General features: G+C 39.8%; 102 protein-coding genes and 1 tRNA gene (1 of these 103 running past the window's edge). 38 read left to right on the top strand and 65 right to left on the bottom strand.

Annotated elements, in window-relative coordinates:
- On the bottom strand, positions 1-489 hold the 5' portion of the coding sequence (locus ABGT15_RS09660) for a DUF6427 family protein (protein ID WP_367231215.1). The gene continues 441 nt to the left of window position 1, outside the view; only the first 489 of its 930 coding nucleotides appear in the window; its start codon is at positions 487-489; its stop codon lies off the left edge, out of view.
- Between the two features lie 114 nt (positions 490-603).
- On the opposite strand from ABGT15_RS09660, the gene ABGT15_RS09655 reads away from it, so the two are divergent.
- Positions 604-834 carry a DUF6341 family protein gene (locus ABGT15_RS09655; RefSeq protein WP_367231214.1) on the top strand — a complete coding sequence of 77 codons (231 nt, stop codon included), beginning with the start codon at positions 604-606 and terminating at the stop codon, positions 832-834.
- A 70-nt stretch (positions 835-904) separates the two neighbouring features.
- Positions 905-1663, top strand: a complete 759-nt coding sequence (locus ABGT15_RS09650; RefSeq protein ID WP_367231213.1) for a TlpA family protein disulfide reductase — start codon at positions 905-907, stop codon at positions 1661-1663.
- A gap of 40 nt (positions 1664-1703) precedes the next feature.
- On the opposite strand, the gene purD is transcribed toward ABGT15_RS09650, so the two are convergent.
- Positions 1704-2975 carry a phosphoribosylamine--glycine ligase gene (gene purD / locus ABGT15_RS09645; protein ID WP_367231212.1) on the bottom strand — a complete coding sequence of 424 codons (1272 nt, stop codon included), beginning with the start codon at positions 2973-2975 and terminating at the stop codon, positions 1704-1706.
- 113 nt (positions 2976-3088) lie between these two features.
- Between purD and ABGT15_RS09640 the strand changes: the two genes are divergently transcribed.
- The 3 genes from ABGT15_RS09640 to ABGT15_RS09630 are packed head-to-tail and all read left to right on the top strand — an operon-like array spanning position 3089 to position 6659.
- The gene (locus ABGT15_RS09640; protein WP_367231211.1) at positions 3089-4402 is read left to right on the top strand and encodes a phenylacetate--CoA ligase family protein; all 1314 of its coding nucleotides are present in this window, start codon (positions 3089-3091) and stop codon (positions 4400-4402) included.
- A complete protein-coding gene (gene wecB, locus ABGT15_RS09635; protein WP_367231210.1) occupies positions 4399-5493 on the top strand; it encodes a non-hydrolyzing UDP-N-acetylglucosamine 2-epimerase in 1095 nt (364 codons plus the stop codon). Before ABGT15_RS09640 ends, wecB begins: the two co-directional genes overlap by 4 nt.
- Positions 5493-6659, top strand: coding sequence for a glycosyltransferase family 4 protein (locus ABGT15_RS09630; RefSeq protein ID WP_367231209.1), 1167 nt, complete (start codon positions 5493-5495; stop codon positions 6657-6659). The genes wecB and ABGT15_RS09630 overlap by 1 nt, the downstream gene beginning before the upstream one ends.
- On the opposite strand, the gene ABGT15_RS09625 is transcribed toward ABGT15_RS09630, so the two are convergent.
- The 31 genes from ABGT15_RS09625 to ABGT15_RS09475 form a co-directional block, all read right to left on the bottom strand.
- Positions 6656-8023, bottom strand: coding sequence for an undecaprenyl-phosphate glucose phosphotransferase (locus ABGT15_RS09625; RefSeq protein WP_367231208.1), 1368 nt, complete (start codon positions 8021-8023; stop codon positions 6656-6658). The two genes, ABGT15_RS09630 and ABGT15_RS09625, sit on opposite strands and share 4 nt — an antisense overlap.
- Entirely contained in the window at positions 8023-9006 is a 984-nt protein-coding gene (locus tag ABGT15_RS09620; protein WP_367231207.1) for a UDP-glucuronic acid decarboxylase family protein, read from the bottom strand. The genes ABGT15_RS09625 and ABGT15_RS09620 overlap by 1 nt, the downstream gene beginning before the upstream one ends.
- Entirely contained in the window at positions 9003-10319 is a 1317-nt protein-coding gene (locus ABGT15_RS09615; RefSeq protein ID WP_367231206.1) for an O-antigen ligase family protein, read from the bottom strand. The genes ABGT15_RS09620 and ABGT15_RS09615 overlap by 4 nt, the downstream gene beginning before the upstream one ends.
- Positions 10255-11367, bottom strand: coding sequence for a DUF1972 domain-containing protein (locus ABGT15_RS09610; RefSeq protein ID WP_367231205.1), 1113 nt, complete (start codon positions 11365-11367; stop codon positions 10255-10257). The genes ABGT15_RS09615 and ABGT15_RS09610 overlap by 65 nt, the downstream gene beginning before the upstream one ends.
- A 78-nt stretch (positions 11368-11445) precedes the next feature.
- Complete coding sequence (locus tag ABGT15_RS09605; protein ID WP_367231203.1) at positions 11446-12612, bottom strand: glycosyltransferase family 4 protein; 1167 nt, start codon at positions 12610-12612, stop codon at positions 11446-11448.
- Positions 12613-12614: 2 nt separating this feature from the next.
- Entirely contained in the window at positions 12615-13844 is a 1230-nt protein-coding gene (locus tag ABGT15_RS09600) for a hypothetical protein (protein ID WP_367231202.1), read from the bottom strand.
- A gap of 2 nt (positions 13845-13846) precedes the next feature.
- Complete coding sequence (locus tag ABGT15_RS09595; protein ID WP_367231201.1) at positions 13847-14536, bottom strand: acyltransferase; 690 nt, start codon at positions 14534-14536, stop codon at positions 13847-13849.
- Positions 14537-15805: an oligosaccharide flippase family protein gene (locus ABGT15_RS09590; protein ID WP_367231200.1), complete on the bottom strand. Its 1269-nt coding sequence runs from the start codon at positions 15803-15805 to the stop codon at positions 14537-14539.
- Positions 15806-16324, bottom strand: a complete 519-nt coding sequence (locus tag ABGT15_RS09585) for a hypothetical protein (protein WP_367231199.1) — start codon at positions 16322-16324, stop codon at positions 15806-15808.
- Positions 16325-16398: 74 nt separating this feature from the next.
- The gene (locus tag ABGT15_RS09580; protein WP_367231198.1) at positions 16399-16788 is read right to left on the bottom strand and encodes a hypothetical protein; all 390 of its coding nucleotides are present in this window, start codon (positions 16786-16788) and stop codon (positions 16399-16401) included.
- 46 nt (positions 16789-16834) lie between these two features.
- Positions 16835-17755 (bottom strand): glycosyltransferase, encoded by a 921-nt coding sequence (locus tag ABGT15_RS09575; RefSeq protein ID WP_367231197.1) that lies wholly within the window; start codon positions 17753-17755, stop codon positions 16835-16837.
- A 3-nt stretch (positions 17756-17758) separates the two neighbouring features.
- Positions 17759-18889, bottom strand: coding sequence for an FAD-dependent oxidoreductase (locus ABGT15_RS09570; protein ID WP_367231196.1), 1131 nt, complete (start codon positions 18887-18889; stop codon positions 17759-17761).
- Positions 18889-22485 carry a hypothetical protein gene (locus ABGT15_RS09565; protein ID WP_367231195.1) on the bottom strand — a complete coding sequence of 1199 codons (3597 nt, stop codon included), beginning with the start codon at positions 22483-22485 and terminating at the stop codon, positions 18889-18891. The genes ABGT15_RS09570 and ABGT15_RS09565 overlap by 1 nt, the downstream gene beginning before the upstream one ends.
- Before the next feature lie 6 nt (positions 22486-22491).
- On the bottom strand, positions 22492-23289 hold the full coding sequence (locus ABGT15_RS09560; protein WP_367231194.1) for a glycosyltransferase family 2 protein: 798 nt from the start codon (positions 23287-23289) through the stop codon (positions 22492-22494).
- Complete coding sequence (locus ABGT15_RS09555; protein WP_367231193.1) at positions 23273-24061, bottom strand: sugar phosphate isomerase/epimerase family protein; 789 nt, start codon at positions 24059-24061, stop codon at positions 23273-23275. The genes ABGT15_RS09560 and ABGT15_RS09555 overlap by 17 nt, the downstream gene beginning before the upstream one ends.
- Positions 24052-24978: an NAD-dependent epimerase/dehydratase family protein gene (locus ABGT15_RS09550; RefSeq protein ID WP_367231192.1), complete on the bottom strand. Its 927-nt coding sequence runs from the start codon at positions 24976-24978 to the stop codon at positions 24052-24054. The genes ABGT15_RS09555 and ABGT15_RS09550 overlap by 10 nt, the downstream gene beginning before the upstream one ends.
- Position 24979: 1 nt before the next feature.
- Positions 24980-26440, bottom strand: coding sequence for a glycosyltransferase family 39 protein (locus tag ABGT15_RS09545; RefSeq protein ID WP_367231191.1), 1461 nt, complete (start codon positions 26438-26440; stop codon positions 24980-24982).
- Positions 26441-26446: 6 nt separating this feature from the next.
- Complete coding sequence (rffA, locus tag ABGT15_RS09540; protein WP_367231190.1) at positions 26447-27571, bottom strand: dTDP-4-amino-4,6-dideoxygalactose transaminase; 1125 nt, start codon at positions 27569-27571, stop codon at positions 26447-26449.
- On the bottom strand, positions 27568-28461 hold the full coding sequence (locus ABGT15_RS09535; protein WP_367231189.1) for a methionyl-tRNA formyltransferase: 894 nt from the start codon (positions 28459-28461) through the stop codon (positions 27568-27570). Before ABGT15_RS09535 ends, rffA begins: the two co-directional genes overlap by 4 nt.
- The gene (locus ABGT15_RS09530; RefSeq protein WP_367231188.1) at positions 28454-29377 is read right to left on the bottom strand and encodes a glycosyltransferase family 2 protein; all 924 of its coding nucleotides are present in this window, start codon (positions 29375-29377) and stop codon (positions 28454-28456) included. The genes ABGT15_RS09535 and ABGT15_RS09530 overlap by 8 nt, the downstream gene beginning before the upstream one ends.
- A 3-nt stretch (positions 29378-29380) precedes the next feature.
- Positions 29381-29836 (bottom strand): EamA family transporter, encoded by a 456-nt coding sequence (locus ABGT15_RS09525; RefSeq protein ID WP_437125359.1) that lies wholly within the window; start codon positions 29834-29836, stop codon positions 29381-29383.
- A gap of 695 nt (positions 29837-30531) precedes the next feature.
- On the bottom strand, positions 30532-31389 hold the full coding sequence (gene rfbD, locus ABGT15_RS09520; RefSeq protein ID WP_367231186.1) for a dTDP-4-dehydrorhamnose reductase: 858 nt from the start codon (positions 31387-31389) through the stop codon (positions 30532-30534).
- A complete protein-coding gene (rfbC, locus tag ABGT15_RS09515) occupies positions 31383-31934 on the bottom strand; it encodes a dTDP-4-dehydrorhamnose 3,5-epimerase (protein WP_367231185.1) in 552 nt (183 codons plus the stop codon). The genes rfbD and rfbC overlap by 7 nt, the downstream gene beginning before the upstream one ends.
- A gap of 4 nt (positions 31935-31938) precedes the next feature.
- Positions 31939-32796 carry a glucose-1-phosphate thymidylyltransferase RfbA gene (gene rfbA / locus ABGT15_RS09510; RefSeq protein WP_367231184.1) on the bottom strand — a complete coding sequence of 286 codons (858 nt, stop codon included), beginning with the start codon at positions 32794-32796 and terminating at the stop codon, positions 31939-31941.
- 73 nt (positions 32797-32869) lie between these two features.
- Complete coding sequence (rfbB, locus tag ABGT15_RS09505) at positions 32870-33880, bottom strand: dTDP-glucose 4,6-dehydratase (RefSeq protein WP_367231183.1); 1011 nt, start codon at positions 33878-33880, stop codon at positions 32870-32872.
- Positions 33880-34863 carry a hypothetical protein gene (locus ABGT15_RS09500; RefSeq protein WP_367231182.1) on the bottom strand — a complete coding sequence of 328 codons (984 nt, stop codon included), beginning with the start codon at positions 34861-34863 and terminating at the stop codon, positions 33880-33882. The genes rfbB and ABGT15_RS09500 overlap by 1 nt, the downstream gene beginning before the upstream one ends.
- Before the next feature lie 12 nt (positions 34864-34875).
- Positions 34876-36564: a DUF6909 family protein gene (locus tag ABGT15_RS09495; RefSeq protein WP_367231181.1), complete on the bottom strand. Its 1689-nt coding sequence runs from the start codon at positions 36562-36564 to the stop codon at positions 34876-34878.
- A 43-nt stretch (positions 36565-36607) separates the two neighbouring features.
- Positions 36608-37444: a carboxypeptidase-like regulatory domain-containing protein gene (locus ABGT15_RS09490; protein ID WP_367231180.1), complete on the bottom strand. Its 837-nt coding sequence runs from the start codon at positions 37442-37444 to the stop codon at positions 36608-36610.
- The gene (locus ABGT15_RS09485; protein WP_367231179.1) at positions 37441-38931 is read right to left on the bottom strand and encodes a GH3 family domain-containing protein; all 1491 of its coding nucleotides are present in this window, start codon (positions 38929-38931) and stop codon (positions 37441-37443) included. The genes ABGT15_RS09490 and ABGT15_RS09485 overlap by 4 nt, the downstream gene beginning before the upstream one ends.
- Before the next feature lie 6 nt (positions 38932-38937).
- On the bottom strand, positions 38938-39279 hold the full coding sequence (locus ABGT15_RS09480; RefSeq protein WP_367231178.1) for an SdpI family protein: 342 nt from the start codon (positions 39277-39279) through the stop codon (positions 38938-38940).
- Between the two features lies 1 nt (position 39280).
- Positions 39281-39751 (bottom strand): peptidase, encoded by a 471-nt coding sequence (locus ABGT15_RS09475; protein WP_367231177.1) that lies wholly within the window; start codon positions 39749-39751, stop codon positions 39281-39283.
- 208 nt (positions 39752-39959) lie between these two features.
- Between ABGT15_RS09475 and tatA the strand changes: the two genes are divergently transcribed.
- Together tatA and ABGT15_RS09465 are read left to right on the top strand one after the other, a co-directional pair.
- Positions 39960-40139, top strand: coding sequence for a twin-arginine translocase TatA/TatE family subunit (gene tatA / locus ABGT15_RS09470; protein ID WP_367231176.1), 180 nt, complete (start codon positions 39960-39962; stop codon positions 40137-40139).
- 20 nt (positions 40140-40159) lie between these two features.
- Entirely contained in the window at positions 40160-40621 is a 462-nt protein-coding gene (locus ABGT15_RS09465) for an Lrp/AsnC family transcriptional regulator (RefSeq protein WP_367231175.1), read from the top strand.
- On the opposite strand, the gene argH is transcribed toward ABGT15_RS09465, so the two are convergent.
- The 9 genes from argH to ABGT15_RS09420 all read right to left on the bottom strand — a co-directional run bounded on the left by argH (position 40603) and on the right by ABGT15_RS09420 (position 51027).
- Positions 40603-41928 carry an argininosuccinate lyase gene (gene argH, locus ABGT15_RS09460; protein ID WP_367231174.1) on the bottom strand — a complete coding sequence of 442 codons (1326 nt, stop codon included), beginning with the start codon at positions 41926-41928 and terminating at the stop codon, positions 40603-40605. The two genes, ABGT15_RS09465 and argH, sit on opposite strands and share 19 nt — an antisense overlap.
- Before the next feature lie 63 nt (positions 41929-41991).
- Positions 41992-43089 (bottom strand): M20 family metallo-hydrolase, encoded by a 1098-nt coding sequence (locus ABGT15_RS09455; RefSeq protein WP_367231173.1) that lies wholly within the window; start codon positions 43087-43089, stop codon positions 41992-41994.
- Between the two features lie 3 nt (positions 43090-43092).
- Complete coding sequence (argB, locus tag ABGT15_RS09450) at positions 43093-43866, bottom strand: acetylglutamate kinase (protein ID WP_367231172.1); 774 nt, start codon at positions 43864-43866, stop codon at positions 43093-43095.
- Positions 43867-43869: 3 nt separating this feature from the next.
- A complete protein-coding gene (locus ABGT15_RS09445; RefSeq protein ID WP_367231171.1) occupies positions 43870-44817 on the bottom strand; it encodes an N-acetylornithine carbamoyltransferase in 948 nt (315 codons plus the stop codon).
- Positions 44814-45938 carry an aspartate aminotransferase family protein gene (locus ABGT15_RS09440; protein WP_367231631.1) on the bottom strand — a complete coding sequence of 375 codons (1125 nt, stop codon included), beginning with the start codon at positions 45936-45938 and terminating at the stop codon, positions 44814-44816. The genes ABGT15_RS09445 and ABGT15_RS09440 overlap by 4 nt, the downstream gene beginning before the upstream one ends.
- Positions 45939-45973: 35 nt before the next feature.
- On the bottom strand, positions 45974-46936 hold the full coding sequence (gene argC / locus ABGT15_RS09435) for an N-acetyl-gamma-glutamyl-phosphate reductase (protein WP_367231170.1): 963 nt from the start codon (positions 46934-46936) through the stop codon (positions 45974-45976).
- A complete protein-coding gene (locus ABGT15_RS09430) occupies positions 46923-48134 on the bottom strand; it encodes an argininosuccinate synthase (protein ID WP_367231169.1) in 1212 nt (403 codons plus the stop codon). The genes argC and ABGT15_RS09430 overlap by 14 nt, the downstream gene beginning before the upstream one ends.
- Positions 48103-48675 carry an N-acetyltransferase gene (locus ABGT15_RS09425; protein ID WP_367231168.1) on the bottom strand — a complete coding sequence of 191 codons (573 nt, stop codon included), beginning with the start codon at positions 48673-48675 and terminating at the stop codon, positions 48103-48105. Before ABGT15_RS09425 ends, ABGT15_RS09430 begins: the two co-directional genes overlap by 32 nt.
- A gap of 198 nt (positions 48676-48873) precedes the next feature.
- Positions 48874-51027: a Tex family protein gene (locus ABGT15_RS09420; protein ID WP_367231167.1), complete on the bottom strand. Its 2154-nt coding sequence runs from the start codon at positions 51025-51027 to the stop codon at positions 48874-48876.
- 32 nt (positions 51028-51059) lie between these two features.
- Here ABGT15_RS09420 and ABGT15_RS09415 point away from each other — a divergent pair, with 32 nt between their 5' ends.
- Complete coding sequence (locus ABGT15_RS09415; RefSeq protein ID WP_367231166.1) at positions 51060-51344, top strand: DUF1294 domain-containing protein; 285 nt, start codon at positions 51060-51062, stop codon at positions 51342-51344.
- Here ABGT15_RS09415 and ABGT15_RS09410 read toward each other — a convergent pair.
- Genes ABGT15_RS09410 through ABGT15_RS09400 form a run of 3 tightly spaced genes read right to left on the bottom strand, consistent with a single transcriptional unit; the run spans position 51341 to position 53012 of the window.
- Positions 51341-52252, bottom strand: coding sequence for a cation diffusion facilitator family transporter (locus tag ABGT15_RS09410; RefSeq protein WP_367231165.1), 912 nt, complete (start codon positions 52250-52252; stop codon positions 51341-51343). The two genes, ABGT15_RS09415 and ABGT15_RS09410, sit on opposite strands and share 4 nt — an antisense overlap.
- A 53-nt stretch (positions 52253-52305) precedes the next feature.
- Positions 52306-52737: a ribose 5-phosphate isomerase B gene (rpiB, locus tag ABGT15_RS09405; protein WP_367231164.1), complete on the bottom strand. Its 432-nt coding sequence runs from the start codon at positions 52735-52737 to the stop codon at positions 52306-52308.
- A 35-nt stretch (positions 52738-52772) separates the two neighbouring features.
- Positions 52773-53012 carry a putative signal transducing protein gene (locus ABGT15_RS09400; protein WP_367231163.1) on the bottom strand — a complete coding sequence of 80 codons (240 nt, stop codon included), beginning with the start codon at positions 53010-53012 and terminating at the stop codon, positions 52773-52775.
- A 109-nt stretch (positions 53013-53121) separates the two neighbouring features.
- Between ABGT15_RS09400 and rnr the strand changes: the two genes are divergently transcribed.
- From rnr to ABGT15_RS09385, 3 genes are all read left to right on the top strand, one after another.
- Entirely contained in the window at positions 53122-55299 is a 2178-nt protein-coding gene (gene rnr, locus ABGT15_RS09395; RefSeq protein ID WP_367231162.1) for a ribonuclease R, read from the top strand.
- 309 nt (positions 55300-55608) lie between these two features.
- Positions 55609-56298, top strand: a complete 690-nt coding sequence (locus tag ABGT15_RS09390; RefSeq protein ID WP_367231161.1) for a head GIN domain-containing protein — start codon at positions 55609-55611, stop codon at positions 56296-56298.
- Positions 56299-56372: 74 nt separating this feature from the next.
- Positions 56373-57062, top strand: a complete 690-nt coding sequence (locus ABGT15_RS09385) for a LysE family translocator (protein WP_367231160.1) — start codon at positions 56373-56375, stop codon at positions 57060-57062.
- Between the two features lie 76 nt (positions 57063-57138).
- On the opposite strand, the gene ABGT15_RS09380 is transcribed toward ABGT15_RS09385, so the two are convergent.
- A tRNA-Cys gene (locus ABGT15_RS09380) sits at positions 57139-57209 on the bottom strand.
- A gap of 121 nt (positions 57210-57330) precedes the next feature.
- On the opposite strand from ABGT15_RS09380, the gene ABGT15_RS09375 reads away from it, so the two are divergent.
- Positions 57331-59274, top strand: coding sequence for an LTA synthase family protein (locus tag ABGT15_RS09375; RefSeq protein WP_367231159.1), 1944 nt, complete (start codon positions 57331-57333; stop codon positions 59272-59274).
- 31 nt (positions 59275-59305) lie between these two features.
- Here the strand turns inward: ABGT15_RS09375 and folB are convergent, their stop codons facing one another.
- The gene (folB, locus tag ABGT15_RS09370) at positions 59306-59665 is read right to left on the bottom strand and encodes a dihydroneopterin aldolase (protein WP_367231158.1); all 360 of its coding nucleotides are present in this window, start codon (positions 59663-59665) and stop codon (positions 59306-59308) included.
- An 84-nt stretch (positions 59666-59749) separates the two neighbouring features.
- Between folB and ABGT15_RS09365 the strand changes: the two genes are divergently transcribed.
- The gene (locus tag ABGT15_RS09365; RefSeq protein ID WP_367231157.1) at positions 59750-61438 is read left to right on the top strand and encodes a glutamine--tRNA ligase/YqeY domain fusion protein; all 1689 of its coding nucleotides are present in this window, start codon (positions 59750-59752) and stop codon (positions 61436-61438) included.
- A gap of 244 nt (positions 61439-61682) precedes the next feature.
- On the opposite strand, the gene ABGT15_RS09360 is transcribed toward ABGT15_RS09365, so the two are convergent.
- Entirely contained in the window at positions 61683-62648 is a 966-nt protein-coding gene (locus tag ABGT15_RS09360; RefSeq protein WP_367231156.1) for an SPFH domain-containing protein, read from the bottom strand.
- A gap of 100 nt (positions 62649-62748) precedes the next feature.
- On the opposite strand from ABGT15_RS09360, the gene ABGT15_RS09355 reads away from it, so the two are divergent.
- The 4 genes from ABGT15_RS09355 to ABGT15_RS09340 all read left to right on the top strand — a co-directional run bounded on the left by ABGT15_RS09355 (position 62749) and on the right by ABGT15_RS09340 (position 65527).
- Positions 62749-63408: a PorT family protein gene (locus ABGT15_RS09355; protein ID WP_367231155.1), complete on the top strand. Its 660-nt coding sequence runs from the start codon at positions 62749-62751 to the stop codon at positions 63406-63408.
- Positions 63409-63477: 69 nt separating this feature from the next.
- Positions 63478-64212 carry a hypothetical protein gene (locus tag ABGT15_RS09350; protein ID WP_367231154.1) on the top strand — a complete coding sequence of 245 codons (735 nt, stop codon included), beginning with the start codon at positions 63478-63480 and terminating at the stop codon, positions 64210-64212.
- A 21-nt stretch (positions 64213-64233) separates the two neighbouring features.
- On the top strand, positions 64234-64821 hold the full coding sequence (locus ABGT15_RS09345) for a hypothetical protein (RefSeq protein WP_367231153.1): 588 nt from the start codon (positions 64234-64236) through the stop codon (positions 64819-64821).
- 4 nt (positions 64822-64825) lie between these two features.
- Positions 64826-65527: an outer membrane beta-barrel protein gene (locus ABGT15_RS09340; protein WP_367231152.1), complete on the top strand. Its 702-nt coding sequence runs from the start codon at positions 64826-64828 to the stop codon at positions 65525-65527.
- 121 nt (positions 65528-65648) lie between these two features.
- On the opposite strand, the gene gltX is transcribed toward ABGT15_RS09340, so the two are convergent.
- On the bottom strand, positions 65649-67160 hold the full coding sequence (gltX, locus tag ABGT15_RS09335; protein ID WP_367231151.1) for a glutamate--tRNA ligase: 1512 nt from the start codon (positions 67158-67160) through the stop codon (positions 65649-65651).
- Positions 67161-68008: 848 nt separating this feature from the next.
- Here gltX and ABGT15_RS09330 point away from each other — a divergent pair.
- From ABGT15_RS09330 to ABGT15_RS09305, 6 genes are all read left to right on the top strand, one after another.
- A complete protein-coding gene (locus ABGT15_RS09330; protein ID WP_367231150.1) occupies positions 68009-71314 on the top strand; it encodes a DUF4175 family protein in 3306 nt (1101 codons plus the stop codon).
- A complete protein-coding gene (gene ybeY, locus ABGT15_RS09325) occupies positions 71307-71726 on the top strand; it encodes an rRNA maturation RNase YbeY (protein WP_367231149.1) in 420 nt (139 codons plus the stop codon). The genes ABGT15_RS09330 and ybeY overlap by 8 nt, the downstream gene beginning before the upstream one ends.
- A 47-nt stretch (positions 71727-71773) precedes the next feature.
- Positions 71774-73651 (top strand): tRNA uridine-5-carboxymethylaminomethyl(34) synthesis enzyme MnmG, encoded by a 1878-nt coding sequence (gene mnmG / locus ABGT15_RS09320; protein WP_367231148.1) that lies wholly within the window; start codon positions 71774-71776, stop codon positions 73649-73651.
- Between the two features lie 124 nt (positions 73652-73775).
- Complete coding sequence (locus ABGT15_RS09315; RefSeq protein WP_367231147.1) at positions 73776-74630, top strand: class I SAM-dependent methyltransferase; 855 nt, start codon at positions 73776-73778, stop codon at positions 74628-74630.
- Between the two features lie 247 nt (positions 74631-74877).
- Complete coding sequence (locus tag ABGT15_RS09310; RefSeq protein ID WP_367231146.1) at positions 74878-75450, top strand: OmpH family outer membrane protein; 573 nt, start codon at positions 74878-74880, stop codon at positions 75448-75450.
- A 63-nt stretch (positions 75451-75513) separates the two neighbouring features.
- On the top strand, positions 75514-77781 hold the full coding sequence (locus ABGT15_RS09305; protein ID WP_367231145.1) for a helix-turn-helix domain-containing protein: 2268 nt from the start codon (positions 75514-75516) through the stop codon (positions 77779-77781).
- Between the two features lie 46 nt (positions 77782-77827).
- On the opposite strand, the gene ABGT15_RS09300 is transcribed toward ABGT15_RS09305, so the two are convergent.
- The gene (locus ABGT15_RS09300; RefSeq protein WP_367231144.1) at positions 77828-78214 is read right to left on the bottom strand and encodes a DoxX family protein; all 387 of its coding nucleotides are present in this window, start codon (positions 78212-78214) and stop codon (positions 77828-77830) included.
- A 10-nt stretch (positions 78215-78224) separates the two neighbouring features.
- Positions 78225-79373, bottom strand: a complete 1149-nt coding sequence (locus ABGT15_RS09295) for an ATP-binding protein (protein WP_367231143.1) — start codon at positions 79371-79373, stop codon at positions 78225-78227.
- 143 nt (positions 79374-79516) lie between these two features.
- Here ABGT15_RS09295 and ABGT15_RS09290 point away from each other — a divergent pair, with 143 nt between their 5' ends.
- From ABGT15_RS09290 to ABGT15_RS09275, 4 genes are all read left to right on the top strand, one after another.
- On the top strand, positions 79517-80704 hold the full coding sequence (locus ABGT15_RS09290) for a phosphoglycerate kinase (RefSeq protein WP_367231142.1): 1188 nt from the start codon (positions 79517-79519) through the stop codon (positions 80702-80704).
- 101 nt (positions 80705-80805) lie between these two features.
- Complete coding sequence (locus ABGT15_RS09285) at positions 80806-82689, top strand: LysM peptidoglycan-binding domain-containing protein (protein WP_367231141.1); 1884 nt, start codon at positions 80806-80808, stop codon at positions 82687-82689.
- Between the two features lie 30 nt (positions 82690-82719).
- Positions 82720-83715: a DUF4837 family protein gene (locus ABGT15_RS09280; protein WP_367231140.1), complete on the top strand. Its 996-nt coding sequence runs from the start codon at positions 82720-82722 to the stop codon at positions 83713-83715.
- Positions 83715-84161, top strand: coding sequence for a GNAT family N-acetyltransferase (locus ABGT15_RS09275; RefSeq protein ID WP_367231139.1), 447 nt, complete (start codon positions 83715-83717; stop codon positions 84159-84161). The genes ABGT15_RS09280 and ABGT15_RS09275 overlap by 1 nt, the downstream gene beginning before the upstream one ends.
- On the opposite strand, the gene ABGT15_RS09270 is transcribed toward ABGT15_RS09275, so the two are convergent.
- The 6 genes from ABGT15_RS09270 to rnpA form a co-directional block, all read right to left on the bottom strand.
- Positions 84162-85049 (bottom strand): OmpA family protein, encoded by an 888-nt coding sequence (locus ABGT15_RS09270; protein WP_367231138.1) that lies wholly within the window; start codon positions 85047-85049, stop codon positions 84162-84164.
- 6 nt (positions 85050-85055) lie between these two features.
- Positions 85056-85868 (bottom strand): OmpA family protein, encoded by an 813-nt coding sequence (locus ABGT15_RS09265; RefSeq protein WP_367231137.1) that lies wholly within the window; start codon positions 85866-85868, stop codon positions 85056-85058.
- Between the two features lie 2 nt (positions 85869-85870).
- Complete coding sequence (locus ABGT15_RS09260; RefSeq protein ID WP_367231136.1) at positions 85871-87859, bottom strand: KUP/HAK/KT family potassium transporter; 1989 nt, start codon at positions 87857-87859, stop codon at positions 85871-85873.
- A gap of 67 nt (positions 87860-87926) precedes the next feature.
- Positions 87927-89567 carry a S41 family peptidase gene (locus ABGT15_RS09255; RefSeq protein ID WP_367231135.1) on the bottom strand — a complete coding sequence of 547 codons (1641 nt, stop codon included), beginning with the start codon at positions 89565-89567 and terminating at the stop codon, positions 87927-87929.
- A gap of 3 nt (positions 89568-89570) precedes the next feature.
- On the bottom strand, positions 89571-90428 hold the full coding sequence (locus tag ABGT15_RS09250) for a DUF4349 domain-containing protein (RefSeq protein WP_367231134.1): 858 nt from the start codon (positions 90426-90428) through the stop codon (positions 89571-89573).
- A 61-nt stretch (positions 90429-90489) separates the two neighbouring features.
- A complete protein-coding gene (gene rnpA / locus ABGT15_RS09245; protein ID WP_367231133.1) occupies positions 90490-90870 on the bottom strand; it encodes a ribonuclease P protein component in 381 nt (126 codons plus the stop codon).
- 138 nt (positions 90871-91008) lie between these two features.
- On the opposite strand from rnpA, the gene ABGT15_RS09240 reads away from it, so the two are divergent.
- Positions 91009-91620: an acyloxyacyl hydrolase gene (locus tag ABGT15_RS09240; RefSeq protein ID WP_367231132.1), complete on the top strand. Its 612-nt coding sequence runs from the start codon at positions 91009-91011 to the stop codon at positions 91618-91620.
- A gap of 10 nt (positions 91621-91630) precedes the next feature.
- Positions 91631-92065 (top strand): hypothetical protein, encoded by a 435-nt coding sequence (locus ABGT15_RS09235; RefSeq protein ID WP_367231131.1) that lies wholly within the window; start codon positions 91631-91633, stop codon positions 92063-92065.
- Positions 92066-92092: 27 nt separating this feature from the next.
- Here ABGT15_RS09235 and ABGT15_RS09230 read toward each other — a convergent pair whose 3' ends face one another.
- The 4 genes from ABGT15_RS09230 to ABGT15_RS09215 form a co-directional block, all read right to left on the bottom strand.
- Positions 92093-93967 (bottom strand): M1 family metallopeptidase, encoded by a 1875-nt coding sequence (locus ABGT15_RS09230; RefSeq protein WP_367231130.1) that lies wholly within the window; start codon positions 93965-93967, stop codon positions 92093-92095.
- Positions 93968-94029: 62 nt separating this feature from the next.
- Entirely contained in the window at positions 94030-95628 is a 1599-nt protein-coding gene (locus ABGT15_RS09225) for a S8 family peptidase (protein WP_367231129.1), read from the bottom strand.
- A 261-nt stretch (positions 95629-95889) separates the two neighbouring features.
- Positions 95890-96318, bottom strand: coding sequence for a MarR family winged helix-turn-helix transcriptional regulator (locus ABGT15_RS09220; protein ID WP_367231128.1), 429 nt, complete (start codon positions 96316-96318; stop codon positions 95890-95892).
- Between the two features lie 114 nt (positions 96319-96432).
- Positions 96433-97290 carry an MBL fold metallo-hydrolase gene (locus ABGT15_RS09215; RefSeq protein ID WP_367231127.1) on the bottom strand — a complete coding sequence of 286 codons (858 nt, stop codon included), beginning with the start codon at positions 97288-97290 and terminating at the stop codon, positions 96433-96435.
- Between the two features lie 175 nt (positions 97291-97465).
- Between ABGT15_RS09215 and ABGT15_RS09210 the strand changes: the two genes are divergently transcribed.
- From ABGT15_RS09210 to sufD, 5 genes are all read left to right on the top strand, one after another.
- Positions 97466-97795 (top strand): HesB/IscA family protein, encoded by a 330-nt coding sequence (locus ABGT15_RS09210; protein ID WP_367231126.1) that lies wholly within the window; start codon positions 97466-97468, stop codon positions 97793-97795.
- 17 nt (positions 97796-97812) lie between these two features.
- Positions 97813-99261, top strand: a complete 1449-nt coding sequence (gene sufB, locus ABGT15_RS09205; protein ID WP_367231125.1) for a Fe-S cluster assembly protein SufB — start codon at positions 97813-97815, stop codon at positions 99259-99261.
- Positions 99261-99758, top strand: a complete 498-nt coding sequence (locus tag ABGT15_RS09200; RefSeq protein ID WP_367231124.1) for a flavodoxin family protein — start codon at positions 99261-99263, stop codon at positions 99756-99758. The genes sufB and ABGT15_RS09200 overlap by 1 nt, the downstream gene beginning before the upstream one ends.
- 6 nt (positions 99759-99764) lie before the next feature.
- The gene (gene sufC / locus ABGT15_RS09195; RefSeq protein WP_367231123.1) at positions 99765-100502 is read left to right on the top strand and encodes a Fe-S cluster assembly ATPase SufC; all 738 of its coding nucleotides are present in this window, start codon (positions 99765-99767) and stop codon (positions 100500-100502) included.
- A 76-nt stretch (positions 100503-100578) separates the two neighbouring features.
- Positions 100579-101895, top strand: coding sequence for a Fe-S cluster assembly protein SufD (gene sufD, locus ABGT15_RS09190; protein WP_367231122.1), 1317 nt, complete (start codon positions 100579-100581; stop codon positions 101893-101895).
- A 49-nt stretch (positions 101896-101944) separates the two neighbouring features.
- On the opposite strand, the gene ABGT15_RS09185 is transcribed toward sufD, so the two are convergent.
- The 4 genes from ABGT15_RS09185 to ABGT15_RS09170 form a co-directional block, all read right to left on the bottom strand.
- Positions 101945-103495 carry a serine hydrolase domain-containing protein gene (locus ABGT15_RS09185; RefSeq protein WP_367231121.1) on the bottom strand — a complete coding sequence of 517 codons (1551 nt, stop codon included), beginning with the start codon at positions 103493-103495 and terminating at the stop codon, positions 101945-101947.
- An 89-nt stretch (positions 103496-103584) separates the two neighbouring features.
- A complete protein-coding gene (locus ABGT15_RS09180; protein ID WP_367231120.1) occupies positions 103585-103764 on the bottom strand; it encodes a hypothetical protein in 180 nt (59 codons plus the stop codon).
- A 4-nt stretch (positions 103765-103768) separates the two neighbouring features.
- The gene (locus tag ABGT15_RS09175; RefSeq protein ID WP_367231119.1) at positions 103769-104209 is read right to left on the bottom strand and encodes a hypothetical protein; all 441 of its coding nucleotides are present in this window, start codon (positions 104207-104209) and stop codon (positions 103769-103771) included.
- Between the two features lie 2 nt (positions 104210-104211).
- Positions 104212-104544 (bottom strand): PadR family transcriptional regulator, encoded by a 333-nt coding sequence (locus ABGT15_RS09170; protein WP_367231118.1) that lies wholly within the window; start codon positions 104542-104544, stop codon positions 104212-104214.
- A gap of 146 nt (positions 104545-104690) precedes the next feature.
- Between ABGT15_RS09170 and ABGT15_RS09165 the strand changes: the two genes are divergently transcribed.
- From ABGT15_RS09165 to ABGT15_RS09150, 4 genes are all read left to right on the top strand, one after another.
- A complete protein-coding gene (locus tag ABGT15_RS09165) occupies positions 104691-105686 on the top strand; it encodes a DUF2157 domain-containing protein (protein ID WP_367231117.1) in 996 nt (331 codons plus the stop codon).
- A complete protein-coding gene (locus tag ABGT15_RS09160; protein ID WP_367231116.1) occupies positions 105670-106830 on the top strand; it encodes a hypothetical protein in 1161 nt (386 codons plus the stop codon). Before ABGT15_RS09165 ends, ABGT15_RS09160 begins: the two co-directional genes overlap by 17 nt.
- Positions 106831-107380: 550 nt before the next feature.
- Positions 107381-115126, top strand: a complete 7746-nt coding sequence (locus tag ABGT15_RS09155; RefSeq protein ID WP_367231115.1) for a choice-of-anchor J domain-containing protein — start codon at positions 107381-107383, stop codon at positions 115124-115126.
- Positions 115127-115194: 68 nt separating this feature from the next.
- Positions 115195-115343 (top strand): type IX secretion system membrane protein PorP/SprF (locus tag ABGT15_RS09150; protein ID WP_367231629.1); only part of this gene is annotated, 149 nt, incomplete at its 3' end.

Below are 115343 nucleotides of genomic sequence, written 5' to 3'. Positions count from 1 at the left end.
AATTATCCAGTTGCGGTAATCACCGGACACGTGAAAAATAATCGAAATAAAGACTAAAATCAGGAATATTATACACCAGAAATGGAATAGAGCCGCAACAAATATCCAGAGCGAAGCATCAAAAATTTTCTCTTTCGGAGTAATCAGTGATTGCATGGAAATCAATCGACGTAAAGCCAAAAGCAGAAAAAAATTGGCCAGGATCACATTGACATTCACCAAAACCGTCGGAAAAAGAATTAAAAAAATCCCAAAAAGAAATGCTGCATAACTGTTGTCTTTGCTCAGTCCGTTGCGCTTGGTAATAAAGCGTACCAGAAACATTGACACTACCAACACCGCCAGTAAGAAGACTTTCTGCGCAATCAAATGATAATGCTCCATCCATTTTAAATCGTTGGTGAGGTACAAAAAATAGAAGACCACCAGCATCAAACCGATTAAAACATAATTAATTGGACGAGATTTATTAAAAAGACTTGCTATCATGCAGATATTTTATATTTTTGTGACTGTAAAGATAACATTTGTACAAAAGAGACCAACAAGTAGCGTGAAGTTTTCCGCGAATTGGTTCCCTATAAAATTTAAAAAACGAAACTTATGAAAGCTTTTTTTGAAGGAATTCAGTATTTATTCGAAGAAATCCTTTTCGCGCCAATGCATTGGATGAGAGAAATGGAGTTGTCTAACTGGTGGACCGCCAACACTTTAAACTGGATTTTCATCGTAATTTGTTGCTACTGGACTTGGTACTGGACCAAAGAATTGAAAATTTTCAAAGATAAAGGAGAAGATGAGCAAGACACTACTGCACATTCTTTCTTAAAATAAGAAATTTAAAAAAGCCTAATCACAATAAGATTAGGCTTTTTTAGTTTTATACCTGTTATCAATAAATACTATGAGAAAAATTTTACTTTACCTACTCTTGATAAACTCATGTTCTTTATTCGCTCAAGAGTTTGCTTTTATCCCTTCCAACCTAAAAAAATTAAACAAGGCTGAATTCGCCGAAAAAATATGGACCAAAGAAATGTTTAAGGATGTCCAATACTACAACAGTGAAGGAAAAACCCTTTCCGAAACCGAAAAAAAAGAACTGCGAAACGTTAAAAGTTTCTATTTTCTGGATTCGGATGAAGTTTTAAAAGCCGTCGTTTTAGTTCCCCTTACGGTGGAGGAAATGGAAACCAATAAAAAAAAGATAGATGAGCGTTTTAAGCAAAATGAAACCAATTCGAAATTAAAAGGAGAAAAAGCGTATCCTTTTGACATCACCGACCTAAACGGAAATCATTATACTAACGAATCCCTGCGCGGTAAAGTTGTTGTGCTCAACTTCTGGTTTACCAAATGCGCTCCTTGCATTCAGGAAATGCCCGAACTGAACCGATTGGCAAAAGAATACCAATCCGACGAAATTGTTTTTATCGGTATCACCTACAACAACAAAGAGTTGGTGACCAATTTTTTAAGCAAAACCGATTTCCAATACAACCAGGTCGTGAACGAACAAAAACTGTGTGACCGTTTTAAAATCCAGTTTTACCCGACGAATATTGTTATCGACAAAGAAGGCAACTTCGCGTTCTTTGAAACCGGGTTTAAAAAAGACATGCTGAAACTGCTGGAGAAAAGCATCCAAAAAGCATTGAAATAAAAAATCCCGATTTCGCAATCGGGATTTTCTTTTATATTTATTACAAATCAAAACCGATGTCTTTTCGGTAGTACATGTTCTCGAATTTTATTTTTTCGATGTTAGCATACGATTTCGCAATGGCTTCTTTAAAATTGTCGCCATAAGATGTCACCGCAATGACACGACCGCCGTTAGTTACTACTTCCCCGTCTTTCAAAGCCGTTCCTGCGTGGAAAGCAATCGAACCTTCTACGTTCTCCAAACCGGTGATTACTTTGCCTTTTTCGTAGTCTTCCGGATAACCGCCGGACACAATCATAATGGTTGTCGCGCTTCTCGGATCGATTTCAAATTCCACCTGATCCAACGTTTGGTTCGCCATCGCCTGGAAAATTTCCACCAAGTCCGATTGCAAACGCGGCATCACCACTTCCGTTTCCGGATCGCCCATGCGCACGTTGTACTCAATTACAAAAGGATCATTTCCAACTTTAATCAAACCGATGAATACAAAACCTTTGTATTCAATATTGTCTTTCTGAAATCCGTCGATGGTTGGCTTTACAATGCGCTCTTCAATTTTTTGCATGAATTCGGCATCGGCAAACGGTACCGGGGAAACTGCCCCCATACCACCGGTGTTCAAGCCGGTATCCCCTTCGCCAATTCGTTTGTAATCTTTGGCTGTTGGTAAAATTTTATAGGATTTGCCGTCCGTTAGTACGAAGCAGCTCAATTCGATACCATCCAGAAATTCTTCGATCACTACTTTGGAAGAAGCGTCGCCAAATTTCGCATCGACTAACATATTGCGCAATTCCTGTTGGGCTTCCGCTAAATCGGTTAAAATTAAAACGCCTTTTCCAGCCGCTAATCCGTCGGCTTTTAATACGTAGGGTGCAGTCAAAGTCGTTAAGAATTCACAACCTGCTTCTACTGTTTCTTTGGTGAAACTCTGATAACGTGCAGTTGGAATGTTGTGTTTTACCAAAAATTCTTTGGCGAATTCTTTACTGCCTTCCAGTTGCGCTCCGTGTTTTGACGGTCCAATTACCGGAATGTGCTTTAAATCCGAATCGTTTTTAAAGAAGTCGTACACGCCGTTTACCAAAGGATCTTCGGGGCCTACCACTACCATTTCAACTGCTTCGGCTAACACTAAACTTTTAACCGCTGCAAAATCATTCGGGTTGATGTTCACATTCGTGGCAATGGAAGCCGTTCCCGCATTTCCCGGAGCCACCAACAATTTGGAACACTGAGAACTCTGAAGCATTTTCCAAGCCAGCGCGTGTTCTCTTCCGCCTGAACCTAACAATAAAATAGTCATGTTGTTGTGTTGTTAATTCGCCTGCAAAAATAGTCGCTTTTGTACGGAAAAAAAAGTTTCGGGCAGTAGTTTATAGTTTGGGTTTTACTATTTTTGGAAAAAATCCCCGATACGTGTTCCGATTGTTTGATTTTTCGCTGCAGTTGAACGGTTTCCGCATGAAGGAAGCCAAAACGCATTTTGACTCGATTCTGGCGATTCCGGAAGCGGAGTATCAGCAATATATTGAAAATCAGCGGGAAGAAATCGTACAGTACCATCTGAAAAACAATACGTTTTACCAGGAACTTACCCAAAACAAGGCCTTTAAAAACTGGAACGATTTACCGGTACTTACCAAAAAAGATTTACAAAAACCCTTAACAGAGCGGCTGTCCAAAAGTTATAGCAAAGCATCTGTTTTTGTGAACAAAACGTCGGGTTCCAGCGGCGATCCGTTTGTGTTTGCCAAAGACAAGCAGGCGCATGCCTTAACCTGGGCTTCGGTTATTCACCGTTTTGGTTGGTACGGAATTGATTTCAACAGATCATATCAAGCTCGTTTTTATGGTATTCCGTTGGATTTTGTCGGCTATCGCAAAGAACGACTCAAAGATTTTTTAGGCCAGCGCTACCGTTTCCCGATTTTTGATTTGTCGGATCAGTTTCTGGAAAAAGTACTGAAGCATTTCCAAACCAAGAAATTCGAATACATCAACGGATATACGAGTTCGATTGTACTCTTTGCTAAATTTCTGCAGTCGAAAAATATTGTTTTAAAGGAAATCTGTCCGACACTGAAAGTGTGCATGGTCACTTCCGAAATGCTTTTTGACGACGATAAAATTCTATTGGAAAACCAATTCGGTATTCCGGTGGTGAACGAATACGGTGCTTCCGAACTCGATTTGATTGCCTTTCAGAATCCGAACGACGAGTGGCAGGTAAATTCCGAAACGCTTTTTGTGGAAATTCTGGACGATAACAACCAGCCCGTACCTCACGGAACCGAAGGACGTATCGTGATTACATCCCTTTATAACAAAGCACATCCGTTCATCCGTTACGATATTGGGGATGTGGGAATTTTGGACGAAAAAAGCACGTTTAAAAAACCAATCCTGAAGAAGCTTATCGGACGCACCAATGATGTGGCCCTGCTTCCAAGCGGTAAGAAATCGCCGGGACTTACGTTTTATTACGTCACCAAATCCATTATTGAAGACGACGGCAATGTGAAGGAATTCATCATCCGCCAGACGAAAATCGATACGTTTGAAATCGATTACGTTTCCGAAAAAGAACTGACTCCGGAACAGATCAAAGGCATACAACACGCCATCGACCAATATCTCGAACCGGGCTTGCAATTTTCCTATCATCGAAAAAACAGTTTACTTCGCAGTGCGAGAGGCAAACTCAAACAATTTATATCCGAACTGTCATGATCAGACTTACCTTAGTAGCCGGAGCGCGTCCGAATTTTATGAAGATTGCGCCGCTCATCCATCAGATTCAGCAAAAGCAAAAGGAAGGAAAAGCGGTTGCATTCCGACTGATTCATACCGGTCAGCATTACGATAAAAACCTGAGCGATACTTTCTTTGAAGAGTTGAACATTCCAAAACCCAACGCAAACTTACAGGTGGGCGGCGGTACCCAAGCAGAACAAACAGCGGGCATCATGATCGGTTTTGAGAAAGAACTGGCCGAAAACCCCTCCGACTTGGTGATTGTAGTAGGCGATGTCACTTCGACTATGGCCTGTAGTATCGTAGCGAAAAAAGCGAATGTAAAAGTAGCGCATATCGAAGCCGGTATCCGTTCTTTTGATTTGACGATGCCGGAAGAAATCAACCGTATGGTGACCGATAGCATTACGGATTATTTTTTCACGACGTCTTCCTACGCGAACGACAACCTGAAAAAAGCCGGCATTGAAGCCGACCGCATTTTCTTCGTGGGCAACATCATGATCGATTCCTTGGTGAAAAATCTGGAACGTATTGAAGAACCTTCATTTTTCAAAGAATTACAATTATCCGATAAAAAATATTTAGTCTTAACCATGCACCGTCCCGCAAATGTGGACAATAAGGAAAATCTGCAACAATACTTGGACAACATTACGGCGTTTGCCAAAGATTTTACGATCCTCTTTCCGGTGCATCCGAGAACCAAACCTGTGATAGAAGCCATCGGAAAAAACTATCCAAACTTAGAACTGGTGGAACCGCAACCGTATCTGAAATTTATTTATTTGCTGAAAAATGCGGCAGGGGTGATTACGGATTCCGGTGGTATTACCGAAGAAGCTACCTATTTACACATTCCGTGCATCACCCTTCGCGAAAATACCGAACGACCGGAAACCTGTGTATTGGGCAGTAATGTTCTGGTTGGAAACGATTTCAAAGCCTTGGAAGAAAACATCTTGAAAATTAAAGAAAACAACTGGAAAAAAGTGCAGATCCCGGAACTTTGGGACGGTCATACCGCGGAACGAATTGTGAAAATTTTATTTGATTTAAAATACTGATGCAGGACATTTTAATCATATCGAATTATTACCCACCGGAAACAGGGGCGGCATCCAATCGCATTGAAACCATGGCGCACGGTTTACGTGATAAAGGCTGGAACGTCTCCGTTTTGTGCCCTTTGCCCAATTATCCGAATGGGAAAATATCTGACGGCTATCAGGGAAAAATCAAAAACAAATCGGTTGAAAGCGGCGTGACAGTGTATCGCACTTGGGTGTATCCGAGCAATTCGAAAAGTAAAATCGTCCGGTTGATTTCGATGTTGTCGTTTTCGTTTTCGTTGAGCGTTTTTCTGCTGTTCACCAAAACGCCGAAAAAGGTCATCATACAATCACCACCTTTATTTGTCGCGTTCTTCGGTGTAATGATGAACCGATTGAAAGGCAAAAAAATCATTCTAAATGTTTCTGATTTGTGGCCGCTGGCCGGGAAGGAATTAGGGGTGATGGGTGAAAGTTTCAGCTATCGCATGCTGGAAAAAATCGAGCGATTCAATTACAGAAAAGCGCATTTGGTTTTAGGACAGTCGAAAGAAATCTGCAATCATGTTTCGGAACGTGTTGTTACGAAAACGGTTTTATATCGCAATTATCCGAAGTTTCAGGTAACGGAGAATACCGCCACAATACCAACAGAAAAAATTCACATTGTTTACGCCGGTTTGTTGGGTGTGGCTCAGGGGATTGTAACCCTTTGCAAACACATTACGCTTCCGGATAATGTGGTATTGGATATTTACGGTAATGGCGCCGAAAAAGCCGAGTTACTGCAATTTATTGAAACACACCCAAATAAGAATATTGTTTTTCACGGTGAGTTGACGCGGCAGGAACTTCATAAAGTACTTACGGTAAAAGCTGACTATGCTTTGATTCCCTTGATCAATCGTATTTACGGATCGGTACCATCCAAGATTTTTGAGATGGCTAACCTTGGCCTGCCGGTACTGTATATGGGCGGAGGCGAAGGCGGTGATATCGTGAACGAGTTCCAATTGGGTAAGGTAATTGAACCCGGTGATTTTGACTCTTTAACTCTGGAAACCCAGAAGCTTTCGAAAATTACCGCTGCAGACAAAGTACGAATTCGGGAAACCGCCACGATACAATTTTCCTTCGACAGGCAGTTGGAGGATATCCACAGGGAAATTAACGGGCTTTAATAGGCTTTCTCTTCGCCTTTGAAAATATTAATAACCGTTTGAACTATAATCTTAAAATCCAGAATTAAAGACCAATTCTCTATATAAAACACATCATATTTAATTCGATTGATCATATCTTCATCGGTTTCAATTTCCCCTCTAAAACCTCTAACCTGAGCCAGTCCTGTAATTCCCGGTTTTACATGGTGGCGAACCATATATTTCTTTATTCGGTTACCATAGGTCTTATTTTGTGACCACAAATGCGGTCTAGGTCCTACAACGGACATATCCCCAAAAAGTACGTTAAAAAATTGCGGCATTTCATCCAAACTGGTTTTACGGATGAATCGCCCTATTTTGGTCACTCTCGGATCATTTCGTGAGGCTTCCTTTTCCGTAGTACTGTTAATTTGCATGGAACGGAATTTATAACAGAAAAACTCCTGTTCATTCAGCCCCGGTCTGCTTTGCTTGAAAAAAACTGGCCCTTTAGATTCCAATTTGATTAATAACGCCAAAAGAGGAGTAAGCCAGGATAGGAAAAAAACAATCACAAGTAACGAGAAAAGTATATCGAAAACCCTTTTCAGAAACATAATAACCGGTTCATCCAACGGTGATTTCTGAAGGGATAAAACCGGAAAGAATTCGTAATAATCAATCTTCAGGTTTTTAGAAAAGATCTCTTTGGAATCCGGTATAAATTTTATGGCAATATTATTTTCGTCGGCAAATTCTACCAAATCCTTTATTTTTTCATTAGAGAGCTCTCCTAAGGAACAGTAAATTTCATCTACTTTTTCTTGGATAAGAAACGTTTTCAGATTGGCTAAGTTTCCTTTTACTTCATTGTTTGTTGATTTATCTGAAAAGAAGCCTAAAAAACGATATCCGAAATCCGTACGGTTGTTAAAAAGTTCTTTGAGTCGGATTGCTTCTTCTGAATAACCAATGATAATAGCATTTCTGTAATTATTCCCTGTTACAATTCTATATTTTTTCAGATAATAGAAAGAAAGGGCCTTAGATATACTGATAAGTATAAAAACGGTGGCAAGAAAAAGAGCGATAGCCTTTCCACTAAAAAGTGAGGTTTTCGCAAACGGAAAAAAAGCTATAACGGTGAGTAAAAAAATCACCCCCTGCCTTATTATTTTTGACAAAATCTGAACTGGGGCTGTATACCTGTATATTTCGTAAAAACCAACAAAATAGGCAATAACAAACCAACCAAAGATCTGATACAAGTTAAAATACAGAAAATTAATATTGTGAAGACTAAAGTAGAAAAACGGCAAGCCTATAAGTACAATCAAATCTATAATGATACTTATCGGCTTTAAATACTTTGAATATCTTCCTCTTTGTACTGCTGTCATCATTTAATATAATCCGAGAAGTCTTTGTGCTCTTCTTTTGCTAATTCTTCCGGAGATAATGATTTAAAATACGCATAGGTTGCTTTCATTCCTTCAGCACGGTTTACTTTCGCTTCCCATCCTAAAATTTCTTTAGCTTTACTCGTGTCCGGTTGTCGCTGCATCGGATCGTTAACCGGTAACGGATGATAAACTACCTTCTGTTTGGTTCCGGTAAGCTTGATGATTTCCTCTGCAAAATCCTTAATGGTGATTTCATCCGGGTTTCCAATGTTAACCGGAAGATGATAATCAGAATGCAACAAACGGTAAATACCCTCTACCTGATCATCAACATAGCAGAAAGAACGGGTCTGTGAACCGTCTCCGAAAATTGTTAAATCCTCACCTCGTAACGCCTGACCTATGAAAGCAGGAATTACACGACCGTCATTCAGTCGCATTCTCGGGCCGTAAGTGTTAAAAATTCGAACAATTCTGGTTTCTACACCGTGAAATGTATGGTATGCCATGGTAATGGATTCCTGAAAACGCTTGGCTTCATCATAAACTCCCCGTGGTCCAATCGTATTTACATTTCCATAATATTCTTCTGTTTGCGGGTGTACTAAAGGGTCTCCGTATACCTCAGAAGTAGAAGCGATTAGTATTCTGGCTTTTTTCACGCGTGCCAATCCCAAAAGATTGTGTGTACCCAAAGAACCTACTTTTAAAGTCTGGATGGGAATTTTAAGATAATCTATAGGGCTTGCCGGTGAGGCAAAATGGAGAATATAGTCTAACTTTCCAGGAACATGCACAAATTTGGTCACGTCGTGATGGTAAAATTCAAAATGCTCCAATTTGAAAAGATGTTCAATATTTTTTAAATCACCTGTAATCAGGTTGTCCATCCCGATAACATGGCAGCCTTCTTTTATAAAGCGGTCACACAAATGGGAACCTAGAAACCCTGCAGCTCCAGTTATTAGTATACGTTTCATTCTCCTTCTGTTTTTGGCGAAATCGTTTTGTGTGTGTTAAAAAAACAATACAAGGCAATAAAAAATATTACTCCCCGCTGCCTGCTTAAAAACGATTCTGTCAAAAATAAGCTTATCATTAGAATTGCAAAAGAAATATATGTAAAATCTTTGCTTAACAATGCGTTTTTTAGATTATAAAATACCATTACCAGAATAAGGAGAAAGCCAAATACTCCAATTTCAGCAAAAAACTGTATGTATTGATTGTGGAAGTTAAACTGATCGTAACCTTCATAGAGATCGTGTTGAATTCTTTTTTCTTTTATCTTGTGATGTGTCGCATTAAGACCGTATCCCGTTAAATAAGCCGGATGTTCCTGCATCATCTCAAGAAAAATACGAAACTGATATACGCGTAAAGCTGTTCCGGGGAAAAAATAATTCTGGTTAAACGTTTCCATCGTCCAGGCCTCCTTAATAGTCGCGTTGTATACCGATCGTTGTGTACTGCTTATTTCCGGATTAATTGTCCTGTCGTTCATATTCGAAGCAATCTCGATTTCAAAACGTTTTTTAATTTTCTGAAAAAACAATGCAGAACTCAACAACCCAAATCCTAACACCATTAAAAGTATCCGCTTCCTGTTTCTTATCTCGGAATGATAAAACATGTAAACGCCGTTTAGCACGAAGAAAACCACTATTACATTTTTAGAGGAAAGCAATACTATGAGCATTACAAAAAAGAACAAAATCACTCTGTCAAAAACAATTTTATTCGGTTTGGTTAAGATACTGAAGTAGGCTATTGCCATATAAATGGATACATGTATTGCATTCACATCTGCAGTAACTAATTCATGATAGAAAAATACATCGGTAATTTGAGTTTGAAAAAAACGAAAGACTGCCCGAACAATATAAAATACTGCAAAGACAAAATAGGAATACCCGAAATACGTAATTATTTTCCGAACCTGCTGACTGGAAAAAGACTTGTTTACTAAATAGCAAATTGGCACCAATAATAAGGGGAAAACTTTAAAAAGCGCTTTTCGTGTGGCTTCCGGATCTTCTGTCCATAAAAGAGAACACACCATTAACACATAAAGAGCAATCGGAATTAAGAGAGCTTTTTCCAGTTTGAAATGTTGTTTTCTGAAAGTCAGTAAAGAAATTCCAATAAACAAACCTATTGCAATACTATTATAAGCATAGCGCATCGGCACTGTAATCAAAACCAAAAGAAACGGTAAAAAAGCGTAATTACTTCTTGTTTCCTGCCTGATATCGAGAAAAACATTCCTCAAAAAGCTGTAAATAGTCGCCATTTATTTTCGCCCAGTTAAAATCGTTTTCAATAGCCTTATAGTTGTTGGCTATCTTCTGCAAGTTATCATTTTTATTGACAGTCTGAAGTAAATTTTTCACTTCTGAAGCACCTGAAAAATAAAAAGCATTTTCCTTTAAAACCCCCTTATTAAAGTCGTTATTATGTGCCGCAATCAAAGCCTGAGATGCCATTGCTTCCAACAACGAAGGATTGGTTCCGCCTACGGAATGGCCATGAAAGTAAATATTAGTATAATAACGAAGGCTGTTTAGGTGTTCCAGATTGTATATCCCGCCCATAAAACGAATGTGCGGAAAATACCTGTATTTGTTCTTCAAGTATTCTCCATATTTAGTATTATGCTTCCCAACAACCAAAATAGGCGTTTTATCCTCACATAGCGAAACACCTTCCAATACCATATCTAGGTTGTTTTCCGGTTCGAAACGCGCCATCACCATGTTGAATTTTCCGGGCTCTACCTTGTATTCTTCAAGTACCTTCGTATCTGGTGCGTTGAAAGGATAAGCCCCATAAGCAATGTAGGTAGATTCTTTTTTGTATGTTTTTTTCAGAAAAGATTGAATTCCTAAAGAATCAGCAACCAAATAGTCACTGGATACGGCGGCTAACCATTCTGCTACTTTCAGAAATTGTTGCACAGGCCAGGAATACTTCGAACGCTTCCATTCCAAGCCATCCATATTTGTAATGATAATCGGCTTTTTGGGTAACAAGAAAAACCAAATAGAATTACTGGTATATCCCAATTGCAGGATAATATCAAAATCGCGTTTGCGGGAATCCATTATACAGTTATAGTCATAAATAAACTGACCAAACGTGCCATACTTGTATTCGGGATCGTACTGATGAATGATGTTCACACCGTGAAAGGTTCTTTCCTGATACGGGTGATTGTGAGAGTTATAACAATATACTTCATGCCCTTTTTCTGCGAGATAAACCGTGAAGAATTCGGCAAACTGTTCAAAACCTCCGTAATAATTGGGTACTCCTCTTGTTCCTAATATAGCAATTTTCATGAAACCTCTTTCTTATTGAGATTCCAAAAGTAGGGATTTTTAAGAATTTCTTAAGGACTTGTAGTAATTTATTGCTGATTACAACATTAATTTCTTACAGATCTTTTCGATTTGTAGGGTGTAGTTTTCCACGGAAAAAACAGAACGGGCTCTTTCTAACCCTTTTCTGCCCATTTCTTTTCGTTTCGCAGTGTCGAGAATTAATACTTCCAGTTTTTGAATTAGATCATCCACATTGTTAGGCATGAACAGAAAACCCGTTTCATTATTGATGATAATCTCCTTCAATCCACCATGATTAGCGCCAACAACTGGTTTTGAGGCCAGCATAGCTTCCACAGCCACAAGTCCGAAGGGCTCCGGCTCCGTAGATGGAACGACAGCCACATCGACAACATCCCATATCGTATGAATGTCATCTTGGAAAGGTAAGATTACCACGGTCTGTTCAAGCTTGTATGTCGTAATTTTTTCTTTCAGTTTATCCAGAAATTCATCCTGATTGGGCGGGGGTGAACCCACAAAAAGCAACCGTATGCCTTTGTGTTTCTGCGACAATTGATTGAAGGCTTCCAATAAAAGTAATTGTCCTTTCCATCGGCTTATCCTTCCCACCAAAGCGATCAGTATTTCCTGATCCTGAGCGCCAATTTGATCTGTTCTAACATTTTTCTTTTCGTCCTCCGTTAGGGCTTTTGTCGATGGAAAAAGACCGTTATGAACCACCTCAGATTTCAAATTCAACAATTCATCTTTATCATTCCAAAAAGCTTTGGTTGCTTCGGAATTGTATATAATCCAGGTATTCCCTTTTGTTTGTAATGCTCTTTTAAAAAACTGAACCACCATTTTAGGAGACTCAATAATTTCGTGAACATGCCAGATATGCTTTAAGTTTTTCTTTCTTGCATAAAGCAATCCTATTAAAACCGCCAAGGTGTTGGAATAAACTAAATCTATCTTCGATTCTTTATCGATTTCATCAAGTTTACGAAAGGCTTTAAGAATCTGAAAAGGTAATGCCAGAATATTACCCGGAGAAAACATCTTTCTGGAAATTTTAAAAACCGGCGCAATTTCTACTTGTATCGCTAACTCCTCAAGATACTTTTTTAATGGTCCTTCTCCCGGTAAAACCACAATAGGATGAAGCCCTTTCTTTTTAAATTCGGAAACCAAAATTAACAAAGTCTTATCCGATCCGTACATTTCGGCTGACTGGTGTATAAATAAAATGTTTTTCATAATTACACCGTATGATTTTTAAGGAGGTGGTCTTTAAAGGCAATTATAAAGCCTATAAAAACAGATTTAGAATCCGGTACAAAATAGAATCCCATAAACACCCAATAGGAAATAATCAGGAAAAAACCTGTCCCTACCAGTATAAGATTGATATTCGTGACCAATGGAATATTACTCGGTTTATTCCTGAAAAACAATCCTATGGATAGAATAAGAAACACAACTCCAACCAAACCGGATTTAAGAAAGACAGTCATATAACCGTTGTGCAGGAACGGAATATAACGCATATAGGAAGTTAGGAGAAAGACTTCTCTTTTTAAATCTACCGAGGAGCCCATCCCTTCTCCCAGAATTATAGTGGAGACCCCTTGATTAGTTACCTGACGCACCGTTAGAATGTTTTCATAGGAACGGTAATTATCATTAAAGTCTTTCCAATTTTCTGCATTGATTTTGGTTTTGAACGGCTCTATAGGAGCATTTTTAATTTTATACAATAAAGCTTCCGTTACTGAACCGCCGCGTTTCGGATTATAATAATAAATTGCCGTATAAGAGAGCAACATGGTTAGCGTTAAAACCGACATCACAACGACCGCTTTTCGTGTTAATCTCAAATAACCTTTTATCGCTAAGAACAGTATGACAAACTGTATGAAATTGGTTCTCGCCAAGTAGAAAAAACATGAGAGACCTATTATCGAAAGAAATAACCAATACTGTTTTCGGGTTAACTCGATATTGAATTGCTTATAAAATACAACAAGAATCAGGACATAAACTTCATAATCACTGTAATATCCGGCGTGGTATCGAATATCCGGCATGGTACGGTCACCTAAAACAACAAGGCTGAATACTACCATACTCAAATGAATGACCGCTATAAAAATACCCGCATATATAGCTGTTAAAAGTGGACTTTTTATATAATTTTTACAAAGCTGGTAACCAACCAACAGACCAAGTATCGGTTTGAGCAAATAGGCTATATCTCTTATGAAATTATACCGTTGTACATCTTCTTTAAAAAACCCAACCAAAAAAGCGATGGCAAATATTGCTGCGAAACAGGCCAATTGTTTTACAATGCTGTAAGAATACTTTCGCTGTAATGTTACAGAAAGAGCAAAAAGCCAGAATAAAAATGTAAGCTCATAAAAGTTAATATAAGGAATCGCCACACAAAGTATGAACAATAACTGATACAGTGATTCTTTCTTTAGCATCCTTACTTCTCTTTAGTTTCAATGGTTTTAATAATTTTTGCAGGTACTCCCCCAATGACTACATTATCCGGAAAAGCTCCCGAAACGACTGCGCCGGCTGCCACTACAGTATTATTGCCTACTTCGGAACCATCCAGAAAAGTCACTTTCGCACCCACCCAAACATTGTTACCAATCTTAATTCCTTTGGATGTTACCCCCTGCTCTCTAATTAATTGATCGGGATTTGAAAAAACATGATTCTCGGAATGAAAACTGATATAAGAGCCCATGATCACATCACTCCCAATTTCAATACCGCCCGAAGCGCCGAAATGGGTGTAATCGCCAATAGCCGAATTATCGCCCATTGTTAGGCCTATTCCGTATTTCGAAAGATGACTTGTACAGGTTAACTTGGAAAATGCCCCAATTTTACAGTTATTACCCAGCTTAATTTTTCTGGAAGCATATCCGTCAAGATGCGTATACTGTTCAATTGTAACATTTCTCCCAAAAAAGAAATTTTTCTTATTGTATATAGAGACATTAGATCCCAAAAAGGTCTTTCGCTGCAATTTGATAAGCCCTCTCAGCATCATTACAAACCGGCACCACAACGTTCTTACTATTAAACTATCAGGTATCGCCGTATCTATCTGATACGACTTACCGGCCTTATTCAAAAGTGATTGAAAAAAATTTTTAACCATTTATTCGTGAATCGCTTTACTGAAAAGCTTTTTTCTGATACAAAGTAAGTAAAATAAAATGACTATTACCTCGGTTGCAATTAAAGTATAAAAAACTCCGTAAACCTTATATACTGGCAAAATTAATACTATCGCCAAAAGATTCATGACTACTATGACCGCAGTGATTTTAACATAAAATCGTTTGAAGTCCCATGCTAAAACCAGTTGCTTTAAGGAAACTGAAACCGCCAAAAGCAATGGTATAAACACGGCAACTTGCAGCAAATTGCTTAGAATATAGCGGTTTGTCGGGTTAAAATAAGCTACAACATCATACGAAAACAAGTAGAAAAAAACCATCCCAAACAATACAAACATAAAGTTGAAACCGTTGTACAGCTTCCAGTTTCGCATTGCCTTTTCACGATTTACTTCCAACAGGTAACATATCTTCGGAAAAACATAATTAAAAAACAGAAAGATGTACGTTTTGAATATTACGATAATTTGCTCCACTATCTTATATTGACCCGCCATCAGGTTATTCCCAAAAAAACTGATCAGAATCACCGGCGTGTTGAGTTGCAAAGCCACAAAAATCTGAGAAGAAAACATAGAAAAATCCTTGCCTAAAAACTGCTTGATTTCTAAAAATGAAACCCTTCGCATGGAAAAATGGTGTCTTTTGAAAACCAGTCCCAAAAAAAGACCGTTCGACAGAATCATACCTAACCCCCACAATAAATTAACAAAAACATAATCTGAAGCGGAATGTATGAAAAGGAAAATCCCCAAAAGATAAATTAATTTAGACAGGATGTTAGCGTATGTAATCCATTTTACGTTTTCCATGCCTTGCAGAAACCAAACCGGACTTAAAAACTGACCTATCAAGATTGGCAACCCGTACAAAAAAAGAACACGCTCCGTCTTGAAGAATGGCACCGTGCAAAACATCACAACCGAAAGCAATAAAAGCAAAAGCAGTAAAAGCAATCTTGACGAATAACTGGTAATAACAATTTGCTTCAGCTCTTCCGGGTTATTTCGGTGAATTGCCACTTGTCGCACCCCCACCAAATCCGAACCGTAATCGATAAAAACAATAAGGAAAAAGGAAAGGGCTAAACCAACTGCTGTTTTTCCGAAATTCTCTTCACCGCAAATCCCAACGATATACGGAACAACCAATAAAGGTGTTACCAAATTGAACAACTGTCCAAAACCATAAATACCCAACTTTTGGAATTGCTGATGCAAGAGTATTTTTTTAAACAATTGCAGCATCTATTTCTGGGTGTAGAGTTTGTTTAAACAATCGTATAATTTATTGCCATTCGGGTATAAAGACGGTCCGTTAGGGTTTGTCGTGTCTTTTCTCTTTATCAATCCGTTTAATTTGTCCACTGAAGTATTGGTCTCATCAACACGGAACATCTTAAAAATTTCATTCCCTTTAATCGGAATTGTTTCCTTATGATAATCAATCTGAATTTTATTCAAAACAATGGCAGTCTGTTTAATATTTCGTCCAAAATCGATACGAAACTGTTTTGGCAATATGGAATCCGGGAAGACAATTTCAATATTTTGATTTTTAGGCATCCCCTGCACCTTGTGCCAAAAAGAATGTTTTTCTGTAAACGCTACACTGGCGTTATTGCTGTAAAAAACCTGTAACGAATCGCTTTCCTGAATTACCAAATCAATTTCGACTCTTAGGGATTTGGCGTTTTGTACCTTTTCACAGGATGACATTACTGCTAATACAAGGACACAAAAAAGTGTTTTTACAAGGTATTTCATATTCATTGTTTAGGAATAAAAATAAACAAAAAAATCCGATTGTAAAATCGGATTCTAAGTCGTTGCAATTAAAATTACTTAATGGTAATTTCGTTAGGATATTCCAATGCTGCGGCATAAGTTGTTGGCTTTTCCTTTAGCATGATATGGATATAATTGTTTTTCGTTTCGTATCCGATATACTGAACTTTCTGTCCGTCCGGTAAATGCAATTCCGTTCCTTTTGAAATAAGATCAAATTTTTCTTTTGAATAATCCACCAAAAGCATGTTGAAGGTAAGCCCTACACCATTTTTCCAGTTCTCATCGGAATAATTTGCCAATTGAATGGATGTGATTTTAGGTGCCTCAGCGGTAGTTTCAGTAGATTGTTCCTGTTGTGCTTTTTCTTCAATTTCACTTTTTTGTTTGCATGAAAAAGTCAACGCAAAAACCAATAATCCTAATAATACTCTTAATTTCATTGTCTATGTTTTTAGTAGGGCAAAATTAGAATTTTTTTTTAAATATCTATATTTTTTCAATATTTTCTTGAATGTAGGATTTTTTCTTAAAGACCAACTCCAGAATAAGAGATAAGTACTTGATTATTATAGCACTTAAGAAAAAGAATCCCGAGAATCCAGCAGACATCAACAGCATTATAGTAGTCCAGCCTTCAATAGGCTTATCCTTTCCGAAATAGACCATAAAAGTATAGATCAACACCCCTAAAGTAGTCATGAAAAGCGTCAAAGAAATCATTATCGATATCTTAAAAGATAAATTGGTATAAATAATCAGGGAATCTATCGCTGTTTTACTTCTTAGATGACTTTTTTCCGGTGTTTTTCTCAGTTGGGTGGTTTTGGTGTATTCCAAGGTATGAATCTTCAGTCCGCTGTTGCTGTACATAGCCTTGCGGTACGGAATTTTAACACTGATGGAAAACGCCCTGTTGATGGACCTCCTTGATAAAATTCGAAATCGGTCACTTCTTAATTTATTGTTGGATTTCGAAAAATAATTATAGGTGGCGTAAAACAATTTAGATGAGAATTGATCGTTGGCTTCCGGAGATACCGCAATGATATCGTACCCTTCCATCATCTTATGGAATGCTTTTGCTATCAAATCAATATCATAATCAATAAAAGTACTATCAAACTCATAAACAAAATCTCCTGTAGACAAATCCAAACCGGCGTTCATGCTCAATTCGACACCCTGATGAAAACTCATCTGTATGATTGACACCTGATGTTGTTTTAAAAATGGCGCCTCTTTAATTCGTTGTACCGAACTGTCTGTTGAACAATCGTTAACGACAATCAACTCAAACTGTTCGAACATTGCGTCTATTTCTCCTACTACTTTTTCCAAAAAGTTTAAAATAGTCGTCTCGTTATTGTACAGATACGCTACTATCGAAATGAGTTTTTTTTCTTTCATAACTTATTTATTTGTCAGCACATCATCCAAATCATACACCGTATTAATCTTTCCGGACAATACCGATACAAAAGTAGGCGATTTGGAATATTCTTTAATAACTGTTGGTCGGGAATCGTCAATTTCAGATTCTTGTAAAACCGGTTTTATGGAATACAGGGAATCCACATAATCAAATACTATATCGTCCTTCAGGTACTTTTTAGCCAATGCGCTCATATAAGCCCAGGATGTTTTTGGCTTGGCAATACAAGTGTTGCAATTTCCTATTTTAAAAGGGCTACAGGTGTTTTCACTGTGCTGCTGACAATCAAATTCAGGCAAAATAGCCGTACTGGTTTTATGGGGTGTATAATGAACAGCCGTTAAAGAATGATAGCCGGTTTGCCCAAAAGGCATTAAGGAAAAAAATGGTCCGTCCATCATGGTTATTCCGGTGTTTTTCAGACTCTCATTGGTTTTGCATAAAATTACTTCACACAATTCGTATTTTATCTTTAAAGGAGCCACATCAAAAAGACGGTGAATCTGATTAATACCCGCATAGGTTGCATTCAACACGAATCCGCTTTCTACTTCCGCTCCCGTATTTGTAGTTAAAACAAACGAACCTTCCTTTTTAGTAACCGAAACAATATAACTTTGGTAACGAATCTCAACATTATGGCATTGTGCAAGCTCCTCCAAAAAGAACTTTTTCAGCACTTGGGCATCGTAAGTACACTCTCTTGATAAATAGGCGCCTTCACAAAATTCTGTTTTAAAATAATCCGAAACATTTACAGATTTACACGGAATATTAGTGTCTTTACAAAATTTCTCAAACTGGTGCGCATTTGTCCATGAAAAATTTTTGGAAATCGCATAGATTTTATCAAACTGGTTGTGAATACAAAACGAATAATCTTCCAGAAAACGGTCGTAATAATCTGCCGATTTTTTAGCCGTGCTATAAGACCTCGGGTAATGATACCCCATATGAACTCTTGCCTGATTGATATAGGTCGCTCTGGAAAAGGCCTCGGGATCGTGTTCCAGCACCAACACCTTCTCGCCTCTTTTCCCGCAAAAAAGTGCTGCGTACAAACCGTATAGTCCCGCGCCAATTATTATTTTATCGTACTGATTTTCCATTAGTCAACAAATTCCAAAGCATTAGGGAAACCGATTGTGCCAACATAATCCTCCAACTTTTCGGCAATGGTAATGTTAATGTAATTTCCGGACACATAATATCCTTTTACAGTAACCATTCTGCCATCCAACAATTTAATTTTTTTGTGTTTCTGCAACAGTTTTTCTTTTGAAGGCGAAAAATCCAGAACAACCATATTGTAAGCCAAACTGCAACCGTTTATCCAGTTGCTGTCGTTTAGATTCGCCAAGGTTAGTCCGTTAGATTTGAATGAAATCTCTTTTGTACCGTCATCAGAAATTAAGCAAAACTTACTGATTTTAACCGCCTTTTCTGCTTTAAATGTAATTTTGGGATTGCTTGTGTTCCACCAATAATAGCCATTACTCACCCGAACCGCGTACTGATGTTTACCTGCCGAAACACTAAAACCATAAGTCGCTTTAGAAATATTGTTTTCAGAAAGATCCACAGAAGCTGTCATATCAGCATCAGTCTCGACTTCAATAAAAGCAAATACCCCTTTTCTATTAGTATTAAGATTTTTGGCTTCAATACTGGCAGTCGTTTCCTCGACGATGTCCTGAAACGGTTTTACTTTAGCAAATACTTCACTATCAGACTCTTCAGCCCACAAGCGCGGTACAAAACCGATAAAATAATCAATTTTTTCAGGCTGATTGATATTTCCTTGCAAGTCACTGGTGATTTCAAACTGTTCCAGCGTGATGCTTTCAACATTCATCCCAATCATCAATTCATGCGGTGTTTTGCCGAAATTCATAGTAATAGTATTCTCCCCCGCTACCGTAATTGGAAATTCTTTAGTTCGATCTTCCGAAAAGGTTTCCGTCGCATTCAGGTTATAATAAATCTTTATGTTTCCGGTATTGGCTGCCATAAATTTTAAAACCAATCGCGAAGGCAGGTTTTCGTTTTTCAGTTTGCCTTGTTGTCTTAGATGATTCATGATTCCGATAACGAAAGGCGATGCACCACTGGATTTCAGCACTGTTTTACCATTCTCATTCGCAATTGCAAGGTTATTTTTGCTGATGGAGGCTTCATTCAGGAACGCAAAATCAGTGACTTTCGAATCAGTACGAATTTCACCAATTTCCCTTAATTTAGCTTCATACTCCGACTTTTTAGATTTAAGAACATATACATCAAACGATCCCATCCGGTATAGCGGCGTGAAATTTGAGTAAATATATTCTGCTATTTTGTAATATTTAAAATCCACATATACTTCTGAAATCGCATGCCAGTAATTGTTTTTAATCGGCATTAATACAATGGTGATATTTTTCTCTTTCAGGTAACCGATTTCGATATCCTGAGCCTTGTCTCCGTTAAGCATTAAAGGCGACTGATTCACATACACCGGATTTTTCCGGTCGGTTAAGGCGTGGTAAAAATTCGTGGAGGAAAAATCGTAATACGTCTGGTCCTTGGTAAGGACTTTATCCAGAAACTTTTTAAAGAACTGAATTTCGGATTGGTCGAAAGTTACTTTTAAACGTGTTCCGCCAAACGAACTCATCTCCAAAAATTTCTCATGATAAGATGCGGAATTAACGGACTGTGTCAATAAAGAAGTACTTCTGTTTTTAAAATTTGCATTGGCCGAATTTAGAAACAAGAACGTTCCCAAAAACACTATCGAAAAATAAAGCAGCCTGTTTTTAGAGCCAAACACCAATGTGAGAAAAAGCAACGCTATCGGTAACGTACTGGTTATACGGATGATGTTTCCGTATTCGAAATTGTGAAATACAATCCCGCGTTGTGCATTCAAAACGAAAAAGAACACAAAAAACAAAAATAGAATAACAGCCCCGATTGATCTTTCCTTCTTAAGAATAACCTTCTGATAGGCTTCGTTAAAGAACAATTTAAACACAATAACAGTTGCAAAACAAACCGTAAGCAGCGGAAGCAAATAATACGAAACCCTAAACAAATAGTGAGACGTGTCGCCCATTTTGGTAATCCCCCAGTTTTGATCGGACATGGCTGCCAATAAAAACTCCTGTAATCTTACAATCGGATTGATGCCTTTCAACAAACAAAGCAACACAAAAAGCAACAGCAATGGCGCTACCGCTACAACAGCTGCTTTCAGCAGGTTTTTAAATTCAAACCTGCGGTACAAGATTTTATTAAACTGAAAGTAAAGCAATAAGGCAGACAATAATGCGGAATAGCCCACATCTAACTTATACAAACAGACAGAAATCCCTAAAATCCAGAAATAACAATGGTTTTTAAACGATTGGTCTTTAAGCAATCGGATGACAAAAAGAGCCAAAATACCGGCTAACGCAAATTCGTTAAGAACAACCGGTAAAATCGGTACACATAAAATAAGAAAGAAACTGTTCACGCTTCCCAATGCTTTTCGGAACACATAATACAGCACTATAATTTCGAGTACAAAAAAGTACAGAATGTATAACGAGTGTGCCCAAGGCTCATATCCGTTGAACAAGATATAGATGTACGAAAAGAATTGCTGATTCAGCATGTGGGCATCGAAATTCTCCACAAAAGGTATAGAACCGTATTTACAGAAATGATCTATGGCTAAACCGTGATTGGCTGTTTCAAAAAATTCACTGCCGGGAATCATGAAACGCCAAGGCTGCGCAATAAGAATGACATAACTTAACAGTGCAATGCCTACGAAATGGTTTTGAACAAATTCGGAAGTCCTGCTCCTTTTTCTGTACAGCAAATAGAAAAACAATACGCCCGACAAGATGATAAGCAAAGCAAACATCAGAAAAGGGCTATTGCTTACAAAATCCAACTGTTTATTTAAAATATTCAGACATTCCAAACCAAAGGACAAAATTGCCGGTGTTACAACCAAAGGAATAGAAGCAGTCAATACCGTGCCCTCGCCTTTGTTTTTCAAAAATTTTATAAAAAAAAGATACGCAACAAAACTGAAAAAAAACGTCAAAAAAACAAACGTCAAGGTTTGAGGATCGACAGCTATAAGATACCCCTTAAGTTTTAGTTCTGGAGTAATCTTATCGAAAAAATTCCTATTTTTTAAAAACGTATAACCAAACAAACTGAAAGGAAACGAAACAAAAACAGGCCATAATGCCAGTTTAATTTTCTGATGTGTGTGATTGAACCGAAGTTCCAGTAACAAACAAACCAACGAAACACCTATAAAATATACCGCTATATCAGTCGAATACAGTAAAAAACCAGAAAAAACAGCCAAAACGCCAATGGTTCCAATACTGAACAACGGTTTTAAAAGCGACGAGTCCTGACTGCCTTTTTCCACCCATTTTTTAAGTATCAAAAAAAATGCGGCAGTTCCCAGAACAAGGGCGAAAAGCAATTTGTAAAACAATCCAACCCTTTTGGAAACATCTAAATTATTCACAGAAGCATTGGAAATAATGTGCTGACTGAAATCCGAAACCGCTGGTTTGATTTCAAACAAAATATTTATAAAAGGCGAAAGCAGTCCCAAACAAAAAAACAGGCTGACCATTACAAAAGCCCTATTATAGACCGTATTTTGAGTAATCAGAGTAATTATAGCTTCTTTAATTCTTTTCATCATTGCAACTTAGGGGTTGTATTTTCTAAATAAATTTAGGAGTAATATTTTCATCAGATTGGAATTTCCTCTGAAAAAACTAATCTTCGTTGGCGTTTTACCACTAGCCGGATATTTGCGCTCTACCGGAACTTCCGTAACCCTTAGAGACAACTGTGAGGCCTTTACCGATAAATAAGCCAACAATTCATAGGTAACAAAAATATCCCGAAACGGTTGTACCTCAGGATGTGTCAAATATTTTTTGGAATATGCGCGAAAGGCATTTGTGGTATCGGTAAAACAGTGCATCGCCGTTAAGGAAATAATCGGCGAGTGAAGCAATTTTACAGCAAAATGGCGTATCCACGGTGTGTTTTCGGCCTTTCCGCCTTTAATGAAACGGGAGCCTTGTATAAAATCATAGCCTTCATCCAATTTTTCCACAAACAACGGTACCGATTGAATACTGTCTTTATTATTGCCATCTATGGTAATGATTCCTTCGTAACCGCGTTCCAACGCATACCAAAATCCCATTCGCAATTGTGCTCCTTGTTTACCAGGCCCTTTTTTTACCAAAAGCGTGTTCACACCTAAAGCCTCCAACCGGTCTGTAGCGGTAGAACCGTCTGTGGAATCCCCATCGCAGATAATAATATCTACTTTTTCCTGTATCCCGTTCTGCATTGCCCGCTCCAACTGACGGATGATTCGATCCCCTTCATTGATAATTGGAATGCAGAGGCAATATTTGTACTTTTTTTCCCCTAGTTCATAGGCCAGAAAATCGGGCACTCCTTTACTATTTTCAAACTTGGAATACATCTTGAATATAATTTAATTTTTCCTGCAGCTGTTCAAAAGACAAGCCGTTTTTCATTTCAATCGAAACATAATTTCGATAATCTATCGCTTTTAAAATTTCGGCCAGCTGTTTGTGTTCGCTTCGTTTTAAAATGGGTTCCAGATAGGGTTCACTGATGTGGACGTGATGAATGAAATCGGGATTTTCGGTTAGCAGTTTCATATCTTCCCCATTTTCAATTACTGTCCCGAAATCATAGTTGATCTTTAAACCCCTGCACTGACAGTCTTTTAAAAAACCGATGGCTTCCTTGGTGGTGTTGATGAAATTTGTTCCGTAAATTTTCGGATTGGGCTCTATGGCCAAAATCGTATTTTGCGCATGGGCATATTCACCAATTTCTGAAAAAAAACTAACCGCTTCCTGATATTGTCCTTCTTTGATAATGCGGTTTTTCGGGGAACCAAAAACCAAATTCGGGCAGTCCAATACGGCGGCAAAATCAATAGCTTTTTTAAGATGTTTCTTTATAATGTCTTTTTCAGCCTCATTTTCAAAAATCGAAGCGGTAACTCCGAAACAAATCGACTGAAGTGAAATAATATTGAGGTTGAAATTATCCTTCAATTGCTCTTTTATCGTTGCAACATTGTTCAAATCGTCGTAAGGCTGATTGCCAAAAATACGGGTCGGCGCTATTTCCAGACCTCGAATGTTTCTTGCTTGAAGCAATTCGTACATTCTCAGATCGTCTGCTACTGTCCAGGCTATATTTGAAATGGTTACTTGCAATGGATCTGTGTTTTTATAAAAGTGGTTATTTCTTCTAAAACGGTTGCGCTGTTCTGAATGTAATTCGGTTGGCCGGAATATAGAGCCGCATGCTTGGAATAACAATCATAGTGCGGTACTTTAGGACTCACTTCATTAACAAAAGCCTTCTGAAAAACACGTTGGTAAATTGCATCTACGGCAACCGGTTCCGTGACAAGGTTTATCTTGCGAAGTTGGTGCCCCAATGCTTTTTCAATGTCATCCCAAAGGTTTTCAAGGTTGTAAAACTGGAATTTCCCTCTGCTGTCTGAAAAATTCAGGGCGGTAAAGCCCAAGTCGAGAAACTGTTGCTTTAAAATATTCTTTTCGGCCTCGCCAATTGTGTTTAGTTTGTAAAATCCGTTTTCCTGACGGGTATAATTTTGGGATACAAAGTCATGACTCTCAAATTTATCATACAATTCTTTGCTCAGCATGGAAGGTACTATGTGAATGGCATCGTAAATGAAATTCTTCTTGATGTTTTTACCGAACAAACCCGGCAGCCGAACGATAAGATGATCGGCAATATTTGCTTCCACCCATTTTTCCAGATGCAGACGGTTTTTCCCATAAGGCTCTACCGTTGCTTCGTCGATAATGAAATCTTCGTCTTTACCGATGGGATCCGGATAGACATCTATGGTGGAAATAAGCACTATTTTTTTGGGGTTGATTTTCTTGATGTTTTCAATGGCGTTCAGGATGATTTCAAAATCGGCCTGCGGTTCTTTGTTGGCCAGGAACTTTTCGGCTCTTACACCGCTATACACCAACAAATCAGGATTTAATCCGAATGCTTCCGCTATGTTTTTAGAGTTTACACAAACGTCAAAATCAGTCGAAGCCATCAAATTTGAGCCTACAAAACCGGTATGTCCTACTAGTACTTTCATGCTATTTTTTTACGTAATGTCTGGTAATTGCTCCCAATCCGTCGTACGATTCCTGAAGTGTAAAATGTGCATCTAAAAACTGTTGCTCTGCCGGTGGCAATTTTACGATATCGGCATAACCGTCAACCACCCAAAACGACTTTATCATCGCAGGATTTGTTTTCATTTCATTTACCACAGCCAAAAGATTGGGTTTGTCTACTACTTCAAACGCGACACCGTTGTTGTTCAGATAAAAATCCATCCAGTATTTTAAACTCGTATAAATTACTTCTTTCTTCGGATTGTAAAATCGTACCATGTCGGTAGCTTCCCTGTATTGGGATTTCAATGGTGTATGGTAATATTTTTTCACCACTACCAAATCAAAAATTACAAAGAAAACCAGAAGCAGTAAAAAAGAATACCGTACAAACAGATTCCTGAAACTGGCCAGAGCTATGGAAATCATTAAAAGAATCGCCGGAAAAATACTTATAAAATAACGTGATACATATAAGGAAGAACTTAAATACGATTTAAGAAGTATGACTACCACTACAAACGAGATCCAGCTAAACAACACTAAATAGGCCAAAACCAATTTGTTTTCCAGCAGCTGTTTTAGGTTTTTAGTTTGCTTTTGACTGAATACTTTAATGATGAAAAACGTAAACAAAAGACCATACAAAAACACCAGAATTTCAGAATTACTGATGAACTCTTTCATAATATTGGTTAAACCATCATTCGAAGGCGCAGGAATCCACGACGATTTAAACTGACTCAAAAGATAGAACTTATAACTGTTAGGAAGGAAGAACAATAAAACAATTCCTGCTATTTTTAGGATCTTTTTAAAATAGGCTGTTCTTTCTTCTTTTGGTGTTAAAAACAACACTAAAAGTAATATCGATCCTTGCGCCAAAACGTTAAGCACACTAAAAAAATTAGTGTTCAGCATTAACCCGGTGCTCACGGCGTACCAAATTAGATTCCGGTTGGGTTGATCGTCTTTTAGAAACTTCACAAATTTGTAATACGAGAATAGCAAGCAAGCCAAATACAGCGAATAAGCACGCGCATCCTGCGAATGGAAAATTCCGTATTCGTTAAATGTCAATAATAATGCGGCGATTAATCCGGCTTTCTCATTTAGCATTTCCTTTCCTAATTTGTAAATCATCCAAATAGCCAGTATCCCGAAAATCACGGAAGGAAAACGCGCAACAATAGAAGAATCACCAAAAAGCGTGAAAAGCGTATTCATTATAAAAAAATACAAATACGGAAAACTTTCTCTTAGATTAACTTCTGATAGAATTTGCAAAAAGGAATGCTTCGGACTGGCAACGTTTAAGGTATAAATTTCATCCATCCACAAACTTTGGAAATCCAGTTTGTAAAATCGCACTAAAGAAGCAACACATAAAATTGCTAGTATATATTTATGGGTAATAAAAAATTGCTTTATCTTTTCCATCTGTTTTTAATCTAAGATTGCTGTAATAACGTTTTCGATGTTCAATTCATAAAATAACGGCAACCGTACCAAACAATCTGAAAACCGGTCGGTTTCTCTTAAAATCCTGCCGTCGTGTTTGTCGTTATAAAAGGGACTTTCATGCAAACTGATATAATGAAATACGGAGAGAATTCCTTGTTCTTTCAGTTTGTTAATGAATTTTGTCCGTTGTTCCAAATCCTTGCACACCAGGTAAAACATATGACCATTGTTGGTACTGAAATCCGGTATAAACGGCATCTGAATACCATTTATAAGTGCCCAGTCTTTAAGTTGGTTGCAGTAAGTGTTCCAAAGCTGGATTCTTTTGGCTTGTATGTCGTTTAAATTTTCCAGTTGCGCCCACAAAAAAGCGGCTATCACTTCCGAAGGAAGAAAAGAACTCCCCACATCAACCCAGCCGTATTTGTCAACTTCTCCTCTGAAAAAAGCCGATCGGTTGGTTCCTTTTTCCCAGATTATTTCTGCTCGCTGGATGAATCGCTCGTCGTTAACCACCAACATCCCACCTTCTCCCGATATGATGTTTTTGGTTTCATGAAACGAAAACGCCGCCATATGTCCTATAGAACCTAATGCTTTTCGAGTTCCGTCTTTACTGATAAAATAACTCTCTATCGCCTGGGCTGCATCCTCAACTACAAACAAATTGTATTTCTCTGCGAGTTCCATGATTTTATCCATATCACAGGCTACACCGGCATAATGGACTGGCACAATGGCTTTTGTCTTGGACGTAATCAAACTTTCCAAGGATGCCTCATCCATACCAGGATGGTCTTTTCTGCTATCTGCAAAAACAATTTTTGCTCCTCTTAAAACAAAAGCATTGGCGGTAGACACGAAAGTATACGACGGCATAATAACCTCATCGCCTTCCTTGATATCCAAAAGAATAGCCGCCATTTCCAAAGCATCCGTACACGAAGTGGTTAAAAGGCACTTCTTGAAATGGTATTTTTCCTCAAAAAATTGCTGACACATCTGTGTGTACTTTCCGTTACCGGATATTTTCCCGGTCTGTACCGCATCGTGAATATAAACCGTTTCTTTTCCCGTTAAATAGGGTTTATTAAATGGTATTGTCATTTGAATCTGCTTCTGAATTTTTGAAAAATAATTTTTTTACCCGTTTCTGCATCAATAGCTTCAATAACCCTTAAAAGGCCTTTGCCGCAAACTACTGTTGGGATTCCCGAATCCATAAAAATTACTTTTCCAGGAGTTCTGTTTGCGATAAGGACGTCTTCTGCAATTGCTGCTTTTACAATTATAATTTTCTGATTGTCTAAATATGTCACGGCGCCGGCATAAGGAAATCCAACAGCATTAATGAAATTCAAAATCCGGTATCCTTCCTGCTGCCAATCTATTTGATAATCTTCATCATCCCGCCACAAACTGTAAGAAGCTTGGGCCTCATCCTGAACCGTTTCCTTTAACGTGTCTGCAGCTTTATTTTTTAAAACATCGATTACCAGATCATCATAACATTTGCTAATCTCTTCTATCGCTGTCTCAATTGTAATCGGATACGCTATCGTGATGGTTTTTACACCCACTATGTTGCCTCGATCGTATTCGGCGTTGGCCTTTAAAGCCGTCACGCCTATTTCTTTATCACCTTCAATTAACGCTGTTACCAACGGATTAAAGCCTCTGTATTTTGGCAATATGGAATCGTGAAGTACAATTAAATTGTCATTCTCATTGGGAATAATCCATCGCCAACCAATTGCAAAATTGATGTCGGAACAGTTTGATAAATTTTCATCCTCATCTTTTCTCGCTATAAGAGGCAATGAATGTTTTTTGCAAAATGCTTCGATTTCCAAAGCATAATCATTCGCCACGTTCTTATCAGTAGCGTAAACAACGTATGAAAGCGATGTAGCATCACTTTCCTGAGTGAAATCATAAATTGCTTTCAGACAATTCAGACCTTTAAGCCCCATTATGTAAAGACCTACCTTAAGCATTTACTTTTTTATCAATGATGTATAACGGCCTTTGTTTTACACCTTCAAAGGTTTTCCCTACATAGAGTCCGATAACACCTAAGGTTATCAAGATACAACCACTTAAAAACCAAAGACTTGTAATCAAACTCGCATAGCCGGAAACCACTACTTCTCCGTTAATCTTTTTATAAATAGCATACGCAGCCATAACAAATGAAAACAAAGCGATGGATATCCCGAATTTAATAATGAGTCGTAACGGTTTATCGCTAAATGCCAATATAATGTCTAATGCAAGATTAAGAAGCCTTTTTAGGTTATAATTAGACGCTCCTTCTTTTCGGTGTGCATGGTCAACATCAACATAAGCTGTAGAAAAACCAACCCATTTTATCATGGTTGGAAAGTATCGTATACTCTCTCTTAATCCGCGTACTTCGTTAATTACTTTTCTGCTGTACATTCCAAAATTCGCTACCGTTTCATCTTGTTCCGAACCGGTAAGGTAACCTAGGGTTTTGTAAAAGCATTTGGAAACCAACTTTTTGAAAAAGGAATCCTTCCTATCATAACGTCTCGCTAAAACTACATCAAATCCTTCTTTGGTTTTTTGATAAAGTTTATCCATTTCTTCCGGCTGGTCTTGCAAATCACAATCCATAACTACAAAATAATCAGCATCCGCGCAATCCAGTCCGGCTGTAATCGCGTAATGTTGTCCAAAGTTCCTGCTCAGTTTAATCCCTTTTATTTCCGGATGCACCTTCGCTAATTCTTCAATAACTTTCCAGGAATTATCAGGACTGAAATCATCCACAAGAACAATTTCAAAAGAAGTAAAATCAGATGGGATACTGGCCTTGATTCTTTGCACCAATTCCGCTAAAATTTTCTCTGCTCTGTAAACCGGTGATACAACAGCTAATTTTTTCATACATTAATATTTTACCGTTACAACAATACCAATAATAATTAAAGTAAGTCCGATTACTTTTCCTATCGTGAATGTTTCTCCTAAAAACAAAACACCTATTAAAAAAACCATTGCAGGAGCAATACTCATGAAAGGATAAGCCGTTGTAATTTCAAATTTTGTCATAGCTGCCATCCAAAACAAGGAGGCAACGAAGGCAGAAGTAAAACCTGAAAAAATAAAAGGGTCGAATATTAATTTGAAAAGACAAACACCCTTGTCTGTCATTCCTTCCGGTAAAACTACTTTTAAACCGGAAAGTCGCCATTTAAGTACGATCTGTCCAAAAACGGTAAAAAAAAGTGTTCCTACAATATATAAATATGGATTCATCAAAAAAGCATCAAAATTAAATTCCGGAAAACTAACGATCGTTTTCCACGACGCGTGTAAAACTATAAAAAAAAAGCGGTAAGGCAAAATAGCTTAGAGACCACAAGTCCCTTTCAATAAACTTTTCATCAACAAAATCTTCCCTTAACGAAAAAAATAATTCTTACAGATATTGAACAACCACTCTAAAGCGATTGACTGCAAATACTCTGTTTACAATTTTTCTACAAACAATATCAAAATATCACATTTGATGTTGTCGCATCAGAACAAAAGTTTGCTTTGGGAATTGCTATAGAATATTACACCAATACAGGCACTCATTTATGGAATGCTGCAGGAATGTCTGCTTCTTCATCACTTATAACCGATATCCACCAATATTTTACAGCCTTATTTGCAACCGTTTTCAGTATTAATAATAGCACTACATTTTTAAAATATGGCTTTACTTTACAAGATTTAACATCAAGACAAATAATAAAAAAGAGTTCCGTTCAATTATTTCAGGATGGAAAATAGTACAATAACCTTAACATTTCAATAATAAAGACGAAACTTTCTTTTGATTTGTCCGATACGGTTTCGAATGATTTGAATCTACTTCAACTTTTACAACACTAAAACATCAACCGCACTAAATTAAAGAAAAACCATCAAGAACACGTTACCGATGCACTAACAGCGGTAAGCCATTTGCTTTCCGGAATGCAACTGTTGCAATTAATTTCTGAGGAGAAAAACTGAAAAATTCTATTAATGGCTGGGCAACCAACTGTTTTTTAAGATTGAAACGGTTCTAACGACACTTCCCATTCTTTTATGGTAATCCCGAAAGTATCTTTAATTTTATGCTTATCTAGAACACTAAAATAAGGACGCTTCGCAGGCGTAGGATAAGACGACGTGGGAATCGGATTTACTGCAATTGCAATCCTATTTATTTTGAAAATTTCTCTGGCAAAATCGTACCAACTGCATTGTCCTTCATTACTGAAATTATAGATCCCATATAAATTGAGCGTTGACAGTTGTTGGTTGACAGTGATTATTTGCAATAAGGCTTCCGCTAAATCTACTGCGTTGGTTGGTGTTCCTACTTGATCACTTACCACAGAAATAACATCTCTTTCAGAAGCCAGTCGGAGCATCGTTTTCATAAAGTTATTCCCAAATTGGGAATACACCCATGAGGTTCGAATAATAAAATGTTTTTCACAAAATTTTTGAACCACAACTTCTCCATCTAACTTGGTTCGGCCATAAATACTTGTAGGATTAGGTATATCTGTTTCGGTATATGGCGTTTCTTTTTTTCCGTCAAATACGAAATCGGTGGAAATGTGAAGTAAAACCGTTTTGTGTTCTTGGCAAACTTCCGCTATATTCTGAACCCCCATAACATTGATGCCAATTGCTTTTTCGGGTTCACTTTCAGCTTTGTCTACAGCAGTATAAGCCGCCGTATTGATGCAATAATCCGGCTGGTACTTTTCGAAAACAAATTTGCATTGCTTTTTATCGGTAATATCCAATTCCGAAGAGGAACAGAAAATAAAAGTTACTTTCGGATATTCTCCGGCAATATGTTTAATCGCTTGTCCAAGTTGTCCACCTGCACCAGTTACCAGAACTACCATACTTTTTTGGATTCTGCTAAGGTTGGCAAAACAGCATCTTTTTCGGAAACCAATAATTCTTCCTTGTCCAGTTGCCAGTCGATGTTTAATGTCGCGTCATTGTACATAATACCACCCTCGGACTCCTTATTATAGAAATTGTCACATTTGTAGAAAAAGGTGGCCGTTTCACTTAACACTAAAAATCCGTGTGCAAAACCACGGGGAATAAACAACTGACGCTGATTTTCTCCAGATAAAACCTCGGCTACATACTGACCATAAGTTTCCGATTCCGGTCTGATGTCTACTGCCACGTCTAACACTGCTCCATGCAGCACCCGAACCAATTTAGCCTGCGCATGTTCACCGCTCTGATAATGTAATCCGCGCAGAACACCTTTTGTAGAGTATGATTGATTGTCCTGTACAAAATGAACTTTGATACCGGCTGCCTCCTGAAAGGTTTTCTCATTGAAACTCTCCATGAAATACCCTCGAGCATCACGAATTATTTTAGGTTCTAGGATAAAGCAACCTGATAATTTAGTAGGAAATACATTCATGCTGTTATACTAAACTCATTAAGTGTTTTCCATAGCCACTTTTCAATAAAGGTTCTGCTAGTATTTTCAACTGGTCGGCATCAATAAAACCCATTTTGTAAGCCGCCTCTTCGATAGCACCTATTTTTAATCCCTGACGTTCTTCAATCACTTCCACAAATTGACCCGCTTGCATTAACGACTGAAATGTTCCGGTGTCAAGCCAAGCAGTTCCTCTATCTAAAATACTTACCTGCAACTTTCCGCGGTTTAAATATTCTTTATTAACGTCGGTAATTTCCAGTTCACCTCTCTGACTTGGTTTGATATTGGCTGCGATTTCCAAAACATCATTATCATAAAAATAAATACCCGGAACCGCATAATTTGATTTTGGCTGTAACGGTTTTTCTTCTATCGAAAGCACCTTGCCATCCTTGTCAAAATCCACAACTCCATAACGTTCCGGATCGTGTACGTGATAAGCATAAATAATACCGCCATCAGGATTGTTGTTGGCCTGAAGTAATTCTGCCAAACCAGTACCGTAGAAAATGTTGTCTCCTAAAATCAAGGCCACTTTATCGTTGCCTACAAATTCTTTTCCGATGACAAACGCCTCGGCTAATCCGTTCGGGTGTTCCTGCACGGCATACTCGAATCGACAGCCCAGTCGGGTTCCGTCACCTAATAACTGACGAAACAAAGGTAAATCGTGAGGTGTTGAGATAATCAGTATCTCACGGATTCCTGCCCACATCAGCGTTGATAATGGATAGTAAATCATAGGTTTGTCGTAAATGGGCATTAACTGTTTGCTCACCGCTAAGGTTAACGGATGCAAGCGTGTTCCTGATCCGCCGGCTAATATGATTCCTTTCATTTTGTATGTTGCAAAGCTTCAAAATTGCAAAACTGCAAAGTCGTAACCTAAAATTTTGAATTAATAAACGTTTCTAATTAAATTTATTCAGATACCATGCAATTGTCTTCTTAATACCTGTTTCGAAATTTTCATCAGCTTTCCAGCCCAATTCGTTTTCGATTTTGGAAGCATCGATAGCATAACGCAAATCGTGTCCCGGACGATCTTTTACAAAAGTAATCTGATCCTGATATTTCCCTTCTGGTTTAGGTTGCAGCTCATTCAGAATCGAACAAACCGTTTCCACTATGTACAGATTATTGCGCTCGTTACGACCGCCAATATTATAGGTTTCTCCGGCGATTCCTTTTTTAAAAGCCAATTCGATTCCTTTGCAGTGGTCCAGCACATATAACCAATCACGAACGTTTTTCCCATCGCCGTATATCGGAATATTTTCTCCAGACAAAGCCTTGCGGATAATGGTCGGGATTAATTTCTCATTGTGCTGTTTCGGACCGTAATTATTGGAGCAATTGGTGGTCACCACATTCATACCGTAGGTATGGAAATAACTGCGTACAATCATGTCCGATCCAGCTTTGGAAGCGGAATACGGACTGTTCGGTGCGTACGGAGTCGTCTCTTCAAACAAGCCGGTTTCGCCTAAAGTACCATACACCTCATCTGTGGAAACATGGTGAAACCTGCAATTTTCATATCCTTCTTTATAGTGGTTAGGGCCATTCATCCAATGTTTTCTGGCAGTATCCAACAAGTTGAACGTTCCCAAAACATTAGTTCTGATGAAAGCTTCTGGTCCTGAGATAGAATTGTCAACGTGGCTCTCCGCAGCAAAATGAATAACATCGTGAAAGTTGTGTGTCGCAAACAATTTTTCGATGAAATCCCTGTCGCAGATATTACCCTGTACAAATGTATACCTCGGATGGTCCTGAACTTCTTTTATATTGTCCAGATTTCCGGCATAGGTTAACAAATCTAGATTAACCAGATGATACTCCGGGTTGTTTTCGATATAATATGGTACGAAATTGGCACCTATGAAGCCTGCTCCTCCAGTAATCAGTATGTTTTTCATTATGCTAAATTTCTTTTGGCCAGTTGTCTTCTGTAAAATGATCGGGCCGCCCCAAAGATGATAAACATCCCAATCAATAACATTGGCATTACAATTTTTTTATTTTCGCTTAAAAAGCTGCTGCTCTCAACATTTAATGTAAAACTACTGTCCTTTATAATTCTGTCTGAGTTAACCAAATCCATCCTGTGATTACCTTGCTCTTTGATTAATTCGTCTTTGGTTTTAATTACGTCATTTAACTGAGTATTCTCATTGTAATAAACTAATTTATCACTTTTCTGACTGCTCCCTAAGGTATTAGAAAATTGATTCAAGACTCCGTTTATCTGTTGAATTGTATTATCGTTTGCCTGAATTTTTGCCTGAACATTGTTGATGTATTCTTTTTGCAATTTAGAAAAATACTCACTTTGGTTCAAGAAGTTCATGATAGGATTTAGCGTCATTTCATTTGTCGTCTTCCCTTTTGTCTTATATGTTATCATATGATACATATAATTCTTACTGGTAAGGTTGTCTTCCACAATTTTCTTTACATCTCCATCTTCTGCCATCAACTTCAGCAATTCGAAATTTTGCTGATTATTGTTCACAAATCGGTAGACATCCAAGATTGGCTCAATTTCTATATTCGAAAAGTTCTTTGGATTCTGGACTCCCAATTGCTTTAAAAAAACGGTATCCCCTTCATTAATCTTTGCCTCGATTAGTCCTATCTTAGAATACAGATAATCCGTACTGCCAAAGTTTGGACTAACAATAATTTGATTCTCATAATTTTCACTTCTGGAATCAAGGTAATAACCAAAACCAAAACCAATGATAAACAAAATTCCAATGGTGATTTTATTGCGAATAAGAAACAGTATTCCATCAAAAAATTTATCAATTAATGATTGGAGAAAATCGCTGATACGTTTTGACAGTTCGCTTAAATCGATTTCCTGATCATTTGGGTTGGTTTGAGGACTTGTACTCATAAAAGTTGGTTGTTATTTTACGTTAAATATCTGTTCTATAATTTTAATGGTAATCAAATAAGTAGGTTTTACACCGGTAGTTCCCAGGCCTCCTGAAGCTAAAGTGCTCCCTGTTTCCAAAGGATTGTCCGAAGCATAATACGCATAGCGTACTTTTACATTCGGGTTGATGCTCTTACGGATTTTGGAAGCCGACTGCACCGCTTTCTGATAATAAGCGCCCTCCATCTCCAAACCGATAGCCCCCCAAGTCGATTCGTGGAAGAACTTCAGCAAGTCTTTATTTTGCAGGGATGTTCCCAATACGGTAACCATTGGTCCCGCAAAAACCGGAATATCATTCCCGTCAAACATTTCTTTAGTTAACTCATTATCGAAAGGATAATTATCTGCTGTTCCTTCGTTGATGTGCGCATTCGGAATCATGATATCACCTTTTCCGCCTTCTAAAATTCCGGCTTTCCCCATAATGGAAACCGATTCCACGTTCAGGAATATTTTACCTTTTCCGGATTTGTACGGTTTTAGTAATTCATCAATGGTTTCGAAAGCCTGCTCTCCGAAAGCATAGTCCATGACGATTAACACAGGTTTGTCTTTGCCTAAATTTGCTTTTGGAAAGGCCGATTTTTTAAGATCGATTTTAGCCGTGTCAAAAATTTGTACATCAATATTGGTTCCTGAAGTGTCCGGTAAAGAAGTCATACCGTGTAGTAACGCAAATTCTTCCACTTTCTTGCGCAGCGGATCATTTCCGGATTTACTTAAATCTTCAAATAACTGAAAATCATCTCCGCCTTTGTATTTTTTGCCCAAAACAGGTTCAGCGAAAATAGAGTTCATCACACTGTGCATGTTGGCGCTGATAATATGAATCGGTCGTGCCAGCAAATCGTTCTGTTCCAAAACTTCCTTGATGTTGTTGGCCCAGATTTCCCCATAAATGTGATGTCCTAAACGTTCTCTTAAAATAGGGCTGAACGTAATGGTACGTTTGTTATTGTCAACCACTTCCTCAATGGCCAGTTTCCCTAACCAATAAATTACATGCAGAAAACGATCCGGTTTTTCTTTGGTGCCAAAGCCGTCATAAATATCCAGCACTTCGGCAAAGGTTCTTCCTAAAATATTGGAAGCGTGTGAAATTGCCTGTTCCCGATCTACTAACGTAAGTTTCTTATTCTGCAAAACCACTTGCTCCAGTTTCTCCCAGTCGCGGGTTAAACGGCCGTCTTCATCAATCAACACACGGTCTTTGATTTTGTGTGATTCGATGAAGATAAAAGTCAAATGGGTTAAAATGTCATAAATGTCGGAACGCCCGCGCGTGATTTCCACATTCATTTGTTCGTCATCGATGCGGTAACAGTTTCTTCTTCTTTTCGGCGGAACAATCGGTTTAAAATGGGATTTCGAATACCCTTCATCCGATGTTAAGTTAATGTATCGGCACTCTTCAATGCCTACCGGTAAACGCTCTATAACATACTGCAATCCGTTCAGTTCCACTTTCTCTTCGGCTATGGAACCGTAAATTTCAGGACGCAAAGACAATAAGGCTTCGCGTAAGGTTTCTCCAGAGACACCCATCGGTTTGTAAAAACCTCGGTTAAATAAATGTCTCATGGTAATGTACAGTCGCTCGATAGCTGCCGAGGACTCTTGCGCTCGTGAGCGCGAAATGTTCTTTAATTCTTTCATTAAATTTTTCTATTTACTAACCTGCAAATATAGCTTTTTATTTTTAGTTCGTTAATGTAAGATTTATTGCAGGTTCGTACGCTTTTCCGGATGAGTTTTGATCTTTCTTCCCAATTACCTGTTTCTCCCATTTTCCTCCGGAATACGTAAAGATGAAATCTTTCGGAACATAATCGTAAAGCACCAACGGATAATATTTTTTATCGGTACGGTTTCGCTCCAGCATCAGTTTTTCGAAGCCCACGAATATCCCATTAATTGGCATTTTTAAGCCCAGCTCACTAATGTTGAAGTTGCTTTTTCCAACACCTTTTTTTACCGAAACAATATAATCCTGTTGCAGGAGTTCCTCTCCGGGGTGCCCATCGGCATCCACAGCATAAAAGTGAAGTTTAAGCCTTACGTTCTCGATCCTGCAATCCGTGTAAAGGGAGACTTTTTTGATAAACTTCGTTTTTTTATACGCTTCGGTATAAGGAAAATATTTAAGGTCGATATGCGGCGCATTGTCAAAGGCCTGACTGATGCTATTTTCAGTTTCACCGATTTCACGCTGTTTGGTTTCTTTCCATTTGGAAATTATCATCTCCTTCAATTCGAAATTTTTTGAACGTAGCCGGATTTCTGAAGATTCCAAAACCCTGAACGTTTTCTGTTCGTAACCTATTGCAGTAACAACAGCGCTTCGGTTTTTGTACTCGGGGTTAAATGAAAAAGTTCCGTTTTCGTCTGCGGTAACGCCTTTGTTATCATCGACTATCCAAACACTTGCAAACGGAACCGGCTGACCGGAAAGGCTGTCTATTACAATCCCTTTAATCTGTCCGAAAACAGAATATGTACAAAAAACCAGCAGTAGTAAAATTCTTTTTTCAATCATTTTGAAGTAGGAAGTGCATCCGCTATTTTTCGGTCGTTGGAAAGCCTCGGCAATTTGTTCTGACCACCCAGTTTTCCTATCGATTTCATGTATTCCTGGAATCCGCTTTGCGTCACTTTTGTCACCATAACGGTTCGTAAAACGTGGCCGGTTATCAAATCGTCGTAATACACATTTTGCTTCCGCATGGCCTTATCAATTTTTAACGCAAAATCGTCTAAATCAGAAGGTTCGTTTTCAAATTCGATAAACCATTCGTGATACGGCAAACCTTCCACCGGATTGATTTGTGGCGCGACGGTAAATTCATTCACCCGAACCTTGGTGCCTTCCATCGCTTCCTGCAAGGCGGCTTCCACTTCTTTTCCGATTACATGTTCTCCAAAAGCGGAAATATAATGTTTGATTCTTCCGGATACAATAACGCGATACGGCTTCAGACTTGTAAATTGTACGGTATCCCCAATATTGTAGGCCCAAAGCCCTGCGTTGGTGGAAATGATCAGAACGTAGTTAATTCCTACTTCTACCTCGCCAATGGTGTACCGTTTTGGGTTTTCCGTGAAAAATTCGTCGGCCTTGATGAATTCATAGAAAATTCCAGAATTCAACAATAATAACATCCCCTTTTCTTTCTGGGAATCCTGATAAGCGAAAAACCCTTCCGAAGCGGGAAACAATTCAATGGCGTCCACTTTTCTGCCGATAAGGTTTTCAAATTTGGCGCGGTAGGGTTCGTAATTCACACCGCCGTATATAAAAAGATTAAAATTCTTGAAAATTTCCCCAACGGGCTTGTTCCCCTTTTCCTTCAGTTTTTCGAAATACATCTGCACCCAGGAAGGAATGCCTGAGATGACCGCCATATTCTCGTTAAAGGTTTCTGCTACAACAGCGTCGACTTTGGTTTCCCAATCATCGATACAATTGGTTTCCCACGAAGGCATGCGGTTTTTCTGCAAATACTTCGGAACATAATGCGCCACGATGCCGGAAAGTCGTCCCAGTTTGATTCCGTTTTTCTCTTCCAGAATCGGGCTCCCCTGCAAAAAAATCATCTTACCGTCAACAAAATCGGCCTTTCCGGTTTCGTGGATGTAACTTAAAATCGCGTTTCGTGCCGCTTCAATATGATACGGCATGGATGCTGTCGTAAGCGGAATGTATTTGGCACCCGAAGTCGTTCCGGATGTTTTCGCAAAATAGATCGGTTTTCCTTTCCAAAGGATGTTTTCTTCGCCTTTCACCACGCGATCCACATACGGTCGCAAGGCTTCATAATCGCGAACCGGGACCTTTAGCGCAAAGTCTTCGAACGAATGGATGTTGTTGAAATTATGGTCTTTTCCAAACTGCGTGCTTTCCGCCTGACGGATCAAATCCTGAAACACTTTTTGTTGGGTGGCAACAGGATTTTGCGCCCATCTTTGAGTTTTGGCATGAATAACCGCCGCAAATTGTTTGGCTAAAAAGGCTTTTAAGGACATTGTAATTTACTTTTTATGCGTAAGGGCTTGTTCTGTTGTATAGAGAATATAAAAAACACCCAATAAAATCAAGCCGATACTGGAGAACATTTTTATCTTTTCGGAAGGTGTAAAGAAATGCATCAGGATGCCGGCTAAGAGTATAAAAACACCGCTTTGGATCAGTTTCTTAGCGGATATTTTCTGGGCTAAATCCCAATTTTCCTGAGATTTCATCGAAGTTCCGGTACGATAGCCGTAGAACGAATTGATTTTCTTCGGTGGAAAAAAATACTGAAAAAGACCCGCCAGCGTAAAGAGTAAGCCGCCTAAAATCTGTAATTCAAAAATCATATTCAATACTTCCATGTTACTTTTGTTTTTGAGATTCGACTGCATTACGCAATTCCATTTCCTTTTCGGATGGGCCTATTTCGAGTTGTTCCGGGTCTATTTTTTCGGCTGCGATGATGGAATCGACATTCAATTTGGCGTACTCCAAATCACCGTTTAATACTTTTTTGATGGATTCCACATACAGGTTGTTACGCTTCATGGCCTGTTCCAGTGAGTCGGATTTCAGGGTAAGTTCAACCGCCTGACGTTTTAAATCGGTAGAGGCATAGCCCGGAATGTATTCGCGCAATGGGGTAAAGGCAATGATATACGTTGTGACGAAAATAATCAGTACCGCACCCAAAGTTGCTACCACAAAGACATTCATCAGGGTTAGGCGAAGGGAAAAAACTTCTGCAAAGGTGTCTTCGTTCAGGATTACCAAACGGTTTTTACTGAAGAGTTTCTTTTTGATTTTCTGACGTTTCAGTCGTTTCTCAGACATAGCACAGGTTTGATTCACAAATATAAACAATATCGCTTTGGTTGTCCTGAAGTTTGTGTAAACCTTTTCGCCGTTTGGTTAAAGAAAACCTAAATTTAAGCTACATTCTTTAAAAACAAAGGAATACTTGTTTGCAAAATCGATTTTATGGCTACCTTTGTCGCATAAGTTTGAATCTAAAGTATCAAAAACATAATTACAAGGAATCATGGGAAAATTTGGGGCAACCGAAATAATTTTAATTGTAGTGGTAATCGTTTTACTTTTCGGCGGTAAAAAAATTCCGGAATTGATGAAAGGTTTAGGAACCGGAATCAAAGAATTTAAAAATGCAGCCAAAGGAGAAGAAGACAAACCTGCTGACAAGAAAGAAGAAACTAAAGAATAAGCTACTCTTAGTTGCCTTGTATGGATAAAACAGACGCAAAAATCCTGAACATCTTACAAAAAGATTGTACCCTTTCTGTAAAAGACGTTGCAGCCATGGTCGGTTTATCCTATACCCCAACTTACGAAAGGATAAAGCATCTGCAGGAGTCCGGGGTTATTAAAAAAAGTGCGGTGATATTGGATCCTGCCAAAGTAGGCATTAAACTTTTTGCCTACTGTAACATCACTTTAAAAAAGCAATCCAAAGAAAACCTGAAAGGTTTTGAGGAAGAAGTAATAAAAATGCCCGAAATACTGGAAGTTACCAGTCTTTCGGGCATTTATGATTATATGTTAAAAATTGCTACTACCGATATTGATGCGTACAACAATTTCGTGGTGAACAAACTCGCGAATATTCCTAATATTGGCCAATATCACAGTAATATCGTGATGAGCATGGTGAAGAATGAAACTTCCTATTACTTATCGGAAGAGTAAACTAACTGTTTCCTTTTTTGGATAAACGCCTCTTTGATTTTATCATTCTGTAAATTACCGATACTGCCTTCGTGTATGTGGTTAATTGTTTTGCTATTATAAGAAAACTGATTTTCTTCCACCTGTCTTGACACTATTTTATACGCTTCCCTAAACGGAATTCCGGATAAAACCAATTCGTTAACCGCTTCCACCGTAAACAGATTCAGATATTTTTCATCCGATAGAATATCCTTTTTGATAATAATGTTTTCCAGCATCATCTGAAGCATATCCAAACATTCCTTCAACGTAATAATAGCCGGAAACAAACATTCTTTCGTTAACTGCATATCCCTGTGGTAACCCGAAGGTAAATTGTTCGTCAGTAACGTCAACTCGTTCGGTAAGGCTTGTATTCTGTTGCATTTAGCCCTAATCAATTCGAAAATATCCGGATTCTTTTTATGCGGCATAATACTGCTTCCCGTGGTTAATTCCTTCGGAAAACTAATAAACCCGAAATTTTGGTTCATGTACAAACACACGTCCATTGAAAATTTTGTCAAAGTAGCTGCTATTCCGGACAAGGCCATCGCAGTCACTTTTTCAATTTTCCCTCTGGTCATTTGGGCATACACCACATTATGATTCATCGATTCAAAATCTAGTAACGATGTTGTAAGTGATCTGTTTAATGGAAAAGAAGAACCATAGCCCGCACCTGATCCCAATGGGTTTTTATTGGCCATGTGGTATGCTGCAAGAATCAGTTCCAAATCATCACATAAACTTTCAGCATAAGCACCGAACCATAACCCGAATGAGGAAGGCATCGCCAGTTGAAAATGGGTATAGCCCGGCAATAAGTCGTTTTTATGTTTCTCGCTCAAATCGATCAAGCTGTTGAAAACGGTTTCGATTTTTTCAACAATTTGCTTCAATTCGGCTTTGATAAACAATTTGATATCCAACAAGGACTGATCGTTTCTCGAACGTCCGGCGTGGATTTTTTTTCCGACCTCGCCTTTCATTTGAGTAAGTAATAATTCTACCTGGGAATGCACGTCTTCCACCCCTTCTTCAATCGTAAAAGTTTTGTCATATACGGTTTGAAGAATCGTTTCCAAACCTTCATGTGCCTGTTTGAGTTCCTCCGTCGTTAACAATCCTATGTCATGCAACATGGCCGTATGGGCAAGCGATCCTTTGATGTCGGCTTCGGCCAGATACAAATCCCAGATGGCATCTTGTCCGATGGTGAATTGCTCCACCATTGCTGAAATGGAAGTTTTAACGTTATCCGTTGTATTTTGCCACAGTTTCATATGTTTAAATTTTATTTTTCAACGGTAACATATGTTATCGCCTCTTTTATTATAGGTGTTTGTTTACACAAACGGTTTGTTAATGACGATTTCATAATCTGTCTTGTTAAATTTTTCCAGCATTTCTATATAAATTTCAATGCCTTTGTTGATTTCTTCTACATAAATATACTCGTTAGCTGTATGCGATCTCGCCGAGTCACCCGGTCCCATTTTAAACGTTGGAAAGCCATTCATCAAAGCCTGATCCGAAGTAGTTGGCGAAGCATAAATCGCTCTTCCCAGTGCCATACCACTTTGTACGATGGGATGTTCTTTTGGTGCGAAAGAAGGATTTAAACGTGTTGAGCGCGGAATCACTTCACAATCGACATGCTTCTTGATAATTTCCAAAGCCAGTTCATTGTTGTACTTATCCGTGGTTCTGATGTCAACCGTAAACTGGCAGCTTTCTGGCACCACATTATGTTGTACACCGGCATTGATAATTGTCACCGACATTTTCACTTTGCCCAGCATTTCAGATTGTTCCGGGAACTCAAACGTTTGGAACCATTCGATATCTTTCAAGGCTTTATAAATAGCGTTTTCTCCTTCTTCCCTGGCGGCATGCCCTGATTTTCCATGTGCAATGCAATCAATCACGAATAAACCTTTTTCAGCGATGGCAATGTCCATTTTGGTAGGTTCGCCCACGATTCCGAAATAAATCTTCCCTAATTCGGGCAAAACGATTTCGACGCCGTTATTTCCTGATATTTCTTCTTCCGCCGTAGCCGCATAAATTAAATTGAACTGCAAATCCTGTCTTTCATAAAAATGCAAAAAACAAGCTGCTAAAGAAACCAATGGTCCGCCGGCATCATTACTTCCCAAACCGTATAGAATTCCGTCTTCAATATCCGGACTGAAAGGATTTCTTGTGTATTGTTTGTTCGGTTTTACGGTGTCGTGATGGGAATTCAGTAAAATGGTTGGTTTTGATACATCAAAATACTTATTCTCTACCCAAACATTGTTTAGCAATCGCTCTGTTGAAATGCCTTTCTGAATAAAAAAAGCATTTAGAATTTCGGCAGTTTGTTCTTCTTCCTTACTGAACGATTGGGTCGCAATCAATTTTTGAAGCAATTCCAACGCTTCTTTTTGTAGCTGTTCCATTGTTTAAAGTATTTGGGTTCCGATAAAGGATTCACCCTGTTCATTGGCATAATCAGCATGGCAGATTTCCACTCTGGTCACTTTTAATTCACTGGCTCTGAAAGCGTTTTCCAGTTTCGGAAGCATCCCTTTGGAGATAATCTGCTGGTCCTTAAGATATTCATATTCCTTTCTATCCAAAATCCTCAACCACGAACCGTCTAATTCCGGGTTGGTCAAAACGCCTAACTTTTCAAAACAAAATCTCAAATTCACCTCGTTTGTTTCCGAAAGTGCTAGGGCAACTTCAGTAGCAATGGTATCGGCATTGGTGTTCAAGAGATTTCCTTTTCCGTCGTGGGTAATCGGACTGATAACCGGTACCATTCCATTATCAATCAGATGCTGTAAAAATCCGGTGTTGATACTTTCCACATCGCCTACCCAACCGTAATCAATGGTGAGGTCGTTTCTTTTAACCGATTGAATACTATTTCCGTCCACACCGCTTAACCCGATAGCGTTACAGGATTTTGCCTGAAGTTTGGCCACAATGGTTTTATTCACCAGTCCGGCATACACCATCGTGGTAACCTTCAACGTTTCAGTGTCGGTAATACGTCTTCCTTCGATGACTTGTTGGTCAATAGCCAAATCCTTTGCCAAGCTCGTAGCCAATTTTCCACCGCCGTGAATCAATATTTTTGGTCCTTTCAACTTGGCAAATCTGTTCAGGAAATCATCCAGTTTCAATTCGTCATCAATAATATTTCCGCCTATTTTTATTACGTGTACCATACCTTAAGAATTAGATCCTAGTATTTTTTTCAATACGGTCTGCGCTGCATAGATCCTGTTTTCGGCTTGCTGCAAAATCAATGAATTTTCGCTGTCCAGCACCTCATCGGACAACTCAACATTTCTTCTCACCGGCAAACAATGCATTACTTTTGCCGAATTTGTAACCTTTAGTTTTTCATTCGTTAACATCCAATCCTCTTCTACGGGTACTACTTTTCCGTAATCCGTATACGAAGACCAGTTTTTCACATAGACAAAATCAGCATCCTGAAGCGCCTTTTGCTGATCCGTTTCAATTGTTGCTCCTTTTGTAAACTCTTCGCTCAATTCATAGCCTTCCGGATGCGTGATGGTCAAATCATAACCGCTGGCCAGCGTCCATTCGGCAAAGGAATTCCCCACCACCTGCGGAATCGGTTTGATATGCGGAGCCCAGGTCAAAACCACTTTTGGTTTCTCTTTAGATTTGTGTTCCTGAATCGTAATCATATCCGCCAAACTTTGCAAAGGATGCCTCGTCGCCGATTCCAGACTCACTACAGGGACTTTCGCATATTGAATAAACTGATTAATAATTTTATCCGCGTAATCTTCTTCTTTATTTTCCAGATTCGGAAAGCAACGGATGGCCAGAATATCGCAATACAAACCCATCACTGCTGCCGCATCTTTGATATGTTCAACTGTTTTGTTGTTCATCACGGCTCCTTCTTCAAATTCCAATGCCCAACCGTCATTGTTTACGTTTAGGATCATGACTTCCATGCCTAGGTTTTGAGCGGCTTTTTGAGTACTCATTCTGGTTCTCAGGCTCGAATTGAAGAACAACAAACCGATGGTTTTTCCTTTTCCGATTTCCGATTTCGTATTAGCTTTTTTTAGTGTTATCGCTTCCTTTACCAAAGCGATTGGGTCTTCTATATCGTTTATGGATGTAAAATGTTTCATTTCAAAAGTATTCTTAGCGCATTTAACAATTTGTCCAATTCCGCAACGGTTACAGCCAAGGATGGCAATATTCTCAACACATTTTTGTTGCTTGCCGTTCCGGTAAAAATTCCGAATTCCTCCAACAATCTTTTTCGGACCGGAGTACAAGGCTCATACAATTCGATGGCAACCATTAATCCTTTTCCTCTTATTTCCTTGATATTCGGAATGCTGTATAATTGTTCCTTCAGGTATTCTCCCATTTTTTGGGCATTCTCCATCAGATGCTCTTTTTCAATTACTTCCAAAACCGCTAATCCGGCTGCGCAGGCCAAATAATTCCCACCAAAAGTCGTCCCAAGCATTTCCTTTTTCGGCTGAATATGTGGCGCGATTAAAACCCCGGCAATGGGAAATCCGTTACCCATTCCTTTGGCCACCGTAATGATTTCCGGTTGAATATCGGCATGTTGATGGGCAAAGAATTTACCTGTTCTTCCATAACCCGATTGCACTTCATCCAAAATCAGGACAATACCGAGTTCCTTACATTTTTGGGCTACATATTGCAAAAACTGTTTCTCCGGAACCTGGATTCCGGCTACACCCTGAATTCCCTCAATAATCACACAGCACACCTCATCGTTTACTGCCTGATCGAAAGCGTTAATATCGTTTAATGGTAAAAAAGTTGTGTTGTTGTTTTCGTTCACCGGCGCTACAATTGCGGGATTGTCCGTGCAGGCAACCGCCAGTGAGGTTCTACCATGAAAAGCGTTGCTAAAAGCGATGATTTTTTTTCTTCCATTATGGAAAGAGGCCAGTTTAAAAGCATTCTCGTTAGCTTCTGCACCGGAATTGCATAAAAACAGCTGATAATCGGTATAACCCGAAAGTTGGCCCAGTTTTGCCGCCAATTGCTTCTGCTGATCAATTACAATTGAATTGGAATAAAAGCCGATTTTCTGTAACTGTTCCGTGAGGCGCATAACATAATGAGGATGTGTGTGACCAATGGAAATCACGGCATGACCACCGTATAAATCCAAATATTCTTTTCCGTTTTTGTCCCATAACTGTGAACCCAATGCTTTAACGATTTCGATATCGGCTACCGAATACACCTCAAACAAATTCATTTGTAAAGGACTATTTATAACTGTTGTTTCCATAATTAAAATGCGCTTGGTTTTAATTTCAAACCGGTGGTTTCGGGCAATCCGAACAGTAGGTTCATATTCTGAACGGCTTGTCCGGAAGCTCCTTTCAATAAATTATCAATCACGCTTACAATCATTACATCATCACCGTTTTTCTCCAGATACAACAAACATTTATTTGTGTTCACCACTTGTTTCAAATGAATGTTCTTAAGCGATACAAACACAAAAGGCTCCTCTTTGAATTTGTCTTCATATAAAGCAGTCAATTGCTCTACTGACTGATCCGATTTTAAGGTGATGCAAGCCAAAATACCTCTTGTAAAAGAGCCTCTTTGCGGCAAAATGTGCAGATTTCCCGAATAGTTTTCCTGAACCTGTAACAAACTTTGGTTAATCTCTGCCAAATGCTGATGCGTAAAAGCTTTATAAACCGACAAATTATTCTGTCTCCAACTGAAGTGCGAAGTCTCTGCTAAAGACTGTCCGGCACCAGTTGAACCTGTTGTGCATGAAGCATAAACTTCCCCGTTTAACAGACTCGCTTCGGCCAAAGGCAAAAGTGCCAATTGGATTGCCGTGGCAAAACAGCCCGGATTTGCGATATAATTTGCTTTTTGAATGGCTTCCTTGTTTAGTTCCGGTAATCCGTAAACGAAAGAATGTTCAGCGGCAATTCTATAATCCTGACTCAAATCGATTATTTTAACAGAAGCTGAAAACGCACTCACCATTTTTTTGGCTTCGCCATGAGCGACACATAAGAAAACCACATCGATATTCGAATCGAAAGTCTCTGAAAATTTTAAATCGGTTTCCCCGAACAAATCATCATGCACTTCATAAACAAACTTACCGGCGTTACTTTTGCTGTGCACGAAACCAATTTCCACTTGTGGATGATTAATCAGTATTCTGAGTAATTCCCCTGCTGTATAACCGGCTCCGCCAATAATTCCGACCTTAATTGTTTTCATGTATCATTTCCTTAGTAACCTGATGGTAAATCGAGGTTTGGTTGCCAAATATTTTCGTGAATCCTTTCACGTCTTCACCGCTCCAGCCGTTATTCATTTCGCCATACGAACCAAATTTGGCCGACATTAAATCAAACGGACTTTCGATCCCATTCAATTCGTATCTGTACGGATGAAGTGTGATATAAACCTCACCGCTAACGGTTTTTTGGGTATTAGTCAAAAAAGCTTCTATATCTCTCATCGTTGGATCCAGCATCTGTCCTTCATGCAGCCAGTTTCCGTACCAGCCTGAAAGTTGCTCCTTCCAGAACAATTGCCATTTAGTCAAGGTATGTTTCTCCAATAAATGGTGTGCTTTGATAATCAATTCCGGCGCTGCGGCTTCAAAACCTACTCTTCCCTTGATTCCGATGATCGTGTCGCCCACATGGATATGTCTCCCGATTCCGAAAGGCTGTGCCAACTGCTGTAAATATTCAATCGCCACCGAAGGATGCTCAAATGACTGATGATTAACCGCTGTCAATTCGCCAGTATCAAAAGTTAATGTAATATCCAATGAATGGGTAGCTGTAACTTTTGTTGGCCAAGCTTCTTCAGGTAAATTCTGAGATGAAGTCAAGGTTTCTTTCCCGCCAACTGAAGTGCCCCAAAGCCCTTTATTGATACTGTAGACTGCTTTTTCAAAATTGAAACTGACCCCGTGGGATTTCAGGAATTCGATTTCCTCTTCCCTGCTCAATTTTTTATCCCTGATGGGTGTAATGATTTCCACATTGGGCAACAGATGATTAAAAATCATGTCAAAACGCACCTGATCGTTTCCGGCGCCGGTGCTTCCGTGGGCAATGGTATTGATTCCCAAACTGATGGCATACTCGGCAATACTTTTCGCCTGAACCGCTCTTTCGGCACTGACGCTTAAAGGATAGGTTCCGTTTTTCAAGACGTTACCATAGATTAAGTATTTGATGCAATCCTCATAATATTCTTTGCGCACGTCAATGCAAGTGTAAGAAACCGCTCCGCACTGCAGGGATTTTTCTTGCAATATTCCGATTTCTTCCTGATTGAAAGCCCCGGTATTGATCGTCACTGCGTGTACTTCGTACTTTTCAATTTTACTCAGATACACCGCACAATAGGTCGTGTCCAAACCACCACTATACGCTAATACTATTTTCTTCTTTTGCATTTTTCTGTTCTTTTTTATCCGTGTCGTACAGCATGGCTGTACACAAACAATTTTTATACTTTTTACTTTGCAGGATTTCGAAATTCACACAGCTCTGGCATCCTTTCCAGAATTTTTCATCGGTAGTTAATTCCGAATACGTTACCGGCTCATAGCCTAATTCCGAATTAATACGCATCACTGCCAAACCTGTGGTCAATCCAAAAATTTTAGAATTAGGGTATTTCGTTCGGGAGAGTTCAAAAATTTTGGATTTAATCATTCTCGCCAATCCGCTCTGACGGAATTCCGGAGATACGATCAAACCCGAATTCGCCACATATTCTTCATTCTGCCAGGTCTCGATATAACAAAACCCTGCCCATTCCTTATTTTCTGTCAAAGCAATAACCGCTTTTCCTTCCTGAATTTTTTCCACAATGTATTCAGCTGACCGCTTTGCAATACCCGTGCCTCTCACTTTCGCGGAAGCCTCCATCTCATCGCATATCTTCTGCGCGAAGTGAATGTGGTTATTATTTGCAATTTGAATACTAAACATAGATTAATTTTTATGCAAATATATCAATAATTAGATATAATATCTTTTTATTATGAATTTTAACAGATATTTTGTCTTTATAAATAAATTTAACAAGTCGTATCAACTGTTTATTGTTGATTTCTCAGCTATTTTATCCAAACAAAAAGCCCTAGTTCCGAATTGGAACCAGGGCTTTTCATTCAAGATATAATACTATCAGATAATCATCGTCAGCTGAATACGTTTTCGGGCTTCATCCACTTCCACGACTTTCACCTGAACGTGTTGGTGAAGTTTTACTACTTCGTTCACATCGCTTACAAAACCTGCTTTTAATTGGGAAATGTGCACCAATCCGCTTTCCTTAATTCCGACATCCACGAAACAACCGAAAGCTGTAATGTTGTTCACGATACCCGGCAACACCATTCCGGTGTGTAAATCTTTTATCGTTTTTACAGTCGGATCAAATTCAAACACTTTGGCTGCTTTTCGCGGATCCAAGCCCGGTTTTTCCAATTCTTTCAGGATGTCTTTCAATCCCAAAATTCCGATGTCGTTGGTGATATAATTGTCTGCATTGATGGTCGCAATTTTTTCCTTGTTGGCAATCAATTCATGGGTTTTGATGCCCAAATCCTTCGCCATTTTTTCCACAATACCATACGCTTCCGGATGCACCGCCGAGTTGTCTAGCGGGTTCTTCCCATCTTTAATTCGGATAAATGCTGCTGCCTGTTGGAAAGCTTTTTCGCCCAAACGTGGTACTTTTTTCAGTTGCTTGCGGTCTTCAAACGGGCCATTTTCGGAACGGTAGGTAACAATATTTTCCGCCATCTTCTCCCCGATTCCGGACACATAACTCAACAAAGCTTTACTCGCCGTATTGATATTAATCCCAACTGAATTCACACAACGAATAACGGTCGTGTCCAGTTCTTCTTTTAATTTAGACTGATCCACATCGTGTTGGTACTGGCCTACGCCGATAGATTTTGGATCGATTTTTACCAGCTCGGCTAATGGATCGGAAAGTCGTCTTCCAATAGAAACAGCGCCACGCACCGTCACATCATAATTCGGGAATTCGTCACGGGCAATCTTAGAAGCGGAATACACCGACGCTCCGGCTTCCGACACCACAAACACTTGTACGGGTTTGTCAAAAGCTATTTTCTTGATAAAAAATTCTGTTTCGCGACTCGCCGTTCCGTTACCAATAGAAATCGCTTCGATATTATAAGCATTCACCATCGATTTGACTTTCTTCATGGCCATAGTCGTTTCGTTTTGCGGTGCATGCGGAAAAATCGTTTCGTTGTACAACAAATCACCTTTCTCATCCAAACACACAATTTTACAACCAGTTCTAAAACCCGGATCGATGGCCAAGATTCGTTTTTCTCCCAACGGAGAGGCTAATAACAACTGGCTCAAATTTGCGGCAAAAACCTGAATGGAATTCACATCTGCCTTGGCTTTCGCTTCTTGTAACGTCTCATTGGAAATCGCCGGTTCCAGCAATCGTTTGTAGCTGTCTTTGATGGCTAAACGCAGGTGGTCGGCCGTTTGCTCCGCCAGTTCGTCGTTCCTCCTCGGGTCATTTTTGCTTTTAATGGTATTTTCTTCGATAAACCCTAAGGCTTCTTCTTTTTCAATCGCTACAGAAAGTTTTACAAAACCCTCACTTTCAGCACGAAGCATGGCTAGTAATCGGTGCGCCGGTGCTTTGGTAACAGGTTCGCTCCATTCGAAATACTGTTCGAATTTCTTAGCCCCATCTTCGTCTTTCTTCGCCTTTACCACTTTGGTTTCGATAACGGCTTTGCGCTGAAACAACCGTCTCAGGTTTTTACGGATGTAGATGTTTTCGTTAATCCATTCAGCAATAATGTCACGAGCACCTTGCAAGGCTTCGTCTTCGTTGGCAACTTTATCGTTTAAATATTTCGAGGCGATATATTCCACATCGTCCGAATTCTGCGCCATGATGATTTTGGCCAAAGGTTCTAATCCGTTTTCACGGGCGGCATCGGCTTTGGTTTTCTTTTTCTTTTTATAAGGCAGATAGAGGTCTTCCAGCTCTTGCAGATCAAAGCTGTTCTCAATTTTGGATTTCAATTCCGGAGATAGCGCATTTTGTTCTTCAATGGATTTTAAAATACTGTCTTTACGTTTTACGATTTCGTCAAACTGTTTGCTGAGCTTGGCAATTTGTTCGATTTGCACCTCATCCAGATTGCCGGTTTTGTCTTTACGATAACGGGCAATGAAGGGAATCGTGCAGTCTTCTGCTAACAATTGTAAGGTGGCTTCTATGTTTTTGGAGGCGGTAACAACCGTTTTTAATATGAAATCAATGTTTGTCATGGAATTGAAATAAGACTGCTAAAATACTATCTTTGGAACGATTATTTCAAGAAATGCAACCTATTTTTACCTACGGATTACTTGTAAACGGATTGGCTTTTTTCGCCAATGGAATCGATAAATGGCTCGCTGTTCATCAGAAAAGACGCATTCCAGAAAGAGTGTTGTTGGGGATGATTCTGGTTGGCGGGACGGTTGGTGCCGGTATTGGAATGCTTCTGTTTCGGCATAAAACAGCAAAGAGAAGTTATCTTTTGTTGTATTTTGGAATCGTAATCCTTCAGCTCGCTTGTGTCTGGTTTTATCTGAAAAATTAATCTTGCACAATAAAATCCTTTGGATCTTCTTTACGAAATTCCGGTTGGATGTTCACATGGTTAATACCGAATTTCTCGAACAACATCTCTTCAAGTTCGTGCAGCAAATCGTTAAATTCACGCATTCGAATGTCTTCCGAACAATCCAGGTGGGCTTCCAGGTGCAGTTCTTCCTCGTTAAGATGCCAAACGTGAATATGATACAATTTATTAATCCCCGGAATTTTATGTGCTTCACGCACAATTTCTTTAATGTCGATGTGCTCTGGTGTAAAAAGCATTAACATCTGGGTCGATTTTTTCAACAAATCAGCACCGACCACAATAAGGTAAATCGCAATGAGCAACGTCATGACGCTGTCAATCCAGTAAATCTGAAAATACTTCATCAGTAAACCACCCACTAAAACCGCCACAGATGCCATCATGTCGGTCAGCAAATGCAAATAGGCTGATTTCATGTTCAGATTGTGATCGGCATCTTTCTTCAACAATAAAACCGAAATTCCATTGGCCACTATACCCAATAAAGCCAGCCAAATTACCGTATCGGAAGCAATTTCTTTAGGTTCGAAAAAACGAATTATCGCTTCATACACTAAATACAACGCCACCAGAACCAAGGTGAAAGAATTCACAAACGCAGCAATGAGTTCAGCGCGTTTTAAACCGAAGGTTTGATTAATAGACGCTTTCCTTCGCGACAGTTTATGTGCCACGTAACTGAAGAGCAACGAAAGCACATCACTAAAATTGTGCAACGCATCGGAAATCAACGCCAGGCTACCGGAAAGCACGCCACCCACTACCTGCGCCAGGGTAATCAGCACATTCAGTAAAATCGAATACACCAGATTCTTCCCTTCGACATTATGGTTATGGATTCGATGGTTGTGATTATGCTCCATAACATTAAAGTTAAAAAAAATCCGATTCTTTAGAAAATCGGATTTGGATTGTATTATTGGCAAGCAATTTTATTCACTCTTGTGGCGTGTCTTCCGCCTTCAAAATCTGTGGTTAAGAAGGTTTCTACCATTTCCACTGCTTGTTTGATGTTGGTATAACGCGCTGGAATACTGATGATGTTCGCATCGTTGTGCTGACGGGCCAAAGCCGCAATTTCGTTGATCCAACATAGCGCTGCGCGAACACCTTGGTGTTTGTTAGCCGTAATGGCAATTCCGTTTCCGCTGCCGCAGATGATGATGCCGAAGTTGGCTTTACCGTTTTCCACATCGGAAGCCACCGCATGACCAAAATCAGGATAATCCACGCTGTCAAACGTATCGGTTCCGTGATTGATTACGGTATGTCCTTTTTCTTCTAAATGTTTTACAATTGCGTTTTTGTAGTCAGGACCGGCGTGGTCGTTTCCGATTGAGATGATCATGGTGTTGTGTTTGTTTTGTTTGCAGCAAAGGTAATTCAAACGATTTTTAAATTCGATTCGTCATCCAACTTTTTAACAATTTCTTTTACCGTTTCCAGATCTTCCGGATGCACTTTCAGTTTAATGCCGCCCAAGGCCTGTGAATACATCGGAGCAATGTTCATCATCATTTCATTTTCAAAATAATGCGGAATATTCCTTTGTTCTAAAAGATGTTTCAACACCGTTATTTCATGCGGATAATCAAAAACGGCAACAGTTACAAAATCGTTCATAAAAAAACTTTTATTAAAGATACGAAAGTTATTTTTTCCATAATTCTAATGCGTAAATTCTGATTTGTTATTTGTTATTCGTAATTTTCAGCAATAATAGCAAGAGAAAATGAGTAAGAAGTTTCACAAAAGCGGAAAAAAACAACAAGATTTTTCTGCAAAGATTTTTAAGATTTTAGCACAAGACCCTAATAAGACTTTCAATTACAAACAAATAGCAGCAGCACTGGAGCTTAACGACACCAAAAGCCGCAACGAGATCATTAAAGAATTAGGCTATCTGACTTCCAAGGAAAAAATTCAGGAAGTAGAAAAAGGCAAATTCAAAATCATTGCCAAAACCGAATATTACGAAGGTACGGTAGACATGACCAGCCGTAAAACCGGTTATTTGGTGTGTCCGGATTTGGAACATGACGTTTTTATTCCGTTCCAAAACCTCAACCATGCCTTAGACGGTGACAAAGTTCGAGCATATGTGTACAACCGTAGAAGTTCCCGTCGTCCGGAAGCCGAAGTATTGGAAATCCTGGAAAGAGCCCGAACCGAGTTTGTCGGAGTCATCGACATCCAGAAAAACTTTGCCTTTTTAACGACCGCTAACGCTAAAATGTACACTGATATTTTCATTCCGAAAGACAGAATCGGTGAGGCACAAAACGGCGATGTCGTGTTGGTAAAAATGCAGGACTGGCCAAAAAAAGCCGACAGTCCTTTTGGAGAAGTCATCAAAGTACTGGGAAAACCCGGTGAACACGATACCGAAATCCATGCGATTTTAGCGGAATATGGTTTACCGTACGATTTCCCGATTGAAGTGGAAACCTTCGCTAAAAAACTGGATACTTCGATTACGGCGGAAGAAATTGCCAAACGCCGCGACATGCGCGATACGCTGACCTTCACCATCGATCCGAAAGATGCCAAAGATTTTGACGATGCACTTTCCTTCAAGGTATTGGAAAACGGCAATTACGAAATCGGAATCCATATTGCCGATGTGTCGCATTACGTGCAGGAAGGCACCATTCTGGAAGAAGAAGCCTATAAGCGCGCGACCTCGGTGTATTTGGTAGACAGAGTCGTGCCGATGTTACCGGAAGTGCTGAGTAACTTCGCCTGTTCCCTACGTCCACACGAAGAAAAATATACCTTTTCGGCCGTTTTTGAACTGAACGATAAAGCTGAATTGCTAAATCAGTGGTTTGGAAGAACGGTTACCTATTCCGATCAGCGTTTTGCCTATGAAGAAGCACAACACATTATTGAAACCAAAGGCGATGTCATTCCGGAAGAGATTTCTTTAACCGGAGTACAATATCAGGTTCCAGCAGAAATTGTAAACGCTACCTTAAAATTAGACGAACTGGCGAAAATCATGCGCAGAAAACGTATGGCCAACGGTGCAATTTCCTTCGATAAAGTGGAAGTGAAATTCAAGTTGGACGACAACGACGAACCGATAGGTGTATACTTCAAAGTAGCCAAAGATGCCAATCATTTAATTGAAGAATTCATGTTGCTGGCCAATCGAAAAGTCGCGGAATTTATCGGGAAACAGAAAAAAACCTTTGTGTACCGTATCCACGACGAACCGAATGAAGACAAATTGATCAACCTGCAAACCGTGATTGCAAAATTCGGCTACAGCCTGAACTTTAAGTCACGCGACAGTATTTCCAAATCGTTGAACACTTTGCTGGAAGACGTGAACGGGAAAAAAGAACAGAATTTAGTGGATACCTTGGCCATCCGAAGCATGAGCAAAGCGGTGTACTCTACCGAAAACATCGGACATTATGGTTTGGCTTTCGATTATTATTCCCATTTCACCTCCCCGATTCGACGTTATCCGGATGTAATGGCACACCGTTTGCTGCAATATTATTTAGACGGCGGCAAATCGGCCGATGCGGAAACGTTTGAAGAAAAATGTGTACATTCTTCCCAAATGGAAAATATGGCCGCTAATGCCGAACGCGATTCCGTGAAATATATGCAGGTGAAATACATGCAGGATCATAAAGATCAGGAGTTTTTAGGCGTAATTTCCGGTGTGACTGAATGGGGCATTTATGTGGAAATCATCGAAAACAAATGTGAAGGCATGGTGCGCATCCGTGAAATAAAAGACGATTATTATACGTTTGATGAAAAACAGTATGCCTTGGTCGGTGAAATGTCGCATAACATCTTACAATTGGGTGACGAAGTGTATGTTAAGGTTAAAAATGCCGATTTGGTAAAAAAACAATTAGATTTCCATTTTATCCGTAGAAACGAATAATTTACTATGAGAAAGTTTATACGCTATATTCTGAAACATATTTCAATATTTAACAGTATTGCGATTGCTATTTTAGCGTTTTCACTGTTTGAAATTATTACCTATAATCCCGAGGATTCGAATCATGAGATATTCAGCGCTTTATTGATTGTTTTCTTATTGTGCTCCATTCCCTTTTTACTGTTTGATCTACTGATGAAAAAGATCATCAATAACCGGATTTTGTTAAATTTTATGCAGTTTCTGATTGTGGTAGCTTTGTGTATTATCTTTTATTTTAAATATTCCGATTCTTTATTTTAAATACTTATGAGAAAAATAGCCCTAACCCTTTTATTGTTTTCCTTTGTTGGATTCTCCCAAAATAAAACCACTAAAAATGTTGGTGATTTCAGCGTTGTAAAAGCTTTTGATAAAATTTCGGTACAACTTATTCAAGGCACCGAAACCAAAGTGGAATTGTCCGGAGAGCGCAGCAATGAAGTGGAATTAATCAACAAAAACGGCGAACTTAAAATCCGTATGCCTTTCAAAGGATTGCTGAAAGGCGAAGAAATTACCGCTATTGTTTATTTTAAAAAACTGGAAGGTGTAGAGGCCAGTGAAGGAGCCTATGTGTCCAGCCCTGCCGTCTTTTCCGCAGTTGATTTTAGTGTGAATGCAAAAGAAGGTGCTGAAATAAAACTAGTTCTTGACACCAAAAGAGTTACCGTAAAATCCAGTTCGGGTGCGATGGTACGCCTAACCGGTAAAGCCCAAAATCAGGATATTGTAGTTTCCGGTGGCGGAACGGTAAAAGCCAGCGCTTTAGAAGGTGAACAAACTGTAGTTGTGGTGAATGCTGGTGGCGAAGCCGATGTAACGGCTACTGAATTGGTCGATGCCAAAACCCGTGCCGGAGGAAGCATTACTATTTACGGTAATCCGAAACAGATCAACCAGAAAACGGTGGCTGGCGGTAACATCCATCAGCACAACTTGTCCAAAAAATCCAAATAATGCGGTGCTTTTGGTTTTTGGAATTACCTTTTGGAATTTAAAAACAGTATCTTTGTAAGCATAACACCAACCACATGATTAACGACATTCTGGCCGGAATTCCCTTAGGGTTCTTTCTCAGTTTTATGATTGGCCCTGTTTTTTTTGTCCTCATAGAAACCAGTATTACCAAAGGTTTCCGCGCGGCCATGTCGTTTGATTTAGGGGTTGTGATTGCCGATATTTTCTTTATCGCCGTAGCCTATTTTAGCAGCTACCGATTGATTCAAAGCATTAAAGATGATCCGGCGTTGTTTATTTTCGGTGGCATCATCATGTTCACGTATGGTCTGATTACCTTTTTGAAACTGCGTAAAGCCCATAAGAACATTGATCCGGATGAAGAAGTGGTTGAAATGATTAAAAAAGATTACTTCAGCTTGTTCATTAAAGGATTTCTGTTGAATTTCATCAACATTGGCGTACTAGGCTTCTGGCTGGCCATTATTATTGCCTTCGGTCCTAAACTGGATATGGAAACCTCACGAATGGTCATTTTCTTTTCGGCTGTATTGGGCGCTTATCTTTTTACAGATATCGGAAAAGTTCTCCTGGCTAAACAATTGCGAAGAAAACTAACCCCTACCAACATCATCAAAGTAAAAAAAGTAAGCAGTGTTTTACTAATTGTTTTCGGAATGGCACTAATGCTCCAAGGCTGGTTTCCTAAAGAAAAAGAATTTGTAAAAGACACCTTGGAAAAAATTGAAGAGAAAGCACAATAACAAGCAGCCATGAGGTTGCTTTTTTTATTGCCGGGAGGATACAAAAAAACCTCCAGGTTTCCCTGAAGGTTCTCTGAGGCATCGAGCGGATTCGAACCGCTGTAGACGGTTTTGCAGACCGCTTCCTAGCCACTCGGACACGATGCCGTATGCATTGGTGGGCAAATTTACATAATATTTAGACTTTGGCAAGCGATTTTTTAATTAAATCTATAATTTTTGCAATATTTAAGTTTATTTTTGGTTCCGCATCAGAACCAAATTTCTCATGAAAAAGCTCCAACATCTAAAACCAATTTTGAATTTTATTCTTATCGGCTTATTAATCACAACATTAAGCCGTGCCATTTTGTTTTTTATTTTCAACGACCGGATTACGGCTACGGAAAACTATTGGTACATCTTTCCGATCGGGCTTCGTTTTGACCTGATTATTTTATGTTACCTTAGTATAGTACCGGCAGTACTGATTTCCTTTTTACCGGATAAAGCCCTGCAGTATTTCAGAAAATTTTTAAATGGGTATTTCATTCTGTTTCTTTTTCTGTTATTGCTGATGGAATTAACCACTCCGGATTTCATTAAACAGTACGACACCCGACCGAACCGCTTGTTTCTGGATTACCTTATTTATCCGAAAGAAGTTATCGGAACACTGATAAAAAGCTACCTCCCATCCATGATTTTTACTTTTGTGGTTTTAGGAGCAGCGCTGTTCTTTGCTTTTAAACAAGGAAAGAAATTATTCTATCCAAAAGAAAACGATTATAAAATTAAACTGTTAGTATTCCCATTGGTGGGCTTTTTATTGTTTTTCGGCGCCCGTTCCAGTTTAACTTCCAAACGACCTATTAATGCCAGTAATGCTGTCTTTTCAATGGATCAGTTAACAAATTGTCTGGGATTGAATTCGTTATACACCGTTGGGTTCGCGGCATACTCTTTAAAAAATGAAGACAATTCCGCGAAAATGTATGGTAAGATGGATGCGGCAGAAGCCTACGAGCGCGTGAAGAAATACATGACGGCACAACCAGACGACTTTACGGATAAAGACCTGCCTTTGCTACACGTTCAACATCCCGATTCCCTACAGAAAAAACCATACAATCTGGTGGTTTTTCTTCAGGAAAGTTTGGGTGCGGAATATGTGGGAAGCCTAGGCGGATTGCCGCTAACCCCGGAATTGGACAAGCTTTCAAAAGAAGGTTTGTTGTTTACCAACTTATACTGCACCGGAACCCGAAGTGTACGAGGAATTGAAGCTGTCGTGACCGGTTTTTTACCGTCTCCGTCTGAAAGTGTAGTAAAATTAAGCAACTCACAAAACGGTTTTTTCACTTTGGCAGATGTATTGAAAAGACAAGGATACGATACCAGTTTCATCTACGGCGGTATGGCTAATTTTGATAACATGGCTTCCTTTTTCAACGGAAATGGTTTTGATAACATTATCGACGAAACCGATTTTAATAAAGACGGAAAAAAATACGCCTTAAAAGGAACTTGGGGTTATTCTGATGAAGATTTGGCCGCCAAAGCCAACGATTATTTTAAATCGCAAGGTTCAAAACCATTCTTCTCCTTGATGTTTTCCACCTCCAATCATGAGCCTTTCGAATTCCCTGATGGCCGAATTCAACTCTATGATAAAACCAAGAATACGGTAAATAATGCCATGAAATATGCTGATTTTTCCATTGGCAAATTCTTTGAACTGGCTAAAAAAGAAGACTATTTCAAAAACACCATTTTCATCGTTATTGCCGATCACAACACCAGAACCTATGGAAAACATCTGGTTCCCATTCATAAATTCCATATTCCGGCTCTGATAATAGGCCCTGGAGTTCCTAAAGGACAAAGCTATGACAAACTGTTAAGTCAGATCGATATCCCTCCAACCCTATTAAACATGATTGGAACAAAAGTGGAAATACCGATGCCCGGACGAAACATTTCTCAGATTAAACCGGATACCAAGGGACGTGCCATCATGCAGTTTCACGACATTAATGCGTTCCGGGTAGAGAATCAGGTGGTAATCATGCAACCTAATAAAGAACCATTGCAGTTCGAAATTAAAAATGACACCACCCTTACTCCTGTTAAACTGGATCCGGAACTCGCAAAAGATGCCCTCGCACACGTAACGGCGGCAGGAAATCTGTACAAGGAACGAAAATACAAACTACGCGATAAGAAAAAATAAAGAAAAAGCCGAAGCAAATGCTTCGGCTTTTTTAACTTCTGTATTCTTCCATCTGGATGGTTACGGCTTCCACATCCCCTCCTATTGGCGGGTTAATTTTGGAAACACTTACAATAATTCGGGACACCGCCGGCGTTTCTTTAAAGATTCGCGCAATAATGCGTTGTGCCACATGCTCCAATAATTTGGAACGAATGGCCATTTCTTCGACCACAATTTTGTTCAGATGTACATAATCCACGGTATCCGCCAATTCATCGGAGAAAGAAGATTTTCGTAAATCTGTTTTGATTTCCAGGTCGACAGTATAGTCAGAACCTATCTTGCTTTCTTCCACCAGACAACCGTGAAACGAAAAAGTTCGGATATTTTTTAATTTAATGATTCCCATAGTGTCTTTTTGCAGTCATTTTCAAATCTGCAAATTTTCAAATTGACTAATTAAACTTATCTTTGCTAAAATTACATAAAATCTATGTCAACGAAAGAAAAATCATTGAATTTTATAGAGCAAATCATTGAAGAAGATTTAAAAAATGGTTTGTCCAACGATAAATTGCGTTTTCGTTTTCCACCGGAACCTAACGGCTACCTACACGTGGGTCATGCCAGTGCGATCTGTCTGAATTTCGGTTTGGGAATCGATTATAAAGCCCCGGTTAACCTTCGTTTCGACGACACCAATCCGGCAAAGGAAGAACAGGAATATGTGGATGCCATCAAACGCGATGTAGAATGGTTGGGTTTTACTTGGGCAAATGAATGTTATGCTTCCGATTATTTTCAGCAGTTGTACGACTGGGCTATTGAACTGATTAAGAAAGGGAAAGCCTATGTAGACAATCAGTCTTCGGAAGAAATGGCAAAACAGAAAGGAACCCCAACACAAGCCGGTACTGACAGTCCTTACCGTAACCGTTCCGTGGAAGAAAATCTGGAGTTGTTCGAAAAAATGAAGAATGGCGAATTCGAGGAAGGTACCCATATTTTGCGTGCTAAAATTGACATGGCCTCACCGAACATGTTAATGCGTGACCCGATCATGTACCGTATTCTACACAAACACCACCACAGAACCGGTGACAAATGGTGCATCTACCCTATGTACGATTGGGCACATGGAGAAAGTGATTATTTAGAACAAATTTCACACTCTTTCTGTACATTAGAGTTCTTACCCCACCGTGAATTATACGATTGGTTTTTAGATAACATATTCGATTCCAGTAAAGTACGTCCGAAACAACGTGAATTTGCCAGAAGAAATTTATCCCATACGGTGGTTTCCAAACGTAAATTACTGCAATTGGTTCAGGAAGGACATGTTACGGGTTGGGACGATCCGCGAATGAGTACGATTTCCGGTATGCGCCGAAGAGGTTATACACCAATGTCCATCCGTAATTTTGCGGATACTATTGGGATTGCCAAACGTACCAATTTAATTGACGTTTCCTTGTTGGAATTTTGTGTTCGCGAAGATTTAAATAAAATTACACCACGTGTTATGGGCGTTTTAGACCCTGTAAAACTGGTTATTACCAATTATCCGGACGATAAAACCGAATGGTTGGAGGCCGAGAACAATCCGGAAGAAGAAGTGATGACGTACAGACAAGTCCCTTTTTCCAAGGAACTGTATATCGAAAGAGAAGATTTTCAGGAAGAAGCCAATAAGAAGTTTTTCCGCTTGACCTTAGGAACGGAAGTGCGCCTGAAAAATGCCTATATCATTAAAGGAGAAAGTGTTATAAAAGATGCTGACGGAAAAATCATAGAAATTCACGCCACGTATGACGAAGACAGCCGAAGTGGAAGCGGTTCGGAAGCCAGCATGCGTAAGGTAAAAGGAACTATTCACTGGGTTTCGGTACCCCATGCTCTGGAGGCCGAAGTGCGTTTGTACGACCGTTTGTTCACCCATGAGAATCCGGATGGTGATAAAGAGGTGGATTTCAAAACCTATATCAACCCAAATTCCTTAACAACTATTACCGGTTATTTGGAACCGAGTTTACAAACCGCTCAAGATGGTGACCGATTCCAATTCCAGCGCTTGGGTTATTTTTGTGTGGACCGTGATTCGACCAAAGAAAAATTGGTTTTCAACAAAACGGTTGGACTAAGAGATACCTGGGCAAAATTGGAAGCCAAAGAAGACTAATTTTACACTATAAATTATTTCAATACAAAATCCGCTAATTAGCGGATTTTTTTATTATTTGTTTTTATTATTAATTTTTAAATTCTATAAATTTAATCTATTAAAATCGTCTTTAATATTTTAAGTTAGAGCGAAGAAAAAAAAACAATAACCCTGACGCGTCTTTTTAGAAAAATCGTTTAGGAAATCGCTTTAAAATAAAAAAGAGGTCTTTCGAACCTCTTTTTTATATTTTTTCATCTTTTTAAGATGGATCCGAAGGATTAAAATCCAAAGAAGTGTGATCGTCTTTTTTCTTGTTACGCTTCGGTTGGTTTTTCATCGTTTCTCCAATTTGATTGCTCGCCGTAAAAGAAGCTACCATATTATTTAACATATCACTTCCGGCTTGCGGTGAATTGGGTAACAAAATTAAATTCGAATTGGTATCAGCGCCAATCGCCTGTAAAGTATCGTAATGTTGCGTTACCACAATTAATGCGGAAGCTTCCTGTGAATTAATGCCAACGTTGTTCAAAACTTCAACACTTTCCACCAATCCTCGAGCAATTTCTCTACGCTGATCGGCAATACCTTGACCTTGCAAACGTTTGCTTTCCGCTTCAGCTTTGGCTTTGGCTACAATTCTAATACGTTGTGCTTCAGCCTCATATTCCGCTGCGGTTTTCTCACGGTCTGCCGCGTTGATACGGTTCATCGCTTGTTTTACCTGAACATCCGGATCGATATCGGTAACCAAAGTGTTGATGATGTCGTAACCGTAAGTCATCATGGCTTCGTTTAATTCCCTTTTAACCGCAATGGCAATATCGTCTTTACGAACGAAAACATCATCTAAAATTAATTTCGGTACTTCGGCACGTACTACGTCAAAAACATAAGAAGTGATCTGATCGTGAGGATATTCCAGTTTGTAAAATGCATCGTAAACTTTTTCCTGAATCACTTTAAATTGCACGGATACTTTCATCTTAACGAAAACGTTGTCTTTGGTTTTGGTTTCAATTACCACGTCCAACTGCTGAATGCGCAGATTTACACGTCCGGCAATACGGTCAAAAACCGGTATTTTAAGTTGCAGACCCGATTGACGGATGCTGTTGAATTTTCCAAATCGTTCCACCACAACAGCCGTTTGTTGCTTTACAGTAAATAAAGCGGCAAACAAAAGAAAGATTCCCAGTACTGCAAAAATTGGTAAAGTTATCATATGATATAGTTTATTGGTTTTATAAGATTATACGCATAGCCGCGATAAATGTTACAGAAATCGTATAAATAAGTTTACATTTGCTCAAATTTTTAAATTTATGACGAAAAAATCCTTCCTTTTGGTCGCTATTTTTCTGACAACGGCGGCTTTTGCACAACACGGATATCGCGATGGAAACCGCATTGGCATCTATGGTGGTGTGACCCATACTAATATGATTACCTCTAATTTTGATACGAAACCGGAATTGGGTTGGGCAGCCGGAATGCAGGTTCGCGGAAATTATTATAACAATTTCAGTATGATTTTCGGAATGCAGTTTTCAGAAAACAATTTTTCAGTACCTACTGTTTCCCCTTTTCTGCAAAAACAAGAGGTTAAGTATAAAGTGATGGGAGCTCAAATCCGTTTGCTTTTGAGTTACAATTTGATAAAAAATCATGCCTCACTGGATTTCGGACCGGTACTTCAGGTTAACGATAAACTTAAATTTGAAGGGGATTATGAGAATAATATAATATCCGGTACTGCATTGACAGCCAAACAAATAACCGATATCAATAAGATAAACGGAAATTTGTATGTGGGTATTACGGCCGGTAACAGTAGAGTACGCGCCATAGTGAATTATCAATTCGGTATGAACAATATTTTAAACAACCTAAACAAAAAAGAGGAAGTAAAACTGGCCAATAACAACGAAAGTTTTAAAGGACACTTAGGAATTCTAAGCGGTCAGCTCTTATTTAATTTGTAGTTCGTAAAAAATAGAACAAACAGAAACGTATATATTTGCAAAAATTTTAATAACCCTAATTTACCCTTAATGAGAAAAATTTTACCTGTTTTATTAGGAGTGGTTCTCCTGTCAAGCTGTGATAGTAAAGAACCGGTTACTTGTATTCTTCCTGATCCGAGCATCAGCAGTAATTCACCGGTTATGTCCGGAGACGAAATACAACTTTCCTCCACAGATGCGCCTGCTTACGAAGCTACCTACCACTGGACCGGACCAAACGGTTTTGAATCGGATCAGCAAAATCCAGTTATACCGGCAGCAACGGCAGCGATGGGAGGGACTTATAAACTGACCATCACTAAAGGTATCTGTGCCACCGAAGAAATTAGTACTACCGTTAACGTGATTAACAATACAATCACTTGTACACCAAATAACAATACTGGAACTTTTTCACATTTATTCTACCCCGTATCGTATTACAGTACAACGGCGGTACAGACTGGCGAAAACACATTCCAATTGCGTGGCGGAGAATCGAACAGTTCTCTTGAGATAACCTTCGCCAGTTCGGATTATCCAAGTGCAGGAATGTATACAATTGTTCCTCCGGGAAGTAATATGACTGCTAATCAGGTTACAGTAACCAATACTACGGGCTATGTTTATAGCAATATCACCGAATATTTTGCCAAAACCGGTGAGGTATTAGTTTCGTACAGCAATGGAAAAATGTACGCTGTTTTATGTTCTGTTCCTTTTTATTATGAAGAGAATACGAGTTCTTCTTACACCGGAACAGTAAAAATTACGGAAGAATAATCCACAAAGTACTGTCGTCCTATGAAAAAAATGTTAGTAGTACTCTTCTGTTTTATTACAACAGGAGTGTTGGCACAAAGCACTTATTTTTTTGATAAAAAAGGTAAGAAAACCGTAATGCGAGACGATACGGTAGAAATTATCGTTATTGACGAACGTCTTTCGTATGCAGAAGATGGAAAAGATTGGGAAAAATACATCCGGTTCAAAGATCTTGATTATGCGGTTATTGGACCGATGTTATTCAAATCATTCAAATTAATCTCTCCGAAAGGAAAGCCTAAAAAAGAAACCGCATACTTCGTGATGGCGGAATCTGAAGATCGAAAACTATTGTGTTATACCTATCAGGTTGTTGGAAAATATTCTTCAACATCCCATTACAACATCTATTTTGTAGATAACAATAACCAGATATTGGATTATATCGAATTCAATACGTCCAATATATATATTGGCGCCCGCGCTAAGATAACACCGTTCATGAACAAACATTTTGCGGGTTGTGAAGCTTTACTGGAGCGTTTCAACGAATTTGAAGATAATGATGATAAACACCTTAATGTCCTGGGTTTCTTTGATAAACCCTACCTTTTAAAATGTAACTAAAAAAATGAAAAAGAATATACTTTATACGATTACCGCTTTACTATTTACGTTTTGTACTTACGCACAGGCACCCAGAGCATGGTATGCCAGTGTTGGTGCATCACAAACCGAATTAAAATCTTCGGATTTATTAGCCGATCCCGGATTTGGTTATAAACTTGGGCTAATTTTCTCTATGGGCTACCATGAAAGCTACAATTATCAGGTAGAATTAGGTCTTAACCAGAGAATGTTCAATTTAAAAGCTGTTGATAATACTTATCAAAATGTCAGCGAAGTAAAATATACTTCCGGTACGCTTGATCTTGGCGCTTACTTTAATTACTATGTGTTGAAACCGGATCAGGATACTTTCTTTGTTGGGCCACAGGCTGGATTTAACGTAGGTTTTTTAGGTGAATTTACACCTGCACAAGGCGCAGACGTAAGCGATAAATATTACTTACCGTATTTATTGGAAGAAAACAGTTTCGGGAACATGTCAAAAGTTAATTTTGATCTTGGTGTTGGTCTTACCGGCGGCTATAACAATCTTAAATTTGATTTGCGTTATACCTTAGGCATGAACAACCGTTTAAAAGGGGTTGAAATGAACAGTTATGACGATAACCATCGTTATACCGGTAAAGAATTGGAAGGTAAATTAAATTCCGTTTCCTTGTCCGTATCGTATGTTATTCTGAAAAGGATTAAAAAAAGCCGTTAATCCAACTGTGAAAATTTTAGCAACGTTTGTATAAAATTACACAGCCTGCTGTACTACTTATCCTAAGTGTAGTACTAAATTAGCAATAAAAAAGCCCCGACATTTTCGGGGCTTTTTCTTTTTATAAAGTAGTAATCGCTTTTTGTAATCGTATAATCGTTTCTTCTTTACCGATCATTTCCACAATATCGAAGAGGTGAGGGCCTTTCAGCGCACCAACCAAACTCAAGCGGAACGGCTGCATTACTTTACCCATACCAATTTCGTTTTTCGTCATCCAGTCTTTTACAATTGTTTCGATGTTTACGGAGGTAAAATCCCCGATGTTTTCCAATACCGAAATCAGTTCCTGAAGTAAACCCGGTGTTTCTTCTTTCCAGTTTTTAGCCGCTTTTTCATCATACGAAGCAGGGGCTACGAAAAAGAAATCCGATAACTCATAGAAATCCGATGCAAAAGTAGCCCGTTCTTTTACCAAACTTACCACTTTAGTTACATACGCTTTATCTGCAACAATGCCTCTTGCTGCTAGCATCGGAAGAAAATTCTCCGCTAAGGATTCATCGGATTGTAATTTCAGGTAATGCTGATTGAACCATTTGTTTTTTTCCGGATCGAATTTTGCCCCGGCTTTGTGCACACGGTTCAAATCGAATTTTTCAACCAATTCGTTCAGTGCAAACAATTCCTGATCGGTGCCGTCGTTCCAGCCTAATAACGCTAAAAAATTTACTACTGCTTCCGGGAAGAATCCTTTTTCTCGGTAACCTGAAGATGTTTCTCCTGAAATTGGATCAGTCCAGTCCAAAGGAAATACCGGAAATCCTAGTTTATCGCCATCGCGTTTTGATAATTTTCCGTTACCAACCGGTTTTAAAATCAAAGGTAAATGCGCAAATTCCGGAGCGTCCCAACCGAAAGCTTTGTATAGCAATTCGTGAAGTGGGAGGGAAGGCAACCATTCTTCTCCTCGGATAACATGAGAAGTTTCCATTAAATGGTCGTCTACAATATTGGCTAAGTGATACGTTGGCATTCCGTCACTTTTAAACAATACTTTATCGTCTAATAAGTTGGTATCAAATTTAATGTCACCACGGATGATGTCTTTTAAATGTAACGTTTCATTAACCGGTGTTTTGAAGCGGATCACATAGTCATCTCCATTAGCAATTCGTTCCGCTACTTTTTCTGCAGTATTGGTTAAAGAATTATCCAGATGTTCGCGAACTGTATGGTTGTAAATGAAGGTATTTCCGGCTTCTTCCGCATTTTTTCGCAACTGATCCAAATCTTCTGCCGAGTCAAAAGCGTAATAGGCCCAACCCGAATCAATTAATTGGTCGGCATATTGCTTGTATAACGATTTGCGTTCGCTCTGGCGGTACGGCCCAAATTTTTCATTTTTACCCACAGTTTCATCGGGGGCAATACCTAACCATTCCAAGGCTTCCATTATATAGGCTTCCGCTCCGGGAACGAAACGGTTTTGGTCGGTATCTTCCACACGTAAATAAAAAACACCACCGTGCTTTTTAGCAAATAAATAATTAAACAAGGCAGTACGCACACCACCTATATGTAAAGGCCCTGTAGGGCTTGGTGCAAAACGCACTCTAACCGGTTTTGACATTTTTACTGAATTTTGTGCAAAGATACTTTTAAGTTTACAGTTTATAGTTTACGGTTTATAGTTTTTTACATATCGTTTTAAATTATTGACAATTGTTGATAACGCTAAAGGTTGTATAACTTCTTTATTTTAAAAGATTTACTTAAACTTTACGTTATTTCACACTTATAAATTGTGAATAAAATTCAGTAAAAGATATTTTTTTGGTAATGATTTAACAGCAAAATTTAACATTGTTAATGAAATTACGGTTATCGTTGAAAAACAAGCTTTTACCGATTAACAACTTCTGTTGATAACTTTGAATAGAATCTGACAACTGTTTTTTGGTGGTATTGCTATTTTTTATAAACCAAAACTGAAATGAAAAATGCAAGGAAAGTTTTTAGTTTTTCTTTAAAATTTATCAAATACTAAAACACACTTATCAACAGTAATGCTATTGGTAAATTATTAAAAACATCGTTTAAAAATTACCTTTCAACGATTGTTAATAACCTAAACCTAACCCTTGATTTACATTATTTTAACTTAAAAATACGCTGTTAATAACTCGGTATAAAAAGAAATAAGTAGAATTCCTACGGTAAAATGTAAAAGTTATAGCCATTATTAACACCCTATAATAATCATTAAAAATTTAAATTTTTTAAAAATCTTTTTTTCTTTTATTTAATGAATGTTGAAAACTATCGAATTCAAATTTGAAATTTTTAAATTGATTTGAGAATGCAGAAAGAAAGATTAAAGGATTGAAAGATAAAACTGAAATTTGTTTTTAACGAATTTTAAAGTTTTAGTCTTGTTTAAAATTGTAATTTTATCGGTTATAAGTAAACTTGCAGATTTTGGAAACCAAAAATGTCATCTTTCAAAAGCTCGAAGCCTTCATTAAGAAGTATTATACCAACGAATTACTCAAAGGGACGATTCTTTTTATTGGATTGGGATTGTTGTATTTTATTATCACGTTGCTCGTGGAACATTTTCTGTGGCTGCAACCTAAGGGGAGAACCTTACTTTTTTGGTTGTTCATAAGTGTGGAAGTTTTTCTGTTGCTGCGTTTCATTTTGTTTCCGGTTTTCAAATTGTTCAAACTGCAAAAGGGAATTGACTATACGGAAGCCTCCCAAATCATCGGCAGTCATTTTTCGGAAGTAAGCGATAAACTGACCAATTTTCTGCAACTGAATACTCAGTCGGATCCATCGGAATTGTTATTGGCATCCATTGAACAAAAAGCTAAAAATTTGCAACCGATTCCGTTTAGTAACGCGATCAACTTTAAAAAAAATATAAAATATCTTCCGTATGCAGCCGTGCCTTTGCTGTTGCTTTTGGTTTTTATACTCAGTGGTAATTCCGGAATTATTACGCAAAGCTTCAGTAGGGTAGTGCATTATCAAACCCGTTTTACACCACCGGCTCCTTTTTCGTTTGAAATTGTTAATCCGCATTTAACGTCACAGCAAGGACAGGATTTTTTGTTGCGGGTAAAAACCAAGGGTAAGGTTATCCCTGAAAATGCCCTTATAAAAATCGGTGAGGAAAGTTACTATATGGAAAATAGTAAACCTGGTGAATTCCAATTTCTTTTTGAGAAACCGTTGAAGAATCAAAGTTTTCATTTTGAGGCCAACACTATAACATCCAAAGATTTTGAATTGCAGGTTGTAGCCGTTCCCACCATAGTCAATTTTGAAATGCAATTGTTGTTTCCTTCTTATTTAGGCAAACGAAACGAAGTAATCCAAGGAACCGGAAATGCTGTAGTGCCCGAAGGAACTAAAGTAGTTTGGAAAGTTAACGCTTTGGCTACCAATGCTGTAAGTTATGCAAGTGACAAGACAAGAGCCAATTTTAACAGAACGGAACAGTTTTTTACGTATACCAAAAGTATTTTACAAAATACTGATTATCAAATTATTACTTCCAATTCAAAAGTAAAAAATTACGAAAAACTCAATTACCAGTTAACGACGGTTAAAGATCAGTATCCAACCATATCGGTGCAAACGGCGCCGGATTCCCTAAAACTTAAAAAGCAGGTCATGTTAGGTCAAGTTTCTGATGACTATGGGTTGACAAAATTACAGGTGGTTTTCTATCCGAAAGACAAACCTACGGAGATCCGAAGAGGAAATTTAAGTGTTAAAAAAAGTGCTTTTGATCAGTTTGTGTATTCGTTTCCTGATGGATTAGCGGTTCCGGCCGGTGTCGATTACGATTATTATTTCGAGATTTTCGATAACGATGCCCTACACAATTTTAAAAGTTCCAAATCTTCTGTTTTTTCGCATCGAGAATTAACCACGGATGAGCAGTTGCAGCAGAATTTACAGGAACAAAATTCGAATATCAACAGTTTAGAAAAATCGATTAAAAATCAGGACAAGCAACTTTCGGAATTGGATAAATTGCAAAAACTCGGTAAAGAAAAAACGAATTTAGATTTTAAAGATCAGAAAAAAGTACAGGATTTTATCAACCGTCAAAAGCTGCAGGATGAAATGATGAAAGAATTTTCTAAAAAATTGGAAGAAAATCTGGAGCAATTCAACCCTGAAAAGAAAGATGAATTCAAAGACGAACTTTTAAAACGTTTAGACAAGAACGAAAAAGAAATAGAAAAAAACGAAAAGCTTTTAAAGGAATTGGAAGAATTAACCAAAAAGTTGAAAGAAGAAGAACTTTTTGAAAAAGTCGATAAATTAAAACAGAATACAAAAGATCAAACGAAAAGTTTGGAGCAATTGGTGGAACTTACCAAACGTTTTTATGTAGAGAAAAAAGCAGAACAAATTGCCTCTAAATTAGATCAACTTTCTAAAAAAGAAGATAAATTATCGGATAGTAAAGACAACAATTCCAAAGAGCAGAACGAAATCAATAAAGAATTTGAAAAGCTGCAGGAAGAAATGAAAGAGTTGGAAAAGCAAAACGAAGAACTTAAATCGCCTATGGATCTTCCTACTGAGCAGAAGGAGCAAGAAGATATTAAGGATGATTTACAGAAAGCTTCGGATGAATTGCAGAAACATAACCAATCTAAAGCGAAGCCTAAGCAAAAATCGGCGGCTCAGAAAATGAAGCAAATGAGTCAAAAAATGATGCAAGCCATGGAAATGGACGGCATGGAACAAATGGAAGAAGATGTTAAAATGTTGCGTCAGATTCTTGATAATCTTTTGGCCTTTTCTTTTTCACAGGAAGATTTGATGAAAAATTTTAAATCGCAATCGTCACGTACTTTGAGTTTTAATAAGTTGCTGAAGAAACAACAGGATCTTAAAAATCAGTTCAAACATGTGGATGACAGCCTTTTTGCGATGTCTTTGCGCAACCCGAAAATTTCGGAGATGATTACTAAAGAAGTTGGTAATGTTGAATATAATATTGAAAAAGCAATTGATAATCTAGCGGACAATAACATTCCAAAAGGTGTGTCGCACCAGCAATATACTGTTACCTCTGCTAATAAATTGGCGGATTTTCTTAGTGATGCGATGAACCAAATGCAGATGGAAATGATGATGCCAATGGATGGACAAGGTATGGGCAAAGGAAAGCCTAAACCAGGTCAAGGACAAGGGATGCAGTTGCCGGATATCATAAAAAAACAGGAAGGATTATCTAAAAAAATGAAAGATGGAATGAAACCAGGAGAGCAATCGGGTGAAGGAAAGCCTGGAGAAAAAGGAGAAAAAGGTAGCAAACAGGGTGAAAATGGTCAAGATGGAGAAGGGGACGCCGGTCGATTATTAGAAATTCTGAAAGAGCAGCAGCAATTGCGTGATGCATTGCAAAAAGCGTTGGAAAAACAAGGTATGGGCGGCAACGGCCAGAACGCTTTGCAGCAAATGAAAGATATTGAAAAGCAATTGTTGAATAAAGGTTTTAAAAATGAAACACTTCAAAAAATGCTTAATTTGAAACACGAATTACTAAAATTGGAAAAAGCCATACAACAGCAAGGTGAGGAAAACAAACGACAATCCCAATCCAATAAGAAAGATTTTAATGCACAAGGAACTCCTATTTCTCCCGCTTTAAAAGATTATTTAAACAGTGTTGAAATATTAAACCGACAAAGCTTACCTTTGCGCCCAAATTTTAATCAAAAGGTGCAAACCTATTTTAAATCAAATGATTAGTTTTAATTATGAAACCGACTTTCAGTTGGATAATGAGGAAGCGTTCGAAAATTGGATTTCACGCGTAATTGTCTCAGAGAACAAGGAATTGGGCGAGATAAGTTATATCTTTTGTGACGACGATTACTTGCACAAAATCAATGTAGAATACCTTAATCACGACGATTTGACTGATATCATCAGTTTCGATTATTCTGAGGGAAAAATATTACAAGGTGATATTTTTATTTCGGTGGAACGTGTCAGGGATAATGCCAACGATTTCAAGGTTTCCTTTGAAGAAGAATTGAAACGAGTTGTCATCCACGGCGTTTTACACTACTGTGGCTACAAAGATAAAACCGAAAAAGACGAGCTATTAATGCGCGCTAAGGAAGATGAAAAAGTTTTAATGTTCCACGTGGAACATTAATTTATAATACTAAAATTTCGAAACAATAAAATGTTTCACGTGGAACAATGAGTTTATTTCAAGAGGTATATGATGTAATAGTAGTGGGTGCTGGTCATGCTGGTTCTGAAGCTGCGGCTGCGGCTGCTAACATGGGATCGAAAACGCTGTTGGTTACCATGAGTTTGCAGAACATTGCACAAATGTCGTGTAATCCGGCCATGGGAGGAATTGCAAAAGGACAAATTGTTCGTGAGATTGATGCGTTGGGTGGTTATTCGGGAATTGTTTCGGATCGAACCGCCATTCAATTCAAGATGCTGAACAAATCCAAGGGGCCTGCCATGTGGTCACCACGGGTGCAATCCGATCGTATGCGTTTCGCCGAAGAATGGCGTACCATGTTGGAACAAACACCAAATCTTGATTTTTATCAGGAGATGGTTTCCGGACTTTTAACCGAAAACGGAAAAGTTACCGGAATTCGCACTTCGTTGGGAATTGAAATCAAAGCGAAATCCGTGGTGCTTACCAATGGTACTTTTTTGAACGGTTTGATTCATATCGGAGAAAAACAATTTGGTGGTGGTAGAGCAGGAGAAAGCGCAGCCTACGGAATCACCGAAGATTTGGTAAAATTAGGTTTTGAAGCCGGTCGTATGAAAACCGGTACACCTCCAAGGGTAGATGGAAGATCGTTAGATTATTCCAAAATGGAACCGCAACCCGGGGATGAAAATCCTAACAAGTTTTCCTATCTAGGAATTACAAAACCGCTTTCGGTACAGCGCGATTGTCATATGACGTATACTTCAGAATTAGTACATGATTTATTGCGGGAAGGTTTTGATCGTTCACCGATGTTCAACGGTCGTATCAAAAGTTTAGGACCGCGTTATTGCCCTTCTATTGAAGATAAAATTAACCGTTTTGCCGATAAAGAAAGACACCAGTTATTTGTAGAACCGGAAGGTTGGAATACGGTAGAAGTCTATGTAAACGGTTTTTCCACTTCGTTACCGGAAGATGTGCAGTTTAAAGCTTTGCGTTCGGTAGCCGGTTTTGAGAACGTGAAATTTTTCCGTGCGGGGTATGCCATTGAATACGACTATTTTCCACCGACACAATTAAAACATACGTTAGAAACCAAGTTAATTGAAGGATTATATTTTGCCGGACAGATTAACGGAACCACTGGTTATGAAGAAGCGGCTTCCCAAGGTTTGATGGCGGGAATTAATGCTTCGTTAAAAGTTCAGGGGCGTGATCCTTTCATTTTAAAAAGAAACGAAGCGTATATCGGAGTTTTGATTGATGACTTAATTACCAAAGGAACCGAAGAACCGTATCGTATGTTTACTTCCAGAGCAGAATACAGAACGTTGCTTCGTCAGGATAATGCTGATTTCCGTTTGACACCGATGGCGTATGAAATTGGTTTAGCGAAAGAAGACCGTTTGCGTACCATGGAAAAAAAACGGGATGCCTCCGACGCGTTCGTAACTTTCTTTAAAGAGACCAGTGTCAATCCAAAAGAAGCGAATCCAATTCTAGAAAAAAAAGGTTCTTCACCAATGGTACAGCCTGATAAAATGTTTAAAGTGTTTTCCAGACCACAATTGGAATTGGAAGATATTTTACGTTTCGAAGACGTTCAAAAATATATTCAGGAAAACAATCTGGAGGAGGAAGTTATCGAACAGGCCGAGATCCAGGTAAAATATTCCGGCTATATTGAAAAAGAAAAAAATAATGCTGATAAATTAAACCGTCTGGAAGATTTAAAAATTCGCCCGGATTTTAATTATGATTTGGTAAAGTCGATTTCGCATGAAGCTCGTGAGAAGTTAAAAAAAATAAAACCGGTGACGATTTCACAAGCGTCGCGAATTTCTGGAGTGTCCCCGGCAGATATTTCGATTTTATTAATTCACATGGGAAGATAAGATATTGCAGTTTCAGTTTGCAGATTTATCAATACTGAAAACTGCGATGCTAAATTTGTTCCACGTGAAACTACGGCGCGAAGCCCCATAAACAAAGCGATTAGTAAAAAATATAATATTGTAAATGAATTTTTCTACCGACCACGTTTTTATCCGTGTTAAAGATTATTCCGTTTCCGGTGAAAGTTTTGACTTGCTTTTGGATGAAGAATTACAACTGTTGAAAACCCATCCGCAACCGTCATTGGAAAAATTACCCAGTTACTATGAAAGTGACGATTACATTTCCCATACCGATGGTAAACGTTCGTTGTTTGAAAAAGTGTATCATATCATTAAGCGCAAAGCGATTCGTGACAAAGTTGCACTAATTACAAAGCAGCAGCCGAATAAGGGAAAGCTTTTGGATATCGGAGCGGGAACCGGAGATTTTCTTCAGGAGGCCAAAAATCAAAATTGGTTAATTACCGGAATTGAACCCAATGCTAAAGCAAAAGCCATTGCCGTTTCAAAAGGTGTTTCATTTGCGGAAAGTTTAGAGGTCTTGGAACATCATTCGTTTGATGTGATTACGATGTGGCATGTATTGGAACACGTTCCGGATCTTGAAAAACAAATTAGTGAATTGAAACGTTTATTAAAACCAAGCGGCACAATCATTATTGCGGTTCCTAATTTTAAATCTTTCGATGCGCAGCATTACGGTAAATTTTGGGCAGCTTATGATGTGCCAAGACACTTGTGGCATTTTTCTAAAACAGCAATTGAAAAATTATTTGACAAGGAAAATGTCAAATTGGTAAAAGTACTTCCAATGGTTTTTGATAGTTTTTATGTCTCGCTTTTATCCGAAAAATACAAAACCGGAAAAATGAATTTTGTGAAAGGTTTTATAAACGGTTTGCGTTCCAATGTAAAAGCAAAGCAAAATTTTGAGTTTTCGTCGCATATTTATGTACTTGAAAATGTAAAAAATTAAAATAAAACGTTTTTTTAAACGATTTTAAGTAAAAACAGGCTTCTTGTAGCCGAATTTTAGAACGTTGCTTAAATCGCTTTATATGAATTCGATTGTAATAATTAATTTTTATAAATAAAAACTACAACATAGTTATTATTTATACTTTAAAATAAAGTAAAAAGTTGTGATTTTTCTTTGAAAATTAGCATCTTTGAAACCCTATCGGAAATTGTACCTTAAAAGAAAATAAATTTAGATCTGAAAAATGAAAAAAGTAATTTTACTTTCGGTTGCTGCTTTAGCAATCATTTCTTGTAATAAAGAAACACAAACTGCTGAAAAAACTAAAACAGCTTATATTGATACGTCAAAATTGTTGGAAGAAAACAAAGAAGCAAAAGACATTGAGGAGAAATACAAAGTAAAATCAGAAGAAATGGGCCGTGAGTTGCGTGCGGAAGCGAGTCAGTTTGAAAATGAAGCAGCTTCTTTTCAGCAAAATGCTATGGCTAAAGGACAGGCTTGGGCTCAGGCAAAAGGTGCAGAATTGCAGAAAAGAGAGCAACAATTGGGCATGAAGCAACAAGCAATGATGCAAACCTTGCAGCAGGAAAGTGGTAAGGAAATGGATAGTTTGGTGAAACGCGTTAAAACTTATATAAAAGATTACGGTAAGAAAAATGGTTACGACTACATCTACGGAACCGGAGATGGCGCGGCTACCGTTTTGTATGCCAAAGATGCTTATGATATTACGGCTACCATCAGTAAAGAACTGAATGATAAGTACAAAGGCCCTACAGCAAATGAGGAGCCTAAAACCGAAGCAAAAAAATAATAGCAAAGCCTTCCCAATCGGAGGGCTTTTTTTATACTTTTACTTTTCTAAAGTATACGCCACGTGGAACAACTCTCAAAAGCAGCCAATTACGCCTTACGGTTCATCAATCAAACGAACAAATCTATTTTTCTCACGGGAAAAGCAGGTACCGGAAAAACAACCTTACTTAAAGAAATCATTGCTACCACACACAAAAATACCGTTGTGGTCGCACCAACAGGGATAGCCGCGTTGAATGCCGGTGGGGTTACCCTTCATTCCCTTTTTCAATTGCCTTTTGCTGCTTTTATTCCTGATACTAAGGAATTTCCATATTTTTCGGAAACGGTTAAGTTTGAAAATCAGCAATCTTTACTACGTCATTTCAACATGAATGCTACCAAAAAGGCAGTCATCCGGAATATGGAACTGCTGGTAATTGATGAAGTCAGTATGTTGCGTGCGGATATACTGGACGCCATCGATTTTATGATGCGGAAAGTGCGCCGCAATGAACAGGCCTTTGGTGGTGTACAAGTATTATATATAGGAGATTTACTACAATTGCCTCCTGTTGTCAAACAGGAGGAATGGCACGTTTTGAGCAAGTACTATCGGGGTATGTTTTTCTTTCATTCGCATGTGGTACAGCAGTATCCGCCTTTGTATATTGAGTTGGATAAAATTTTCCGCCAAACGGACGATACTTTTATAACGGTACTCAACAATCTGAGAAACAATACAATAACTGTAAACGATCTTCAACTTTTAAACCGTTTTGTACAACCGGGTTTTGACTTCAAAGCGAATGAAGGTTACATTACGTTAACGACACACAATGCCAAAGCCGACGCACTCAATGCGGATTCTTTAGCGGAATTGAAAGGCAAGCCGTTTACTTTTCTGCCGGAAGTGGTGGATGATTTTCCGGAAAAGATTTATCCGGTAGAGGAAAAACTGTTGTTGAAAGTCGGTGCCCAGATCATGTTTGTCAAAAATGACCTTTCGTTTGAAAAGCGTTTTTTTAACGGAAAGATGGGTGTCATCAAATCACTTTCCGAGAATGAAATCATCGTTTATTTTCCGGAAGAACACAAATCCATTGAAGTAGAGCGTTATGAATGGCAAAACATTCGATACAAAGTAAATGAAAACACAAAAGAAATAGAAGAAGAACTCTTAGGCACGTTTACTCATTTTCCGATCAAATTAGCCTGGGCCATCACCGTGCATAAAAGTCAAGGTTTAACCTTTGACAAGGCTGTACTCGATGTATCAAACGTTTTTGCGCCCGGACAAGCCTATGTAGCCTTATCGCGTTTACGTTCCTTAAACGGGCTTATTTTACTATCTCCGCTTAAAATGAATGGCATTTCGTCGGACGAAGATGTTTTGCAGTACGCCACCAACAAAGCCACAACGGAACTTTTACAGCAATCCCTTTCGGTGGAAACCCAAAATTATTTATTTAAATGCCTGATAACCAGTTTTGATTTTAAAAATCTGATTCAGGAATGGCGGAACCATCATTTCAGTTACAATCAGGAAGCTCCGAAATCCCCGAAGCGGAAGCATCAGGATTGGGCCAAAAGTAATGCGGAACGGGTTGCGGCATTAGGCGAGGCTTCCGTAAAATTTCAACATCAACTGCACAAATTATTTGCCGCGGAAACCGTCGATTTTGATTTCATTCGCCAGCGAGTCGAGGCGGCCTATACTTATTTTTTCAAACCTTTAGATGAAGTGGTGGAGGCGCTTTTGCTGAAATTAGAGACAATCAAACGCACCAAAAAAGTTAAAGCGTTTTATGATGAATTACTTCTTTTGGAAGAACTTCAAATTAAAACCGTTTTGCAGCTGAAAAAAGTCCGTCAATTGTTGCAGGTAGTTTCGCAAGGGATGGAAATTTCAAAGGATACGTTGCGTTCGGAAGAAGCCAATCATTACAAAATCAATAAGTTGGTTACCGTTGCCGAACGTTTTCGATCTGAAAATGCAGCTTTGGTTGAGAGCGAAGAAGATGTTTCTTATTACGAAGCACCTAAGAAAAAAGCGAAAGAACCCAAAAAAGCCACGATTGAAGAAACGCTGGAATTGTGGAAACAAAACCTTTCCATTCACGAAATTGCTCAAAAGCGAAAACTCACGCCGGGCACAATTTTCAGTCATTTTACAAAACTGATTCAATTGGAAGCCTTAGGTCTGTCGGATATTTTACCTGAGGATAAAATTGAAGCCCTTCGTCTGGCATTCAAAGATTACAATGGCGAAAGTTTGGGTGAATTGAAAGACCTACACGGTGATACTTTTACTTGGGACGAATTACGATTGTATAAGGCCACGTTATAAAAAAACCGCACATGAGTCGTATGCGGTTTTGTATCTTGAATCATTTTTATAACCAATATACAGCTAAAATAGCGGGTATAAAGTAAATTACAATGGTTCTGGCACCGTCATAATCTTTCGCAATTCGCTGTCCGAAAAGCAGAAATAATAATGTAATGCAGGAAACTACCGCACCGTAATGCCCGATAGTAGTACTCCCGTTGGCGATTAACTGGAAAATGCCTACTACGCATAGCGCTCCGGCAACACTTTCCAACAAGAGTACCAAGCCCAATGAAGCCGGTACTTGGTTTTTGATAAACGTTTGTGAAAAATGTCCTTTTAACCATTCCACGTTGCCTTTCCAATCGGCAATTTTATCGTATCCGGATTGTAAAAACGTGATGGCTAAAAAAGCCAGAATCAATACGCCAAAAAGTTCAGTATTAGTCATGTACATAGTTTTATTTTTTATGAATGAGTCGGGTTAGTTTTATGGATAAGTCGGTTAGTATAATTTTTGCATTGCCGTTGCGCTCGATATGGTAAATCGCATCGGACAATTCCTGGAATATTTCGTTGATGTTGTTGCCGTTTACGAAAGGCGCAAAATTTTCCAATTTGAATTTTTCCACGGTTGGTTCAATGTAAACCAGTGAAGGGGATTGGTAATTCAACAGTAACGCCTGTCGAAACATTTCCACACAATAATGCAAAAACTGTTTCTGGGCTTCCCGTCCGATGCCGGCGATTTCTTCACTCCACGAGGTCAAATCTAAAATCGCGGCAGCATTTCCTTTGGCGCGGAAGGCAGCACGAACCCATTGTACGAACCATTGTTCAAACGGAAATTCGGTGTCGTCTTTCTGTAACAAGTGTAGCGCTCGATTGTAATTGCCCTGCGCCTGATGGGCGAGTTTCATGGCTGCTTTTTCGTCCATGGTTTCACGGGAAACCAAAGCTTCAGCTATGGTGCTTTCCGGTAACCTTTTGAAATCCAAAACCTGACAACGCGATAAAATCGTCTGCATGATGTCGTCCTGATTTTCGGTGATTAAAAGGAAAACGGTTTTTTGGGGCGGTTCTTCCAGGAGTTTCAGCAGTTTGTTCGACGTGGCGATGTTCATTTTGTCGGCCATCCAGATAATCATCACTTTGTACCCGCCTTCGTAGGCTTTTAGTGATAATTTTTTGACGATTTCCTGCGCTTCGTCCACACCAATCTGTCCTTGTTTGTTTTCAATACCAATGAATTTCAACCATTCAAACAAACTGCCATACACATTCTTTGCGATAAACTCGCGCCATTGCGGCAAAAAATTATCGCTGATTGGATGGGATTTCACCTCGCTGTTGGTGGCCACCGGATACACGAAATGCAAATCCGGATGTGAAAAATGTTCGAATTTCAGGTTACAGGCTTCACTACCGCCGGAGTTTTCTCCAGAAACATTGGAGCACAAAATGTAACGGGCATATGCAATGGCCATCGCTAAGGTTCCTGATCCTTCCGGTCCCACAAACAATTGGGCGTGCGGAATACGTCCCGAATCGGCACTTTTGGTCAAATGGCTTTTGAGGTGCTGCTGCCCTAAAATTTTGTGAAATAACATGAAGCAAAGATAACAGAAAGTTCCAAAGATTAAAACCGGATTGTGATTGCGGATTTGCTAAAAAAATCGCTAAAAAAAACGAAAAAAGAGAAAAATACTATATTTGCAGATTAAAGCATAAACAAACAACAAAATAACACCTAATGAAAACCCTCAACGATTTTAATTTTTCCGGTAAAAAAGCCATTATTCGCGTAGATTTTAACGTGCCATTGGATGACAATTTCAAGGTAACCGATGCCACCCGAATTGAAGCGGCAAAACCAACCATTGACAAAATTTTAAAAGATGGCGGCAGTGTTATTCTGATGTCTCACTTAGGTCGACCAAAAGGTGTGGAGGACAAGTATTCGCTCAAGCACATTGTGGCTAAAACAGCTGAAGTATTGGGTGTTCCCGTAAAATTCGCTTCCGACTGTATCGGCGATATTGCCGAAAAAGCAGCTGCGGATTTACAACCGGGCGAAGTATTGCTTTTAGAAAATTTACGTTTTTATGCCGAAGAAGAAAAAGGCGATGTAGCTTTTGCTGAAAAATTAGCTAAGCTAGGTGATATTTATGTAAACGACGCATTTGGAACGGCACACCGAGCGCACGCTTCCACAACGATAATCGCTCAGTTTTTTCCGGAGCACAAATGTTTTGGCATCCTTTTAGCGAAAGAAATCGAGAGCTTAAACAAAGTATTAAATACTTCCGAAAAACCGGTATTGGCGGTTTTGGGTGGCTCAAAAGTTTCGTCTAAAATTACGGTGATTGAGAATGTTCTGGATAAAATCGACCACATGATTATCGGAGGCGGTATGACGTTTACCTTCATCAAAGCGATGGGCGGGAACATCGGAAACTCAATCTGTGAGGACGATAAAATGGCATTGGCCTTAGAAATTTTAGAAAAAGCGAAAGCGAAAAACGTACAGATTCATTTGCCGGTGGATGTAGTGGCAGCCGATGCTTTTTCCAATGAAGCAAATACCCAAATTGTGGACGTAAACAATATTCCGGACGGCTGGCAAGGTTTAGATGTGGGGCCCAAAAGCTTAGAAGCGCTGAAATCGGTTGTAAAAGAGTCCAAAACGATTTTATGGAACGGACCGCTTGGTGTTTTCGAATTGGAAAAATTTGCAGAAGGTACCATTACCCTAGGTAATTTCATCGCAGAAGCAACCAAAAACGGCGCATTTTCGTTAGTCGGAGGAGGTGATTCTGTAGCGGCGGTGAAACAATTTGGTTTAGAACCTAAGATGAGCTATGTTTCCACCGGTGGTGGGGCCATGCTGGAGATGTTGGAAGGGAAAACCTTACCGGGTATTGCAGCCATTTTAAGTTAAAATTGCACTTTTTAACAATATTTTTTGAAATTATAAGTTATAAGCTATTATGTTTGCAACTTTCGTAAGCGATTGAATGATAAAGGATTAAAAAAGAACGCATGAACAAAACAACTGTATTTTCCTTAGTTTTCGGACTATTGACCCTGACGGCTACCGCACAGGAATCAGCCGAGGCTCAAGCGCAAATCAACGAGCTCCCAAAGCTATCGTATCTGGATTCTATTAAGGCAACTTTCGTACACCACGAAACCAGCAATTGCATTGATGAGATGTGGATGAAAGAACTCAGCAATCAGGAACTTTTTGATGATATGCAATCCGATATCGCCAAAGTTGATAAAGGCGAAACGGTAGCCTACGATTTGAGCACCGAAGTTTTAAAAGAACGTCTGGAGAAATTAAACCAGAAATCACCTTTCAACGTGGAATATAATCCTACGGTGGAAAGCGTGATTAAATCATTTTTAAAGAATAGACCGCGTGCTTTCGAACGCATGATGGCCTTGTCGGAATACTACTTCCCGATGTTTGAGGCCAATCTGTCTAAATACGATCTTCCGTTGGAAATTAAATATTTGGCGATTGTGGAATCGGCTTTGAATCCGTTGGCAAAATCTCGAGTAGGAGCCAGCGGTTTATGGCAGTTTATGTACGAAACCGGAAAGCAGTACAACCTGGAGGTGAATTCGTATGTGGACGAGCGTTATGATCCGTTGAAAGCTACGGAAGCGGCATGTCATTATTTCACCAATATGTACCGCATTTTCGGTGATTGGGATTTGGTACTGGCCTCGTACAATACAGGACCGGGTAATATTTCCAAAGCGATTCGTCGCTCCGGAGGGCACACGAATTATTGGAATATCCGCAAGTACATGCATCCTGAAACACAGGGATATTTACCTGCTTTTTACGCGACCATGTATGTGTACGAATACAAGAAAGAACATGGAATCACACCGAAACGTGCCCCGTTAACCTATTTCGAGACGGATACGGTAATGGTAAAAAAACAGATGTCTTTCAAACAAATTTCAGATTTACTGAACATGCCGGAAGAACAGTTGCGTTTTTTAAACCCGATTTACAAGCGCAGTGTTGTGCCGTTTGTTTCTGATAAACCACATTACATCCGTTTACCGAAGGATAAATTAGCGATTTTTACCTCTAATGAAGAAAAAGTCTATGCGTATATTAACTATGAAGACAGTAAACGCGAAAGACAGATTTTTAAAGTCAGAAAACCTAAAACTGTTATCGATTCGACACAGACGGCCTTGGCATCAAACGATAGCGAAGCGGATTCAGAGGAAGAAACAGTAACCCGTTCGGTAAAAAAACTAAAAACAAAATACTATACAGTAAAGCGCGGTGACAACCTTTCTGAAATTGCAGACAAGAATAATGTTAGCATGACAGAGCTGAAAAAATGGAATAAAATACAAGGTTCAGGAATTAACGCCGGTCAAAAGCTGAAAATAAAGTACGAGTCGACTGTAGTGGTTGCGGATCGAGTAACGAAGAAGAAAAAAGCCGATACCCTTAAGGTTTCCCAACCTATTGTAAAGGCTGATGAAATTAAAGAAGTGAGGGAGCAGAAAGAGGCTGTAACCGATGTGATGCATGTGGTAGAGAAAGGTGATAATTTAACCCAGATTGCCCAAAAACACAATGTAACGGTAGCACAGTTGAAAGAGCTTAATAAACTGGAAAACGAAAACCTGCAGTTAGGACAAAAGCTAATCGTTAAAGCGTTAGAGAATGAGGCTGTAACCGATGCTGAAACGGCAAAAGAAGTGGCTAAAAAAGAACAGCGCAAACGAGAATATGCGAAAATCAAAGAATATGTTGTGAAAAAAGGAGATTCTTTGATAAGTATTTCTAAAGATCATCCGGGCAGTTCGGTGGCGGAAATTAAAAAGCTGAACAACATCAATGGAGACAACATCCAACCGGGGCAAAAGCTAAAAATTAAAGGATAATTTACTAAATTCGCTTTTCAAACCTTTACCGTGAGAAAAGCGAATTTTTTTTTCGGCCTGTTGGCAGCAATGCTTTTGGTTTCCTGTTGGAAAGACGCTGAGCAGAGTCATAAGATTTTGCCAGTCTCAACAGGTAAGATCAATACGGTTTCCGTAGTTATCGATGACGTGCTCTGGAACGGTGAGATAGGGGACACCCTGCGAAAAAAACTAGCGGCTCCTGTAGACGGGCTCCAAGAGGAAGAACCGCTTTTTACCATCAATCAGTTTTCGCCTAAAATTTTCGATGCTTCGGTAAAACTCAGTCGGAACATCATTGTGATTTCCAAATCCGACCAGAACGAGTTTAAACACGTGGAAAACCAATATGCTACACCGCAAAATGTGTTCTACATATCTGGTTACTCACTTCGGGAAATCATCGCCATATTAGAGTTGCATGCCAGTACTTTGGTAAGCAGTTTAAAATTTTACGAAATTATCGAAAACCAACGCCTCAATGCTGCGTCTCTGTTTAATGACAAACGCGTTAAGGATCATTTCGGTTTTACGTTTCAGGTGCCGATTGATTTTTCGTATGCTATTCGCAAGAAGGATTTTTTATGGCTCAAGCGTGATATTCCCTCCGGTAATTTGAATTTGTTAGTGTATGATGTGCCGATATCAGCCATAGGCATCAATAACGAAAGGGTTGCGAGTATTGTCCGTATTCGGGATTCTGTAGGGAAGAAATATGTAAAAGGGTTGACGGATCATGCCGGTATGATTACAGAGGAGAGTTATGCTCCTTATTTGTCTCAAGTTAGGATTGACGACCGTTTGGCTTTTGAAACCCGGGGCACTTGGGAACTCGAAAATGGTTTTATGAATGGACCTTTCCTGAATTATGCCATTGAGGATAAGCCCAACCATCGTTATATCATCGTGGAAGGTTTTGTATATGATCCTTCGAATGCGAAACGCGACCTGATTTTCGAACTGGAAGCGATTATTAAATCAATTCAATTTCTTAATTCTAAAAAGTAATGAAGCCGGAATTCAAAATAAAGCCTTTTAAGGCCTTATCTTTAACAGAACTGTATCAAATATTACAATTGCGCTCAGAAGTCTTTGTAGTGGAGCAAAATTGCGTTTATCAGGATATAGACGGCAAGGACGCGAAAGCGTTACACGTTTTAGGCATGCATGAAGGTGTTTTGGTGGCTTATGCACGACTTTTTATGTCGGGCGATTATTTTGAGCAGGCATCCATTGGACGGGTAATTGTAAAACCGTCTTTCCGGGATAAGAAATGGGGCCATGATCTGATGCAGGAAGCAATAAAAGGAATCCTGGAACACTACGGTGAAACCAAGATCACCATATCTGCCCAACTGTATTTGAAGAAATTTTATGAAAGCCACGGTTTTGTGCCAACCAGCGAAACGTATCTGGAAGACAACATTCCGCACATCGAAATGAAACGCGGCTAGTTATTCAATGCTGGTAATGCAGATTTCCACGCGTTTGTTGTTGCGTTCTTTTTCGCCTTCCAACGGAAAATCTCGTCCATAGCCTTTGTACGTCATGCGTTCTTCCGGAATGCCATTAGCGATTAGATAAGCAAAAATTGCTTTGGCACGCGCTTCAGACAAATTGCTGATCCCGGTATCTTCATCAACGGCATCGCGAAAATAATCGGTGTCGATACAGCACACATGGCCTTGAATCTGAAATTTGAAATTCGGGTTCTTACGCAATTCCTGTAAAAGTTTGTCCAGTTGTTTTTCGGATTTTCGCAACAGCACGGCACGACCTCCTTCAAAATACAAATCTTTAAGTTTGATAATGTCTCCGACTTTCAGGGGTTTGTCTTCAAAGGTTTTTAGACGCAACTGACGGTTTTCCAAATCTACTTTACTCGGTAGGGAATCCGGTTTACTCAAATCGATATAGTCGTTGTGAAAGTATTCCAGATAAATGTCCACACGGCGGTTTAGGGTTCGGGTGGCATCCAATTCGTCCGAGTTCAATTCGGTAATACGCAAATCGATTTTCCCTTTTCCTTCTACGTTTTTCTGTTTAGAAGCTATTTCTTCCAGGATGTCTTCTACCGTTTTGGCTCTTCTTTGGGAAAGTAAACGGTTATATTCTATACTTCCGCGATCGTCGCAAAAACCTTCCAATCCGATGGATAGGATAACAATGTTCCCCAGGCTCTTAACATAATCCTTAAGTTTTGTGTCTTCTACGTCGGTAAGTTTGTGCTTGTCAAAGTCGAAGTACACGGAGTACTTGTCGATTTTTACCTTAGTCAATTCCTGCTGAGCGAAACCCAGCGAAATCCATAAAAGTAGCAGGAAAGTATAGCAATGCTTCATAAGCTCTTAAATCTTTGTGATCAAAAATTCCACCCTTCTGTCTTGTTCGGCACCGTTTCCTAAAGGCTGCGTATTGCCATAACCTCTGAATGTCATGCGTTTTTTTTCAATTCTTTTGGCTACAAGATACTTATAAACCGCTTGTGCTCGGTTATGTGATAAGGCTCTTTTTTTAGTGTCTTTGTCAATCGCTTCTTTTTGAAAGGTCGGGGTACAACAAATATGCCCCTGAATCTCAAAATGCATGTTCTTGTATTTGTGCAGAAAACGGGCGATACGGTCCAATTCCACACGGGCTTTGTGGGTTAAAACACTACGGCCTTTATCGAACAGAATTTTATCGAAACAGATACGGTCTCCCACCACCACGTCGCTTTTTAAATCGTTGTAAACACCAGGTATGGGTACAATCGGAGCCGGTTTGAAATTCATCAGCACATCGACACGACGGTTTTTTTGGCGTACTTCCGGAAGGTTTTCGATGATGTCGTCTTCGATTAAAACACGTCCCTTACCTTCAATGGTTACAATAATTTTATTTTTAATGCCTTTTTCAATCAATTTGTTTTTGATGGTAGTGGCACGATTGTTTGACAATTTGTAGTTGTAGGCATCTTTGCCGCGATCGTCGCAATAGCCATAAATTTGGATGCTTTCGATGCGTGTCGTGTCAATACCGCTTACGAAGGCCACTACATCGTTGGCTTGCTTTTCGTCTAAATTAAATTTATCGAACTCAAAGTAAACCGAATGCACAACCTCCTCCTGAGCATTGGCCAGGTTGCATAGCAAAAGAAAAAGAAAAAGAATTTTTTTCATTATTAATGATGGGATCGGGGTTCGTTAATTCGGTGCAGGTTAATTTCATCTGGCGGGTGAATTACAATTGGATACTGTTCGACTTTCACCGAGCTGCTGTCCAATCCAAAGGCTTGCTCTTCAGATAAACTGATTTTTTTAAGCAGATAGTAAATATCCAGAATAATGCGTTCATGCCAAGGGAAATCATTGTCGTATGAAAGAAATTTTTCGATCAGTACGAATTTGAAATCACCAATAACGTTGTTTCGGTTTAAGGATTCGTAACGGCTGGTAATATCCACCTCACCGTTTTTCACCATATCCTGTACTACTTTTTTAAACAACAGGTTGATACGCGGCGCGACACGGAAACCTAAATAGAAATCTACGCGGATGATATCGTCTTTTATGATCTCGCGAACACGGTATTCCATTTCATACGGTTCATCGGTAACGTTAACGTGTACAAACCAGTAAATATCAGCGCGTTTCGGTCTTTTTTGTAAGATGGAATACACCACTTTCGATTCGATTTCATCCCCATGGCTGGCGTTGGTTAAGTAGACCAAATGCGTAGCGTATTTTGGGATGGAAAGATCGTTGCTTAAATCGGAAATAACGTTTTTGAAATTGTCGAGTTTTACAAATTCGGTATAATCTTTTCGGATTTTTTTAGCGGTAAACCAAATCACCATCACAAAAGCCAGGAAGCCGGCAATGAAAACCGAAACATAACCACCATGGGAGAATTTCTCGATGTTGGCCATGAAGAACGATATTTCGATTGACAGGTAGACCAACAAGACCAAAACGATGAAAATGGGGTTGTAGCGTTTTAAAACCATGAAGAAGCCCAGTAAAATTGTGGTCATGATCATGCACAGTACAATAGCTAAACCATAGGCCGCTTCCATGTTTCCGGATTCTTCAAAATGCAGTACGATGAATACACATCCAATGAACAACAACCAGTTGATCGACGGGATGTACAATTGTCCTTTTAATTCCGTTGGATATTTTACACGTACTTTTGGCCAGAAATTCAAACGCATCGCTTCACTGATCAACGTAAAAGATCCGCTGATTAAAGCTTGGGAAGCAATTACCGCAGCAGCAGTAGCAATCGCAATTCCGAACGGTAAAAACCAATCCGGCATCACCAGGTAAAACGGGTTACCGGGGTTGCTGGCAGTTCCGCTTAAATCGGTTAAAGTTTGTCCTTGATGTTCTATTAGATAGGCACCTTGTCCGAAGTAATTCAATACCAACATCGACTTCACAAAAATCCAACTAATCCGAATATTCTTGATACCGCAATGCCCTAAATCGCTGTACAAAGCTTCCGCTCCGGTGGTACAAAGGAATACATAGCCTAAGACATAAAACCCTTCATGGTGTACCTGCAACAAGTGTACGGCATAGTAAGGATTCAGCGCTTTAAGAATTTCGATATTACCAACTAAATGGATGACACCGAGTGTTCCCAACATTCCAAACCACAGTAACATCATCGGCCCGAAAAACTTTCCGACTAATTTGGTTCCGAAGCGCTGGATGAAAAACAGTACGAATAAAATTCCAATTACGATGGGAATGGTGTTCAGTTCCGGATTGTAGGTTTTAAGTCCTTCAATAGCAGAGGAAACCGAAATGGGCGGGGTGATGATTCCGTCGGCCAATAAGGCACTTCCTCCTATAATAGCCGGTACAATTAACCAGCGCTTTTTTAATTTTTTAACCAGGGTGTACAGTGAGAAAATTCCGCCCTCACCTTTGTTGTCTGCACGAAGCGTTAAAATCACGTATTTGAAAGTGGTTTGCAGGGTCAGGGTCCAGAAGATACAGGAGATCGCTCCCAATACCACATCATAATCGATTGCCTGTTTGCCGACAATGGCTTTCATTACGTAAAGCGGAGAGGTACCAATATCTCCATAGATAATTCCAAGGGTAACAATTAAACCGCCTAAAGTAACTTTATTCAGGTGGTTACTACTGTGTGAACTCACGTTTCAAAAATTTTAATTATCACAAAATTATCATAAAAATGTTATGACATTTTATAATTGACTGAATTTATTTTTTAATTATTTTATTATACTCGGCACTGTTGGTCAAAATGGCCTGTGCTTTTGCAATTTCAGGATTGTTTTTGGTATAGTATACGTAAAGTCCTTCGCGGTATTGGTAGCGTTTGATGACTTCATCCTGAATCAGGTTTTTGATTTCCGTTTTGTTCTTTTCCAGTTCTTTTTCTTCGGTACGCTGCAAAGCACTTAGCAGTTGTTGGTATTCGGCTGCGATGCTTTCGTTGATTTTCTCTTTTTTGGCAGCTTCAAGTGTTTTCTTAAGTGCCAATTCCGTTTCTGTATCCAATTGGAAATTCTCTTTTTTCAGGAAGGTTTTAAAGCTAGCAAAATCGGTGTCGGTAATCGTAGGAATGGTGTTGTTCGGGTTCGGATTTTTATAATAATAATCCGTTACGAAGTTGAAAATCCCATCACTTTTTACCAAAGCCGCTGCAATGGTGCTTTGTTTGGATTCTGCCAATTCGATATCCGGCTGGATACCTCCACCGTCATATACTGTTCGGCCTTTTTTGGTTTTGAAAGCGTTGTAATTTTTAGCTTCGGTACGTACTGCCTTCCCGTCTTTGTCTTTATGGGCATAATCTAAGGCCTGAATACATCTTCCGGATGGGGTGTAATACCTTGAAATCGTTACTTTTACCTGTGTGCCGTAGGATAAATCCAAAGGACGCTGTACCAAACCTTTCCCGAAACTACGGGTTCCCACGATTACCGCGCGATCTAAATCCTGAAGCGCACCGGCCACAATTTCGGAAGCTGACGCACTTTTTCCGTCTACCAAAACAGCCAACGGTATGTCCAGATCAATCGGATTGCGTTGGGTTTTATAGGTATTGTTGTGTTTTTCGTTTTTCGATTTGGTTGTTACAATGATTTCATTCTGCGGCACAAATAAATTGCAGATGTTCACCGCTTCATGCAGTAAGCCTCCCGGATTACCGCGTAAATCCAATACAATTTTTGTTGCGCCTTCGCTTTTCAGTTTCAGTAAGGCATCTTTTACTTCAGAAGACGCTTTGGTGTTAAACTGGCTCAGCACAATATAGCCGGTGGTTTTGTCCGACAACATCGCAAAATAAGGAACCGCTTTCACATCCACTTCATCCAGTACGATTTGCGTGGAAAGCAATTTACCCTGACGCTTGTATTTGATATCGACTTTCGTGTTTTTCACCCCGCGCAACAGCGTTCCGGCATCTTCTTTGAAGTCCACCAGATTCACATCGCCAATCTGTACGATTTCATCGCCGGCTTTTAAACCCGCTTTATCGGCCGGGAAATTTTTGTAAGGTTCTACGATGATTAATCGACCATCTTTTCGGTTGATCATGGCACCAATGCCGGTATATTCGCCGGTAGAATTGATTTTAAAACGTACCACATCCTGTTCGTTGAAGTAATTGGTGTACGGATCCAGATCGGCCAGCATGCTTTTAATGGCCTTGTCCATCATTTCACCGGGATTTACTTCATCGACATAATTCTGGTTGACGGTTTTGAACATCGTGGTAAAAATTTCCAGCTGTTTGGCGATCTCAAAGAAATCCTGCTGAAAACTTACCCCGACAAACAGAAATCCACCCGCAAGAACAGGTAATACGTATCTTTTTTTGACTGCTGACAACATTTTTTAGGCGGTTTTTTTCTTAAATCGTCTTCGGAGGAAAACGATCAGTATAACGAAAATAAGAATAAAAGGCCAAATGTTGAGTATTCCCAAAAAGAAAGTTGCAATATTGTTAAAACCGTCTTTCATCGCATTTCCCATTTTTCCGAAATAGGAGACTGTAGCGCCGCTTTCCGACGGATTGTTAGTGTACATTTCCAGATGAATGGTACTCATCGCTACCTGATGCTGCAGATATTTTAAACGCCCTTCTTTAGCTTCGATTTCTTCCCGAATTTTGGATAATTCCCGTTCGATTTCTAGCATTTCCGAAACCTTGTTGGCTTTGCTGAGCAGTTCGAAATATCTTTTTTCCAGTATTTTTTTTGCTTTCAGACGGGCTTCCACATCAACATATTCTTCGGTAACATCTTCGGCGGATATTTCCTTGCGGTCAAAATGTTTTACGCCCTGGCTGATATCGGCAATGAAAGCATCAAAGGACGCATTCGGAACCCGGACGGTAACATTTCGATAAGAGGAAGCGTAGTCTTTTCCGGAATCGTCGTTTTGTATCGAAGCTTTGTGTTTGACCAGCGCCTTTTGAATCTGCAGAAAAGATTCGTTAAGATCAGCAGTTTCGAAGCGTAATGTGCCGGTTTTAATGATTTTAGGCGTAACAGTGGTTTGATCGGGTGAAGACACAACAGCGGCATCAGAATCGGTTAGTTCGGCGACGTCATAAGCAGCTTCAACAGCCTCTTCTTTAGGTGGGGGAGCCATCAATTCTGTACTGACAATTTTGTCGTCTTGAGTTTCGGAGGATTTATTGCAGCCCTGCAGCACGGTCAATAAAGTCGTGTAAAATAAGATCAGTCTCATAAGCTTTTGGTTTTCAAAACATAACGCAAAAGCCCAATCAAAAAGTGTTTTTATTCAGAAATTATTTATCGTCTTTGGGTTGTGTCTCTGCAAATTTCTGAAAGAGCTGTTGGGTTTTTTCGAAAATTTCCTGATACGAAAGCCTTTCTTTGGTTTGGTACAAAAACATAAAAGCGTGCGGCTGTGTCAAATCGTCCGCTATAAGAGCTTTATTCAGACGGTAGCATTCGCGAAGCACTCTCTTGAAGTAGTTCCGGTCAACGGCTTTTTTGAAATATTTTTTAGATACCGAAACGCCAAATTTCAGGGGTTCCTTTTCATCGGGAATCGGCACGTACACCAAACGCAACGGATATTTCGATACTGATTTGCCTTGGGAGAACATCAAATCGATGGTGGTTTTGCTTTTCAGCTTTTCGTGCTTTGGATAGGTGTTTTTCATGTGTGGGCAAAGGTACAAAGTTTTACAGAAATCCTTAAAACAGTTATATAAATTACGTTTCAATGGAAATAAAAGCGGCTTGTCGATTAATTGCCAAGACATCTTTAAAATCACGTAACTTTAAAAGAAACTAGTTCTATGAAGGGAAGGTTTGTTTTTTTTATGTTGTTTTATGTGTTTCAATGTTCTACAGCTCAAAGCAATGATAAGCCTTATGGATTAGGCTTCAGCTATGGCTTCGGCGATGAAATCCGAAGGAAAGATTATACCTTTCGCAATCAATTTGTAAAAATGCAGTTTGATTACCGGTTTAAAAACGGGAAGTACCTGAAGTATGCAATGGTCGTTCAGCCGGAGTTGAATTTTGGAGAACATCAGTTGCTTAACAAATATTTCGTTCAGCCGGACGAGCCCAATTATGAAGCGTTACGGGAGGAATACACCCAAATTAAAAATGTACGCGAATACATTCTGAATCTTGGATTGCTGGTTCGAAAGCCCTTGGGTAAATCGTTTAGTGTTTATCTGCTGGGCAGTATTGGTCCGATGGTAACCGATACCCGTACAGAGCGGCTTTCCAAAGGTTTTGCTTTTTCCGATGTGATTGCCTTGGGGTTTTCGGTAAAAACGGCCGATGCTTATTTTGATATCCGGCCAAGCTTACGCCATGTTTCCAACGGAGGGCTTCAGTCGTCCAATGCGGGTTTTAACACCCAGAATATCGAAATTTGTATGCTGTTTGATTTGTAAATTTTTAAAGATGATAAAAAAAGGCTGCTTCGGCGCGATATTGATTTTCATAGCTTTGTCTTGTGGTAACAGCAATACCCTTGTTTCCGCAAAACAATCGGACGATTGTATGCAGCGACTCATTGCAATTGACGATTCATTGGGGAAAATCCGCAACCGGCAATGTATGGAATTGTCCCTGAGTGAAACCATACAAAAGTATGCCGAAGCCATGAAAACCATTGAGACGCAACATTGTCCAAACGAATTGGTGGTGGCTTATCGTTCGCATCGGGAAGCGTGGGAAGCCATGCTTGAAGTCACGGATAATTACCCCAATTTACGCGGAGAAATGCATGTGCTGTTCAAAGAATTGGAACAAAGCAACGATCAAGTACTCTTTAAAAAGCGTCTGGATGCCATTTGGTCAACCTGGGCGGATGTGGAAAAGTTTGCACCAAAATAAAAGCTGCCTTTTCAGACAGCTTTCGGTTTATTTCTTGTAGACGTTATTGGTTTTGTTTATATCGGCCATGAGTTCACTCGGATCGATCACAATGGCTTTGATACTGGCTTTGGGTTTTCCGAGGATCACTTCAAACGTCGGATACGCCCAATCCCAACCTTCCGTTACTGTACGTTTTACAGCAGGATACGGATTGTCTTTAGACCAGCGCATCAGGGTTTGTGGGATGTACATCGTTTCTATGGAATCGTCTTCATAAACCACTAAAATTTCCAACGGCATGGGCATCCTTCCGATGCGCTCCAGTGTTAGTCTGGTGTTGCTCCCGTTTTCTTCCACGGTTTTAATGCCGTAGTCGATGGTATTGGTGGTTTGCGTCCATTCTGTTAAATACCAGTCTAAATTCGCTCCCGTAACGCGTTCTGCTGTTTTTTTGATGTCGTTAGGCGTTGGATGGGTGAATTTGTAATCACTGTAATACTTTTTCATCGTTTTTAAAAGGTTTTCTTTCCCGATGAGGTATTCCAGTTGCGAAAGGAAAATATTTCCTTTGCTGTAGGCCTGAATGCTGTACGGACGGTTTTCGTCGTAACGGTCGGCATGGGTGCCTTGCGGTTGTTCTTTTCCGGATTTCACCAACGAATAGTAACCGGCATAGGAATCTGCATGTGGGTTTTCCACTTTTTTCTCGGCAATTTCATTCAAGCCGTAGTTTTCCAGCCACGTGGTGAAACCTTCATCCATCCAGCTGTGTTTTGCTTCATTGGAAGCTAAAACGTGCTGAAACCAGGAGTGTGCCATTTCATGGGCCGTTACACCTAACAAACCTTCGAAAGTACCTTCGCCTAAAATCAGGGTACACATGGCATATTCCATACCGCCGTCACCGCCTTGAATAACAGAGTATTGCTGGTAAGGATATTTTCCAACTGTAGTGTTGTAAACGTTCATCAAGGCTGCCGTTTTAGGCTGTAGATTTTTCCAGTTTTCGAGGATCTTCGGATTGTTTTTGTATAGGAAATGCAACGTTACTCCGTCTTCCGTCTGAAGTTTATCGTGAATATAGTCTTTATCTGCCGCCCAGGTGAAATCGTGCACATTAGGCGCGATAAAGTGCCAGGTTAAGGTTTTCTGTTTTTTCGGAACGATTACATTCACGCCGGTATCCTGATAATTGAAGCCGATTTGATTGCCGTTTTGCAAGTATCCGGTTCCTCCCAAAACATATTTTTTATCGATGGTGATCTTTACATCAAAAGTACCCCAAACGCCATGGAATTCACGAGCAATATAAGGATCGGCCTGCCAGCCTTCAAAATCGTATTCTGCCAATTTCGGATACCATTGTGCCATTGACAGTTCCACGCCCTCTTTGTTGTTGCGTCCGGAACGGCGGATTTGTAGGGGAACCTGTCCGTCAAAATCCAAGGTGAACGTTGTGGATGTTTTGGGTAATAAAGGTTTTGCCAGCGTTACTTCCAGAATAGTGCCGACTGTTTTGTTTGTTGCGGCAATACCGTCCTGTTTGAAATTGGTGATTTTTAAATAGCCGATTTCGTTTGGTTTTAAGGCTGCAATCCTGCTTTCTTTTACTTCTTTGTCTCCAACTTTTACTTTGGTCACCATACGCCCGTCAGGATCTTTAATAGACTTGATTCGGGCATCCATCGCACTGTTCGGTTGAAACGCATTGTTGAACAAGTGATAGTATACACGACGCAGCGTATCCGGTGAATTATTCGTGTACACCAGAGTCTGTTTTCCTTTGTATTGGTAGGTTTTCACATCCATGGCCACTTCCATTTTGTAATCGGCGTGTTGTTGCCAATAGCCAGGATTCGGGTTCTGTTGTGCCAGTAATCCGCAAGGGATTAAAAGCGAAAGTAAAAGCTGTTTTTTCATTATTGTTTAAATAAAAAGGAAGGGAAAACATCCCTTCCGAATTATACAGGTTTCAAATATAATTATTTTTTAGCCATTTTCTCTGCCAGTAACAAAGCGTTGTAAGCATTTACAATTTTTCCGGATTTGGAAGTTTCGTTAAATGGTTTCGCATCTTTGCTTTCCCCTACGGTTACTTTCTGTGTCAAAGTAGTTCCGGATTCCATCAAGATCTGTTTTACCTGAGTTGCAGTAAGTTTCGGATAATACGAACGGATTAATGCCGCTACACCGGCGGCATTTGGAGAAGCCATCGAGGTTCCCTGCAAATACTGATACGTGTTGCTTGGTGTGGTCGCGTAAATTTGTTCACCCGGCGCGTAAATGTCTACGCTGTTTTTTCCGTAGTTCGAAAATCCGGCTACCATTTCGGAACCGTAATTGGGCGTAAGAGCACCAATAATCAAGACATTGTTGGATACTTCCGGTTGGTTGTTGTACGAGTCGGTAGGATATTTGTTAATCACATCCAAATCATACGAATCGTTACCGGCGGCAAAAATAACCAAGACGTCTTTAGAAGCCGCGTATTTAATCGCGTCGTGTACCCATTCCGGGTGAGTCGAATAGTATTTTCCAAAACTTCCGTTGATGACTTTTGCACCATTATCGGCTGCGTAACGAATAGCTAAAGCGATATCTTTATCGTATTCATCACCATCGGGAACAGCGCGAACAGCCATGATCTTAACGTTGTTGCTGGCCACACCGTCACCTCCAATTTTGTTGTTACGGGTCTGTGCGATGATGCCGGCTACGTGGGTTCCATGTTTCGCACCTTTTTTCTCCGGGCCGATTACGTTATTATTCCCGTATTTTTTGTCATTGATATCATTTGGATTGTCGCCCACTGCTTTTCTTCCGTCAAATTCCGTGTTCAGATGGTAATTTAATTGTCCGTACACATGGTCTTTGTATTCTCCGATTTCCTTGTCGAATTCTTCTTTAGAAGTTTGGGATAAAATCTGCATCATCATCCCTTTGTATTGCAATAAGGCAGGGTCGGTAGTTTCGATTTTCTTTACATCATCTAAGGTGTAATTTTTCTTTTTCAGATGATCGGCAATGGCTTTATCACCCGCCGTAATGAAATCCACCTGCATTTTACCCTGATTGGCTTCCGCCATATCTTTCTCATGCTCTGCTTTAGCTCTTTGATACGTTGCGGAACCGTCGTTGCCTTTTTTCAGGATACGGACATATTCCATGTTTTCGTGATCGGAATTCCCTAAGAAGTTCCAACCGTGGATGTCGTCAATGTAACCATTGTTGTCGTCGTCTTTTCCGTTACCGACAATTTCTTTAGGATTCGACCAAATAGCCGGTTTCAGATCTTCGTGTTCGATATCGATTCCGGAATCAATTACGGCTACAGTAACCGTGCTTCCTTTTTTTCCTTTCAGCAATTGTGAATAGGCCTTGTCCACACTCATACCTGGAATAGTGTCTTTCCCTAAGTCAAGATGGCTCCAGCGTTTTAAGTCATTTTCAGCAATTTTGCCAACTTTCATCGGCATTTTGTCGATATTTTCAGTAGGTGTGGTCACCATTTTTTGGGTTCCGCAGCTGGCTAAAGCTAAGGCTAGTGCAGCACACAGATAGTGTGTTTTTAGTACATTCATAATCATTTCGTTATTTGATAATAAATAATAGGTCTAAAGTATTGCAAAATGTTACACCCTGAAAAAGGATTAACATAAAGTTTGCAAGGTACAGCAAGTTAGTACTTTTTAATCAGAACGACTAAAAGAAAGAAGAAAAGCTATATTCTCTTTTAAATGAAAATATAGCTGATGACTGTGATTACAAGAGTAATGAGTAATAAGGCAATTTTAATCATAACAGTTCGTTTTTTGATTGATGTTTTTTTCTGACTGATGATATTATTTACAATTCTGTATAATCTTCCGCAAAACTGAATCGGCAATTTCCAATTCTTTAGCGTCGATTCCTTTTAATGCATTACTTCGGTTCTGTAAGACGATTTCCTGCACTTTTTTTATAATTTCCTCTCCGGATTTGGTAACGTGAAGCATGAACTTTCGACGATCTTCCGGGTTGATTTCTTTTTCCAGATATTTAGCTTTTATCAGTAAATCAATAATTCGGGTCACTGACGCGTTGTCTTTAAATACCAAAGCACTCAATTCGTGTTGGGTAATGGTCGGGTTTTCTAAAATGCATTTGATGACCAACCATTGATCAATTGTTATTTTAAAACCGTGTTCGCGTAATTTCTTCTGAGCATACATCCGATACAAGCGAATACTGTGGTCGATGTTATAAAAAATGATGTTGTTTAATTTTTCCACGAACGATTTCTTTAGTCAAATGTAGTAATGATTTTGAAATAATTGACATATCAAGTAAAGTTTAGTAAAAAATTAACAGCTTTCGGATCAAGACGTTAGAAAGCTGTTAAATTATTATAGAATGTCTTCACAACGGAACACTTCTTTGAGGCGTACTCCTTTCTCGGTTTGTTCGACTGTAACGATTTGGTTATGGGCATCGTGTTCCAACCAGAGGTAATAATTGTTATCCGCGGCGGCAGTAAGGAATTTTGTTTTCTCCGGCATGGTAAGTAAGGGACGGGTGTCATACCCCATCACATACGGAATTGGGATATGTCCGGCTGTGGCCAGTAAATCGGCACAAAAAACGATTGTTTTTCCGTTATAGTTGATATGGGGCAACATTTGTTTTTCCGTATGTCCATCGGCAAAGAAAATTCCGAAACCTAATTCCGAAGTTTCCAGAAAATCACCTGTTGGCCGGTTAATGAATTTCAGTTGTCCGCTTTCCTGCATCGGCAAAATATTTTCACTCAGAAACGACGCTTTTTCTCTTGGATTTGGTTTAGTGGCCCATTCCCAGTGGCTGTCGTTACTCCAAAAATTAGCGTTTTTAAAAGCCACTTCATAGCCGGTACGGTCATTATTCCAGATGACGCTGCCCCCGCAATGGTCGAAATGCAGGTGCGTCATGAACACATCGGTCACATCGTCGCGGTGAAAGCCGTGTTTTGCAAGCGATTTGTCCAGCGAATGCTCGCCCCAAAGCGAATAATACCCGAAAAACTTCTCGGATTGTTTGTCGCCCATGCCGGTGTCGATTAAAATCAGACGCTTGCCGTCTTCAATCAGCATGCAGCGTGCGGCGATATCGATGAGGTTGTTTTCGTCGGCCGGATTGGTCTTGTTCCAGATGGTTTTCGGCACCACTCCAAACATGGCGCCACCGTCCAATTTGAAATTCCCGGCTTCTATAGGGTATATTTTCATGATTTTTGCTTAAAAATTGCGTCTGCAAATTAAGAATTCTTAAGCGAATTCGCAATCTAATCCCCTTGATAAGAAAAGACTATAGCTGAATAAGTTATAAAAATGTTAGCGGTTAGGTAATAAGGGTTTTATGTAATATCTTTGCACTAAATTAGAATTAATCTGTTTTAACGTTATGATTAAAGTTTCAGAAAGCGCAAAGAAAAGAATCGCACTGTTGATGGAGGATGACGGTTTTAACACGGTTACCGATTACGTTCGTGTGGGCGTAAAAAGTGGTGGGTGTTCCGGCTTGTCGTATGATTTAAAGTTTGATAAAAACTTAGGAGATGATGATAAAGTGTTCGAGGACAACGATATAAAAATTGCCGTAGACAAGAAAAGTTTCTTCTATTTGGTGGGAACGACTTTAGAATATTCTGGAGGCTTGAACGGAAAAGGATTTGTGTTCAACAATCCGAATGCACAAAGAACCTGCGGATGCGGCGAGAGTTTTTCGCTATAAACATTGAATAAAATACCATGTCAAAATACACAGAAGACGACTTAAAGGTCGAACTCGAGAATAAAGAATACGAATACGGTTTTTACACCGACATCGAATCGGAGACGTTTCCCATTGGATTGAATGAGGACATTGTCCGTGCGATTTCCAAAAAGAAAAACGAACCCGAATGGATGACCGAGTGGCGTTTGGAAGCTTTTCGCGCTTGGGAAGAAATGACCGAGCCGCATTGGGCGAACGTACACTATGAAAAACCTGATTTTCAGGCCATTTCCTATTATTCGGCACCTAAGAAAGTAGATCCGAACAAAACCTTGGACGATGTCGATCCGGAACTTTTGGCGATGTACAAAAAGCTAGGGATTTCGCTGGATGAACAGAAAAAAATGAACAATATCGCTATGGATATTGTGGTCGATTCCGTTTCTGTGGCGACTACCTTCAAAAAAACTTTAGCTGAGAAGGGTATTATTTTCTGCCCGATTTCCGAAGCGATTCAAGAGCATCCGGAATTGGTTCAGAAATATATCGGTTCGGTGGTACCGCAACGGGATAATTTCTACGCGGCCTTGAATTCGGCGGTGTTCTCTGACGGGTCGTTCTGTTATATCCCGAAAGGGGTGAAATGCCCAATGGAACTTTCAACGTATTTCCGTATCAATCAAGCCGGAACCGGTCAGTTCGAGCGTACTTTGGTCATTGCCGACGAAGGTAGTTATGTATCCTACTTAGAAGGTTGTACCGCACCAAGCCGTGACGAAAACCAATTGCACGCGGCCGTGGTAGAGCTTATCGCTTTAGACGATGCTGAAATCAAATATTCGACCGTACAAAACTGGTATCCGGGTAATAAAGAAGGAAAAGGCGGGGTGTTCAACTTCGTGACCAAAAGAGGGTTGTGCGAGAAAAACGCAAAAATCTCCTGGACCCAAGTAGAGACCGGTTCAGCCGTAACTTGGAAATATCCGTCTTGTGTACTGAAAGGCGACAATTCAATCGGGGAATTTTACTCGATTGCAGTAACCAACAATTTCCAACAGGCCGATACCGGAACCAAAATGGTGCATTTAGGAAAAAACACTAAATCGACTATTATTTCCAAAGGGATTTCTGCCGGAAAATCGCAAAACAGCTACCGCGGTCTGGTTCAGATTTCATCCCGAGCTGAAAACGCGCGTAACTTCTCGCAATGTGACTCCTTACTGATGGGGAACAATTGTGGGGCGCACACCTTTCCGTATATCGAATCTAAAAACACAACGGCAAAGATTGAGCACGAGGCGACTACGTCTAAAATTGGAGAAGATCAGGTGTTCTATTGCAACCAGCGTGGAATTCCTACCGAGAAAGCCATTGCGTTGATCGTAAACGGATTCAGTAAAGACGTATTGAACAAGTTGCCGATGGAATTCGCGGTGGAAGCTCAGAAATTGTTGGAGATTTCCTTAGAAGGTTCGGTAGGATAATGGCAACTCAGGTACTGATTGTTGGCTCGTCCCGCAAAAACGGGAATACGACGGCGATAGCACAGGAAATCGCCAAGCAGTATGGGGTTGATATCATCAATTTGAGCGATTATCAGTTTTCCTATTACGATTACGAAAGTCAAAATATAAACGATGATTTTCTTCCACTGATGAAGAAAATTATCGAAAAATACGATACGCTGCTTTTCGCCACCCCGATTTATTGGTACAGCATGAGCGGCATTATGAAAGTGTTTTTTGATCGGTTTTCCGATTTGATCCGCATTGAAAAGGATTGGGGACGAAAACTTAGAGGAAAAAACATGGCGGTGCTTTCAAATTCACACGATTTTGAACACGAACTGGACTATAACTTTTATCTTCCGTTTGAGAAATCCGCCGATTATTTGGGTATGACCTATTTGGGGAGCAAGCATTTTAACGCCGATGTTCCCGAAGAATTAGAAAATATTGAATTAGTTTTTTTACAAAAATAAAGACGAATGTTAAAGATTAGCAACCTACACGCAAGTGTTGAAGACAAGGAAATATTAAGAGGGATCAACCTTGAAGTAAAAGCGGGCGAAGTACACGCGATCATGGGACCGAACGGTGCCGGAAAATCGACGTTATCTTCCATCATCGCCGGAAATGAAACCTATGAAGTAACCGACGGGGAAATCATACTAGACGGCGAAGACATTTCCGAATTGGCTCCGGAAGAAAGAGCGCACAAAGGCGTTTTCTTATCGTTCCAGTATCCGGTGGAAATCCCGGGGGTTTCGGTAACGAACTTCATGAAAACCGCCATTAACGAAAGCCGTAAAGCCAGAGGCGAGGCAGAGATGCCGGCCAATGAAATGCTGAAACTGATCCGCGAGAAATCCGAATTATTGGAAATCGACCGTAAATTCTTGTCGCGTTCGTTAAACGAAGGCTTTTCCGGAGGAGAAAAGAAACGTAACGAAATCTTCCAAATGGCGATGCTAAACCCGAAATTGGCGATCTTGGACGAAACGGATTCCGGTTTGGATATCGACGCACTTCGTATCGTGGCAAATGGGGTGAACAAGCTGAAAAATCAGGACAACGCTGTAGTAGTAATTACACACTACCAACGTCTGTTAGACTATATCGTTCCGGATTTTGTACACGTTTTGATGGATGGAAAAATCATCAAATCGGGCGGTGCGGATTTGGCATTGGAGTTAGAAGAAAAAGGATACGATTGGTTGAAATAATGATGTTCAGTAAACAGTCGCAGTCGTAGTATTTCGGTACTGTAAACTGTAAACTGTACACTGTAAACTTGCAAAAATGGATTTAAAAGAAAAATTACTATCATCGTTCATGGCTTTCGAAGAGAAAGTGGATGTGGCTACCCAGTTGCACGACCTTCGCACCGAGGCCTTAAAGAATTTTGAAGCCAAAGGGTTCCCGACCAAAAAAGAGGAAGCCTGGAAATATACTTCGCTGAATGCCGTTTTAAAAAACGATTTCAGCATCTTCCCGAAAAAGGAAAACAATATCGATATCAAAGACGTGAAGAAATACTTTCTGAACGATTTGGACACTTACAAAGTGATCTTCATCGACGGGATTTTCAGTACGTTTTTATCCTCGACCACCCACGACGGCTTGGACGTTTGTTTGATGTCTTCGGCATTGACCAAACCGAAATACAAAATGATCATCGACACCTATTTCAATCAGGTGGCCAGCAAAGAAGAAAGTTTGACGTCGCTGAATACCGCTTTCGCGTATGAAGGAGCGTACATCAACATCCCGAAAAGCAAAGTGGTGGAAAAACCGATTGAGATCATTTATTTCTCTACCGGGAAAGAAGATGCGCTAATGGTACAGCCGAGAAACTTGGTGATTGTTGGTGAAAATGCGCACGTGCAAATCGTGGAGCGCCATCAGAGCTTGAACGAGAATCCGGTGCTTACTAATTCCGTTACGGAAATTTTCGCTCAGAAACGTGCTATTGTGGATTATTACAAAGTACAAAACGACGAACAGACCGCGAACCTGATCGACAATACCTATATCTCTCAAAAACAGGAGAGTATCGTTTCGGTGCATACGTTTTCTTTCGGAGGAAACCTTACTAGAAACAACCTGAACTTCTACCATCACGGGGAACGAATCGATTCGACCTTAAAAGGAATAACGATTATCGGCGACAAACAACATGTCGATCATTATACCTTAGTGAACCACGAACAACCGAACTGCGAGAGCCACCAGAACTACAAAACGATCTTGGACGGGCAATCCACCGGCGTGTTCAACGGGAAAATATATGTAGAAAAAGAAGCGCAGAAAACCGACGCCTTCCAGCAGAACAACAACATTTTGTTGAGCGATAAAGCAACCATCAACGCCAAACCGCAATTGGAAATTTTCGCTGACGACGTGAAATGTTCGCACGGATGTACCATCGGGCAATTGGACGAAAACGCGATGTTCTACATGCAACAGCGCGGGATCCCGAAGAAAGAGGCAAAAGCGCTCCTTATGTACGCGTTTACCAGCGAAGTGACCTCCAGTATCAAAATACCGGAATTAAAGGCTAAAATCGCGAAAATCATCGCTACGAAGCTTAATGTGAACATGGGTTTTGACTTATAAGATTATATTTCGATTCAAATTAAAATAAAAACCGCTGTAAAAGCGGTTTTTATTTTTTTATAAACAGTATGTTTTGCACCGTACCTTCACTGGAAAGCAGAAAGCTTTTGATGTTTTGGTTTTCATCCCTAATAAAATGGTATAAGGTGCGCCGGTTATTTCCGAATTCGTCTTTTTGAACGGGTGTTACCGGTTGGTTTTCATTGTTTTTATAGGAGAGGAAGAGCTGGTTGCCGTTTTTCGAAAAATGATAAGTAACATCCAATTCTTCCGAATGGTAATCGCCAACAAATTCCTGAATTTGTATTGTTTCAGGCTGGACAAAGACCGCACGTTTAAAATAAAAAGGCGTTCCGCCAAAGCGGATGATTAAATCGTGGTCTTGTGTTTGGTTGAAATCGTACTTCACGCTTTCGTTAGCGATTCGGTGAAATTTTTCTTTTTCATAACCCTTTAACGCAATTGCTTTTTTGGCTTGGCTGCCTTTGGCTTTTAGGGTGTCGTTTTCCATCAGGATTTCCATTTTCATATCGCTGTTGATTTCCTTGTATTGGCCAACGAATTGTTTGAATTGTCTTGGGTTCGATTTAATGACGACCGTTTTTTTTGTTTCGGATTTTGTGTTTTTAGCAGGTAAGAGCAAATTCAGGATTTCATAAGAAAGCGGCGTTGGGTTTATCGATTCCAGATTCGTCAGGATGATGATGCCCAGTTGCTTTTCAGGCAAGGTAATCAACTGCGATTGCCCGCCCCAACCGTAGCCACTGTGGCTGATGGTTTTATAACCGTTGTAGTTGTCTGTCATAACACCACGGGCATAGTTTGCTTTTTCGTTGGGGTTGCTGTTGTCGCAAGTCGTAAGAAATTCGGTCAGTTTTTTAAATTGCAGATTAGTGCCGTTCAAAACCGAGAGCCATTTGGCCATATCTGTTATAGTAGAGGCCATGCTTCCCGCACCATAGCTTTTTTGAATTCTTGGATTTTGAAGGAATTCATTTCCCTTTTGCTGATATCCCACCGCTTTGTTCCTGATAAGGGACTGATTCTCCAACCGTATTTGCGTATGGTTCATTCCCAGCGGGTCAAACAATTCTGTTTTGGCATATTCCTGTAAATTTTTCTGGGCAATCCGTTCTATAATAAGCGCCAACAAGGTATACGACGTATTGCCGTACACCGTTTTGGTTCCCGGAACATGGTTAAGTTTCTTCTGTTTGCAAGCGAGTTCCAACACCGTTTCGTTGTCGTAATATTCCAAATCATAATCAAAACCTTTTAAAGCCATTAAAGTGTGATAGTTGCTCAAGCCGCTGGAGTGGTTCAACAGGTGTTTGATTTTGATACTTTGTTTACGTTCTGGGAGTTCGGGCAAGTGCTTCCGGATGTCGTCTTCAAGGGAAATTTTGCCATCGCGAACCAAAGTCCAAAGGCAGGCGGCGGTGAATTGTTTGGCAATCGAAGCCAGGCTGAAAGCTGTTGAATCAGAATTTTTGATGTTATATTCCAAGGAAGCGCACCCAATTCCTTTGGAGTAGATCAGCTTGTTGTTTTGTACAATGCCGATGCTCAGTCCAGGCGAATTGGGCTTTTCGTACCGCATTAGCAACTCGTCAATTTTTTGACAGGAATTTTTTTGCGAAGTGCAAACCCAGGATAACAGAAAACAGTTGACCCAAAGAAGAAGCCGTTTCATTTGAGTGCCGTTTGGTATTTATGGTAAAAGAACATTGGGATCACGCCAAAATTCAACAATAGAAAACCGGCAAAAACGATCATGCCCCTAAAAGGCCAATGCAGGAATTCGAACATGGCGCCAATTCCTAAAACAAAAGTGGTCAGAAAACCAACCAGATAGAAGGATTTTTTCATAAGTTTATTTGTTTAGCAGTAGTATTTTTCGTGTTTTGAGTTTGTAGTGTTCGTAGATGATCATCGGAATCGTTATCAGGATTAGTTGTGAAAAGCCGATCAGGATCAATACCCCCGAAAGCGGCCATTTATAGATAAAAAACACAAACCCAATGAGCAGTACTACGGCATTGATAGCACAACACAGGTGGGTATTTCGTTTTCTTCGGATAAAGCTGTGAATCAGGGCTTTTTCGTTTTTATCGCGTTGAATCAATTGCAGCGCAGCATATCCGCCCAAGTTGTTTATGGCTTCCTGATAGGCGGTTTCAAAATCACTCGAATTCGATTTTTCCAGATGGGTACAGATATGGTCCATCAGATCTTCCCTGAATGCTTCATCGGTAATTCCATAGAAAGCCAGATTGGTCTCGATATATTCGTAATGCAAGTCGGTTACTATCATTATCAGAGCGGGTTTGGGTTAAAGATCAGTGTCAGGGTGTTGATAAAATCATTCAGTTCGGCGCTTAACTCCTGAATATATTTTTGTCCCGTGCCCGTGATTTTATAGTACTTTCTTACTCGCTTTCCTATAAAAACCTTTTCGGTTTCCAGGATACCTTCCGCTTCCAATTTGTGTAAAATCGGATACAAGGCCCCTTCGGAAATATCTATTTTCCCGGAAGTGAGCTCTTTTACTTTCTGAGTGATTTCATAGCCGTACATCTTATCGTTTTCACTGATAAGTTTTAAGATGATTGGCAATAACGTTCCTTTGGTTAATTCTTTGCTATACATAGTACAAATATACATTTTATTTAAATGTATTTATATAAATGTTGTTTTTTTTGAATATTGTGTTTGCTTAGATTTTTTTGTGAGGAAGCCGAAGTGTGGATTTATTTGCGATTCTTCTTATATTTGGTAGATATCAAATTCGGTTTATGCAACACTATTCTGAAAAAAACATCCAGGAACTCCTCGAAAAAGGCTTCCTAACCCAAGCTCAACATCAGGAAATCAAGGCATATAAAAGCCTTAATATCTTTTCTTTAAACACGGAATTGTTGTCCTTGCTTTACCTTTCGGTCTTGCTCTTTACTACCGGGGTGGGAACTTTGGTGTATAAAAACATAGACAGCATCGGTCATCTGGCGATCCTGGCAGTGAATTTTGTACTGATGGCTGTGTGCTTTTATTTCAGTTTTAAAAAGGCGAAAGGATTTTCGAAAACGGAAGTGGTTTTTGAGCAACCAATGTATGATTATCTAGTGTTGACCGGCAGTTTGCTGGCGACCATTTTTATTGGGTATCTCCAGTTTCAGTACAGTATTTTAGGGAAAGATTTCAGTCTGGTTTCCTTATTTTCGGCGATATTGTGTTTTGTTGTTTCGTACTATTTTGATAACCGTACGGTACTGTCCATGGCTGTTACGTCATTGATCGCTTTTGCAGGCATCACTTTAACGCCACAGACGGTTTTCGAAAACGACATCTATTCCAACCCGAACCTAGTGTATTTTGGAATTATGATTGGTGTCTTATTGATTGTCTGGACGTTGTACAGTTTGAAAGAAAATCTGAAAGCCCATTTTTATTTTGTCTATTACACGTTTGCCCAACATCTTTTGGGTATTTGTACGATTGCGGGTTTAATTGAGGACTATTGGTATGGTTTTCTTCCGGTTTTGGTTGGCAGCACCTGGTTTTTTTACAACAGAGGGCATAAACATAATGCTACGTCGCTGTTTGTGTTTTCGTTGCTGTACGGGTATATTGGGTTTAATATTTTCGTTATCCGGGTTTTGGACAGTTTACAAATCTTCGACTTTATTGAACCACTCATCTACCTTTCCCCGATTTATGTAGTGTTTTCCATAGTGCTGTTCATCCGAGCGGTGCGTAACTTTAACAAAGCGAAACATGTTGGCATATCATAAAGAAACCTTAGAAAATGAAGCGTTAGTCGCTCAGGCTAAAGAACTGTATCGGATGAAATTCATTCCGAAAACACAACTGCAGGACATCACGTCACGATTGACACTGTTTCATTCCAGTAGCAATTTACTGATTCGGATCGGTTTCTTCCTTTTGGGCTGTTTACTGTTGTCCGCGGTGGCGGGTTTTCTGGCGCTGTTTTTCGGAACTTTATTGGACGGTGATTTTGAAGTCTTACTCTTTGTTTATGGTGTAATTGGCATCATCGGAGCGGAATTTCTAGCGCGGATAGGGTATTACCAGCATGGTTTAGACGACGCTTTCATTCTCTCGATTCCTTTCTTTTTTGGTATGGCCATCGGGAGTACCACGGATTCTACTTCCCTAGTTTTTCTGACGATGCTGCTTTTAGGTACTGCCTGTTGCCTGCGTTATGTGCATACCTTATCAGTATTGGTCGGTGCAATTGGCTTGGTCGGTTTGGTTTTTGATCTGATTGTGAACCATGCGCTTATCGATAAATTATTCCTGCCTTTCGTCGGCTTTTTCCTGGCTTGCGGCTTGTACTTCATCAGCCTGAAATTTGATAAAAAGAAGCAATACTACTTGTATTCCAATGCGATTTGGGTGGTGAAAGGATTTGCGTTGTTGTTGGCCTATTTTTCGGTCAATTACATGGTGGTCCGGGAACTTTCGGAAGATTTGATGCATATTGTGGTAACCCCTGAAAACGATATTCCGCTAGCCTTTTTGTTTTACGGATTAACGTTTGTCATTCCGTTGTTGTATATCGGTTATGCCCTGAAAACCAAAGACCGATTGATGTTGTTATTGGGGCTGTTTGTTTTAGGCTATTCCTTCTTCACGATTCGCTATTATTACCAGGTGATGCCTCTGGAAATTGCCTTGATTTTTGGTGGAATCCTACTTTTCGGGATTAGTTATTGGGCCATCCGAAAATGGAAAGACAAAGAAACAGGCATAACCTTCCAACCCGACCGAAGTGCCGATAGCAGTTTTATCCTAAACGCTCAAGCCTTAATTGTCACGTCTCAAATTCAAACGAAAACGATATCCGCAACCGAAGACAAAATGCCTTTTGGCGGCGGTGGTTTTAGTGGCGGTGGTGCCGGGGGTAATTATTAATATTTGAACAAGTATAACAGTCAAATGTTTTCACGAGCAAATGTCGTGATCGCTGCTCAATTCGTTTTTCTGGAAAGGATATATTGGTACATTTCGGTTATTTATATAGGCCAGAAAAGTTGGTTGTCTTTATTTGTAAACCGGTTTGGTGATTTTCAACTTTTCCTGATAAATATTTCATGCAAACACATATTTGTAATTTATCATTTTGTCATATGTTTTATTAAATTTCTTGACTTCCTCTCCCAATGAAGATTGTTATTTTTTGTCACTCAAAGCCATTTTTTTTCGATAAATGACTTTTTTGTGTTAATTTTCTGTGTAGCAAGGGAATTTCTTAACTAGCACATTTTCAGAAAAATAACATTTTGAAGACAAAGAATTATAAAAAAATAAAAAAAAGTTATATATTTTAATTTTTATGACAAATTAATAATTATTCGACACAAATGCTGGTTTTTTTGTTAGAACAAGCGGCCATATTTACGAACTCCTCAAAATAGGGTTATTTTTATCGCCTAACTTTTTTTAAACCAAACCAAAATTATCTATGAAGAAAATTACTTTTCTAATTTTCATGTCGCTGATATCTTTTCTGGGTCATGCCCAGTTTCCGGAATACTTTGATTCGGGGATGCCATCGACATGGGCCATCATGGACAATGGGGTGGGAACAGCACAAAGCTGGACTACCACTACCTTATACAGTCCACATCCCAGCGGAACGTCAGCAGCGTTTATAGACAGGGGAGGTATAGGCCAAGGAAACACTTCTGAGGACTGGCTGGTAACACCGCAATACGCAGTGGCACCCGCAGCACAGTTGCGTTTTATGACCAAAATGGTGCTTTCCGGTGATAACGGGACACTTTATCAAGTACGTATTTCAACGACTTCACAAACGAATCAGTCCAGTTTTACTGTTTTACAGCAGTGGACCGAATCGGAACTCGAAATTGCGATGGCTTCCGGTGGTTCAACGGCCTTTAACGTTTATGGCGAAATGGTATTGAACTTGAATGCTTATGCAGGACAACAGGTTTATGTAGCCTTTGTAAGGGTGCACACGCAAACCGGAACAACAACTTCCGGAGACCGTTGGTTATTGGACAATGTAAATATTGCACAACAATGTTTAGACCCGGTAACGTTAACGGCGACAAATATTACGGCAACACAGGCTCAATTAGGATGGACAAGTCCGGGACCCGCTACTTCATGGGAAATTGACTATGCGGCGAGCCCTGCGACACCAGACGGGACGTCGGATGTTACTGCAGCGACAAATCCTTATACACTTACAGGACTTACTTCCGGAACACAGTACTCTTACTATGTAAGATCAGTTTGTGCCGCCGGTGTACGAAGCAATTGGGTAGGACCTTTTACCTTCCTTACCACTCCTTTAGGACAAAACTGTGCCGGACCGATTGTGGTGGGCGCATTACCATATACACATACCAGCAACACCGGATTATACGGTGACGTGGTAGACGGAAGCCCGGGCGCTTCTTGTGGAATTACCGGAAACTATTTGAACGGTAATGATGTTTTTTATGCTTTTACACCTTCTTTTACAGGAGTGGTTGATATTTCTATGACCCCAACCGGTAACAATACTGGCGTTTTTGTATATGGAAGTTGTACCGATGTTGGGTCCATCTGTTTGGCAGGTGTGGCAAATACAGGCGGTGGCGTGAGAAACATACCTTTCTTCTCGGTTACTGCCGGAACGACATATTATCTTGTTATTTCGTCATCAGGGGCACCACAAACCTTCCCGTATACGTTAACCATACAACAGGTAGGATGTCCTCCGCCCAACAATTTAGGAGCTTCTGGAATTTCACAAACCGGAGCAACTTTAACCTGGGGTAACCCAGCCAGTGCTACAGCATGGGAGTATGTATTCCAGACGGCTGGTACTGGACTGCCAACGGGAGCGGGTACGCCGGTAGCTACGACTTCGGTAACAGTTAACAGTTTAACCGCAAATACCAACTATGAATTTTATGTACGCGTTGATTGTGGAGGAGGAACTTTCAGTGCTTGGGCTGGCCCATTCACTTTCAGAACCTTGTGTACTGCTTTCCCGGTTTCTTTCACGGAAGGCTTTAACAGCACGTCAACTACTCAGGCTTGTTGGACGGTATTAAACGTAAATGCCGATGCTAATGCATGGAACATGGATTACGCAACCAACCCATTTGAAGGGAATCAGGTAGCAAGTATCGTGTCCAGTTCGGTAGCGAATAACGACTGGTTAATTTCACCGCAGATTACTCTTACCGGAAACCAGCGTTTGAAATTCAGATATAGAGTGGAGACAAATACATCACCATGTACTTTCGAAGTAAGATTGTCCACTAACGGGCCGTCTCCTTCGGATTTAACTACGGTATTGGTGGCTCCGACGTCTTATAGTAATACAACCTATATTGAACGCATTGTCAATTTGTCGGCTTATAACGGAAACGTGAATATTGGCTGGTATGTGGCACCGGGAACCAATGGTTCAAGAATCTATATCGATCAGGTGATTGTAGAAGATTTGCCGGCTTGTCCGGAACCGACTGCTTTGACGGTTTCTGGAGTTACTGCAACTTCCGCAACGGTTCAATGGATTCCAGGGAATACCGAAACAACATGGCAGGTATTGGTTCAGCCGACTGGTTTGCCGGCACCGACCTTACCAACAGATGGGGTAACCGTAACGACTACTCCAACATACAACGCAACACCACTTAACAGCTCGACTACATACGATGTATACGTATTGGCAAATTGTGGTGGAAGCGGTTCAAGTATTTGGATTGGACCTGTGACATTCAGAACACCACAGGTTGCGGCAGCACTTCCTTTCTCAGATACTTTTGAAGGAAATTTCGATTGGGATGCCATTAATGGAACCCAGACTAATAAATGGTATGCCGGAACTGCTGTAAGCAACGGAGGAACCCGTTCCATGTATATTTCCAACAATAACGGAGTTGCAAATGCATATACGGTTACGGCAGCTTCTGTGGTACAATCGTATAGGGACATTGTAATCCCGGCGGGTGCTAACCAGATTAATGTAGCTTTCGACTGGAGAACAGTAGGGGAATCCACCTTTGATTATTTCAGAGTTTGGATTGTGCCGACTAGTTTCGTGCCAACTGCGGGTACTCAAATTACTGCAGCAGCAGACAGAATCAACATCAGCGGTAATATTAATCAAAATGCAGCATGGACAAGAAGAAACATCGTGGTTAACTCCACTGCATTTGCGGGTCAGACCGTTAGACTTGTTTTTGAATGGAGAAACGATACCACTGCAGGTACACAACCACCGGCAGCTATTGACAATGTAAACGTTACAGTTATTACTTGTCCGGCTCCTATCACACTGACTGTTACGGCTGTAACACAATCAACGGCAACACTTCAATGGGTAGCCGGAGCTTCTGAAACACAATGGGAAGTGGTGGTGCAACCGGTAGGATCGGGGCAGCCAACCGGATCAAGTACGATCATTCCGGTAGGAACGAATCCGTTTACGGTGACGGGATTAAATCCTTCTACAAATTATGAGTACTATGTTAGAGCCGTTTGTGGTGCTTCAGATGTTAGTACTTGGTCAGGACCGGTAACATTTACTACCACTCAAATTCCTGTGACTATGCCTTATGCAGAGACTTTTGAAGGGACATCAGGTTGGTCAACGGTGAATGGAACTCAGACGAATAAATGGTTTGAAGGTACTGCTGTTAACAATGGAGGGACGCGTGCCATGTACGTTTCCAATGACAATGGTGTAACAAATACTTATACCCTTACATCAACTTCTGTAGTTCAGACCTATAGAGATGTTCAGATTCCTGCAGGTGTTAATCAGGTAAATGTTGGCTTTGATTGGCGTGCACAAGGAGAATCTACTTTTGATTATCTGAGAGTATGGCTAGTGCCAACTTCATATGTTCCAACGCCAGGAGCACAAATAACAGCAGCAGCTGACAGAATTAATCTTAGTGGAAACATCAACCAACAAGCAACATGGATAAGAAGAAATCTAGTGGTGAATGCTGCTGCATTTGCCGGACTGACAGGTAGATTTGTTTTTGAATGGAGAAATGATGGAATTGCCGGAACACAACCTCCAGCTGCCATAGATAATATTAATATTACGGTTATTACATGTCCGGCTCCTACCAATCCAATTGTAGTGAGTGTGACACAATCTACTGCAACGGTACAATGGACAGCAGGAGCTTCTGAAACACAATGGGAAGTGGTGGTACAACCGGTAGGATCGGGGCAGCCAACCGGATCAAGTACGATCATTCCGGTAGGAACGAATCCGTTTATCATTACTGGTTTAAACCCATCAACGAACTATGAATACTATGTTAGAGCTGTTTGTACTTCTGCCACAGATGTAAGCACATGGACAGGTCCTAGAACCTTTACTACTTCCCAGATTCCTGCCACTATACCTTATAATGAAGGTTTTGAAGGCACATCAGGTTGGACAACAGTAAATGGAACTGCTGTGAACAAGTGGTTTGAAGGAACTGCGGCGAATAATGGTGGTACGCGTGCCTTGTATATCAGTAACGATAACGGGACAACTAATGCTTATACAATAACGTCTACATCCATTGTTCATACTTATAGAGATATTGCCATACCAGCAGCATGTGCGGGTACCTTGAATATTTCCTTCGACTGGCGTTCAATGGGTCAGGCAGCGGCAGATTATGTAAACGTTTGGGTGGTGCCACCAACATTTAACCCGACTGCGGGAACCGGAATTACTGCAGCAGCAAGTGGTGGAACACAATTGTCGAACCAATTAAATGCCGGTGCTGCTTTTACAACCCAAACTTATTCGTTTAACGCTGCTTCTTATACTGGCGGGGTTATGCGTGTGATAGTGGAATGGAGAAACAATGCTTTTACCGGAACTCAACCACCGGCCGCCATTGATAACTTTAAAGTAGAACTTCCAACGTGTCCTAGACCATACAATTTAGCGGTTGTAGGAACACCTGGAATAACCGATACAACTGTAACATGGACACCTGGTTGTTCAGAAACAGCTTGGGAAATTATTGTATTGCCAACGGGCTCACCGGCACCTACGGGAGCCACTACAGGTACACCGGTGGCAACACCGCCACCATATACCATTACTGGTTTACAGGCATCTACGACCTATGATTTCTATGTGCGGGCAATATGTACTGCCGGTTCAGAAGTTAGTGTATGGTCGGCTCCTAGAACCTTTACGACTTTTATCGGAAATGATGAATGTGCTACACCGTATACTGTTCCGGTTAACACCAACGATCAGTGTACTCAAGTAAGAGCCGGAATGTTTAACGGATCAACCGTTTCAACAGTGGGCGGAACAGCTTGTGGTAGCGCAAATTCAGGAGATATCTGGTTCCAATTTACAGCTACAAATACCGCACACACGGTAGAGTTTATCAATTTTGTGGGAACACCACATCCTATTATGTTGACGTTTTACTCAGGTAGTTGTGGTAGTTTGACTCAAATGGCTTGTAGTTTTAACAACTCCGCTACAGTTTCCGGATTGCAGATTGGTACTACTTACATAATACGAGCATCAATCAATACGGTTACAACAGACACCAACGTAAGATTTGATGTGTGTGTTAAAGTACCAACGGCTCCTGCCAGCGGAACCAGTGCAGACTGTTTGATCAATACGGTGAACTCAAGTTTTGAATCTCCGGACATTACGGGAACTTTTCCAAACCTTTCTACAAATGACAATACCATGTTAGGATGGAGAACAACTGCTACGGATCATATTATTGAAATTTGGCCGGCACCGAATTATGAAAACCATACGGCGCATAGCGGTAATCAGTTTATCGAATTGAATGCGAATCAGGTTTCTGCGGTGTATCAGGATTATGCAACACCATTAAGTACTGTGTTCACGTACAGATATGCACACAAAGGAAGACAAGGTACTGACGTTATTGCGCTTTTAGCAGGGCCTCCTGGTGGACCTTATGTGGAAATTGACAGAAGAAGTACCGGCAACGGAGTGAATGCATGGAGTTATCCTGCTGCGCGTTCGTATACGGTTCCTGCTGGTCAGATGGTTACCCGTTTTATCTTCCAGTCCATATCGAGTGTTGGAGGTGCCACTATTGGAAACTTCTTAGACAGTATTGAATTCAAGGCAGATAACAGTATTATTTCTGCATCTCCTTTAAGTTTAGATTGTTCAACCAATGTATCTAATGTTGTAGCTGCCGGTTTAGGAACTTGGTCAGCTCATAATGACAACCCGGCTGTAACTGTTATTGGGGATCCTAATGAAAATGCAACGACCATTAGCGGCTTTACATTACCAGGTATTTACCGATATGATTGGACAACCTTGTATTGTACCAGTACAATTGAGATTACTTATACCGATAACGGAAACAGATTACCTCAATTTACCCAGGTTGCACCGGTTTGTGCAGGAGCTACTTTAGCGGCTTTGCCAACAACTTCAGCTGAGGGTATTACAGGGACTTGGTCTCCAGTGTTGGATAACACGACTACGACTACGTATACGTTTACTCCAAATTCGGGTCAGTGTGCCATTACAACGACCATGACTATCACGATTACGCCGAATACAACACCAACATTTGCGGCGGTAGCCCCAATTTGCGCAGGTGCAACGGTAACAGCATTGCCGACAACTTCTAATGAAGGCGTTACAGGAACCTGGTCACCAGCGTTGGATAACATGACTACAACTACGTATACGTTTACTCCAGATGCAGGACCATGTGCTGTTTCAACAACGATGACTATTACGGTTACACCGAATGCAACACCAACATTTGCGGCAGTAGCCCCAATTTGTTCCGGAAGTACGTTGGCAGCATTGCCGACAACTTCGAATGAAGGCGTTACAGGAACCTGGTCCCCAGCGTTGGATAACACGACCACGACTACGTATACGTTTACCCCGGATGCGGGTCAGTGTGCAGTTCCAAGCACCATGACTATTACCGTTACACCGAATACGACTCCAACGTTTGCGACCGTTGCACCAATTTGTCCTGGAGGTACGTTGGCTGCTTTACCAACAACTTCGAATGAAGGCGTTACAGGAACCTGGTCCCCAGCATTGGATAACACGACTACGACTACGTATACGTTTACTCCAGATGCGGGTCAGTGTGCGGTTTCAAGTACGATGACTATTACCGTTACACCGAATACGACTCCAACGTTTGCGGCAGTTGCCCCGATTTGTTCCGGAGATTCGTTATCAGCATTACCGGCTACTTCGAATGAAGGCGTTACAGGAACCTGGTACCCAGCCTTGGATAATACAACTACGACTACGTATACGTTTACTCCAGATGCAGGTCAGTGTGCGGTTCCAAGTACTATAACTATTACTGTAACACCTGGTACGACTCCAACGTTTGCGGCAGTTGCCCCGATTTGTTCTGGAGATTCGTTATCGGCATTACCGACAACATCTAACGAGGGTATTACAGGAACTTGGTCCCCAGCTTTGGATAATATGACTACGACTACGTATACATTTACACCGAATGCAGGTCTGTGTGCGGTTTCAACAACCATGACCATTACTGTAACACCTGGTACGACTCCAACGTTTGCGGCAGTTGCCCCGATTTGTTCCGGAGATTCGTTATCGGCATTACCGACAACATCTAACGAGGGTATCACAGGAACATGGTCTCCAGCCTTGGACAATACGACTACAACTACGTATACGTTTACACCAACTGCAGGACAATGTGCAACTGTAACATCAATGACCATTACGGTTAATCCAGTTGTGGTTCCTACATTTGCACCAGTTGAACCTATTTGTTCGGGTGCACCATTAGTAGAATTACCTACTGCATCAATTGAAGGCGTTACAGGTACTTGGTCTCCGGCTTTGAACAACACAGCCACAACGACCTATACCTTTACCCCGGATGCAGGACAATGTGCGCCAACAGCTTCGATGACTATTACGGTTAATGCGAACTGCAACATCCCTAAAGGTATTTCACCAAACAACGACGGCTTGAATGACAGTTGGGATCTTGAGGGCTTAGGCGTTCGTAAGGTGAACATTTTCAACCGCTACGGAGCTACAGTTTACGAGCACGGATCGGGTTATACGAACCAGTGGTACGGTCAGTCTAAAGGTGGCGATGAGTTACCGGACGGTACGTATTACTACGTGATCGAAGCGGGCGACGGATCTACTAAATCGGGTTGGGTATACATCAACAGAGAGCAATAAATAAGGAAAAGTCACTGCTTCTTTTAAAAGGGAGCAGTGTACTTTTTACAAATAAAACAATACAAGTAATGAAGAAACTATATTTAGGTGTTTTTTTAGGATTGCTGAGTTTAACGGAGGGCTATGCTCAACAGGATCCTCATTATACACAGTATATGTACAACATGAGTGTTATGAACCCGGCGTATGCGGGCTCTAAGGAGAGTTTATCTTTAGG

This window comes from Flavobacterium enshiense (assembly GCF_040750275.1).
Lineage (GTDB): Bacteria > Bacteroidota > Bacteroidia > Flavobacteriales > Flavobacteriaceae > Flavobacterium > Flavobacterium enshiense_B.
This window is presented reverse-complemented; position numbering and strand designations above follow the sequence as displayed.

Bases quoted from the DNA above. Each gene is read 5' to 3' on its own strand.
- ABGT15_RS09585 (WP_367231199.1), bottom strand. From the start codon at position 16,324: ATGAAATACCTTGTAAAAACACTTTTTTGTGTCCTTGTATTAGCAGTA.
- ABGT15_RS09365 (WP_367231157.1), top strand. From the start codon at position 59,750: ATGTCAACGAAAGAAAAATCATTGAATTTTATAGAGCAAATCATTGAA.
- ABGT15_RS09265 (WP_367231137.1), bottom strand. From the start codon at position 85,868: ATGAAAAAAATTCTTTTTCTTTTTCTTTTGCTATGCAACCTGGCCAAT.
- ABGT15_RS09600 (WP_367231202.1), bottom strand. From the start codon at position 13,844: ATGCTAAAGAAAGAATCACTGTATCAGTTATTGTTCATACTTTGTGTG.
- ABGT15_RS09620 (WP_367231207.1), bottom strand. From the start codon at position 9,006: ATGAAACGTATACTAATAACTGGAGCTGCAGGGTTTCTAGGTTCCCAT.
- rnr (WP_367231162.1), top strand. From the start codon at position 53,122: ATGAGTAAGAAGTTTCACAAAAGCGGAAAAAAACAACAAGATTTTTCT.
- ABGT15_RS09270 (WP_367231138.1), bottom strand. From the start codon at position 85,049: ATGAAGCATTGCTATACTTTCCTGCTACTTTTATGGATTTCGCTGGGT.
- ABGT15_RS09295 (WP_367231143.1), bottom strand. From the start codon at position 79,373: ATGTTATTTCACAAAATTTTAGGGCAGCAGCACCTCAAAAGCCATTTG.
- ABGT15_RS09535 (WP_367231189.1), bottom strand. From the start codon at position 28,461: ATGCTTAAGGTAGGTCTTTACATAATGGGGCTTAAAGGTCTGAATTGT.
- ABGT15_RS09355 (WP_367231155.1), top strand. From the start codon at position 62,749: ATGACGAAAAAATCCTTCCTTTTGGTCGCTATTTTTCTGACAACGGCG.
- rfbD (WP_367231186.1), bottom strand. From the start codon at position 31,389: ATGGTAGTTCTGGTAACTGGTGCAGGTGGACAACTTGGACAAGCGATT.
- ABGT15_RS09185 (WP_367231121.1), bottom strand. From the start codon at position 103,495: ATGCGGTACGAAAAGCCCAATTCGCCTGGACTGAGCATCGGCATTGTA.
- ABGT15_RS09595 (WP_367231201.1), bottom strand. From the start codon at position 14,536: ATGGTTAAAAATTTTTTTCAATCACTTTTGAATAAGGCCGGTAAGTCG.
- ABGT15_RS09625 (WP_367231208.1), bottom strand. From the start codon at position 8,023: ATGACAGCAGTACAAAGAGGAAGATATTCAAAGTATTTAAAGCCGATA.
- ABGT15_RS09410 (WP_367231165.1), bottom strand. From the start codon at position 52,252: ATGGAGCATAATCACAACCATCGAATCCATAACCATAATGTCGAAGGG.
- ABGT15_RS09290 (WP_367231142.1), top strand. From the start codon at position 79,517: ATGAAAACCCTCAACGATTTTAATTTTTCCGGTAAAAAAGCCATTATT.
- ABGT15_RS09500 (WP_367231182.1), bottom strand. From the start codon at position 34,863: ATGAGTACAAGTCCTCAAACCAACCCAAATGATCAGGAAATCGATTTA.
- ABGT15_RS09480 (WP_367231178.1), bottom strand. From the start codon at position 39,279: ATGGAAGTATTGAATATGATTTTTGAATTACAGATTTTAGGCGGCTTA.
- ABGT15_RS09315 (WP_367231147.1), top strand. From the start codon at position 73,776: ATGAATTTTTCTACCGACCACGTTTTTATCCGTGTTAAAGATTATTCC.
- ABGT15_RS09210 (WP_367231126.1), top strand. From the start codon at position 97,466: ATGATTAAAGTTTCAGAAAGCGCAAAGAAAAGAATCGCACTGTTGATG.
- ABGT15_RS09345 (WP_367231153.1), top strand. From the start codon at position 64,234: ATGAAAAAAATGTTAGTAGTACTCTTCTGTTTTATTACAACAGGAGTG.
- ABGT15_RS09550 (WP_367231192.1), bottom strand. From the start codon at position 24,978: ATGAAAGTACTAGTAGGACATACCGGTTTTGTAGGCTCAAATTTGATG.
- ABGT15_RS09310 (WP_367231146.1), top strand. From the start codon at position 74,878: ATGAAAAAAGTAATTTTACTTTCGGTTGCTGCTTTAGCAATCATTTCT.
- sufC (WP_367231123.1), top strand. From the start codon at position 99,765: ATGTTAAAGATTAGCAACCTACACGCAAGTGTTGAAGACAAGGAAATA.
- tatA (WP_367231176.1), top strand. From the start codon at position 39,960: ATGGGAAAATTTGGGGCAACCGAAATAATTTTAATTGTAGTGGTAATC.
- ABGT15_RS09160 (WP_367231116.1), top strand. From the start codon at position 105,670: ATGTTGGCATATCATAAAGAAACCTTAGAAAATGAAGCGTTAGTCGCT.
- sufD (WP_367231122.1), top strand. From the start codon at position 100,579: ATGGATTTAAAAGAAAAATTACTATCATCGTTCATGGCTTTCGAAGAG.
- ABGT15_RS09455 (WP_367231173.1), bottom strand. From the start codon at position 43,089: ATGGAACAGCTACAAAAAGAAGCGTTGGAATTGCTTCAAAAATTGATT.
- ABGT15_RS09350 (WP_367231154.1), top strand. From the start codon at position 63,478: ATGAGAAAAATTTTACCTGTTTTATTAGGAGTGGTTCTCCTGTCAAGC.
- ABGT15_RS09575 (WP_367231197.1), bottom strand. From the start codon at position 17,755: ATGAAAGAAAAAAAACTCATTTCGATAGTAGCGTATCTGTACAATAAC.
- ABGT15_RS09495 (WP_367231181.1), bottom strand. From the start codon at position 36,564: ATGAAAGAATTAAAGAACATTTCGCGCTCACGAGCGCAAGAGTCCTCG.
- ABGT15_RS09580 (WP_367231198.1), bottom strand. From the start codon at position 16,788: ATGAAATTAAGAGTATTATTAGGATTATTGGTTTTTGCGTTGACTTTT.
- ABGT15_RS09590 (WP_367231200.1), bottom strand. From the start codon at position 15,805: ATGCTGCAATTGTTTAAAAAAATACTCTTGCATCAGCAATTCCAAAAG.
- ABGT15_RS09235 (WP_367231131.1), top strand. From the start codon at position 91,631: ATGATAAAAAAAGGCTGCTTCGGCGCGATATTGATTTTCATAGCTTTG.
- sufB (WP_367231125.1), top strand. From the start codon at position 97,813: ATGTCAAAATACACAGAAGACGACTTAAAGGTCGAACTCGAGAATAAA.
- wecB (WP_367231210.1), top strand. From the start codon at position 4,399: ATGATCAGACTTACCTTAGTAGCCGGAGCGCGTCCGAATTTTATGAAG.
- ABGT15_RS09170 (WP_367231118.1), bottom strand. From the start codon at position 104,544: ATGTATAGCAAAGAATTAACCAAAGGAACGTTATTGCCAATCATCTTA.
- ABGT15_RS09285 (WP_367231141.1), top strand. From the start codon at position 80,806: ATGAACAAAACAACTGTATTTTCCTTAGTTTTCGGACTATTGACCCTG.
- argB (WP_367231172.1), bottom strand. From the start codon at position 43,866: ATGGTACACGTAATAAAAATAGGCGGAAATATTATTGATGACGAATTG.
- ABGT15_RS09650 (WP_367231213.1), top strand. From the start codon at position 905: ATGAGAAAAATTTTACTTTACCTACTCTTGATAAACTCATGTTCTTTA.
- ABGT15_RS09200 (WP_367231124.1), top strand. From the start codon at position 99,261: ATGGCAACTCAGGTACTGATTGTTGGCTCGTCCCGCAAAAACGGGAAT.
- purD (WP_367231212.1), bottom strand. From the start codon at position 2,975: ATGACTATTTTATTGTTAGGTTCAGGCGGAAGAGAACACGCGCTGGCT.
- ABGT15_RS09490 (WP_367231180.1), bottom strand. From the start codon at position 37,444: ATGATTGAAAAAAGAATTTTACTACTGCTGGTTTTTTGTACATATTCT.
- ABGT15_RS09545 (WP_367231191.1), bottom strand. From the start codon at position 26,440: ATGGAAAAGATAAAGCAATTTTTTATTACCCATAAATATATACTAGCA.
- ABGT15_RS09420 (WP_367231167.1), bottom strand. From the start codon at position 51,027: ATGACAAACATTGATTTCATATTAAAAACGGTTGTTACCGCCTCCAAA.
- ABGT15_RS09425 (WP_367231168.1), bottom strand. From the start codon at position 48,675: ATGTTTAGTATTCAAATTGCAAATAATAACCACATTCACTTCGCGCAG.
- ABGT15_RS09255 (WP_367231135.1), bottom strand. From the start codon at position 89,567: ATGTTGTCAGCAGTCAAAAAAAGATACGTATTACCTGTTCTTGCGGGT.
- ABGT15_RS09570 (WP_367231196.1), bottom strand. From the start codon at position 18,889: ATGGAAAATCAGTACGATAAAATAATAATTGGCGCGGGACTATACGGT.
- ABGT15_RS09300 (WP_367231144.1), bottom strand. From the start codon at position 78,214: ATGACTAATACTGAACTTTTTGGCGTATTGATTCTGGCTTTTTTAGCC.
- ABGT15_RS09275 (WP_367231139.1), top strand. From the start codon at position 83,715: ATGAAGCCGGAATTCAAAATAAAGCCTTTTAAGGCCTTATCTTTAACA.
- rfbA (WP_367231184.1), bottom strand. From the start codon at position 32,796: ATGAAAGGAATCATATTAGCCGGCGGATCAGGAACACGCTTGCATCCG.
- ABGT15_RS09445 (WP_367231171.1), bottom strand. From the start codon at position 44,817: ATGAAACATTTTACATCCATAAACGATATAGAAGACCCAATCGCTTTG.
- folB (WP_367231158.1), bottom strand. From the start codon at position 59,665: ATGGGAATCATTAAATTAAAAAATATCCGAACTTTTTCGTTTCACGGT.
- ABGT15_RS09240 (WP_367231132.1), top strand. From the start codon at position 91,009: ATGAAGGGAAGGTTTGTTTTTTTTATGTTGTTTTATGTGTTTCAATGT.
- argC (WP_367231170.1), bottom strand. From the start codon at position 46,936: ATGAAAACAATTAAGGTCGGAATTATTGGCGGAGCCGGTTATACAGCA.
- gltX (WP_367231151.1), bottom strand. From the start codon at position 67,160: ATGTCAAAACCGGTTAGAGTGCGTTTTGCACCAAGCCCTACAGGGCCT.
- ABGT15_RS09530 (WP_367231188.1), bottom strand. From the start codon at position 29,377: ATGAAAAAATTAGCTGTTGTATCACCGGTTTACAGAGCAGAGAAAATT.
- ABGT15_RS09375 (WP_367231159.1), top strand. From the start codon at position 57,331: ATGAAAAAGCTCCAACATCTAAAACCAATTTTGAATTTTATTCTTATC.
- argH (WP_367231174.1), bottom strand. From the start codon at position 41,928: ATGAAACTGTGGCAAAATACAACGGATAACGTTAAAACTTCCATTTCA.
- ABGT15_RS09400 (WP_367231163.1), bottom strand. From the start codon at position 53,012: ATGAACGATTTTGTAACTGTTGCCGTTTTTGATTATCCGCATGAAATA.
- rpiB (WP_367231164.1), bottom strand. From the start codon at position 52,737: ATGATCATCTCAATCGGAAACGACCACGCCGGTCCTGACTACAAAAAC.
- ABGT15_RS09225 (WP_367231129.1), bottom strand. From the start codon at position 95,628: ATGAATGTACTAAAAACACACTATCTGTGTGCTGCACTAGCCTTAGCT.
- ABGT15_RS09230 (WP_367231130.1), bottom strand. From the start codon at position 93,967: ATGAAAAAACAGCTTTTACTTTCGCTTTTAATCCCTTGCGGATTACTG.
- ABGT15_RS09560 (WP_367231194.1), bottom strand. From the start codon at position 23,289: ATGTATTCCAAGTTTGAAAATAGTAAAGGAGTGCCCGATTTTCTGGCC.
- ABGT15_RS09475 (WP_367231177.1), bottom strand. From the start codon at position 39,751: ATGTCTGAGAAACGACTGAAACGTCAGAAAATCAAAAAGAAACTCTTC.
- ABGT15_RS09615 (WP_367231206.1), bottom strand. From the start codon at position 10,319: ATGGCGACTATTTACAGCTTTTTGAGGAATGTTTTTCTCGATATCAGG.
- ABGT15_RS09340 (WP_367231152.1), top strand. From the start codon at position 64,826: ATGAAAAAGAATATACTTTATACGATTACCGCTTTACTATTTACGTTT.
- rfbB (WP_367231183.1), bottom strand. From the start codon at position 33,880: ATGAAAAACATACTGATTACTGGAGGAGCAGGCTTCATAGGTGCCAAT.
- rnpA (WP_367231133.1), bottom strand. From the start codon at position 90,870: ATGAAAAACACCTATCCAAAGCACGAAAAGCTGAAAAGCAAAACCACC.
- ABGT15_RS09360 (WP_367231156.1), bottom strand. From the start codon at position 62,648: ATGATAACTTTACCAATTTTTGCAGTACTGGGAATCTTTCTTTTGTTT.
- ybeY (WP_367231149.1), top strand. From the start codon at position 71,307: ATGATTAGTTTTAATTATGAAACCGACTTTCAGTTGGATAATGAGGAA.
- ABGT15_RS09180 (WP_367231120.1), bottom strand. From the start codon at position 103,764: ATGAAAAAATCCTTCTATCTGGTTGGTTTTCTGACCACTTTTGTTTTA.
- ABGT15_RS09655 (WP_367231214.1), top strand. From the start codon at position 604: ATGAAAGCTTTTTTTGAAGGAATTCAGTATTTATTCGAAGAAATCCTT.
- ABGT15_RS09605 (WP_367231203.1), bottom strand. From the start codon at position 12,612: ATGAAAAACATTTTATTTATACACCAGTCAGCCGAAATGTACGGATCG.
- mnmG (WP_367231148.1), top strand. From the start codon at position 71,774: ATGAGTTTATTTCAAGAGGTATATGATGTAATAGTAGTGGGTGCTGGT.
- rffA (WP_367231190.1), bottom strand. From the start codon at position 27,571: ATGACAATACCATTTAATAAACCCTATTTAACGGGAAAAGAAACGGTT.
- ABGT15_RS09465 (WP_367231175.1), top strand. From the start codon at position 40,160: ATGGATAAAACAGACGCAAAAATCCTGAACATCTTACAAAAAGATTGT.
- ABGT15_RS09250 (WP_367231134.1), bottom strand. From the start codon at position 90,428: ATGAGACTGATCTTATTTTACACGACTTTATTGACCGTGCTGCAGGGC.
- ABGT15_RS09175 (WP_367231119.1), bottom strand. From the start codon at position 104,209: ATGATAGTAACCGACTTGCATTACGAATATATCGAGACCAATCTGGCT.
- ABGT15_RS09165 (WP_367231117.1), top strand. From the start codon at position 104,691: ATGCAACACTATTCTGAAAAAAACATCCAGGAACTCCTCGAAAAAGGC.
- ABGT15_RS09430 (WP_367231169.1), bottom strand. From the start codon at position 48,134: ATGCAAAAGAAGAAAATAGTATTAGCGTATAGTGGTGGTTTGGACACG.
- ABGT15_RS09485 (WP_367231179.1), bottom strand. From the start codon at position 38,931: ATGTCCTTAAAAGCCTTTTTAGCCAAACAATTTGCGGCGGTTATTCAT.
- ABGT15_RS09630 (WP_367231209.1), top strand. From the start codon at position 5,493: ATGCAGGACATTTTAATCATATCGAATTATTACCCACCGGAAACAGGG.
- rfbC (WP_367231185.1), bottom strand. From the start codon at position 31,934: ATGAATGTATTTCCTACTAAATTATCAGGTTGCTTTATCCTAGAACCT.
- ABGT15_RS09390 (WP_367231161.1), top strand. From the start codon at position 55,609: ATGAGAAAAATAGCCCTAACCCTTTTATTGTTTTCCTTTGTTGGATTC.
- ABGT15_RS09440 (WP_367231631.1), bottom strand. From the start codon at position 45,938: ATGAATTTGTTTGAGGTGTATTCGGTAGCCGATATCGAAATCGTTAAA.
- ABGT15_RS09155 (WP_367231115.1), top strand. From the start codon at position 107,381: ATGAAGAAAATTACTTTTCTAATTTTCATGTCGCTGATATCTTTTCTG.
- ABGT15_RS09215 (WP_367231127.1), bottom strand. From the start codon at position 97,290: ATGAAAATATACCCTATAGAAGCCGGGAATTTCAAATTGGACGGTGGC.
- ABGT15_RS09565 (WP_367231195.1), bottom strand. From the start codon at position 22,485: ATGATGAAAAGAATTAAAGAAGCTATAATTACTCTGATTACTCAAAAT.
- ABGT15_RS09385 (WP_367231160.1), top strand. From the start codon at position 56,373: ATGATTAACGACATTCTGGCCGGAATTCCCTTAGGGTTCTTTCTCAGT.
- ABGT15_RS09610 (WP_367231205.1), bottom strand. From the start codon at position 11,367: ATGAAAATTGCTATATTAGGAACAAGAGGAGTACCCAATTATTACGGA.